This is a genomic window from Pararhodonellum marinum, from assembly GCF_015354735.1.
GTDB lineage: Bacteria > Bacteroidota > Bacteroidia > Cytophagales > Cyclobacteriaceae > Pararhodonellum > Pararhodonellum marinum.
Genome location: NZ_JACEFJ010000007.1, coordinates 57,672 through 173,014 on the forward strand (window position 1 = coordinate 57,672; position 115,343 = coordinate 173,014).

102 protein-coding genes, 2 tRNA genes and 1 pseudogene (2 of these 105 cut by a window edge) are annotated in these 115,343 nt (G+C 41.3%); 55 read left to right on the forward strand and 50 right to left on the reverse strand.

Translation table 11 applies throughout. The features are described from left to right. From H1A14_RS13715 to H1A14_RS13750, 8 genes are all read right to left on the reverse strand, one after another. Window positions 1-573: the 5' portion of a head GIN domain-containing protein gene (locus tag H1A14_RS13715; protein WP_194776847.1), read on the reverse strand. Its footprint begins 75 nt before the window's first position; the window shows 573 of its 648 coding nt (coding positions 1-573); the start codon lies at window positions 571-573; its stop codon lies off the left edge, out of view. A gap of 937 nt (window positions 574-1,510) precedes the next feature. Then, on the reverse strand, window positions 1,511-1,900 hold the full coding sequence (locus H1A14_RS13720) for a helix-turn-helix domain-containing protein (RefSeq protein ID WP_194776848.1): 390 nt from the start codon (window positions 1,898-1,900) through the stop codon (window positions 1,511-1,513). A gap of 11 nt (window positions 1,901-1,911) precedes the next feature. Then, complete coding sequence (locus H1A14_RS13725) at window positions 1,912-2,205, reverse strand: type II toxin-antitoxin system HigB family toxin (RefSeq protein ID WP_194776849.1); 294 nt, start codon at window positions 2,203-2,205, stop codon at window positions 1,912-1,914. Between the two features lie 392 nt (window positions 2,206-2,597). After that, window positions 2,598-5,006, reverse strand: a complete 2,409-nt coding sequence (locus H1A14_RS13730) for an ABC transporter permease (protein WP_194776850.1) — start codon at window positions 5,004-5,006, stop codon at window positions 2,598-2,600. Between the two features lie 87 nt (window positions 5,007-5,093). Continuing rightward, window positions 5,094-7,460: an ABC transporter permease gene (locus H1A14_RS13735; RefSeq protein ID WP_194776851.1), complete on the reverse strand. Its 2,367-nt coding sequence runs from the start codon at window positions 7,458-7,460 to the stop codon at window positions 5,094-5,096. Window positions 7,461-7,737: 277 nt separating this feature from the next. Continuing rightward, window positions 7,738-7,971, reverse strand: a complete 234-nt coding sequence (locus tag H1A14_RS23435; RefSeq protein ID WP_194777014.1) for a S41 family peptidase — start codon at window positions 7,969-7,971, stop codon at window positions 7,738-7,740. Then, window positions 7,950-8,768: a S41 family peptidase gene (locus H1A14_RS13745; protein ID WP_194776852.1), complete on the reverse strand. Its 819-nt coding sequence runs from the start codon at window positions 8,766-8,768 to the stop codon at window positions 7,950-7,952. Before H1A14_RS13745 ends, H1A14_RS23435 begins: the two co-directional genes overlap by 22 nt. Window positions 8,769-8,902: 134 nt before the next feature. Then, window positions 8,903-9,703 (reverse strand): nuclear transport factor 2 family protein, encoded by an 801-nt coding sequence (locus tag H1A14_RS13750; RefSeq protein ID WP_194776853.1) that lies wholly within the window; start codon window positions 9,701-9,703, stop codon window positions 8,903-8,905. A gap of 357 nt (window positions 9,704-10,060) precedes the next feature. Between H1A14_RS13750 and H1A14_RS13755 the strand changes: the two genes are divergently transcribed. Continuing rightward, window positions 10,061-12,490, forward strand: coding sequence for an ABC transporter permease (locus tag H1A14_RS13755; RefSeq protein WP_194776854.1), 2,430 nt, complete (start codon window positions 10,061-10,063; stop codon window positions 12,488-12,490). Window positions 12,491-13,563: 1,073 nt separating this feature from the next. Here the strand turns inward: H1A14_RS13755 and H1A14_RS13760 are convergent. The 12 genes from H1A14_RS13760 to H1A14_RS13815 form a co-directional block, all read right to left on the reverse strand. Then, window positions 13,564-14,130 carry a GNAT family N-acetyltransferase gene (locus H1A14_RS13760; RefSeq protein WP_194776855.1) on the reverse strand — a complete coding sequence of 189 codons (567 nt, stop codon included), beginning with the start codon at window positions 14,128-14,130 and terminating at the stop codon, window positions 13,564-13,566. Then, window positions 14,127-14,837 carry a DUF3784 domain-containing protein gene (locus H1A14_RS13765; protein WP_194776856.1) on the reverse strand — a complete coding sequence of 237 codons (711 nt, stop codon included), beginning with the start codon at window positions 14,835-14,837 and terminating at the stop codon, window positions 14,127-14,129. The genes H1A14_RS13760 and H1A14_RS13765 overlap by 4 nt, the downstream gene beginning before the upstream one ends. Window positions 14,838-14,844: 7 nt before the next feature. Next, complete coding sequence (locus tag H1A14_RS13770) at window positions 14,845-15,825, reverse strand: alpha/beta hydrolase (protein ID WP_194776857.1); 981 nt, start codon at window positions 15,823-15,825, stop codon at window positions 14,845-14,847. A 1-nt stretch (window position 15,826) separates the two neighbouring features. After that, window positions 15,827-16,426 carry a hypothetical protein gene (locus tag H1A14_RS13775; RefSeq protein ID WP_194776858.1) on the reverse strand — a complete coding sequence of 200 codons (600 nt, stop codon included), beginning with the start codon at window positions 16,424-16,426 and terminating at the stop codon, window positions 15,827-15,829. After that, window positions 16,419-16,697: a DUF2089 family protein gene (locus tag H1A14_RS13780; protein WP_194776859.1), complete on the reverse strand. Its 279-nt coding sequence runs from the start codon at window positions 16,695-16,697 to the stop codon at window positions 16,419-16,421. Before H1A14_RS13780 ends, H1A14_RS13775 begins: the two co-directional genes overlap by 8 nt. Window positions 16,698-17,022: 325 nt before the next feature. Further along, window positions 17,023-17,493: an ExbD/TolR family protein gene (locus H1A14_RS13785; protein ID WP_194776860.1), complete on the reverse strand. Its 471-nt coding sequence runs from the start codon at window positions 17,491-17,493 to the stop codon at window positions 17,023-17,025. 196 nt (window positions 17,494-17,689) lie between these two features. Further along, a complete protein-coding gene (locus tag H1A14_RS13790) occupies window positions 17,690-18,049 on the reverse strand; it encodes a hypothetical protein (RefSeq protein ID WP_228527786.1) in 360 nt (119 codons plus the stop codon). A 362-nt stretch (window positions 18,050-18,411) separates the two neighbouring features. Beyond that, a complete protein-coding gene (locus tag H1A14_RS13795; RefSeq protein ID WP_194776861.1) occupies window positions 18,412-18,888 on the reverse strand; it encodes a protein-disulfide reductase DsbD domain-containing protein in 477 nt (158 codons plus the stop codon). A 163-nt stretch (window positions 18,889-19,051) separates the two neighbouring features. Then, complete coding sequence (locus H1A14_RS13800; protein ID WP_194776862.1) at window positions 19,052-20,113, reverse strand: DNA polymerase beta superfamily protein; 1,062 nt, start codon at window positions 20,111-20,113, stop codon at window positions 19,052-19,054. A 3-nt stretch (window positions 20,114-20,116) separates the two neighbouring features. Continuing rightward, window positions 20,117-20,875, reverse strand: a complete 759-nt coding sequence (locus H1A14_RS13805) for a nucleotidyltransferase domain-containing protein (protein WP_194776863.1) — start codon at window positions 20,873-20,875, stop codon at window positions 20,117-20,119. Between the two features lie 454 nt (window positions 20,876-21,329). After that, complete coding sequence (locus H1A14_RS13810) at window positions 21,330-21,578, reverse strand: PIN domain-containing protein (protein ID WP_194776864.1); 249 nt, start codon at window positions 21,576-21,578, stop codon at window positions 21,330-21,332. Further along, window positions 21,575-21,778 carry a hypothetical protein gene (locus H1A14_RS13815; RefSeq protein ID WP_194776865.1) on the reverse strand — a complete coding sequence of 68 codons (204 nt, stop codon included), beginning with the start codon at window positions 21,776-21,778 and terminating at the stop codon, window positions 21,575-21,577. The genes H1A14_RS13810 and H1A14_RS13815 overlap by 4 nt, the downstream gene beginning before the upstream one ends. Window positions 21,779-22,356: 578 nt before the next feature. Between H1A14_RS13815 and gdhA the strand changes: the two genes are divergently transcribed. After that, window positions 22,357-23,712, forward strand: coding sequence for an NADP-specific glutamate dehydrogenase (gene gdhA, locus H1A14_RS13820; protein ID WP_194776866.1), 1,356 nt, complete (start codon window positions 22,357-22,359; stop codon window positions 23,710-23,712). A 197-nt stretch (window positions 23,713-23,909) separates the two neighbouring features. On the opposite strand, the gene H1A14_RS13825 is transcribed toward gdhA, so the two are convergent. The 5 genes from H1A14_RS13825 to H1A14_RS13845 form a co-directional block, all read right to left on the reverse strand. Then, complete coding sequence (locus tag H1A14_RS13825; protein ID WP_194777015.1) at window positions 23,910-24,074, reverse strand: type II toxin-antitoxin system PemK/MazF family toxin; 165 nt, start codon at window positions 24,072-24,074, stop codon at window positions 23,910-23,912. An 80-nt stretch (window positions 24,075-24,154) separates the two neighbouring features. After that, window positions 24,155-25,045, reverse strand: a complete 891-nt coding sequence (locus H1A14_RS13830; protein WP_194776867.1) for a glycoside hydrolase family 16 protein — start codon at window positions 25,043-25,045, stop codon at window positions 24,155-24,157. Between the two features lie 308 nt (window positions 25,046-25,353). Then, complete coding sequence (locus tag H1A14_RS13835) at window positions 25,354-27,804, reverse strand: ABC transporter permease (RefSeq protein ID WP_194776868.1); 2,451 nt, start codon at window positions 27,802-27,804, stop codon at window positions 25,354-25,356. A 278-nt stretch (window positions 27,805-28,082) separates the two neighbouring features. Beyond that, a complete protein-coding gene (locus tag H1A14_RS13840) occupies window positions 28,083-28,355 on the reverse strand; it encodes a hypothetical protein (protein ID WP_194776869.1) in 273 nt (90 codons plus the stop codon). A 41-nt stretch (window positions 28,356-28,396) separates the two neighbouring features. Then, window positions 28,397-28,564: a hypothetical protein gene (locus tag H1A14_RS13845; protein WP_194776870.1), complete on the reverse strand. Its 168-nt coding sequence runs from the start codon at window positions 28,562-28,564 to the stop codon at window positions 28,397-28,399. A gap of 427 nt (window positions 28,565-28,991) precedes the next feature. Here H1A14_RS13845 and H1A14_RS13850 point away from each other — a divergent pair, with 427 nt between their 5' ends. Further along, window positions 28,992-29,987 (forward strand): bestrophin family protein, encoded by a 996-nt coding sequence (locus H1A14_RS13850; protein ID WP_194776871.1) that lies wholly within the window; start codon window positions 28,992-28,994, stop codon window positions 29,985-29,987. Window positions 29,988-30,126: 139 nt separating this feature from the next. Continuing rightward, window positions 30,127-31,101: a Kelch repeat-containing protein gene (locus tag H1A14_RS13855; protein ID WP_194776872.1), complete on the forward strand. Its 975-nt coding sequence runs from the start codon at window positions 30,127-30,129 to the stop codon at window positions 31,099-31,101. Window positions 31,102-31,201: 100 nt separating this feature from the next. On the opposite strand, the gene H1A14_RS13860 is transcribed toward H1A14_RS13855, so the two are convergent. The 4 genes from H1A14_RS13860 to H1A14_RS13875 form a co-directional block, all read right to left on the reverse strand. Further along, the gene (locus tag H1A14_RS13860; RefSeq protein ID WP_194776873.1) at window positions 31,202-33,571 is read right to left on the reverse strand and encodes an ABC transporter permease; all 2,370 of its coding nucleotides are present in this window, start codon (window positions 33,569-33,571) and stop codon (window positions 31,202-31,204) included. Between the two features lie 218 nt (window positions 33,572-33,789). After that, window positions 33,790-34,488 carry an ABC transporter ATP-binding protein gene (locus H1A14_RS13865; protein WP_194776874.1) on the reverse strand — a complete coding sequence of 233 codons (699 nt, stop codon included), beginning with the start codon at window positions 34,486-34,488 and terminating at the stop codon, window positions 33,790-33,792. Window positions 34,489-34,816: 328 nt separating this feature from the next. Continuing rightward, window positions 34,817-35,185, reverse strand: a complete 369-nt coding sequence (locus H1A14_RS13870; RefSeq protein WP_194776875.1) for a four helix bundle protein — start codon at window positions 35,183-35,185, stop codon at window positions 34,817-34,819. A gap of 203 nt (window positions 35,186-35,388) precedes the next feature. After that, window positions 35,389-36,639, reverse strand: a complete 1,251-nt coding sequence (locus H1A14_RS13875; protein ID WP_194776876.1) for an efflux RND transporter periplasmic adaptor subunit — start codon at window positions 36,637-36,639, stop codon at window positions 35,389-35,391. Window positions 36,640-37,082: 443 nt separating this feature from the next. Between H1A14_RS13875 and H1A14_RS13880 the strand changes: the two genes are divergently transcribed. The 9 genes from H1A14_RS13880 to H1A14_RS13920 all read left to right on the forward strand — a co-directional run bounded on the left by H1A14_RS13880 (window position 37,083) and on the right by H1A14_RS13920 (window position 47,136). Further along, window positions 37,083-38,471 carry a sigma-54-dependent transcriptional regulator gene (locus H1A14_RS13880; protein WP_194776877.1) on the forward strand — a complete coding sequence of 463 codons (1,389 nt, stop codon included), beginning with the start codon at window positions 37,083-37,085 and terminating at the stop codon, window positions 38,469-38,471. Continuing rightward, window positions 38,461-39,813 carry a sensor histidine kinase gene (locus H1A14_RS13885; RefSeq protein ID WP_194776878.1) on the forward strand — a complete coding sequence of 451 codons (1,353 nt, stop codon included), beginning with the start codon at window positions 38,461-38,463 and terminating at the stop codon, window positions 39,811-39,813. The genes H1A14_RS13880 and H1A14_RS13885 overlap by 11 nt, the downstream gene beginning before the upstream one ends. 517 nt (window positions 39,814-40,330) lie before the next feature. After that, entirely contained in the window at window positions 40,331-40,918 is a 588-nt protein-coding gene (locus tag H1A14_RS13890) for a DUF4136 domain-containing protein (protein WP_194776879.1), read from the forward strand. Between the two features lie 322 nt (window positions 40,919-41,240). Further along, entirely contained in the window at window positions 41,241-41,897 is a 657-nt protein-coding gene (locus H1A14_RS13895; RefSeq protein WP_194776880.1) for a DUF6266 family protein, read from the forward strand. 137 nt (window positions 41,898-42,034) lie between these two features. Next, window positions 42,035-42,997, forward strand: coding sequence for a phytanoyl-CoA dioxygenase family protein (locus H1A14_RS13900; protein WP_194776881.1), 963 nt, complete (start codon window positions 42,035-42,037; stop codon window positions 42,995-42,997). 480 nt (window positions 42,998-43,477) lie between these two features. Further along, the gene (locus tag H1A14_RS13905; RefSeq protein WP_194776882.1) at window positions 43,478-45,223 is read left to right on the forward strand and encodes an ABC transporter ATP-binding protein; all 1,746 of its coding nucleotides are present in this window, start codon (window positions 43,478-43,480) and stop codon (window positions 45,221-45,223) included. 322 nt (window positions 45,224-45,545) lie between these two features. After that, the gene (locus tag H1A14_RS13910) at window positions 45,546-45,848 is read left to right on the forward strand and encodes a hypothetical protein (protein ID WP_194776883.1); all 303 of its coding nucleotides are present in this window, start codon (window positions 45,546-45,548) and stop codon (window positions 45,846-45,848) included. Window positions 45,849-45,865: 17 nt separating this feature from the next. Further along, window positions 45,866-46,627 carry an alpha/beta hydrolase gene (locus H1A14_RS13915; protein ID WP_194776884.1) on the forward strand — a complete coding sequence of 254 codons (762 nt, stop codon included), beginning with the start codon at window positions 45,866-45,868 and terminating at the stop codon, window positions 46,625-46,627. Continuing rightward, complete coding sequence (locus H1A14_RS13920; RefSeq protein ID WP_194776885.1) at window positions 46,624-47,136, forward strand: hypothetical protein; 513 nt, start codon at window positions 46,624-46,626, stop codon at window positions 47,134-47,136. The genes H1A14_RS13915 and H1A14_RS13920 overlap by 4 nt, the downstream gene beginning before the upstream one ends. A 16-nt stretch (window positions 47,137-47,152) precedes the next feature. On the opposite strand, the gene H1A14_RS13925 is transcribed toward H1A14_RS13920, so the two are convergent. The 6 genes from H1A14_RS13925 to H1A14_RS13950 form a co-directional block, all read right to left on the reverse strand. Continuing rightward, window positions 47,153-48,763: a sulfatase family protein gene (locus tag H1A14_RS13925; protein WP_194776886.1), complete on the reverse strand. Its 1,611-nt coding sequence runs from the start codon at window positions 48,761-48,763 to the stop codon at window positions 47,153-47,155. 139 nt (window positions 48,764-48,902) lie between these two features. After that, window positions 48,903-49,673, reverse strand: coding sequence for a carbonic anhydrase family protein (locus H1A14_RS13930; protein WP_228527787.1), 771 nt, complete (start codon window positions 49,671-49,673; stop codon window positions 48,903-48,905). Window positions 49,674-50,146: 473 nt separating this feature from the next. Next, window positions 50,147-51,700 carry a M20/M25/M40 family metallo-hydrolase gene (locus H1A14_RS13935; RefSeq protein ID WP_194776887.1) on the reverse strand — a complete coding sequence of 518 codons (1,554 nt, stop codon included), beginning with the start codon at window positions 51,698-51,700 and terminating at the stop codon, window positions 50,147-50,149. 173 nt (window positions 51,701-51,873) lie between these two features. Then, window positions 51,874-53,229: an AGE family epimerase/isomerase gene (locus H1A14_RS13940; protein ID WP_194776888.1), complete on the reverse strand. Its 1,356-nt coding sequence runs from the start codon at window positions 53,227-53,229 to the stop codon at window positions 51,874-51,876. Between the two features lie 123 nt (window positions 53,230-53,352). Beyond that, window positions 53,353-54,189, reverse strand: a complete 837-nt coding sequence (locus tag H1A14_RS13945; RefSeq protein ID WP_194776889.1) for an alpha/beta hydrolase — start codon at window positions 54,187-54,189, stop codon at window positions 53,353-53,355. 19 nt (window positions 54,190-54,208) lie between these two features. Further along, window positions 54,209-55,531 carry a serine hydrolase domain-containing protein gene (locus H1A14_RS13950; protein ID WP_194776890.1) on the reverse strand — a complete coding sequence of 441 codons (1,323 nt, stop codon included), beginning with the start codon at window positions 55,529-55,531 and terminating at the stop codon, window positions 54,209-54,211. A gap of 153 nt (window positions 55,532-55,684) precedes the next feature. On the opposite strand from H1A14_RS13950, the gene H1A14_RS13955 reads away from it, so the two are divergent. Next, window positions 55,685-56,074 carry a VOC family protein gene (locus tag H1A14_RS13955; RefSeq protein ID WP_194776891.1) on the forward strand — a complete coding sequence of 130 codons (390 nt, stop codon included), beginning with the start codon at window positions 55,685-55,687 and terminating at the stop codon, window positions 56,072-56,074. A gap of 49 nt (window positions 56,075-56,123) precedes the next feature. Here H1A14_RS13955 and H1A14_RS13960 read toward each other — a convergent pair whose 3' ends face one another. Then, window positions 56,124-56,555, reverse strand: a complete 432-nt coding sequence (locus tag H1A14_RS13960; RefSeq protein ID WP_194776892.1) for a DUF2147 domain-containing protein — start codon at window positions 56,553-56,555, stop codon at window positions 56,124-56,126. 181 nt (window positions 56,556-56,736) lie between these two features. Here H1A14_RS13960 and pdeM point away from each other — a divergent pair, with 181 nt between their 5' ends. The 11 genes from pdeM (at window position 56,737) to H1A14_RS14015 (ending at window position 67,401) form a co-directional block, all read left to right on the forward strand. Then, on the forward strand, window positions 56,737-57,411 hold the full coding sequence (gene pdeM, locus H1A14_RS13965) for a ligase-associated DNA damage response endonuclease PdeM (protein WP_194776893.1): 675 nt from the start codon (window positions 56,737-56,739) through the stop codon (window positions 57,409-57,411). Window positions 57,412-57,462: 51 nt separating this feature from the next. Further along, entirely contained in the window at window positions 57,463-58,353 is an 891-nt protein-coding gene (locus H1A14_RS13970) for a cell division protein FtsX (protein ID WP_194776894.1), read from the forward strand. A 2-nt stretch (window positions 58,354-58,355) separates the two neighbouring features. Beyond that, on the forward strand, window positions 58,356-58,565 hold the full coding sequence (locus H1A14_RS13975) for a DUF3098 domain-containing protein (protein WP_194776895.1): 210 nt from the start codon (window positions 58,356-58,358) through the stop codon (window positions 58,563-58,565). Next, complete coding sequence (locus H1A14_RS13980) at window positions 58,565-59,362, forward strand: undecaprenyl-diphosphate phosphatase (RefSeq protein WP_194776896.1); 798 nt, start codon at window positions 58,565-58,567, stop codon at window positions 59,360-59,362. The genes H1A14_RS13975 and H1A14_RS13980 overlap by 1 nt, the downstream gene beginning before the upstream one ends. 3 nt (window positions 59,363-59,365) lie before the next feature. After that, window positions 59,366-60,043: a tRNA pseudouridine(55) synthase TruB gene (truB, locus tag H1A14_RS13985; RefSeq protein WP_194776897.1), complete on the forward strand. Its 678-nt coding sequence runs from the start codon at window positions 59,366-59,368 to the stop codon at window positions 60,041-60,043. Then, window positions 60,040-60,984 carry a bifunctional riboflavin kinase/FAD synthetase gene (locus H1A14_RS13990; RefSeq protein ID WP_194776898.1) on the forward strand — a complete coding sequence of 315 codons (945 nt, stop codon included), beginning with the start codon at window positions 60,040-60,042 and terminating at the stop codon, window positions 60,982-60,984. Before truB ends, H1A14_RS13990 begins: the two co-directional genes overlap by 4 nt. Next, window positions 60,981-61,676, forward strand: a complete 696-nt coding sequence (locus tag H1A14_RS13995) for a CoA transferase subunit A (RefSeq protein ID WP_194776899.1) — start codon at window positions 60,981-60,983, stop codon at window positions 61,674-61,676. Before H1A14_RS13990 ends, H1A14_RS13995 begins: the two co-directional genes overlap by 4 nt. Before the next feature lie 54 nt (window positions 61,677-61,730). Beyond that, entirely contained in the window at window positions 61,731-62,390 is a 660-nt protein-coding gene (locus H1A14_RS14000; protein ID WP_194776900.1) for a 3-oxoacid CoA-transferase subunit B, read from the forward strand. A gap of 71 nt (window positions 62,391-62,461) precedes the next feature. Then, window positions 62,462-62,806: a gliding motility protein GldC gene (gene gldC, locus H1A14_RS14005; RefSeq protein ID WP_194776901.1), complete on the forward strand. Its 345-nt coding sequence runs from the start codon at window positions 62,462-62,464 to the stop codon at window positions 62,804-62,806. Window positions 62,807-63,078: 272 nt separating this feature from the next. Further along, window positions 63,079-65,913 carry a TonB-dependent receptor gene (locus H1A14_RS14010; RefSeq protein ID WP_194777017.1) on the forward strand — a complete coding sequence of 945 codons (2,835 nt, stop codon included), beginning with the start codon at window positions 63,079-63,081 and terminating at the stop codon, window positions 65,911-65,913. Between the two features lie 12 nt (window positions 65,914-65,925). Continuing rightward, on the forward strand, window positions 65,926-67,401 hold the full coding sequence (locus tag H1A14_RS14015) for a hypothetical protein (RefSeq protein WP_194776902.1): 1,476 nt from the start codon (window positions 65,926-65,928) through the stop codon (window positions 67,399-67,401). A 166-nt stretch (window positions 67,402-67,567) separates the two neighbouring features. On the opposite strand, the gene H1A14_RS14020 is transcribed toward H1A14_RS14015, so the two are convergent. Both H1A14_RS14020 and H1A14_RS14025 read right to left on the reverse strand, forming a co-directional pair. Continuing rightward, window positions 67,568-67,642: transfer RNA gene (locus H1A14_RS14020), tRNA-Glu, on the reverse strand. 27 nt (window positions 67,643-67,669) lie between these two features. After that, window positions 67,670-67,741, reverse strand: a tRNA-Glu gene (locus H1A14_RS14025). A 459-nt stretch (window positions 67,742-68,200) separates the two neighbouring features. Here H1A14_RS14025 and H1A14_RS14030 point away from each other — a divergent pair. Both H1A14_RS14030 and H1A14_RS14035 read left to right on the forward strand, forming a co-directional pair. Beyond that, a complete protein-coding gene (locus tag H1A14_RS14030) occupies window positions 68,201-68,836 on the forward strand; it encodes a peroxiredoxin (protein ID WP_194776903.1) in 636 nt (211 codons plus the stop codon). A gap of 362 nt (window positions 68,837-69,198) precedes the next feature. Beyond that, the gene (locus tag H1A14_RS14035) at window positions 69,199-70,446 is read left to right on the forward strand and encodes an IS4 family transposase (RefSeq protein ID WP_317174896.1); all 1,248 of its coding nucleotides are present in this window, start codon (window positions 69,199-69,201) and stop codon (window positions 70,444-70,446) included. A 42-nt stretch (window positions 70,447-70,488) separates the two neighbouring features. Here H1A14_RS14035 and tamL read toward each other — a convergent pair whose 3' ends face one another. Beyond that, on the reverse strand, window positions 70,489-72,798 hold the full coding sequence (gene tamL, locus H1A14_RS14040; protein ID WP_194776904.1) for a translocation and assembly module lipoprotein TamL: 2,310 nt from the start codon (window positions 72,796-72,798) through the stop codon (window positions 70,489-70,491). Then, window positions 72,785-77,743, reverse strand: a complete 4,959-nt coding sequence (locus H1A14_RS14045) for a translocation/assembly module TamB domain-containing protein (RefSeq protein ID WP_194776905.1) — start codon at window positions 77,741-77,743, stop codon at window positions 72,785-72,787. The genes tamL and H1A14_RS14045 overlap by 14 nt, the downstream gene beginning before the upstream one ends. 808 nt (window positions 77,744-78,551) lie before the next feature. On the opposite strand from H1A14_RS14045, the gene miaB reads away from it, so the two are divergent. The 6 genes from miaB to H1A14_RS14075 all read left to right on the forward strand — a co-directional run bounded on the left by miaB (window position 78,552) and on the right by H1A14_RS14075 (window position 84,349). Next, window positions 78,552-80,012 (forward strand): tRNA (N6-isopentenyl adenosine(37)-C2)-methylthiotransferase MiaB, encoded by a 1,461-nt coding sequence (gene miaB / locus H1A14_RS14050; protein ID WP_194776906.1) that lies wholly within the window; start codon window positions 78,552-78,554, stop codon window positions 80,010-80,012. Between the two features lie 22 nt (window positions 80,013-80,034). Further along, window positions 80,035-81,315, forward strand: a complete 1,281-nt coding sequence (locus tag H1A14_RS14055; RefSeq protein ID WP_194776907.1) for a sigma-54 interaction domain-containing protein — start codon at window positions 80,035-80,037, stop codon at window positions 81,313-81,315. Beyond that, window positions 81,299-81,844 (forward strand): LPS assembly lipoprotein LptE, encoded by a 546-nt coding sequence (lptE, locus tag H1A14_RS14060; RefSeq protein ID WP_194776908.1) that lies wholly within the window; start codon window positions 81,299-81,301, stop codon window positions 81,842-81,844. Before H1A14_RS14055 ends, lptE begins: the two co-directional genes overlap by 17 nt. A 38-nt stretch (window positions 81,845-81,882) precedes the next feature. Beyond that, window positions 81,883-82,821, forward strand: coding sequence for a hypothetical protein (locus H1A14_RS14065; protein ID WP_194776909.1), 939 nt, complete (start codon window positions 81,883-81,885; stop codon window positions 82,819-82,821). A 5-nt stretch (window positions 82,822-82,826) separates the two neighbouring features. Beyond that, window positions 82,827-83,186 carry a preprotein translocase subunit SecG gene (secG, locus tag H1A14_RS14070; protein WP_194776910.1) on the forward strand — a complete coding sequence of 120 codons (360 nt, stop codon included), beginning with the start codon at window positions 82,827-82,829 and terminating at the stop codon, window positions 83,184-83,186. Between the two features lie 173 nt (window positions 83,187-83,359). Further along, complete coding sequence (locus H1A14_RS14075; protein ID WP_194776911.1) at window positions 83,360-84,349, forward strand: sterol desaturase family protein; 990 nt, start codon at window positions 83,360-83,362, stop codon at window positions 84,347-84,349. 77 nt (window positions 84,350-84,426) lie between these two features. On the opposite strand, the gene H1A14_RS14080 is transcribed toward H1A14_RS14075, so the two are convergent. Beyond that, window positions 84,427-85,134, reverse strand: a complete 708-nt coding sequence (locus H1A14_RS14080) for a hypothetical protein (RefSeq protein WP_194776912.1) — start codon at window positions 85,132-85,134, stop codon at window positions 84,427-84,429. A 217-nt stretch (window positions 85,135-85,351) separates the two neighbouring features. On the opposite strand from H1A14_RS14080, the gene H1A14_RS14085 reads away from it, so the two are divergent. The 9 genes from H1A14_RS14085 to H1A14_RS14125 all read left to right on the forward strand — a co-directional run bounded on the left by H1A14_RS14085 (window position 85,352) and on the right by H1A14_RS14125 (window position 95,233). Further along, window positions 85,352-85,630: a co-chaperone GroES gene (locus tag H1A14_RS14085; protein WP_194776913.1), complete on the forward strand. Its 279-nt coding sequence runs from the start codon at window positions 85,352-85,354 to the stop codon at window positions 85,628-85,630. A gap of 50 nt (window positions 85,631-85,680) precedes the next feature. Further along, window positions 85,681-87,309: a chaperonin GroEL gene (groL, locus tag H1A14_RS14090; protein ID WP_194776914.1), complete on the forward strand. Its 1,629-nt coding sequence runs from the start codon at window positions 85,681-85,683 to the stop codon at window positions 87,307-87,309. A 180-nt stretch (window positions 87,310-87,489) separates the two neighbouring features. Continuing rightward, on the forward strand, window positions 87,490-87,867 hold the full coding sequence (locus H1A14_RS14095) for a response regulator (protein WP_194776915.1): 378 nt from the start codon (window positions 87,490-87,492) through the stop codon (window positions 87,865-87,867). A gap of 5 nt (window positions 87,868-87,872) precedes the next feature. Beyond that, window positions 87,873-88,892, forward strand: coding sequence for a magnesium/cobalt transporter CorA (corA, locus tag H1A14_RS14100; protein WP_228527788.1), 1,020 nt, complete (start codon window positions 87,873-87,875; stop codon window positions 88,890-88,892). Window positions 88,893-89,004: 112 nt separating this feature from the next. Beyond that, complete coding sequence (proB, locus tag H1A14_RS14105) at window positions 89,005-90,078, forward strand: glutamate 5-kinase (RefSeq protein WP_194776916.1); 1,074 nt, start codon at window positions 89,005-89,007, stop codon at window positions 90,076-90,078. 15 nt (window positions 90,079-90,093) lie between these two features. Continuing rightward, window positions 90,094-91,344 carry a glutamate-5-semialdehyde dehydrogenase gene (locus H1A14_RS14110; protein ID WP_194776917.1) on the forward strand — a complete coding sequence of 417 codons (1,251 nt, stop codon included), beginning with the start codon at window positions 90,094-90,096 and terminating at the stop codon, window positions 91,342-91,344. Window positions 91,345-91,509: 165 nt separating this feature from the next. Beyond that, window positions 91,510-91,887, forward strand: a complete 378-nt coding sequence (locus tag H1A14_RS14115; protein WP_194776918.1) for a hypothetical protein — start codon at window positions 91,510-91,512, stop codon at window positions 91,885-91,887. Between the two features lie 390 nt (window positions 91,888-92,277). Further along, window positions 92,278-93,372: a 4-hydroxyphenylpyruvate dioxygenase gene (gene hppD, locus H1A14_RS14120; protein WP_194776919.1), complete on the forward strand. Its 1,095-nt coding sequence runs from the start codon at window positions 92,278-92,280 to the stop codon at window positions 93,370-93,372. 133 nt (window positions 93,373-93,505) lie between these two features. After that, window positions 93,506-95,233, forward strand: coding sequence for a phospho-sugar mutase (locus tag H1A14_RS14125; RefSeq protein ID WP_194776920.1), 1,728 nt, complete (start codon window positions 93,506-93,508; stop codon window positions 95,231-95,233). A 65-nt stretch (window positions 95,234-95,298) separates the two neighbouring features. On the opposite strand, the gene H1A14_RS14130 is transcribed toward H1A14_RS14125, so the two are convergent. Then, window positions 95,299-96,246 carry a succinylglutamate desuccinylase/aspartoacylase family protein gene (locus tag H1A14_RS14130; RefSeq protein WP_194776921.1) on the reverse strand — a complete coding sequence of 316 codons (948 nt, stop codon included), beginning with the start codon at window positions 96,244-96,246 and terminating at the stop codon, window positions 95,299-95,301. 86 nt (window positions 96,247-96,332) lie between these two features. Between H1A14_RS14130 and murB the strand changes: the two are divergent. Further along, a pseudogene (murB, locus tag H1A14_RS14135) lies at window positions 96,333-97,352 on the forward strand (UDP-N-acetylmuramate dehydrogenase); the annotation flags it as partial. On the opposite strand, the gene H1A14_RS14140 reads toward murB, so the two are convergent. Continuing rightward, entirely contained in the window at window positions 97,349-97,831 is a 483-nt protein-coding gene (locus H1A14_RS14140; RefSeq protein WP_194776923.1) for a deoxycytidylate deaminase, read from the reverse strand. The pseudogene murB and the gene H1A14_RS14140 overlap by 4 nt on opposite strands. 149 nt (window positions 97,832-97,980) lie before the next feature. On the opposite strand from H1A14_RS14140, the gene H1A14_RS14145 reads away from it, so the two are divergent. From H1A14_RS14145 to H1A14_RS14170, 6 genes are all read left to right on the forward strand, one after another. Then, complete coding sequence (locus H1A14_RS14145; RefSeq protein ID WP_194776924.1) at window positions 97,981-98,568, forward strand: DUF4136 domain-containing protein; 588 nt, start codon at window positions 97,981-97,983, stop codon at window positions 98,566-98,568. Between the two features lie 243 nt (window positions 98,569-98,811). Next, window positions 98,812-99,129 carry a DUF962 domain-containing protein gene (locus H1A14_RS14150; protein WP_194776925.1) on the forward strand — a complete coding sequence of 106 codons (318 nt, stop codon included), beginning with the start codon at window positions 98,812-98,814 and terminating at the stop codon, window positions 99,127-99,129. A 103-nt stretch (window positions 99,130-99,232) separates the two neighbouring features. Continuing rightward, the gene (locus tag H1A14_RS14155; RefSeq protein WP_194776926.1) at window positions 99,233-99,589 is read left to right on the forward strand and encodes a response regulator; all 357 of its coding nucleotides are present in this window, start codon (window positions 99,233-99,235) and stop codon (window positions 99,587-99,589) included. A 94-nt stretch (window positions 99,590-99,683) separates the two neighbouring features. Then, complete coding sequence (locus tag H1A14_RS14160) at window positions 99,684-100,160, forward strand: hypothetical protein (RefSeq protein WP_194776927.1); 477 nt, start codon at window positions 99,684-99,686, stop codon at window positions 100,158-100,160. Window positions 100,161-100,419: 259 nt separating this feature from the next. Then, window positions 100,420-100,620 (forward strand): hypothetical protein, encoded by a 201-nt coding sequence (locus H1A14_RS14165; RefSeq protein ID WP_194776928.1) that lies wholly within the window; start codon window positions 100,420-100,422, stop codon window positions 100,618-100,620. A gap of 127 nt (window positions 100,621-100,747) precedes the next feature. Then, on the forward strand, window positions 100,748-100,897 hold the full coding sequence (locus tag H1A14_RS14170) for a hypothetical protein (RefSeq protein ID WP_194776929.1): 150 nt from the start codon (window positions 100,748-100,750) through the stop codon (window positions 100,895-100,897). Between the two features lie 303 nt (window positions 100,898-101,200). Here the strand turns inward: H1A14_RS14170 and H1A14_RS14175 are convergent, their stop codons facing one another. Continuing rightward, on the reverse strand, window positions 101,201-102,787 hold the full coding sequence (locus tag H1A14_RS14175) for a peptide MFS transporter (protein WP_194776930.1): 1,587 nt from the start codon (window positions 102,785-102,787) through the stop codon (window positions 101,201-101,203). A gap of 348 nt (window positions 102,788-103,135) precedes the next feature. Here H1A14_RS14175 and pckA point away from each other — a divergent pair, with 348 nt between their 5' ends. From pckA to H1A14_RS14195, 4 genes are all read left to right on the forward strand, one after another. After that, window positions 103,136-104,698, forward strand: coding sequence for a phosphoenolpyruvate carboxykinase (ATP) (pckA, locus tag H1A14_RS14180; protein WP_394355333.1), 1,563 nt, complete (start codon window positions 103,136-103,138; stop codon window positions 104,696-104,698). A gap of 161 nt (window positions 104,699-104,859) precedes the next feature. Continuing rightward, window positions 104,860-105,726, forward strand: coding sequence for a PIG-L deacetylase family protein (locus H1A14_RS14185; RefSeq protein ID WP_194776932.1), 867 nt, complete (start codon window positions 104,860-104,862; stop codon window positions 105,724-105,726). A 306-nt stretch (window positions 105,727-106,032) separates the two neighbouring features. Further along, window positions 106,033-106,476, forward strand: coding sequence for a peptidylprolyl isomerase (locus H1A14_RS14190; RefSeq protein ID WP_194776933.1), 444 nt, complete (start codon window positions 106,033-106,035; stop codon window positions 106,474-106,476). A gap of 126 nt (window positions 106,477-106,602) precedes the next feature. Beyond that, the gene (locus H1A14_RS14195) at window positions 106,603-107,007 is read left to right on the forward strand and encodes a hypothetical protein (RefSeq protein ID WP_194776934.1); all 405 of its coding nucleotides are present in this window, start codon (window positions 106,603-106,605) and stop codon (window positions 107,005-107,007) included. A 60-nt stretch (window positions 107,008-107,067) separates the two neighbouring features. Here H1A14_RS14195 and H1A14_RS14200 read toward each other — a convergent pair whose 3' ends face one another. The 5 genes from H1A14_RS14200 to H1A14_RS14220 all read right to left on the reverse strand — a co-directional run bounded on the left by H1A14_RS14200 (window position 107,068) and on the right by H1A14_RS14220 (window position 113,350). Then, complete coding sequence (locus H1A14_RS14200; protein ID WP_194776935.1) at window positions 107,068-109,365, reverse strand: patatin-like phospholipase family protein; 2,298 nt, start codon at window positions 109,363-109,365, stop codon at window positions 107,068-107,070. Between the two features lie 238 nt (window positions 109,366-109,603). Further along, window positions 109,604-110,890, reverse strand: coding sequence for a NupC/NupG family nucleoside CNT transporter (locus tag H1A14_RS14205; RefSeq protein ID WP_194776936.1), 1,287 nt, complete (start codon window positions 110,888-110,890; stop codon window positions 109,604-109,606). 121 nt (window positions 110,891-111,011) lie between these two features. Continuing rightward, entirely contained in the window at window positions 111,012-111,611 is a 600-nt protein-coding gene (locus H1A14_RS14210; RefSeq protein WP_194776937.1) for a bifunctional nuclease family protein, read from the reverse strand. A gap of 6 nt (window positions 111,612-111,617) precedes the next feature. Further along, complete coding sequence (locus tag H1A14_RS14215) at window positions 111,618-112,583, reverse strand: electron transfer flavoprotein subunit alpha/FixB family protein (RefSeq protein WP_194776938.1); 966 nt, start codon at window positions 112,581-112,583, stop codon at window positions 111,618-111,620. A 29-nt stretch (window positions 112,584-112,612) separates the two neighbouring features. Then, window positions 112,613-113,350, reverse strand: a complete 738-nt coding sequence (locus tag H1A14_RS14220; RefSeq protein ID WP_194776939.1) for an electron transfer flavoprotein subunit beta/FixA family protein — start codon at window positions 113,348-113,350, stop codon at window positions 112,613-112,615. 68 nt (window positions 113,351-113,418) lie between these two features. Between H1A14_RS14220 and H1A14_RS14225 the strand changes: the two genes are divergently transcribed. Then, the gene (locus H1A14_RS14225; RefSeq protein WP_194776940.1) at window positions 113,419-113,748 is read left to right on the forward strand and encodes a tetratricopeptide repeat protein; all 330 of its coding nucleotides are present in this window, start codon (window positions 113,419-113,421) and stop codon (window positions 113,746-113,748) included. A 30-nt stretch (window positions 113,749-113,778) separates the two neighbouring features. Continuing rightward, complete coding sequence (locus H1A14_RS14230; RefSeq protein WP_194776941.1) at window positions 113,779-115,161, forward strand: erythromycin esterase family protein; 1,383 nt, start codon at window positions 113,779-113,781, stop codon at window positions 115,159-115,161. 55 nt (window positions 115,162-115,216) lie between these two features. Here the strand turns inward: H1A14_RS14230 and H1A14_RS14235 are convergent, their stop codons facing one another. Then, on the reverse strand, window positions 115,217-115,343 hold the end of the coding sequence (locus tag H1A14_RS14235) for a D-arabinono-1,4-lactone oxidase (protein WP_194776942.1). 1,217 nt of this gene lie beyond the right edge of the window; 127 of the gene's 1,344 nt are visible here — the last part of the coding sequence; the start codon falls outside the window, past its right edge; it ends in the stop codon at window positions 115,217-115,219.

Genomic DNA, 115,343 nt, shown 5'->3' on the forward strand with positions numbered 1-115,343 from the left:
TCCGGATCCGGTAGCCCTTACATTTAGGCTTTCGACTTCACCTATTTGGGTTTTTCCAGAACCGGACTTTGTAATGGTTGCTTTTTCTACTGAAATCTCCTCGCCTTTGAAGTCTCCAGAACCTGTTTGGGATAAAGAAATTTCGCCAACTGTTCCTCCTGCTACTGCAATGTAACCCGATCCAGAAATTCCTACTGATAAGTTATCCGCAAAAACTTTCTTCAAAAGGATTTTTCCTGAACCGGAGTTCCCAAGGGAAAGAGAACTAGTCAAGATATCAGATTGCACTTTTATGTTGCCTGAACCTGCGCTTTTGATTCCTTGGACTTCTCTTATCGTCACATAGATGGTTAGTCCAAGATTGCGGTAATTTCCTTTTTCCAAATAAATTTTCAAGGTATTGTCGTTCACTTCGGTAATAACCTTATCAAGCGAAATGTTGGTAGATTCCAAGCGTACTTCGTCTTTATCACCCATCTGAACAACCACATCCCAACTGCCGCCGGAATGGATTTTTGTAAAACTACCAGGGTTACGCGTTTCGGTTCTCTGAGCCAAAACGGTTATTGCCATAAAGAAAAGGGATAAAGAGAGGATGAGGGGTTTTAAATTGTTCATGGTCGGAAAGTAAAATTGGAGTTTTAAATAATGTTGCTTCCTACTGCCTATGCCACAGATTGTGCCAATGGAAAAAAGGGTCATAGAGTCATAATTTTGACCATCTATTAAGATTTCGATGTCCGTCAGGTGCTGATTTTGTCCGCTTACGGGCGAACTGAGGGAGAAGGTTGGAAAGATGAAGGGGGTTCCACATTGGACGCAAAGGTTCCACTACAAAAAAATCAAACCGCCACAACACTTCCATAAGCCTCTGCGTCCTGTAGAAGAATCTAAACTACGAATTACGAATTTTAAACCCGTTTTCAACCTATTGCTGATATTCACGCTTGTCCTTTTTGCAAGTTGTCATGAAAATGCTGAGCCCACTATTTTGTCCCAAGAATTAAAAGGTGATTATTCAAGAACTTTCCAAAGGTTTTCAGGGGAAACAACTGGTAAATTTGCTTTGGTGGAATTGAATTTTAAAAAACGGGAATTGGGAAGGAACATCCAGCATCCACAAATATCCGGCTTTGTGCAATGGCACTTACAAAATAGAAAATCAGGAAATCACCTTTACCAATGGCTGCTTTTGGACGGCAGAATTTGATTGGACATTGATGTTATCCGGGACTTACGTACTTGAACAAAGCCAAAACACCTTGAAGTTTGAAAGATTCCTTGGCACAGGTGAAAATCAGATCCGGAATGTATATGTTTTTCCGATTACCCAATAATAAATAGAAGAACTCAAACCAAGAACCAATCCGGAAAGGTCCATAAAGGTGAAAAGCCTCCTTTAAGGAAGACTTCTCTATGTTTTTTCAAATCTGAACAAAAGAAATTCTAAAAATAACAGGCTTCAAATTTCTTTGACTTACCCATATCTGAAAATAAACTTGATGTCAAATTACACGTGAGTCAGCAAGAACTCAGCATCAATATTCAGTTTTTCATGAGCTGCCTTTAAAAAAGAGACATCAGGTTCTCGTTTTCCACTCAATATCTGGGAAAGTTTAGGTGCACTAATGCCCATTACTTCAGCTAGGTTTGCTTGGGAGAGCCCAAGCTCAGCCATTTTATATTCTATAGCCTGCCTCAAAGTATTAGGTTTAATAGGCATCAGTTTCAATGTATTGTCTTCGTAGGCTTCGGCAAGTTCCGAAAGGGTGGACAACATCATTGCTTCCTCTTTTGCCAATTCATGGAAGCCACCTATAGCAGTTGCTTTTTCCAGAAGCGACTCTATTGTTTTCATTACTGCCTTGTATTCTTTTTCTGTGCGTATTTTAGTTATCATCCCGAATCAACTTAGATGGTTGAACAATCAATTTTGTCATACTCTGCATGGGTTCCAATAAAGCGGATATAAACCGTTCTAATATCAAAGAATACCATTGCTACCATTCTGTACTTATTGCCTTTGATATTGAATACATAACGGTCATTCCCAACATAGTCCACAGAATTAAAGGTCTTTTTAACTTCCGTAAATGTGGCCCAATCAGCCATTTTGGCTTTCCTCCACCAATCATTCAAAGCCTCTATGGCATCCGCATGATTTCTGCCAAATTCTATGAGCTTCGTCTTGGATATAACTACCATCAGTTTAAATTAATTTCAAAATTAGAAATTAAATTTCATTATTTGAAATTAGTTTTTATACAAAAATCTCCCGGTCCGAAGACCAAAGATTTTCATGAGAAACTTCTGTTGAAATAGCTTTGAAGAATTTTAAGAATGGAAATTCGGAAGGAGTATCCAGCATCTAAAAATTTCCGGCTTTGTGCAATGGCAATTACAAAATAGAAAATCAGGAAATCACCTTTTCCAATGACTGCTTTTGGACGGCAGAATTTAATTGGACATTGATATTATCCGGGACTTACGTACTTGAACAAAGCCAAAACACCTTGAAGTTTGAAAGATTCCTTATCACAGGTGAAAATCAGATCCGGGATGTATATTTTTTTTGGATTGTCGAGTAAAAATATTTCCTACTCATCCTTAATCGAATCCACCGGATTGGCCCAAGCTGCCCTAAGCGCCTGTGACCCTACTGTCAGAATAGCAATGATGAGTGTGAGCCCACCAGCCAAAGCAAATGTCCAAAATGATATGCCTGCCTTATAAGGAAACCCGGATTGCCAGGTGTCGAGTGCCCACCAAGAAAGCGGAAAGGCCAATAACAAGGCAATCGCTACCAAAAAGACAAACTCCTTACTGATCAATTGGATAAGGCTTTCACTGCTCGCTCCGAGAACTTTCCGGATTCCGATTTCCTTGGTTTTTTGCTGGACGGTATAGGCCGCCAAGGCAAACAAACCCAGACAGGATATTAAGATGGCGATGATCCCTCCTACCAAAAACGCCTGTCCCAATTGCTGTTCCTGTTGGTATTGAACGCCATAGCGCTCATCCATAAAGAAATAGGAAAATGGATTACCGGGAAAAATACTTTCATACGTTTCCTTTATGGATTCCAGATTTTCTTTCATTTGATCACTTTTCACTAACAGACTAAAATAACCGGAAGCCTGTGCCGGTAAAAAAACCATAGGCATGATCTCTTCTTTAAGAGACATATGGTGATAATCATTGATCACTGCCACTACCTCATAGGGAACTTCTCCCCAAAGGATATTTTGACCAACAGCAGCTTCGGCTGATCCGAATCCCAACGAAGATGCCGCTTTCTCATTGAGCATCAATTTCTTTGATTTGCCCCAACCTTGTGCAGCCTCTTCAATAGTAAAATCCCTACCTGCCAGTAAAGTGATGCCATAGGTATCCGTAAATTCCTCGTCCATGATCATCATCCCATAGGATTTGTCTTTGTCCTCCGGTCTGGGAACCATCGGCGTGATTCCGTTTGCAAAGAAATTGTAGCTGATTCCCGGCAATGCATTGGAAGTTCCCAATTTTTTCACAAAAGTCTGGGACCTGAGGGAGGATTTAAAAGCCGAAATCTTGGAGGCACCATTTTCACCTACATCACTGGGACCTTCCAAGACCAATCTCTGGGAAATATCCATTCCAAGGTTTTGGTTTTGCATAAAGCTCAGCTGATCCCTGACTGCAATGGTTCCTACTATGATGGTCACAGATATGGCAAACTGAAGCGTGACCAATGATTTCTTCAGGGTTTGGCTGTTTTTTGGTTGAAATTTGATTTGAAATTGATGACCAAATTTTCCGGACAGCACTACCACATAAATACCTGACAAGATCGTACAGATCCCAAGAATGGCAACGATCACAAACCAAAATGAAGGCAGAAAAAATGCCCCGTACCAAAGCGGCTGACCAAAGAGCTGTTCAAACGGAACTTCCAACAGATTGACAATCACACCTGTAATACCCAATGCCAGAACCATCAACAACAATGTCTCCATCATAAACTGTTGCGCCAGTTGCCAGCTACCTGCGCCGAAAACTTTTCTCATTCTGATCTCCTTAATTCTGGTCAGGATATTGGCGGCAGAGAGGTTGAGGTAATTCACATAGGCAATTCCCAAAATCATCAAGGCAATGGCTGCAAAGACCAAAACTGTACCCATACTTCCCTCAGACGGCAAAGGATCAGAGAGGGAATTTCCAAGGTGGATTTCGGACAGGGGTTGCAGTATGACCGTTTCATCTTTTGCTTCAGGATTTTGGCGGATAAATTGGGTTATCAAGTCTTCAATTTCATGCTTAGAAACTCCCTCTTTTAGGGTAACAAAATGGTTTACAAATCCAGACTCAACTCCATTCGGATCCGCCCAATCATTTCCGTTACGATTTGCCGGATTTTCCAAAGTATGGAAGGACAAAAACATTTCGCTTTTGATATCAGATCGGTCCGAAATATCCTCCAAAATCCCTACAACGGTGTAGTCCGTTTTACCGAATTGGTTGCTGATTTGGATGGTTTTCCCGACCCCGTTGGCCTTGCCAAATAATTTCCGGGCCAACTTGGAGGAAATCACTGTGGTGTTAGGTCGGGTCAGGTCCGCAATGCCGCTTTGGATAGGAAATGAAAAAGAGCTGAAAAAATCACCATCTACAAACATGACCTGACTCTCTTTAAAGGATTCTTTGGTTTCAGGGATGATCAATAATCCACCCGCTATCTGATTTGCCAGCGTATTGACGGCTTTGATATCAGAAAACTGTTCCTCCAAAATAGACGCATATCCCGGAGGAAGATAGATTTCCGGTTCATGGACCTCATCGGTCAAAACAACACGGTAAATGTTATCCTTGTTGACATGGAAATCATTGTAACTCCACTCCGATGCCACGTACGAAAAAAGCAAAAGAAAAGAACTCAGACCAAGGACCAATCCGAAAAGATTGATAGAGGTGAAAAGTCTCCTTTTCGTAAGGCTTCTCCAAGCGATGGTGAAATAGTTTCTAAGCATTGTAGAATTTGTTATTCTTACCTGTTAATTCATAAATCTTAACTGTAAAGTATCTTGAAGTATATCGATACCTGAAACCCTCATCCGCTATTCAGATTTTAAGATTTCAGAAGGATTGGCCTTATACACTTTCCATATTTGGGAACTGACTGTCATGCCTATCACAATCAATAACACAATCAATCCAGACGCTAGTGGGATCAATCCCACTCCGGAGTGAAAGGCAAAGAAAGAATCCAGGAAACTTTTTACAGTCAAATATGCCAGAACCCCACCTAAAACAGATGCTATTCCCCAACTGATGAGGTACCGGTAAATCAGCTTTTTGGACAAATCACTTATTGCAGCACCAAATATTTTCCTTATGCAAAAATCTTTGATTCTAGCATTCATGTTCAGAGAAACCAAGCCAAACAAACCCATCGCAGAAAGAAGGACAGAAAGTAGTGCTGCGAAAAGAATGATATTCTGAACGCCCCTTACATCCTCGAAAGAATTATAAAAAACATCTGCTTGAAGTTTTCCTTCAAAAAGATCTTTTGGAAAAGTATCCCGCCAGATCTTTTTGACCAAATCCATGGAGGATGCTGCTGTCCCCAAACTCATTTTTAAAGTCAGGAAATTGAAGGTACTTTCAGAACCGGAACGGATAACCATGGGTTGTATCGGATTCTGAAAGAAAGAAGCATGAAAATCTTCGACAACACCCACTATTTGGTACCTTACCGAATCTAATATAAATGAATCCTCCGTCGGAAAAGTCAACCCCAATTCATTCAAAAACTTTTCGTTGACGATAATTGATTCCTCTTGGTCAGAGATTCTATTTGGATCCAGAAACCGTCCATCCTTTAACTTCAAATCTAAAATATCAGCATAATTTCCTTCAGCATTCAGGTATTCAATTGGGTATTTCTGTTCATTGTAGGTCACTTCCTTTCTTTCTTGCCAATTGCCAACATAGTTTTCACTGCCGCTGATTTCTTCGACTGCTGCCAATGCCAAAAGCTTGTCTTTCAAATTGGAATATTCTTTTTCATCCGGTACATTGACAATGATTTTATCAGCATTATCATAACCCCAATCCCGGTTTTCATTGATGTAATTGGTTTGTAAAAATGCAACTCCCGCTACAATACTGATAATGGCCAAAGTAAACTGAAAAGTGAGCAGGACGTTGGTAAAGAAGCTTTTGCTTCCAATTTGTTGGTTGCCTTTCAATATAGTTGTTGGCTTGAAGGAGGAAACAAAAACTGCCGGATACAAACCGGAAGCTAATGTGATGAACCCTGTCAATCCAATCAGGAACATCCAGAGGTAAGGATCATGGAGGAGATCAAGTTTGAGACTTTTGTAAGCAATCTGATTAAAGCCCGGCAACAAAATAGATACAGCTAAAAGACACCCAAGAACAATTGAAAAAAAGCATACCATCAAATTCTCGCTTAGAAATTGGGCAACCAATTGTCCTTTCCGGCTTCCAATGACTTTTCGAACGCCAATTTCCTTTAGCCTACGAGTTGCCATAAGGATGGAAATATTGATGTAATTGAATACGGCCAGTATCAGAATAAACAATCCAATCACACCCAACAGAATCTGCGGACCGATTGCCAAAAAGCCAATTACGCCATTTTCAATCCCTTCAGACTTTTTCACCAAATCGGTGAAAGCTACTACATCCAACCTGAGATAGGGTCTCTCCGGATTGATTTCATTTTGTCTTCTTTTTATCTCTTCCAGCCCGGATTGGAGTTGATCAGGATTGACTCCTTTTTGCAACTGTACAAAAGTCCAAGACTCAGAATCCCAAGCTTCTTTCAAAGAAAGCGCGTCATTCAAAGGTTTGATTGTTTCGATATTTACCAAAAGATCAAAGTTGAACATTTCCATATCGTTCAACTGATTCATCACTCCCCCAACTTTATATTGAGTTTCTTGACCATTTAGGACAAGTGATAAATCCTGCCCAATGGGATTGCTGTCTCCAAATAGCTTTTCTGAAAGTTCATAAGTCAGAATTACCTGGTCAGGTTTGGCGAGAGCCTGAGCATAGCCATATTCCATTTGGTAGCTGAACATTTCCATAAATCCAGGATCCACATACATGGTGCGTTGGTTAAAACTTTCCAAATTATGGATCAATAGGGTGAATCCTGATTTGACCTGGGTTTGTGTTTTTATCTGGGAAAATTCTTCAGGAAGAAACTCTGCTATAGGATCTGCTACTGTTCCATAAGTCACTTTTCCTTCCTCTTTTTCAGCAGTGTATGTCAACTGATAAATTTCGTTTTTATTCGGTTGGAGCATTCCTTTAAACCATATCTGCTCAATAAAAAGGTAAGCAACCAAACAACAACCAACTGCACATGCCAGACCAAAGACAGAAATAAATGTTGTCCCTTTTTGCTTAATCAGGTTTCGCCAAGCGATTGTGATATAGTTTTTTAGCATGTTTAGGAAGTTAAATTAGTTGGGGCTTAATGTTCCACCTATCTTGTCTTTGCTAGTTTTGTGCCATAGATAATCCTCGAAATTGGAGTGATTTAGGGATTTAATTTTTTGAACAAATTAAAATCCGATCAAAAATGTCCGTGAACGGGCAATAAAAAAGGTAATGTTAGCAATAGATGAAATGTGAAATATCAAAAAAGTTGATTCCTTGAAGAGCAAGTGATCCTTACGGCCTGATAAAATGCGTATTTATGCATAGGATCTATTATTGTACACACTATTCTTTATCCTTAAGTTTTTCAAGTGCTTTTGCATGTGCAGTTTTCAATGCTTCTTCGGCACTAATTTCAATATCTGGGATGACACCGGTTCCTTCCCAGTTCGCATTTGTGACCGAACTTGTCGATCTGCCTTGTGGTATCCTGATATAAAACTTGTCGGTCGCTATTACTGATCCTGTGAGATGGGCACCTCCCGCTGTTGTTTCTCCTACGATGGTCGCACGTCCCAGGTGTTTGAGTTGGTAGCTGAAAGCTTATGGGGGGCCGAGAAAGTCTTCTTACTGGTCAGTATGTATAAATCTATATCAGGTCTTCGATCTCCTGACACATAGGGCAATGTCCAGGTTTGTGACAGTTCATTTCTTGGGCGGTTGAAGTGGTCGGCTATGTGAACCGGCTCAGATGAAAAGAAGTAGCTTGCCAGTAGTTGAACCATCCAAGGTGAACCCCCATCATTTTGGCGAAGATCTATGATGATGGCATCTGAATTACCAAGAAACTCCATAACGGCAGTTAACGTCGCACCACCATATTTGGGGTCTACGAACTCCCTTAAGTCCAGATAGCCAATATTACCTTCCAGAATTTTGACTTCTTTAAATCCATAATTGTCACGCTTTAAATGTTTTACCAACTCTTTGGCCCATTCGGCTTCTTCAATTGCCCTGTCTTCATCTGTTAAAGTCATTTCCCGCGCGATCACGGGAGGATCGTAGACGACCATCAGGTGTTTATCTTTACTGACGGACTGAAGATCATTGGTAAGTTTCCAGGCAAAGTCAGCAGGATTGACCAAAGAATCGTACTTGCCTTCTTTCAAATTTCTTTTAAGCATTTTCGACAATTCATCAGCAATCTCTGGAAATATATAGTTGCTGTGAAGTTTAAGGTTGATAGAGTCTATGGTAAGAGCGATTTCATTTCTACTCAATGGTGGGGCATCCGTTTGAGCAGCTAGTTCCATGTTTTGAAGGAGCAGAAAATAAGAAGAAACAATCAGGATCATTGATTTAATGTTGATCATCATAATTAGTTTTTTTGGGTAACGATCAGCTAAGCACTATCGGTTTAGCTTTTCATTTATCTAAAATGCATCGGATTCAATTGCTTCTTGCAAAAACTAAATACAATGAGCTTAGCATCTGTTTCCACACGTACATTTCACTTTCTTTCTGCCTTTTCGATGAGTACACCGTTTTCATATATGTTTAGAGTGGTGACAGTTGAACCCTTCTTAATAAATTCATAAACAATATTTTCGTAGTTGAAGTAGAATGTATTTTCTGATTCCGGGAAAAGTTCTGTATTCCATCCTGGTTTGCCATTTGTAATATCAGTGGCTCTCAAAAGTTTGCCCTCTCTAACTACATTGACAACCCTGTCAGGGAGAACATAATCACCCACATATTGATTTAAAGTTTCAGAGGATAATTCAATCTCAGCTAGCGGTTGGTGATCGTAACTTATGACTCTTGTAAGTTTCCACTCATTGTTTATCAGCTTCCATAAGGCGGTCATTTTGCCGGAACCCACCACTTTTTCTGTTCCATCATTAATTTGCAAATAGAAAACATGTTCACAAAACTCCATTGCTCCGTAATTATCCATAGGATACACTTTAAGAGTCCCATCGATCAATTCTCTTCTTATAGGTTGCCTGGTACGTTGTTCTTCTCCGCAAAAAATACCCATACCCTTCATTTCATCATCCTTTGAGGCGGTAAATCCTCCTTTATCATGGAAGAATTCAAAGTCTTCTGATAAAAAGGAGGCATACTTCTCCAGGTCACATTCATTCTGAGCAGAAAAAAACAGACTATCCATCTTTACGATTGCATTATACAATTCACCGGATTGTTGTGAAAAAGCTGTTAATGCCAAACCAGTCAGTAAGATGATAAGTAAAATTGACCGAAATGTTGTCTTCATAATGTAGCCATCGGGATGATAAGCATCTCCCATAACTAAAAGTAATTCTTGGAAAATGGAATTACAAATTCCAAAAATAAGAAGGTAGGGACCTGTCAGTCTGCCGAACAGGCAGGCGTTTAGAATAGCTTCAGTGAAGCTATTTAGCGAGTAGCCTGAATGTAGGGTGGGCAATCTACACCTAGCGCCTTCGCCAATCTTTACCCAGATGGGGACTAACCTGTCCAAGCGACGAATTGACCACGGGTTTGGATGAAAATGGTTACCTTTTGTACTCGATGTGTACGCAGAAATGGAAATGTTGACAATTCAAAATGTGTTCCCTATTTTTTTATAATTGCAATCGTTGGCTTAGTTTTTTAAATTTATAACTACATTTTATGTAATATCATGATCAAAAATTATCTTAAAATCGCCTGGAGAAACTTGCTAAGAAACAAAGTTTTTTCGCTGATCAACATTCTGGGACTAGCTATTGGTATAGCGGCTTGTTTACTCATTTTGCAGTACGTCCGCTTTGAAATGAGTTATGATCAGTTTCATGAAAAAGCAGATCAGATATACCGGGTGCGCCACGATAAATATATTAATGGGGAACTACAGTATCAAAAAGCCCAGGCTTTCATTCCTACCGGAGAGACGATGAAGAACGATTTTCCCGAAGTGCTGGAATACGCCACTTTGTTCAGAGTCAGTGAGCAAATTGATGTTATCATGACTTATCAACCCGAAGAAGGAGACGCTGTTCGTTTTGCGGAAAAAGAAGTATACTTTGCGAAAGGAAATTTCCTGGATGTTTTTACCTTATCCATCTTAGAAGGGCAAAAAGATCTCAAAGCACTGGAACCCCACACCATGCTCCTTTCAGCATCCGCGGCGAGAAAATATTTTGGCAACCAGTCCGCAATCGGTAAGAAATTGAATGATCATACGATTATAGGCATATTTAAAGACTTGCCAAAAAATTCCCATCTGAAAATTGATTTTCTCCTTGGCTGGGATTCTATTTCAGGGGACAAAAATTATGATGACAGCAATTGGAGATGGGATGGTTTTTATACCTATCTACTGCTAAATCCTGAAGCTGATCCCAATGAATTGGAAACCAAGTTCCCTGAATTGGTCAGCAGATATATGGGGGAACAAAACAGTCAGCGGAATTCAAAATTTATCCTTCAGCCACTAACAGATATCCATTTAAATTCTCATCTTCAGGGGGAGGTTGGGTCGAATGGAGATGTACAAATAGTCTATGCGCTTCTGGGTCTGGCTGTTTTTGTCTTGCTCATTGCCTGGATCAACTATATTAATCTATCGGTCTCCCGTTCTTTGGATAGAGTACAAGAAATCGGTATCAGAAAAGCCATAGGCTCAGTAAAGTCACAAATCGTAAAACAATTTCTAATAGAATCCTTACTGACCAACCTGTTGGCTGTTGCCGTTGCTTTAGCTTTCATATTACTGCTGGCTTCCTCTTTTGCCGCTTTTACAGGAATAGAACTATCACTGGATCTGTTCAGCAAAGCCGGATTCTGGGCCATCGTGTTATTTTTACTTTTGGTTGGAAGCTTTGCTGCAGGTTCATATCCTGCTTTTATCATCTCATCCTTTAAAACTGTGAAAGCCTTGAAAGGGAAAACCCATGACACAATCAGTGGATCATTTTTCAACTTAAGACATGCACTGGTCATTTTTCAATTTAGCATTTCCATTGCTTTGATGGCTGCTACTTTAGTTGCTTATAAACAGCTTTCCTTTATGAAGACCCAAAATTTGGGCATCAGTATTGACGATACGCTGGTGATCAATACCCATGCTACCCAGGCAGACTCTCTCTTCATGAGGAATTTGTCTGTTCTCAAAAATAAATTAGATGCCTACAGTATGATTGAAGGAGTGACCGCTTCTTATGATATCCCAGGGAAAGAGCATCTCTCAAACTTTCCAGATTTCAGACATTCTAAAAACCCCGAAGAACTTGTCTTTCTATACTTTACCCGGATTGACTATGATTTCATACCTGAATTCAAGGTGGACCTTGTAGCCGGCAGAAATTTCAAAGAAGGAGTAGACAACCGGTATTCCATGATCATGAATGTAGAAGCTATCGAGGCACTTGGGTTTGAAGAACCACAGGATGCCATAGGTTATGAAGTAAGGTGGGGCAGTGAACAGAATCCGGGCAAAGCGGAGATTGTAGGTGTGGTGGATTTTCGTTCAACATCTTTAAAACAAAAAAATCACCCTGTAGCTTATACTTCCGTTTTGTTTCCATTCAAGTATCTGTCTGTCAGGTTTGATCAGCTCAATGGGAGGAATGCGCAGCGAAGTATTTCGATCGTGAAAAACAGTTGGGAAGAAGTATTTCAGGAAATACCATTTGACTATTTTTTTCTGGATGATTTCTTTAACCGTCAATATCTGGAAGACCAGAAATTTAGCCAATTGCTTACCATATTTACCATGATGGCGATTGTTGTGGCATGTTTGGGTCTTTATGCAGTTGCATCCCTTACTGTTGTACGTAGAACCAAAGAAGTAGGTGTTAGAAAGATTCTGGGTGCATCCACGAAAAGCTTGTTGTTTTTGCTTTCAAAAGAATTCTTCTTGCTGGTTTTAATAGCGGGCGGAATTTCTATACCAATCATGCTATCGGTAGTGACTGAATGGTTGAAAAAGTATCCTTACCGTATAGACCTCTCCTGGTGGGTTTTTTTATTACCTATCGTTTTGATACTGTTAATTGCTATGTTCACAATAGGATATAAAATTATACTATCGTCACTGTCTAACCCAGTAAAGTCGCTGAAATATGAATGATATTTTGTATTAGATAAGAGTCAAGCTACATGAAGGGAGTAATTCAAATGCTTTTTTTGTGCTAATAATGGTGCCTTTTATGAATTTTTGCGTAAAGTAACGTCGGTTCGGGGCATGAACGGTTGATACATAATTAATTATACAAGTATTTTATTAGAAAAAAGAAGGTTCAGGATTAAAATTGTATAAAAACCTTACGTCCTGAACCCGTGAAAGATATCGATAAATTAGTGGAAATCTTTGTGAAATGCTATGAAATATGAAAAATTCCTGTCAGCAAGGTCCCTAACTGACCCGTTAAAAAAACTCTCCTCCATCCAATGCGCCCTATGCCATTCCGAGGTGATTGCAATCTGTATTTATTACCCTTTAACGGGTATAAATGCCCCCACTAGGTGTAGTTTAGACCTCGGCGGCAACTGGGTGTAGTTTGCAACTACACCCTTGTATTCAAACCAATTTACAATTGGAAAATATCCTAAATTCACCACTAATCCACTTCAATCAGACCTTTTAACCCAGAGTAATTCCTAGCACTGGAATATAAATAGTCCTCTGGTTTCTCTACAATTCCTGATCTAACCGGATTTTCATGTATATAATTCATCCTACTTTCAATCATTTCCGGTCGATAAAGTTCAACGGCATGGTTTTCATGTGTCCAAAACTGCATGTCTCCTGATCTTTGATTTGATAAGCATCTCCCATAACTAAAAGTAATTCTTGAAAACTGGAATTACAAATTCAAAAAATAAGAAGGTATAGATGCAATCTAACCTAGCACATTCGCCAATCTTCACCCAGATGGGGCAGATGGCTGGTCGAAATAAGAACTTTCCCGATCTGTCACAAACCAATTTTCAGGTGCAAAAGCAAGTATATGTTCCTTGCCTTTTTTGTAAATGGAAAACTGTCTCAAAAGCCCTTTTTCCACAAAAAACGTATGCTTGCAATGTTCTCCACTCTGAAGTAAGTACTAACTGTCCTCGTAGTACATTTTTCAACTAATGCCGAAATTTCCTCTTCCTCTATATCGATATTGGAAGACAGATAAGATTTTAAGTTGAAACTGTTCATGATGGTTCAGAATTTTGCTGCCAAGTGCTTTTATTGATTTCATAACAGATGCATTTCCCATGTTCGGGATAGTCAGTCAATTTGGGATGGTTAAATTCTCCTATTTTTTTCATCCCGATTTTCTTCATGACACTTTCTGATTTGGAATTTTTCTCCGTACATGTTGAGATGATCTTGTCCAGACCCAATTCTGTGAATGCAAAATCAAGACATCTGCTTGCACCTTCAGTTGCATAGCCTTTGCCCCAGCTGCTTTTTTTGAGCCTCCACCCAATATCAACAGCTGGCGTGAAGTCTGATTGATAATTCTGCCATACCAAACCAATAAACCCAATCAACTCTTTTGTTTCCAACACCTCAGTTGCGAAATAGGTAAATCCATATCTCTTATAATGCTTTTGAAGTCGCCCAATCAATTCCACAGATTCATTTTCTGTCAATAGCTTGGGGAAATGCTCCATCACCTCCAAATCAGCATTCATATCTACGATTTCAGCATGATCTTCCTTCGTCCAATCGCGAAACCCCAGTCTTTCTGATTTAAAAATATATTCTTTTTTCACTTATTTTCCTTTAGTGCATTTAGCTCATTATAAACCATTTCTGTCTTTTCTCTCTTTTTGTAATTTACATATATCACTTCTTGATCTTTGGTAATGATCATTACAAAAGGCCCTTGGTAACTATGTAGGAGCAAGCGACACTTTCCTTGACCTTCTATCCTGAAAAAACCCTTTCGAATCGATCCCAACCCAAGACCATTTGTTCGGGCTTTGACGGAAGGCATTTTGTTGATCAAAGAAACTGTTTCTATTTTTGAAATCACTATCTCTGTACCATACATTCCAGAAAATGTCACACGATCGTCGTTGAGTTCATAGCTGGAAGGTATAAGACCATAGCCAACACTCCCGAACGCAAGAATTAAAATTACTATTGTGAACACGCTCTTCAACCTGGATTTAACCAACCCACCATCGTTTTGGTCGAATTTCTTTGCTCTAAAAACCAAAAAAAATACTCCTATCAAAATCACTCCCGGAATAAAATACCCCAACAAAACATCCTGCCCTGCCCACTTCAAACCATGATAACCAATAATCACAACCATGCCCATTACAACAAACCCATTGCGCATAAAATTAGATAATCCTTCTACATCGACATTGTCTTTTTGCCTCTGCGACATGGTGTTGTACCCCGCTATCAAATTCGGAAAAGCTTTCACCAAAAAGCCAATCCCTATCAAAAACAATCCTGTAATGATCATAATATCATCATTTTTTATGTGTGTATGTCAAATCATCTGATCTATCCAAAACAAAGCCCACTATCAATTCAATCAGTTGATTTGCAATGGGTAAATCGGGATTATTGTATGTGGCCAAATTTGCTTGTTTATCTCCTTCCACTATTTTGAAAATATGGTTCATATTCTCAATGAGAACCAATTGTGCATCAGGATTCGCCTTTGAAAGATCTTGTCCATCTTCCACAGTCACTTGGATATCATTTGTTCCTTGGATTATCATTGTCGGAATATGAAGTGCACTTATCTCCTCCTGAGGATCATATTTAAACCATGAAATCATATAAGGTTGAATACTTGGTCTAAACAATGAATAAAGCATGGGATTTACATTTCCCACTGTTTTTCCCATTTTCAAACTATCAATAACCAGAAAGGATATATCTTGAATTTCTTTTGGCTGTGCACTCAATTGTCCTTTTATCAATTTATCTGCAGACTGTCCTGCTCCAGCGATGGAAATAAACCTATCTGCATTTGTTGCCGCTATCATTCCAATCAATGATCCCTCACTATGCCCAATAACCACTATTCCTGAAAATCTCCCATCTTGTTTTAGCAGTGATATCCAATCTTTTACATCATTGATATAGTCATCAAACCGAAGATCTACCTCACTTTTTCCTGCTAGTTTACTTTCTGCAATCCCTCTCTTGTCATATCTCAAAGTTGCTATGCCATTTTTGGATAAAGCATGAGCAAGCATTTTCAATGAATTATTTTTCATCATGGGATTATTCCCATCCCTATCTGTCGGTCCAGATCCAGCTATAATCAAAGCAACAGGAATATTTTCAATTTTTTCAGGGCTTGTCAAAGTCCCGAAAATCTCTCCCGTTTTAGTTTGCAATGTGATTTTTGCTTCTACAAAAACCGTATCTTCTTTATTGGCAGCCCACAGAGAAGTTGAAAATAGGAACAGGACTAAAAGTGAGATTGATTTTTTCATACTAATTGATGTTTAGAATGAGTATTTTAGACAGATAGGTTAAAACCACCATGGAGAAAATCATGACGATAATAAATGACAATATTAGTTTAGACCCTTTCAAATTTGCCGAAACTTTAAAAGCATTATACATAAGTATCACCAACCAAATCGTCAACATTAAAGAAATGAACAACAAGAATATTGCTATTGATTTCTGGATCAAAGTAATCTCAATTGGCTCACCATGATTCATAAATGCCCAAAGCAAATACTTCCCAAACAGATCCAAAGACTCTGAAAAATTAATAAATGAAACAAAAAAATAGGGAAACCTTGCCAATGCTTGTGTGCCAAAAACATCCAGCATTCGGACTTTTGATTTTGACAAAATCATAGCCATAAGGTAGAACAAAATAGAAACTACAAACCAATTCATGAAATTTTGAGCGACAGAGCTCAAAATAGATAAATCAACACCCAATTTCACAGAAATAATATCAGGGAAATAAGTCTTACTAAAATACGCCACAATAGAGGCACCAAATATGGTAAGCAAGCCAATAACTAGTGATTTTGAACCTGCAACATATATAAAAGGATTGGTTAACTTTTTAAACATCTTTCTCTAGTTTGTCGATTTTATTGATTAAATCATCCAACATATTCCTAACAGTTGGATAGCTCAGGTTAAGTTTGGATGCCATGATTTTTAGACTTCCACTACATCTTATGAAATCCAACACAAAATCCAACTCAGTCTTTTCCAACCTTAAAAGCACAGGCAAATTGAATTGACCAGTTATTGTTGTCTCGCAGCTATCGCAATGGAGACTTTTGACCTTCAAACCAGAACTGCAACTAGGACAAATTATCGGTAACTTTTTGTTCATTTATTTAAAACTAAGAAACCAAACATAATACATTATTAAACATTATTCAAACAAATTGAAATAATATTTAACTAAAAATAAATAAAACATAAAACTTTGTTCAATAAATTAAGTTTAATAATGATAAACAAGAACAGTTTTTCTGCTAAAAAAATATTGAAAAAAGAAAGTGAAAATAGAAATTTCAATCTTGAGATGCCCAAAGAACATCACCAATTTCCCCAAAAATGAAAAAAGATATCTTTACATATAATGTTGACATCCATAATTTCTTGATGATAAAAATGTCTGCCCTACAATGTTTTGCGAAATGTATGAATAAACCTTAGAGTCCTTCGAATTTGTAAATTATATTTTTTGAAACATCCCCATCTTCCACATTCAACTCTGAATAGACAAGGCTGAGTATTTCTTTTACTTGTAAATACACTTCATAACTTACCTCCTTTGATGCAATGAGCACTATCCCCTTTTCATTTGGGTCTATTTGTAGAAATTGATGAGCCTTTTGTTTCAATTGATCAAAGCTAACGTAACTACCATCAATCGTTATTCGGTTGGTATCATCTAAAAAAACTTCCATGATCTCAGAAAAATCAGCCAAACTCTTATTTGCCTCAACAAAATCCATTATAGAGCCTGTCTGGGATATTGTATAAAAAGCAATAAGCAATGATATTTTATAAAACTCAAGATCAAAATCTTCATCAAGCAGGTTATTTAGAATTCTTTGCGCTACTATTCCAGGTGTTATCTCATCGTTATTATTCTGAACTATTACTTCAGCGGCATGCAAGTGTCTATCTGTAAGTTTGCCAAAGCCTTCAGGATCGAGAGCCTTATAGTAGCACTTCGAATAAATCTCAAAATCTAAAGCATCAAGAATCTGAAAATCCCCACTAGGTGTAGTTTAGACCTCGGCGGCAACTGGGTGTAGTTTGCAACTACACCCTTATATTCAAACCAATTTACAATTGGAAAATATCCTAAATTCACCAATAATCCACTTCAATCAGACCTTTTAACCCAGAATTATTCCTAGCACTGGAATATAAATAATCTTCTGGTTTCTCTACAATTCCTGATCTAACCGGATTTTCATATATATAATTCATCCTACTTTCAATCATTTCCGGTCGATAAAGCTCAACGGCATGGTTTTCATGTGTCCAAAACTGCATGTCTCCTGATCTTTTATGGAATTTCGTATGGTAAGCAAAAATCATTTTCAACCATTCCTTTCTGCTTTCAAGTGGATTTTCCATTATCATTTTGAGCAATTTCTTGCTTGTAAACTTCTTAAAATCATGTACACATCCTGACAATTTTCCATCCTTTTGTTGAACAACCAAATGAAAGTGGCTAGTTATGATTACTTATCCGAATAAATAAAGTCCTTTTTCCCTTCTGCAATAAGTCAGATTCTCCAAGATTAAATCACGATACATTTTTCTGGAAAACACATCAGCCCATCCAACTACTTGGAATGTCAAAAAATATGGCATTTCCTGATCTTTGATTAGATAAGCATCTCCCATAACTAAAAGTAATTCTTGGAAAATGGAATTACAAATTCCAAAAATAACGAGGTGTAGATGCAATCCACACCTAGCTCCTTCATCAATCTTCACCCAGATGGGAATAGGTATTGTAAAACTGTCTACAACTCACAGTTTATTTTGTGTTAGTCTTTGGAATTCCTCTATAATTTATTTTATAATAGCTCAATTTCAATATCGAAGGATCCTGGAACACATGATATATCATTACATGACATGAATTCAATTTCGCCGATGATGGTAACCTTATCCTTATTTAATTTTTTTAATTTTTGAACAAACACTGGGTTGCCTTTGAAATATTTGACATCAATTTTGAATAATTCATCATACACATCATATCCTCTTTCTTCTGTTACTTTTCCAATCTGGATGAATTTTGTCGATTTTTCCAAATCGAAGCTAGTCGGCTTGGGTCCTTTGGGTTTAACAAACTGAGAATACAAATGCCAACCATAATCAATTTTTGCAGTATACACTATTTCAAATTCTTGTTCATTTAGCTTTTTACTCTCAATTGTCCATTTGACTGGCTCTAAAATTTGAGCATTTGAAGAACTTGCCACGAACATAAATACAAGAAAACAGAAGATGCTTTTACATTGAAATTGTTTTGTTAATATCAGTCTCATAAAATCAGATTTAAGTTGGTAAGATGGATTTTTTTTATTGGTATTTAACGGCCATGGCTATGGCAAGTGCGGGATTTCGAAGCGATTTCCTACCAGTTTTCACCGACTTATCCTACGAGCCACAAACCCGCATGCACTATACCAGGTGTTGGCATTTCGTTGTTTATTCTTTGTCTTTATAAAATTTGTCTCTCAATCTATAAGCTAAATTGTTTATCATTGCTAAATCAGGCTCGCTCGGCAAGTCTGAATTCTCAAAAGCTAATTCCATTTCCTCCTGTTTTAAGTCAGCCATTTTTAATAATTCCTCATATTCGAATTTACCTAATTTAATTTCAAGTAAAAAATCCCGATTTGGCCTTTTTACATTGACTTTTTTCTCATTCCCAATTTCGATAGCCATTTCTAAAAGTCTGAATACGTGCATCATATTTTTAGCATCGTAATTCTTTCCGTGACTTTTAGTATTTTCATATCTTTCATCGTTTCGTTTATCAACCCAGTCCCAATATTCACGATATTCCTTGCAATAGGTCGAGTAACCGTCCCGATTAAAATACAGTAGGGATTCTTGCTTAATTCCTTTTGGGATTGAACTCAAACAAACATCATTTGAGTCTTTTCCTTTTATTATTCCACTGAATCCAAGACCTTCAGAATAGTATAATCCGTAAACATCTTTCATGTAAGGGATATTCACTAATCCGCAATTTTCTTGATTCCAGCTCTTAATTTCCAAATATTTTTCAAGTGGAATCGCTCCTTGTTCGTAATTAACGAAACAAAATGCCAATACACTTTTCCGCACTTTTGCTACAGGATTTACAATCTTCTTTTTTAACCCTTTCGCTTTTTTTATCTGTGAAAATGCAAATTTTCCGAAAGTATTACTGCAAAGTTTGGATATAATCAATTCAGACTTAATTTCTGACAGATAGGGATGATTATAGATTATTGCATTCTCTGGTGTGTTGAGTAATTCCAAAATGTTTGGATTGTTTAGCGAAAGCAACTCCATAAACCGTCCAAGCTCATAAAACACAACATCGTTTGTTTCATTATTCCCATGAGGAATATAGTTCAATCCATAATATTCCTCTTTCGGCAAAATAAAAACCCCTTTAATGTCAGTATCAGAATTAGGAGTATCTAAGCCATATGCTTTACTGCCACTGATACATTCAAGTATTATTAGTCCTTTTTTTCGTAAATCGTCAATTGTCATAAGTCAAGCCAATGTTTTGAGAAAAAAATCATTCAAATCAGTCATTTTCCCTTTTGAAGGTGGCAGACTTTGTGATTCGTTTTCCGCTCTTTGGATACAGGTTTTCATGAATTCTATCAACAAAGTCTCTCCTTTATGTAGGTATGTTTCGCTAATAGTTGACTTTATTTCAATTAGTTCTCCAATCCTTGTTTTTAAATTTACAGCCAAATCCAGTCCATTTAACATTTTACCAAATTCAATAGGTGGAATTTCCTCCTTTTCTAAAATCCACGAACAGGCTACTGACGCACGAAGTGCATAAAAGAGTTTTTTTAGTTTATATTCATCTGAATTTGTTACTTCTTCAAATGACTTTTTTGCCATGCTCAAATAATGGTGTATTGTGGCAATTCTTGAATAAGTCTTTTTCGCAATTAAATTGATTCCAGTCAGAAACTCTTTGTCAACTTTATAAATAATCGGTGATTGAATTCTTTCGAGCAAAGGGGGATTAGATTTAGCAAGTAACCGAAGGCTTTTTCTTAAATCCCAACCGCCTATATCAATCTCATTGTTCTCAAGGAAATATTCTATTGTGTCTTTTTCTTCGATCAAGCTTAAATACCAATCTTTGTCATGTTTGTAAATAACACGAACATCAAAATCGCTGTCAGGTGATGGAAATCCCCATGCTCTCGAACCTGTCTCACAGGCTAGGAGTATTTCAATCCCTTTTTCTTTTTCTAAATCAGATAAATATTTCTTAATCTTTTCTTCCATCAATCGTGTCAAATTTTGTATAGAATGTCTTTTTACAATTCTGACTAATGTTTTTGTTTATAACTGAAAATAAGATAATTATAATATTTTCATTTTCTCAATTACTTCTTGTTCTTCTGCCAATCCGTTAGCTTACGAAATCAACTTTTTTTAAAGTAGGGGGAATGGTTGGCAACTTGTTAATAGTATGATATTTCCTTCAACTACTTATCAAATATAGTCAGCTAGTCATAGGTTTCTATGCTTTTATTTTTTGAACCTACTGAATTCTTTAGCCACAAAGAATCCCCTGTTCAGGGTGTTTTTACAACAAATCAGAGGAATATTCATCGGGAATGAAACTTTTAACTTAGGCAATTGACTATGAAAATTTTCAGGTACAGCCGAAAATTTACACAAGTATGATAATATTCTCAGGAGTGGACGACTATCCAGCTAACTATCCTCTTACCGATCAATTTGACCCAATGTAAAAAGGCTTATAGGACATCCAATCCACCTCCAATTCATAGGGATGCAATGGTTTTTCCGTAGAAAGGGGATTGGTTTCCACTGGCCTATCTTTCCGGTAATTGAGTTCATCAAATATGGCTGATGGGAAAAATTCAAAATTATCACTGGAATTAAGCAAAAGGTCACAGATTATTTCTTTCGGGCTAAGGATACCACTGAAAACAATGTTTGTATCGACTACCAAATTCACTTAATAAACCGGCTTTTGTTTTTCTCCCACCAAGCCGTTTTCGATTCTCTGGCAAGTTCATCAATTTGTTTCTGCGTCACTTTACTCTTAGAAGCAATTTCACGGAATTTGATATAGTCTAAAATCCGTTGCAGTCCTGTAAGGTCGGTATTTGCAGAAACGCGGATTAAAATTTCGTTATCTTTTCTCTCGATTTCCATATTCAAATATAATCAATCTCCTTGAATGGTACTTGTGACTTTTAAATGTTTGCCAACGTTTCCTTTCCCCTTTAAAAGAGAAATGCACAACATTCTGCCATGCTTTCCCCAATATTTTGGAATTAAATTCAATCTCAAATCTACCTTTTCCCATCAAAACAAAAAAATCCCGTGTTCAGGGTATTTACTAAAAATCAGAAATAAATTCAATGTTTATAAAGCATGGAGTTCTTTGTGCAACCTTCGCGTCCATTGCGGTAAAAAAATAAGATTATGTTTGTGCCTTTTTCGATTTTCTTTAGTTTATCTTCCATTTTAACTCTTGTATTTTTAAATATGGAAAAGCAGATCCATTAGTTGCATGGCTGTTTTTTTAGCAGAAAAAATCGTCCCACAGGTTCATGGTGGAGTTGACGGTTTCTTTACCAATTCCTGCTATATATTCCTGAGCAAAGGAATACCTGTTTAAAGGACGCTAAACCAATATTAATTTTTGTTGGTTAAATGTATGGTTTATGCAATGTTTTTGATGTTTAAACCGAATTGATATACCTATTTATCTGAATTAAATCAAAACCATGACTCCACTAAAGAATAAAATAATTGCTTATGTAAAGCAAAGAAATCCCGACCAAAATGAATTTTTACAGGCTGTAGAGGAAGTGGTCACCTCCGTGAGCAGAGTGCTGGACAGGCATCCGGAATACGATGATCTTAAAATCCTGGAGCGGATGATCGAACCCGAACGCGTGATTTCCTTCCGGGTTTGCTGGCAGGATGATAAGGGAGAAGTACAGATCAACCGCGGATACCGGGTTCAGATGAACTCAGCCATCGGTCCTTATAAAGGAGGGTTACGTTTTCATCCCTCTGTGAATGTGAGTATTCTCAAGTTTTTGGCTTTCGAACAAATTTTTAAAAATGCGCTGACAAGTTTGCCCATGGGCGGAGGAAAAGGAGGGGCGGATTTTGACCCCAAAGGGAAATCCGATGCAGAGATCATGCGGTTTTGCTATGCGTTTATGCAGGAGCTTTATAGGCATATAGGAGATTTTACTGATGTCCCGGCAGGGGATATTGGAGTCGGGTCGCGTGAAATCGGCTATTTATTTGGCATGTACAAAAAACTCAAAAACGAATTTACCGGAATCATAACCGGCAAAGGCGAACATTGGGGCGGAAGTGTGATCAGACCTGAAGCTACAGGATATGGTCTGATCTATTTTGCCTGTCACATGTTGGAAGCAAATGGAGAATCTCTGGCAGGAAAAAAATGCCTTGTGTCAGGTGCAGGAAATGTCGCTCAGTTCGCTTTGGAAAAAATTATTGAAATGGGAGGAATTCCCATCAGTGTATCGGATTCTTCCGGATATCTGGTGGATAAGGATGGGATAGACACCGAAAAACTGGATTTCATCAAAAAAATCAAAAACAAAAAAAGAGGTCGGATCGAGGAGTATGTCGACCAATATCCGGATGCCGAATATCACGAAACGGACTATAATTCCAATCCACTTTGGAATATAAAAGCAGATTGTGCCTTCCCATGTGCCACCCAAAACGAGATCAAAGAAAAGGATGCCCAAAACCTTGTGGCTAATGGCATACAGCTATTGGCCGAAGGCGCCAATATGCCTTGCACCTCAGAGGCCATTGGCGTACTTCAGGAATCAAAAGTTTTATATGCCCCGGGAAAATGTGCCAATGCCGGAGGTGTAGCTGTTTCGGGATTGGAAATGACGCAAAATCGGATGGGAGTTTATTGGAACAGGGACGACGTGGATGAAAAACTGAAACATATCATGAAAAACATTCATGAGGTATGCCTTAAGGCCGCGGAGGATTATGGTGTCCCCGGAAATTATCTGGAAGGCGCCAATATTTTTGCATTCCTAAAGGTGGCGGAAGCTATGAAGGCGCAAGGGATGGTATAAGCAAAAACCCGCTTATTTGATGATCCTGTTTTTTCTACTACTACAGATTACTCAGTGGGATCTCCTTCCAGTTCATAGATAATAAAAGTATATATCGAATATAGGGTAGCCATCCGGGTTGTGGACGACGACGGCAAACCGGATATCTTTTTGGCTGACAAAAACATGGACAACAAAATCCATCTTCAACCCAAATCCTACAATATACTTAAGTTTTCTTTCAACTTATCAGTGGTAGCCCGGTCCACCGCTCCTATCTTTACCAAAAGACTGTTGTTATCAATTGCCCTTACTTGGTCAATCATGATATCAAAATCCTCATTGAGACCAAATTTGTCCTTTTTTAGGTGAACCCGTAAAATCTCTTCCTTTACATTTGGTAGTTATCGAACAAATATTTTCAGGTATGGAGGACAAATCCAGCTGTCAATCCACTTACCGATTAATTTACCCCAATGTCAAAAGGCTTATAGGACATCCAATCCACCTCCAACTCATAGGGATGCAGTGGTTTTTCAAGTGAAAGAGGATTTGTTTCCACTGACCAATCTTTGGTATGCCAAAAGTTCATCCGGTAACGGGTCCGGTGTTGGGGTATTCCCCTGGTAGTTCCCTGATAATCCCACAAGACTATTCTTTCACCACTCGTGGGGTGAAGCATCCACCACTGTATGCGGTCCGGATACCAATCAAAACCATAGGTGTAAAATCCGGCTGAAGCATCAAAGTCCGGAATAGCTTCAATGGTTTCGGGCTGATTCTGCACGCCGGTTAAAGGTGTTCTATCACCGCCGTGTCCTTCTCTGTGGGTGGTTTCATAGATAATGCCTTCGGCCAAATTGATGGTCCTGCCCACTCTTACCAATTCTCCGCGATGCCCGGTCCAGGTGCCTACATAAATGACCGTTGGATCGGCAAGGAGCCATTCAAAATCAATCTCACTCAGTCCAGGTATGCTATCGACATGGTAGGTAAAATAGCCTACCACTGCACCCACATTGGGCTGAACAGCCCTTGCATCAGGAACTTTCAATCGGGCAGAATAAGTGCCGAAATGGGTAAAGCTCTTGGAGATAATTTCCGGTCCCCGACCTGCCCCCGCACTATCCAAGGGATCTATCTTAAAGGAAAGAATTTTGGTTCCTGGCTCTATCGAAGAATTCACCCCAAGTTTGTATTTAAAATCGGATTTATTTCCGGTAGAGCCATACCTGAAATATTGTGAGGTAGAATCAGAAAAATCCTCCACAAAGGGGCCATGAAAATCCTGGGTCTGGCAAATTGAAATGAAAGGGATAAGAAAAAGTACTGCGGATAAAATAGGATGTTTCATAACGACAAATAGGAAGAATGAGAAGTAAATCTACAAAAAAATGAAGCAACAGTCCCGGGTTGAGGAGTCCAAGTTTTATGATGAAATGTTCAAGTATGGGCGAAAAAACTGAAATGAGCCCCCCCTCTTTTACGCCTTCATCCTTAATCCTTGAATTTCACCCCCTCATCTATCATCTAAAGAGATTGCCACGTCGCACGAAGGACTGTTCAAAAAATCAAAGTTTCCCAAGTGCTCCTCCTGCCAAAGGCAGGCAGGCGCAATGACGCACCACCTTCATCCTTCATCCCTTCTCCTTAATCCTTCCCTCAGTTTGACTTCAAGCTCTCCACCGGATTCGCCAAAGCTGCCTTCACCGATTGGAAACTGACTGTCAGCCAAGCTATCCCAAGCACCGAGATACCTGAGATCAGGATGATCCATAGGTTGACATTGATCCTGAATGCAAAATTCTGTAGCCACCATTTTTCCATTATGTACCAGGCCACCGGAACAGCCAAGGCAAAGGCGATCAAAATCATTTTGGTAAAGTCTTTGGAAAGCATCAACACCACACTGTTGACAGTTGCACCCAATACTTTTCTCACACCGATCTCCTTGGTACGGAGACTGGTGACGTAGGCCGATAATGCAAACAATCCTATGCAGGAAACGAATATTGCCAGGATGGAAAATATGGAGAAAATCCTACCGGTCTGCTGTTCCTCCAGATACTGGTTGTTGAGGCTTTCGTCCAAGAATGAAAACTTAAAAGATTGCTCAGGAGCTATTTCCTTCCATTTGGCTTCGATGGAGGCTATGGCAGATTGGGTTTGGTTGCCTTTGATCCTGGCAAAAACATACTGACCACCTATGTCGCCAAATCTTTCTGTGTTCTGCAGCACCAAGGGAGTAATTTCATCCCGAAGCGAAATAAAATTGAAATCCTTTACAATCCCGATAATGGTATGCTCGACGGTGATATTGCCATTAGGTGTATTCTGGGATTCCAATAGCTTGGAACCTATTGGGTCTGTGATGCCCATGACTTTGACAGCAGTTTCATTGAGCAAAACATACAGGGAATCATTGGTTGATTCCGAAAAACCCTTGCCTTCCACGATTTCAAACCCCAAAGTTTCCGAAACACCATCTGCGACCACCATGGATTTGGTGGTCAGGATTTCCGAAGAACCTTCAGGTTGGAACTGTATACCATAGAAGGTGGCTTCTTGCCCTGGAGATGCAAATGCAATAGCCGCATTCTCCACCTCGGGCATTTTTCGGAGTTCTTCCACAAAGGTTTTGAGGTTTTGTGCGCCGAAGCTAAAACCCCTTTCCACCACCAAAACATGTTCCTTATCAAATCCCAAAGAGACATTCTGCATGTATTTCATCTGGTCCCGGATCACCAATGTCCCTATGATCAGGATGATGGAAATCCAAAACTGAAAGACCACAAGGCCATTTCTGATCCATTTCCCTTTTTGGCTTGCGGTAAACTGTCCCTTCATGACATCGACCGGTTTGAAGGAAGAAAGCACCATCGCAGGATAAAGCCCCGCCAACAAACCCACAAAAAGGATCAGTCCTATAATGGCCAACCCTGAAATTAGGTCAAAAGGAAACAACAGGTTCCTTTCAGTCAATGCATTGAAAAAGGGAATTACGACCTGTACGATCAACAAAGCCAAAAACACCCCAACTGCGCTCAGTATAATGGCTTCCGTCAAAAATTGCCGCATCAGCTGTGGCCTGAGGGAACCCATCACTTTTCTGATTCCCACTTCCTTGGCCCTTTCGGCAGATCGTGCTGTGGCTAGATTCATAAAATTCACACAGGCAATGCCCAAAATCAAAAATGCGACTGCTATCAGAATGTAGACAGAATTGATGTTTCCGGAAGGCTTCATCTGCGCCTCCAAGTAAGTCGGGAAAAGGTGGATGTCATTGAGTGGTTGTAAAAAATAGCGGTAACCGTTCCCCGCATTTCTATATGCTGCCCAGGATTTGCCAAGCTCCCGCTCGATCTGACCTGCAGCATATTTGTCCACCAATGTTGGAATTCCCGCTTCAAGGGATTTAGGATCTGATCCTTCCTTCAGCTTGAAATAGGTATAGGCAGAAAATCCCGTAAAATTCTCCTGTTTGAAACGGGGAATTCCTTCATTGGAAATGATAGCGCTGAATTTAAAATGGGAATTCTGGGGTAAATCGGCCATCAAAGAAGCAACGGTAAATTCCAGGTCTTCCCCTATCCTGATCAACTTTCCAATTGGATCATCATCCCCAAAATACCTTTTGGCAAACTCCTCTGTCACCACCATTTCGCTTCCAATTGACAAAATGTTTTCTGTTTTTCCCTTGAGTATTTTGAAATCAAAAACCTTGAAAAAAGAACTGTCCGCCGCCAGGATCATTTCTTCATCAAACCGGATTTCTTCTTCTCTTTGGTTGATATAAGTCAGTTCCACATTGGTATTCCTGGAAGCAATAGTCGCTTCTTCTATCTCATCAAAAGAATCCTTGGCAACTCCTGCGAATGAATGGGGAATAATCGCATAATAGGTCGAGTGGTTGGGGTATATCCTCTCCAAAGACATCCTGTAAATCCTGTCCTGATCCTTGAAAAACTTATCGTAGGAAAATTCATTCTGGATAAAAAGGACGATTAACACACAACTCGCCACCCCAACTGCCAGCCCCAAAACATTGATAAACGCATAGACTTTCTGTTTCAAAAGGCTGCGGAATGCGATTTTGAGGTTGTTCCGGATCATGGTATTTTAGTTTAGTGGTTGAGGGCAATTGGTTTTTTATAGAAATACAGTAGAAATAGATGGAAATATTATTGAAATAGATATTGATTGATACTTGCCTACTGCAAGCAGGTTGGATATTAACTGGATATTTAATTCCAAAATTGCCGTGATGGTGGAAAATTATATCGCCGAAGGCATATTATCTATTTATATCGCGAAGCATATATCTTTAAATATCGCCGAAGGCATTATATCCATTTATATCACGAAGCATGTATCAATGGTACTACTATACTCTATTTTAACCTCGAGTTCATTTTCTCCACAAACGTAATCGGCACAAACTTTTCTGTTGGAGCTCCGATATAGTAAAGCGCCCAATTGGGGTCATGATGGGAGAGCATTTCTGAAAGGCAATCCGCACGATGGCCTTGGGGATTCTGACAATCCTCCCAATAAAACAATTCAACCTTGTAATGAAGGGCCTGTTTTTGGTTGTTGATCGTCACTTCAATTTGAATGTCCTGTTTTCCGGCTGAGGTTGGGATGGGTATAGCGATGTGAGTCATAGGGATTTGCGTTTAAAAGGTTGTATCTATTCTAACTATTACTATTTCATAATGTACCAATCTTTTAGGGTAGTGAATTGGGTAACCTTGTTTTCATCATGATATCGATCAAGTGCTACTCCTATTTCTTTCTTTGATGTTTTTTGATCTCTTTCACCATCCTTGTCATATTCTTGTGGATAATTGTCCATCTTATCTTGGGCAAGCACGGATTGTAAAATCAGGATAAGAAAAACAAGAATGATTGTGCAGCGGACTGCATAATTTATATTTTTGAATTTTACATATGGCTTACTTCGCTTGCAAATTTCACCCTTCGATTCTCTTTTATTTTTTCTTGGTCAGAAACTACCTGAGAATAACAACATCCATTCTCGTGCCAGTTAAAAAGTCTGCAAAACCTTTGGAAATCGATATTTTGGATAAGTTAATCATCAATGTTCGGACAAAATGGACCGTCCACGGACAAAAAGTAAAGCAAGCAAAACAGTATCCATTTCACAGCTTAAAAATAGAAAACAGCCATTAGCATCCGATCCCTTAACAAAAGATTCTTTTGCAGCACCCGATGGATTCTTGTATAATTTGTATAAATTGGATTTCCACTTTTCATTCCCATTATCAGCCATCTGACTTATGTATGTAAAACGACATTATAGTTTTTGGATGACCATACGTTGGTCCAGAAAATCGCTTTATTACGGATTGATTTACTCTTCATTGGTCACCCTGATTTTCGAGTGGACCGATTTGGAATTTACCTTGCCTTGGGAACCCATCAGTGTGATTGGTATTGCCGTTGCCTTTTATTTGGGTTTTAAAAACAACAGTTCCTATGACCGTACTTGGGAGGCCCGAAAAATCTGGGGAGCCATTGTAAATGACAGCCGGACTTTTGCCACTGCAGTGCTGACCTTACTGAAAGAAAGTGAAGGAAAGGATAACTCCATGCTCAAAAAAGAACTTATCCGCAGACACCTTGCCTGGCTCGTGGCACTTAAATATGTTTTGAGAAAAAAGCGGTCCTGGGAACACAATGAAGATCCGGAAAAACTGATTTTCGCGCCTTCTTTTTGTGAAGAATATAAAAATGGACTGGACGATGAAATCCTTCAGTATATCCCGGATTCAGAATATGCCTTTTACAAAACCAAAACCAATATTCCATCCCAATTGCTTAAAAAACAGGCGGAAGCTATTCACCAATTGGAAAAGGATGGTTTAATCACGGATTACAAGCATGTTTGGCTGCATCAGATCATAGGGAAATTATATGACAATCAAGGCATGTGTGAGCGGATCAAAAACTTCCCCCTACCCAGACAGTATGCCTCCACGGCATTGTGGATGAATTACGTATTTTGTGCCTTGATTCCATTTGGCCTGCTCAATATTTTTCAGACTTCCTCTGTGCTCCACACTTGGTTGACCATTCCATTTTCAGGACTGATCATCTGGATCTTCTTTTTGATGGACAGGATCGGGGATTATTCGGAAAATCCCTTTGAAGCAGCCTACAATGACGTCCCCATTTCTTCGATTACAAGAGCCATTGAAATTGATTTAAGGGAAATGATAGAGGACGAAGTGATCCCTGAACCTTACCCGGTAGAAAACGGATTTTTGATGTAGGAGGGTTTTGAGATGGTGGAAAAGGATGAAAAAATGTGGGCAGGAATCCAATCTTAGGGCATTAAATCCAACAGGTAATGTTTTTTACCCAAGAGATAAAATGATTACCTTTAGACCCAAACCTCAACCACCTCTTCTTATGAAAACTGCTCTTTTCGTCCTCTTTTTATTGCTTTCATACACAGTTTCTGCTCAGGATGTTGGAGCCAATTGGATAAAACTGGAAGCGGCCAATGAGGCTGTACCCAGACATGAGAATTCTCTTGTCGAATGTGACGGGAAATTTTACGCATTGGGGGGCCGGGGGAATAGACCGATAGAAGCCTATGATCCAGCAACCAATACATGGACTGTGCTAGCCGATAGCCCCATGGAGTTTCATCATTTTCAGGCCATATCCTTTGATCATGAGATTTATGTGATTGGCGCATTTACAGGAGGCTATCCACATGAAACCCCAATCCCTCATTTTTTGATATTTAATCCTGAAAACAACACCTGGAGGGAAGGACCGGAAATTCCTGAAAACAGGCGCAGAGGATCCGCTGGTGTTTTTTCAAGAGGAGATAAAATTTACATGGTTTGTGGCATTATTGATGGCCATTGGAATGGTTTTGTTTCCTGGTTTGATGAATATGATACCAAAACAGGAGCATGGAAAATTTTACCGGATGCACCAAGACCCAGGGACCACTTTTCCGCTTCCATGGTCGGTGATCGTGCCTACCTAGCCGGAGGTAGAACTTCCCATGCTGAAATCGGAAAGGTCTTGGAACTGACCATTCCGGAAGTGGATTATTTTGATTTTGACTCCCATACATGGTCCACTGTAAAAACAGAATTACCTACTCCCAGAGCTGGCACTTCTACCATCGGAACTGATCGTCATTTGCTGGTAATCAATGGGGAAAGTGGTACTCAGGAGCCTTCCCACTCAGAGGTAGAAGTTCTTGATACGATGGACGAAACATGGTCACGGCTACCAGATCTTAACCAAGGCCGACACGGAACCGGTGTCGTGCATTATAAAGGAAAGGTATATGTGGCTGCTGGAAGTGCCAATCGAGGGGGTGGACCTGAATTGAATGACATGGAATGTTTGGAATGGGAATGAGGTTTATGTCAATTTTGTTTTAGTTTTCACCAATTCTATCGGTTTTTTTGAGAGAATTTTTATAGGTTATGCCTTGTTTACCTTTCGATTGATTCCTGTTTTATTCACTTTTTAAGGTAGTGGCGGGATTGATCTGTGCTGCTTTTAGGGCCTGCAAGGTGACCGTCAAATACGCAATGGATAGGATAATGGTGGCTGCTACGGGAATAAACCACCACTCAAATTCTATTCTAAAGGCATAACCTGCCAACCAATCCTGCATAAACCAATAGGCCAGACCGGAACCAACCAAAATGGAAAGAGCTACTATGGCGATAAATTCTTTGTTGATTACATGAAGAATGGATAAAGTAGAAGCACCCAATACCTTTCGAATGCCAATCTCTTTCGTTTTTTGCTCTGCAATGTGTGCTGATAATCCCAACAAACCCAGACATGAAATCAATATGGTGAGGATACTGAAATATTTCGCAAGCTCACGGACCTTCACATCCTCTTTGTACATCTTGGCATAGTTTTCATCCATAAAAGCATATTGAAATGGAAAATCAGGATTGATCTCCTCCGCCACACCCCGGATAAATGCGATGGTTTCCTGGATATCACCTGTTCCTACCTTGATGTAAGAATTACCGGCAAAGGTTGGTTCCAGCAAGATGATAACCGGCTCCATCACCTGGTGAAAACTCTGGAAATGAAAATCATTCAATACCCCAGTAATCAGGCGCTCTTCCTCATGAAGGACAAATGATACCGCTTCAGGGTTATCCTGCGTAATCAAGTCATAGGCGCGCTTATTGATAATGGCACCCTGAACAGAATCCGCTCCCTTTTCTGGGGAGAAATCCTCTCCTTTATAAAAAGTCATGCCCAAAGTTTCCACAAAGTCATAATCCACCCGCATGATTTCGAATAAGGCTGAGAAATCAGGATCTTTACCTTCCCAATTTACCCCGCCGGTGTTGGAATTTCTACCCAATAAAGAATGGGTAGACCGACTCATAGAAAGCACCTTCGGGTTTTGAACCAGCCTGTTTTTGAATACCTCGTAATTGTCTTGCAACTTCCCTTCCAACTGAATAACCAGCAATTGATCTTTTTCATAACCAAGATTTTGGTTGAGCGCAAAATTGATCTGCTGATACACCACCACTGTGGATACAATCAGGATGGTGGCAAGGATAAACTGAAAGGTAACCAGACCTTTTCTGGCCAATACCACGCCTTTTCCCGATTTGTTGTAACTCCTGAATACGGACACTACCTTGGTTGCAGACAAGTAAAAAGCAGGATAACTGCCAGCTACCAATCCAGTGAATACCAAAACCCCAACCAATTGAAGCCAAAAGTTCCACTCGCCATAAGGGACCACCATACTTTTTCCCGTAAGGGTATTGAAAACGGGTAAAGTCAATTGAACCAATACTAGGGCAAAGAAACAGGCGAAAAAGGTCAATAACAGTGATTCAATAAGAAATTGATTGATCAATGCTCCTTTTTCCGCCCCTACCGCTTTCCTTACGCCCACTTCCTTGGCCCGCTTTTGGGATTTGGCAGTAGAAAGGTTCATGAAATTGATACAGGCAATGATGAGCACAAAAAGCCCTATGATGGAAAAAAGTTTGACATACTCAATCCTTCCACCCTGCTGAAGACCATCTGTGAATTTTCCTCGGAGATACAGCGCTGTTTTGGGATAAGCGAACATTTTGATATGACTGCCCTCATTCCTTTCCTGGATAAAATCTTCGATTTGAGCTGAGAATTGCTCCCAGTCAGCTTCTTTGTTCAACTTCACAATGGTGCTGGGACCATTGTTGCCCCAATGTTTAAGCCAGGAATTGTAAGGTTTATCGAACATGAACTGATAAGGAAGAATGTATTCGAACTCCGTGCTTACATCCTTTGGAAAAGGAGCAAGTACCGCTTGCACGATAAAAGAACTTTCCACATCCGTTTCCTTCATGACCACCGTTTCGCCGATCACATCCGTTTTTCCAAAAAGCTTAACTGCTGCACTTGCGGTAAGCACCATATTGGAAATGTCTTTCAATGTTTTATCCCGATCCCCATGGAGGATTTCATATTGCATAATATGCAGATAGTCTTCCCCTGCGTAAAAACCGTTTAGTCTTACATGGTTTTCCTCAAAGGCGAAAAGGTTACTTTCTATCCAGGCATAGGTAGCCGCTCTTTCTACTTCTGGATATACCTCCTTGAGTTCATTGGCAAGAATCCCAGGTGTGGACGTGGTAGTAAATACTTCAGCACCATACCGTTGGTGTTCCATGATTTGATAAACGGATTCTATTTCAGCAAAATCCTTGTCGGTATTCATTTCAGACCTGACCCAAAGGCCAATGGAAATGGCGGCCCAAAGTCCTAAAGCCAAACCAAACAGGTTGATAAAAAAGGTCAGCTTGTGCTTGGCAAAGCCACGGATTGCGATTTTGAGGTAGTTGAGGTACATGGTGGGAAGTTGGGAAGTTGGAAGTTGGGAAGTTGGAAGTTGAGAAGTTTGCAGTTGGAAGTTAGGAAGTTGAGGAGGATTAATCTTTTTTTTGACGCTTGATTTTAGGTGGTTTCGGAAAGCTACATTACTTCATAAGAGTGCCTTCTGATACAAGGTATTAAAGGACTCCAGAGTTTACTGCTTCCCTTCCTCCATACTTCCATACTTCCCTACTTCTAAATGTGAAACTGTTCTTTGATGTTTTCGGTGACCACTTTACCGTCAAACAGATTGATGATTCGATGGGCATAATTGGCATCATGAGGGGAGTGTGTAACCATTACAATGGTGGTTCCTTCATTGTTAAGTTCCTCTAAAAGTCGCATGACTTCTTCTCCATTGGCAGAGTCCAAGTTACCGGTAGGTTCATCGGCAAGGATTACAGAGGGCTTGGCTACAATCGCTCTTGCAATGGCTACCCTTTGCTGTTGTCCACCTGACAATTGCTGCGGAAAATGGTCTTTTCTGTGCATGATGTTCATTCTGGTCAAGACCTCTTCTACCCTTCTTCTCCTTTCATCTGAGGGTACCTTTAAGTAGAGCAATGGAAGCTCCACATTCTCAAAGCAGGTTAGTTCATCAATCAGGTTGAAGCTCTGAAAAACAAAGCCTATGTTCCCTTTTCGTAACTGTGAACGCTGTCTTTCCGAGAATTTGGCCACTTCTTTTTCCAAAAAGTGATACTCCCCCTCATCGGGATTGTCCAACAAACCCAGAATATTGAGCAGGGTGGATTTGCCACAGCCTGACGGCCCCATAATGGCCACAAATTCTCCTTTTTTGATCTCGATATTGATTTCGTCAAGTGCTGTGGTTTCCACTTCCTCCGTGGTGTACAGTTTCTTCAAATTGACAGTTTTGATGGTGTTTTGCATGGGATGGATGTTTGTATTGAGGTAGTTAAGTTGTTTTGTTTAATAAGATGCTGATTTTTGTATTGAGGTTGCTTTATGTCGGAAGTCCGAAGTGGGAAGTCCGAAGTCTGCCATAAGGAATTGATAAATATTTATTATGGTTATCTACTTTTTTGCCAGTGACCCAATATTTTCTTCATACGGGCTTGAAGTCCGAAGGTGGAAGTTCCCCATCTGTAATCGGGCAGGGATGTGCCGGACATTTCGGTTTCCTGGTGAATATTATATTGAATTACCATTTTAAAGGCATCATTGCGTACATACATAGTAATTATTCAAATACATTCGTTTAAAGCGTATTTTTTATTTTTAATTTTGATCGAAATGAGGCCATCATATTCATCATATTATAGGCTTCATTATAATTGGATTCAAATTCTTCATAAGTAATATATCCTCGTCGTTGTGCTTTATAGAGACAAGTAACTACTTCAGCTAGAGATCTCATTGCATACCCCATGAATCTATGGAACTCAGGGTTGGATTGACCAGTTGCGCCTTCTGCTATATTCAGAGCGATTGAATCAGATGCTCTTCTTAGTTGTGAAACCAGATTAAACAGCTCGTCTTTAGGAAAATTTTTGGTTTCATGAAACAACACTTCTCCAAAATCCATGGCCTTCTGCCAAATGGTCAGTTTTTCAAATTTAAATTTCATGTTTTCTATGGTTTACATTGTAAATAGATTTAAACCTAATTTACTAAAACCACTTTTATGAAAATATAACTAAGTTTAACTTAATATTTTTATTTCAAGGATAACTTATCATCAAATAAAATCCATAAACAAATTGCTGGTTGAACTGAAACACTTCCAACTTCCAACTCCCCACTTCCAACTTCCAACTTCCAACTTCCCACTCATTTCAAATTCAACACCTCATTCTTCCCGAAATTCTCGTAGCCACTGACGATTACTTTTTCGCCCTCGCTCAAGCCATCGATTACCTCATAGAATTCTGGGTTTTTTCTTCCTAAACGGATATCCCGCCGTTCTGCTTTGCCGGATTGTTGGTTGACTACAAAAACCCAGTTGCCTCCGGTGTCCTTGTAAAATCCGCCCGTGGGGAGCAATACTGCCTGCTCACTTTCACCCAGTTCCAGCCTGATTCTGACAGTTTGTCCTCTTCGGATGCCGCTCGGCACTTCATCAGTGAAAATCATGTCTACTTCAAACCTACCCCCTGTGACATTGGGGTAAATCTTGGCTATTTCCAATTCATAACTTCCTCCAGCTATGGAGAAGGTACCTTTCAATCCTGTATATACCCTGGGTAGATAAAGTTCATCGATGGGGACTCTCACTTTGAATTTGTCCAAGATATCGATCTGCCCGTACCGTTGTCCAGCACTGATAGACTGGCCCACTTCAATTTGTTCTGTGGACAATTGCCCTGTAATTGGGGCCCTAACTACCAGATTGTCCAGAATATGGCCTACCCCAAATAAAGACTGGTTCATCCGGTTTTCTGATTCCTGCAGCTGCCTTTTTTGGCTGACCCTAGATATGGAATCACTTCTGTAGGCCTCATAGGTCAAAGCCCTTCTTTTCACATTATAATCGTACTGCTCCCTGACCTCTTCCAGTTCGCGGTCAGAGATGAGCTTTTTGCTGTGCAAATCCCTGAATCGCTCATATTGAGGCTTTAGCAAACTGATTTGATAATCAATCTCCGCCAATTGACCTTGCTGATTGAGGTCATTTTGGTCAAGTTGGAGCCTAACCTGTCTTAGGTTATTGATTTGAAAATACAAACTGGCTTCTCTCTCCATTACTTCCAGCTGAAGGTTGGAGTTGTTAAGGATCAAAATGGTGTCACCGGCTTTTACCATCGCGCCAGACTCCCGTACGATCTGTTGGATATTGCCTCTTTCCAATGCATCCAGGAAAAAAACTTCGCCGGGTTCTATGCTACCGCTCACAGGTATATAATCTGTAAACTCACCTGTCTTGACAGTGGCAATGGTCACACGCTCCATGTTTACATTCATGGTAGACCTGGAATCTGCAAACACCAATTGGTAAACTACAAAACTCACCAATAGTACCCCTCCGGTAATCATGGCAATAAATTTAGGCGTCCAAGTCTTTTTCTCTAATTTTCGATCCATTGTATTCAGCTGATTTTTTCAGTCATTTCCTTAATGCCAATTAATATGCCATCAAAAAATAGCGCTAAATCAAGCCGATTGGCCTTATGTCTTGCTTTCCTCATTTAATTTTCGAACATTTTTGTCCGTCAGCGACCAAAATTGTAATTTCATGGACAATATGCTCTTCCATGTTTTGATACACAAAAAGTCTAAAATGGGTCAAATCAAAAGATATGACCGTTTTTGGGAAAATTTTGCCCATATGTATCAAATCGGTACAGCTTTTGGCATTTGTCCAATAACAGCATAGGAAATTATGAGTACACTTAGCCAAAAGTATTCCAATTGAACAGACACGCGTTTGGAAGCAAGGCTCCAATTTCCTTCAAGTAAAAAAAGACACCAAGTTGGCAATTGAAAATAGTAAATGCTGGAAAAACTTAACTACATAATACCCTTTTATGAAAGAACTCAAACCAGGAAAAATCCTAATTGTTGACGACAATGAAGATCTGCTCAAAGCAGCAAAAATTTTTTTAAAAAGGCATTTTGGTCAGGTAGATACTGAAATAAATCCAGACTTGCTACCTATTTTGATAGTCAATGAACAGTATGATGTCATCATGTTGGACATGAATTTCACCAAAGATGTAAGCAGTGGGCAGGAAGGTTTTTATTGGTTGGACCGGATTTTGGAATTGGATTCATCAGCTGTAGTGGTGCTGATTACAGCCTATGGAGATGTGAATACTGCGGTAAGAGCGATAAAAGAAGGTGCCACCGATTTTGTGCTTAAACCCTGGGAAAATGAGAAACTCCTGGCCACCATCAATGCTTCGCTTCAATTGAGGCAGACCAAACTTGAGGTCCATCAACTTAAAAACCAGCAACAACAAATTTATCAAGACATAGACAGTAAGTTTAAGGATATCATAGGTCAAAGTGCCGGGATGATCAAGGTTTTTGAAACCATAGAAAGAGTGGCCGGCACGGATGCCAATGTGTTGATTCTCGGAGAAAACGGAACAGGGAAAGAGTTGATTGCCCGGGCCATCCACAGAAATTCCCGAAGGCACAGGGAGGCATTTGTAGGGGTTGACTTGGGATCCATCACATCCACGCTATTTGAAAGTGAGCTTTTCGGGCACAAAAAAGGCTCATTTACTGATGCCAAGGAAGACCGGACAGGCAGGTTTGAACAGGCGAATAAAGGCACCCTTTTTCTGGATGAAATCGGAAACCTGCCATTGGCGCTTCAGGCCAAATTACTGGCCGCTTTACAAAACAGGGAAGTGACCCGAGTTGGGGCCAATAAAGCCACACCGGTAAATATCCGGCTGATCTCTGCCACCAACATGCCCATCCATAACATGGTCTATGACAATTCTTTCCGACAGGATTTACTTTACAGGATCAATACCATAGAAATCACCTTGCCGGCATTGCGCGAAAGGTTGGATGATATTCCGCATTTAGCAAATCATTTTATTGAGGTATATGCCAAAAAATACAACAAGGATATTCGTAAGGCTGGAGAAGGGTTGATCAAACGCATGCAGAAATACCACTGGCCGGGCAACATCAGGGAATTGCAGCATAGCATAGAAAGGGCAGTGATCATGACCAACCACAGTGTTTTACAGCCAGAAGATCTTTTTATTCAAAAGCAATTGGCTCCCGAAAAACAGGAAGAAATGGTTAGTTTGGATCACTTAAATATTGAGGATGTTGAAAAAATCCTGATCCGGAAAGCTCTGCAAAAACACAATGGCCACATTACTCGTGCGGCTGAGGAATTGGGTTTGACCCGTTCGTCATTGTATAGAAGACTGGAGCGGTATGGGCTTTAAATCTTTTGCATTAGGCATCAGTGTCAGGGTGGGGCTGATTGTCCTGACCGTTTTTCTAGGTGTGTATTTTTACATGCAGGAAACGGCTATGGCCCAGACTATCCTTTTCTTTTTTATCCTGATCCTACTTACGATCAATCTGATCAGCTATGGGAATACCACCAATAAGAAAATCACCCGCTTTCTGGAATCCATAAGGTATTCCGATTTTTCCTCCTCCTTCACCAAAGACAGCAGATTGGGGAAGTCCTTTCGTGAAATGAACATGTCCTTCAATGAAGTCATTGATGCTTTCAAGAAAACCAGGGCCCAAAAAGAAGAACAAATGCTGTTTTTACAGATCATGATCCAGCACATCAATACAGGAATCATATCTTTTGACAGTGCTGGAAGAATAGGTGTGATCAACGGAACTGCCAAACAGCTCCTGCAGATTCCACAGTTTAAAGACATCAATGATCTTGGTAAATTGTCTATTGAGCTATTGAAAAATGTACTTCAACTGAGTCCAGGTGGCTCGTTTTCCATCAAAATCAATCCTGAGCTTCATCTTAATGTCCAATCGGCTGCTTTTAAGATGGAGGGCAACAGCTGGACCCTGCTTTCTTTTCAAAATATCAAGTCGGAATTGCAGAAAAACGAACTGGAGGCCTGGCAAAACCTGACCAAGGTGCTGCGTCACGAAATCATGAACTCCATGACCCCTATTGCCAGCTTAGCCAATTCACTTGGAACCATACTGGAGGAGGATGTGGAAGAAAGACAGGATGCTTTGATCGTCGAAAGGGAAAGCTACCAGGATCTCAAAGAAGGGCTGGCCACCATTTCTAAGCGAAGCATAGGACTGGTTGATTTTGTAAATGCCTATCGGGACTATACCAATATACCCAATCCTAACCTAAAGCCATTCTTGGTTCATCAACTTTTTGAAAACATTTGTATTTTACTTAAAGAAGAATTGGCCAAAGCGAAAATCAAGTTGGATGCTGAAATCTCACCCAAGGAATTGGAGTTGGTTGCCGATCAGGACCTCATTCAGATGATATTGATCAACTTGGTGAAAAATGGAAAGGAGGCCATGGACAAATCTCAGAACAGAATTATCCATTTAAAAGCTGGGTTAGATAAACATAGTTATCCCTATTTACAGGTAATAGACCACGGTGAGGGTATTGTGCCGGAGGCCATTGAGAGGATATTCGTACCCTTTTACACCACCAAAAAAACAGGTAGTGGGATCGGTCTTGCCATCTCCCGACAGATCATGAACCTGCATCGGGGAAATCTTGTGGTTAATTCCATTCCCAATGAAAAAACAGTTTTTACTCTGACTTTTGGGTAGTTATTGTCCGGTTGTCCAGGTATACGAATATCTGATATCCTGATCCCAGTTTTCCGTCCGTAATTCCTAAATCCCCCAAATCGTAAATCCCAAGTCCCAAATCGTAAATCCCAAATCGTAAATCGTAAATCGTAAATCACCTTCACGCTACCTAAGGATATCATGTTGTCCACTTGTCCAAGTGGAGGATATCCTGTTTTCCGGTTTACTTGTTTTCAAAACCAAAAGCTTAGCGCTTATATCCGGTTATTCTGATTTTAAAATTAACCATAATTTAACATAGGCTTTTGGGATAGAAATATTCCACTTTACTTGTCTAATTCCGTCATTATCATAACAGTTAGCAGCTATTTTTCAAGTTTTCTTTTTGAAATAAGGCCAGAAGTTGCTAATATTCTATTAAATATGACAAACAGCAAAAACAATATGGTAAAGTACAAGTTTTACCTTTGTTTTAATAAGTTTTAATATTTGTTGTATCTACTTAATCATTACCAATACCTTTATTTTCAATGATATGAAAAATACATCCTACCTATTTATCCTATTGTTGATAATTGCATCAGCATGTTTTTCTCAAAGAGACTTTATCGCAGAATATGATTACAATTATCGAGGCAATTTTAAGAAGTATAAAACCTTCGGATTTTTGGAAATCATGAACGTCGACTCCACCAGTCATGAACCCACAATCGAAAAGTCTATCACCTCAAGGCTTGGGGCGCAAGGATATCGGATGAATCTGGATAAGCCTGATTTGTTGATTTCATACAAGCTTTTTTACTCTGAAGTAAGGTACCGCGGTTATGTACAGCCTGAATTTGAAATGTGGGTTCGAAATCAAAGTGAGGAGGTCGATTATGATGAAGAAGATAAGTTAGAGAATCGGAACAAAGGCGAAGATTACAACAAGGTTAAATATGTTGAAAATGAAGGAATGTTGGTGATTTTTGTGATTGACAACAAAAAAGGAAATACCATATGGCAAGGATACACCTCTGCCCAATTCGATTATAATTCCCCCAATATCAATTTGGACTTAGCCAGAGCAACCTACCGCATCATGGACCAATTTAAAGTGGTCACTCGAAATTCTCAGTTTTAAGATCTAAATCTGCCTTTACAAAGGCATAGTTTCGGGTATATCGGGTGGCTGTATAAAAGTAACATGGGTAGCTTTTTTCTGCCCAAAATTCGGCTTGTTCAGGTTTACCAAAAAATTACTGATACCAGGTAAAAGTAAGTATGTAATCCTTTTCCTTGACCATTCCTTCACCAATCAAAAACCATTTTAAATGCATTATTGACACAATAAGGCAATGCTTTTTCAACGCTATACTTTTTAGTAATACTTTGATTTTTTGCTATTGATCTTGGATGATTACTTAAAGTTTAGTATATTCATTTTCACTTTTTATTTTTCTACTATGGCAAAAGTTATCCATTCACCCGGAGGAACATTCAATGGAAAGGTTGGCAATTTGGTGTTTTATCAGGTAGGTGGCCAAACCTACTTCAGAAAAGCCCCATCCAAACAAACCAAAGCACAAAAGCAGAAAGTCTCGCCCCTTAAAAAAATATCCCAAGACAAAATGGGCATGACCCAAAGGTATCTCAAGCCACTGATCAAAGTGATCGCATTTGGTTTTCAGGAATTTGAAGCGGGGGCTAGAAGGGCTTACCATGCCTGTGTTTCCCATACCAAGGCCCATTGTTTTGTTCAGGAAACCGATGCTTTTTATATAGATCCGGCACTCTTCAAAGTCAGTAAAGGTTCCTTGATGCCACCTCAGAACGCATCGGCTGAAAAAGCCGCGGAGGGTATTACGTTCACTTGGAAAGACAATTCATGGATCTCCAGTGCCAAGCCCTTTGACAAGGCTTTTGTGGTCTTATACAACCCGGAAAAAAAGCAGGTACATTGGGAATTTCTTGGAAGAACCCGGGAAACCGGTCAGCACATTCTCGCCTTACATCCCATGCATACGGAAGGACCTTGGGATGTTTATCTTGCTTTCAGTCAGGAACAAGCCCGGACCAAAAAACGCATGCTTTCTGATTCGGTTTATCTTGGTAAAATGTAAAACATGTACCGGTCTGTTTCTGTCCTTTAGGCCGACCTATACAAATTTTGTCCTAATGACCTCACTCATCAAACCTATTTGGCTTGGTTAATCCTTGGTTTTTGGTGAAATTTGTTTTAAACCAAAATTCGGAAGTGATGCATGATCCAATCCAATCCAAACCCACCATGGCCCACAAGGACATCCCCGGAAATCCCAGTACAGCCAAAAGCAGCAAAACCAAACTGAATGACCGCAGCAATGGCAAACCGCTAAAGGTCCTGAGTGAAGAAGATTGGCGGTTTTGGATTCACAACGGATACATCGTCATCAAGGGGGCCATATCCTCTCAAGAGGCTCAGGCCACTGCTGATTTTATTTGGGAATTTGAAGAGAAGGACCCCAATAACCCTGAAACCTGGTACACCCCTCCCCGGGCTGAAATCCAGATGAAGGAATTGACGAATACAGGCATGGTGGAAGTGTATAACCATCAGATGCTTTGGAACAACCGGCAAAATCCCAGGATCCATCAGGCCTTTGCTGACATCTGGGGAACGGAGAAGCTTTGGGTCACCATCGACCGGGCCAACCTCAATTTTCCGATCAGACCGGGCTTCGAAACCAAAGGTTTTATCCATTGGGATTATGACCCAGAGACCAAACCCCAAAATGTGCAGGGCGTATTGGCTTTGGCGGATCAGATGGATGAACAAATGGGAGGCTTTCAGTGCATTCCTGAACTCTACCGATCCTATGATACCTGGAAACTAACCCAACCCAAGGACCGAAACCATTTTCAACCTGACATCTCGGGTTTTGAATTGAAAAAAGTCTTGCTGAAGGCAGGTGATTTATTGATTTTCAATTCACTTCTTCCACATGGCATCCGGCCCAATCACAGCAAGGACAAAGTAAGAATCGCCCAATACATCAGCATGATGCCCGCAGAGGAAGAAAATAAACCCCTGAGAGCATGGAGAATACAATCCTGGAAAGAAAGGATAGCTCCCGAAGGATATGCCTTCCCCGGGGATCCCCGGAATTGGGAAAAGACAAAGTACGGAACCGCCACGCTCAGCGGTTTGGGCCGGAAATTATTGGGGTTGGATAGATGGTAAGGGAATTACGATTTACGATTTACGATTTACGGATTTTGAATGATGAATGATGAATGATGACTTCAGAATTTAGAATTTAGAAGAATTCCGACCTCTTTTGCGTCACTCTGAGCGGAGCGAAACCTCTTTTCTTATTTACCGTCACCTTGCCTGCCCGCCTGAGGTGGGAGCCGGCCGAAAGGTCTTCGTCACTTCGGAGCGAATATTCTCCGTATTTACGGAGAGATGCCTGCCCAGCCGTCAGGCGGGCCTGCCCGAAAGTCAGGCGGGCCTGCCCGGCCGTCAGGCGGGCTTCGGCAGGCTCAGCATGACGCAATGGGACGGTCTGTCGTAAACTACTGCATGATGCCCCAATTACCATCACCTTGATCCATCTAAACATCCTTCTGTTATTTCGCTTTTTAGGTGAATTCATTGCTTTTCATCCCAGATGGATGCAACTTGGGTATTTCCTGAAAATCTTGGCCAAAACCTCCTGCTATGAAAATTCTATGGAAGTACCTGAAGCCCCACCGATTATTGGTGTTCTGGTCCATGTTGTTGGCGGCAGTTGCCCAGGCACTAAGCTTTCTGGATCCCATCATCTTCGGGTGGATCATTGATGATTTTGCCCTCAATCCGGATCAAAAACCGGAAAGTGAACTGATCCAAGGCATTATCAAATGGCTCCTCATTGCCATTGGCATAGCTACAGCTGCTAAATTGGCAAGGGCATTTCACAGTTATGTACTCAGTCTGGTGGTGCAGAAGTTCGGCAAAAGTATTTTTGATGACGGCCTCAGGCAGACACTCAGGTTGAGTTTTCAGGAGTTTGAAACCCAAAGGAGCGGCGAGACACTTTCCATTCTCAACAAAACCAGAAGGGATACGGAGCGGTTTTTAAGCGCATTTATTCAAATCCTTTTTTCTACAGTCGTAGGCATGGGTTTTCTGATGTATTATGCATTAACCAAGCACTGGGCCTTGATTCCGGTGTTTTTCATTGGGGTATTGCTGTTGGGAGGTCTGACGGGACTTTTGAGTCAAAAAATCAAAGCGGTTCAAAAAAAAATCTTCCGGGAAAACGCCATCATGTCCGGCAACATCACCGAGTCCCTTAGAAACATAGAGCTGGTCAAAAGCCTCGGTCTGACTTTTCCGGAGATCCGGAGATTAAAGGTATTTACCGAAGACATCTTCAGGATGGAGATGGACAAAGTAAAACAAGTAAGGTCTCTTTCATTTATGCAGGGTTTTATCCTGAACATGCTCAAGCAGTCCATCTTATTTATCTTGCTTTGGCTCATTTTCAGAGATGTCCTGACCACCGGGGAACTGATTTCCATGCAGTTTATCCTCAATTTTATATTTGTTCCCTTACAGGATTTGGGATCCATCATCCTGGCTTATCGGGAAGCTGAGGCTTCTTTGTTGAGCTTTGACAAGTTGATGAATAAGCCCATAGAAACCCGTCCTGAAGAACCCATTGAATTGGGAGAGTTGGAATCCTTGGAATTTAAAAATGTGGTCTTCAGGCACCAATCCGCACTGGACAATTCCATCGACGGGATTTCCTTTAAATTGAGTGTGGGCGAGTCCATTGCATTTGTAGGTCCAAGTGGTTCCGGTAAATCCACTTTGATCAAATTGCTGGTAGGCTTGTACCGGGCGGATCAGGGGGATATTTTCTTTGATGACATTTCCGTCGAGGACATTCGATACAATCCTCTCAGAAGGCAGATCGGCATCGTGACCCAAGATACCCAGCTCTTTGCGGGAACGGTTAGGCAAAATCTGCAATTCATCAAGCCGGATGCCACCGAAGAAGAAATGATGGATGCCTTGGAAAGATCCGCCTCCTACAACCTGATCAACAGCCCCAAAGGACTCGATACACTCTTGGGAGAAGGAGGTAACAAATTATCCGGTGGAGAAAAGCAACGTTTGTCCATTGCAAGGGCCCTTTTGAGGAATCCCCGAATCCTGATTTTCGATGAGGCAACCGCAGCATTGGATTCCATTACAGAAGAGGCGATTACGGATACGATCAATCAAATTTCCCAAAGCAAAAACCGCATGATCATTTCCATTGCCCATAGGCTGTCCACCATCAAAAATGTAGACAAAATTTATGTTTTGGAAAAAGGAAAGGTGGTGGAAGACGGAGCCCATGAGGAATTGCTTGAATTAAAAGGTTTGTACTACGCCATGTGGCGGCAGCAGATTGGTGAGCGGATTTTACGTTAATCTTCTTTTGGTCTAACTGCTAAAAATATGCTCAACCTGGCTTTTCTTTACTCAGATATTACTGGTTTGTATTAATAAGTAGGCCACATTTAAATAGGCAATTGATCAGAAACAGCACAAAAAAACCTACATTTTAATTAATGCGTTAGGATTGTTGTGTTGCTTGGCGAAGTTCAATTTCTGTTTTCTACATCTATTGATGCAAATTACCTGATCTAAAAACACATGTAAATGGCATTTTACCAAGGACTCGACTACAATGAATGAAATTATATAGAAGCGTTTAAAATTTTCTGATGATAAATGTATTTAAATTCATGTCTTGCATGGGTTTCTTGTGCTTGCTCGCAGGATGTGGTGTCACCAAATCCATTTTGTAGAGGAGGGAACTTTTGACGGAATGGAGGTATACACCACCAAAGTACCTGAAAGGGCCTTTGAGGAAATCAGATACATAGAAATCCAGAGGACCTTGCCCTCAAATCCAAAATTAATGCTGGATCAATTGGTGGAAATGGCGAGAAATGAAGGGACTGATGGCTTGGTTAATGTCAGATTTACCAGAATAGAAAAACGCAATATTGTATCAGGCACATCCATAAAGTTTAAGGAAACAAGTCAATGAAAATAATTTCTAAAGTCATGATTAAACAGATCCCTTGGTTTTTTGGAATGATGGCCATCTCTATTTTTACGGCTTGCAGCTATCTGGGTGAACCTTTGGAGGACTTAGCCATTCAAAATCGCATGGTAGACCAAGGGGATTATATCATCCTGCAACATGCATCAGTGAACCCGACTATTGGATTTGTGTTTTACCCCGGGGGTCTTGTAGATCCACATGTGTACCTCTGCTGGATGGATGAATTGATCAGCAGAAATCATGAAATCATGGTCTTTTCATTGAAAATTCCAGGTAACCTGTCCATTTTTAAAAATCAGCACGGCGCTTCAATTCCAAAAGATTACCCCAAGATCCGGCATTGGCTTACCGGAGGGCATAGCTTAGGAGGAGTATCTGCTGCAGCCATGGCCAACCGGAATCCGGCACCTTTTTCCAACGTGGTGTTTTTGGGGTCTTGGGTCACTGAAAACTACACCCTCAACCAACCACAGTACAGGGTATTGAGCATTTCCGGTAGCCGGGACGGATTGTCAACACGCGAAAAAATAGATGAAAATGAAGCTTTCAGCCCACCAAGGTTCATCGTTACCGATCCCACGATACAAAGTGGGCAGATCAACAATGTGACTGAATTTTACGAAATACCTGGAGGGAACCACTCGGGCTTTGGCTGTTATGGACTTCAAAATGGAGACAATGAAGCTGACATTTCGGTTTCAGAACAACAGGAACTTATGCTGACAGCCATTTTGACTTTTATAGAAACCCTACAGCCATGAAATCAATTGCAATAGCTTTCCTTGTTCTCCTGCTACCCTACGTTACCATGGCCCAGGATTTCAAATGGGATGCAAATGTCCATAATTTTCAGCGACTGGCCTATCAGGGGAATGCGGGATGGGGTTGGAATGGAGCGGCTCTTTCTGGCAGTTACTTTTTTGAACACAGGTCCAAAACCAAAATTGAGACAGGACTGGAATATGGATTTAATGGTATCAGCCACTATGTCTTTGCTAAAGGGGCCTATCATTACGTCAATACCATTTCTGATTCCCGATGGTGGTACAGCGCCGGTGGCCAAATCTTTCAAGGCATGGCCTTGTTTAGGCCCAGCCCACTTTACATGGGAGGTCTCGGCGTGGAAGCATCCATCAATTACCAATTGAGGCCCAAACTGGCCTTAGGATTATCCATGGGGTTGAGACATTATGGTTCCCCTGCCTATGGCAAATACAGCCAGGTAAACCGGTTTTGGGACCTTCCCATCGGACTTCATTTCAGATTTTGATCAGAAATAAAATAGTTTAGGGCATTTTTCCTGATTTTGAGATATAAAATTGATCCAGCTCTTCCGAGTCTTTGTATTTTATTCTCAAATCTGAAAGTTGTTCATGCAAAATTTTTACCGTTTCTGCATATGCAGGGTCATGGTAGACGTTGCGCAATTCCATGGGATCATTTTTCCTGTCATAAAGCTCCCATTCCTCCACATCATAGTAAAACTTCACCAGTTTGAAATCCTCGGTCACAATACCATAGTGCCTTTTCACAGCATGTACCCCCGGATATTCGTAATAGTGATAATAAACGGATTCCCTGGTCCATTCCTGGTCATTTCCTTGCAATAGGGGAATCAAACTTTCCCCTTGCATGTCCGCAGGTGCATTGACTCCGGCAGCTTCCAAGAATGTTTGGGCAAAATCCAGGTTTTGAACCATTTTGGTATTTTGGGAGCCTGCTGCTATTTTTCCTGGCCACTGCACCAAAAGAGGGGTTTTGAAGGATTCATCATAAATAAACCTTTTGTCAAACCAGCCATGTTCTCCCAGATAAAACCCTTGGTCAGAGGTGTAGACGATGATGGTATTGTCCATAAGCCCATTTTGTTCCAGATAATCCAACAATCGGCCAACATTTTCATCTACCCCGGCTATGGTGCCCAGATAGTCCTGCATGTACCTTTGGTAGCGCCATTGCATAAGTTGGGAACTGTCCATTTCCGGAAAATCCCTTTTAAACGCTTCATTGATAGGTACATAGGTCTCATCCCAGTTGATTTTCTGTTTTTCATTGAGCCTTCCGTAGTTGTGATTAAAGTTACCGGTTCCCCATTTTTCAAAATCCCTAAGTCCCAATTCTTCTACTGTTGCCGGATATAGTTTGGAATCACCCGTCCAATTCATGTGTTTCAGCAGGTTCATTTGAGCCGTTTTCGCCGCAGTCCCTCTCCCTTCATAATCATCAAAAAGGGTTGGCGGCTCAGGAAAGGTCCTGTGGGTGAATTCCTGAAGATGCCGCTCAGCAGGTTCCCACTCGCGGTGGGGGGCCTTGTGCAGGTACATTAGCAGAAAGGGCTTGTCCTCTTCCCTCCTGTTTTCCAACCAATCCAAAGTCATGTCTGTGATCAGATCGGTGACATAGCCTTCCACCTTGACCGTACCCTCCGGAGTAATAAAATCAGGATTGTAGTAATGACCCTGTCCGGGTAAGATTTTGAATTCATCAAACCCCTTTGGATTGTTTCCAAAATGCAGCTTCCCGAACATGGCCGTTTGGTATCCGGCGGTTTGGAGCAATTGGGGAAAGGTGATATTGGTGGTGTCGAATGGGGAAATGTTGTCGATTTTTCCATTGATGTGGCTGTGTTTACCGGTCAGGATCACCGCTCTGGAAGGTGCACAAATGGAATTGGTCACACAGGCATTGGTGAAAAGCATGCCTGCTTTGGCGATGCGGTCTATGTTGGGCGTTTGGATCAAACTGCTATCATAAGCACTGATGGCCTGATACGCATGGTCATCTGCCATCATGAATATGATATTTGGCCTTTTGACTTCTTGCGCAAAGGCCAACTTAATCCATGCCAAACCACAAAAAATTAAAAAAGCTGTCCTTTTGAGTGTATTCATGAGCATGTTTTTTTATGTAGCGCTAATCGATTCTAAAAATTAACCATAAAAAAACTCTTTTTGGGATCAATCCAAAAAAAATCCATCCCTTTTCTGGGATGGACTCTATCAATCCTTGGGCATAAGCCCAGAAGGAGGTTTAAATCTATTCAATAAACTGAATCAAACCATCTGTGATGTCATAATAACCACCGACGATTTTGATCTCCCTATTGTCCTCCATCTCTTTGAGGATAGGGCTTCTCTCTCTGATCAAATCCATGTTGTACCGGACATTATTTTTTGCTACTTCATAAACAAAATCAGCATTGCTCGCCGCTCTGTCTGCTCCTTCTGAAGAAGTGGTCATCTCTACAGCAGGTTTGATGTTCGCAAGCATGGCAGTGATATTTCCCAGCTGAACGTCATCTATGGCCGACTGAACTGCTCCACAATGTTTATGACCCAAGATCAAAATCACCTTAGCCCCTGCAACCTTGCAGGCAAATTCCATACTTCCCAACAAATCAGTGTTGACAAAGTTACCGGCTACCCTTCCCACAAAAATATCTCCTAATCCCCTATCCAAAACGTCCTCGACCGGAACTCGGCTATCCAAGCAGGATATGACCACCGCTTTTGGGAATTGACCTGTAGCGGTTTCTCTGACACGATTTGAATGACTTCTCACCGTTAACTCATTATTGACAAATCGTTGATTCCCATCTTTGAACGATTGGTAGATGGATTCGGGACTGAGCGCATCCCTTTCAGCTTGAGTGAGCACAGGTTCTACCAGGGGTTCAGGTAATTGGGATGTTGGTTCAGCTTCTAGGTTGCTTTCATTTGTGGTGGGGCTTTCACAAGCCACCATGGCCAATAGTGTTGCCACTGCCATTACCTTACTGATTCTGCTGTAATTTGATGATTTTTTCATGTGATTGAAACGGTTTGAATAAAATGGAAAATGTTCTCTTTAAAAATCAAAATTCTTGGATAGAATTAACCTTTCCTTAGCACATCCTGATTTTAGCAAAAAAAACGATAGATAATTTCGCTAAAACACCTTCACTTTTCTATAGGGGATATGTTCTTTCAAACCAATAATTAATCCTAAATTAATAAAAAAACCTTAAATTAAAGTAAGATTATGTCTGTGTGATGAAATAATATTGTTGTTGCTTTGACAGCATGATTTTATCTAAAACCATTAGTCATTGTAATGGCTGTAAAGTTGTAAATAGTATTTATTTACGATTTACTATTTGAGAATGACGTATTCGGAAATGGGATTACTGCCTTTTTTACCGTCACCTTGCCTGCCTACATAGAGATGAATTACGAGTTACGAATTACGAATGATGAATGTTGAATTTAGAATGAAGAGTCTGTGGACTATTTGATTAAAAATTAGTCCAATCCGCCTTTTCTGGTGGCCGGTCTTGGCTGGGGCCAGGTCAATTGTTGGCCGGTTCGGGGACTGGCAGGAAGTACAGCCCTATCTCTGGGCAACAATTCCGGTTCTTCACAAGCCATATAGGTCAGGATCGCGGTTAGAATCGCATTGCTTCTGACATCATCAAAGACGATCTTATCATAAGTGTCTTTCTGGGTGTGCCAGGTGTACCTGCCGTAATCCCAGCTCAGGGAACTCAAGGAAAAACCAGGAGCACCTGCAGCCACAAAAGAGGCATAATCAGAACCACCACCTCCGGGAAATCCGGGGAAGTTGGTATTGATGTGCTTTTTGATGTCTTCAGGAACCGGAGCCAACCAACGGTAAAAGTGTTCGTAGGCATGCAAAAAGCCCTGACCTGATATATTGACTACCCTTCCGGTACCATTGTCCTGATTGAAAAGGGCCTGCATTTTAGCTACGATCTCAGGATGGTCTTCCACGAATGACCTTGAGCCATTCAGCCCCTGTTCCTCGCTGCCCCACAAGCCCACCAGAATGGTTCTTTTGGGGTTGGGATAATGCAGCTTCAGTAACCTGGCAACCTCCATCATGACGATGGTTCCGGTACCATTGTCTGTGGCCCCAGTTCCCCCATCCCAAGAATCAAAATGGGCGGAAAGAATCACGTATTCATCTGGCTTTTCCACTCCCTTGATCTCAGCTATGGTATTAAAGGTAGGCACTGCCCCCAGTTCTTTGGAATCAGCAGTAACCCGAATTTGGGGTTTTGCTCCATTTTCCACCAATCTATACAGCATGCCATAATCTTCCAAAGACAAATCTATGGTGGGAACCGTTTTCGTATTGGCACCGAATATTTTATTGGCACCCCAGCCGTTGGACCAATAAGACATCACAATGCCTACTGCCCCGGCTTTTTCAAGAGCCCTTGGCAAAGTAATCCGGTCCAGGCCTGTTTTCGAAACCCTGTTTGCCCAGGCTTCTGAAGCGGCCGCTTTTTCAAGGCGCATCTTCTCAATGGATTCTTCCGTACCGAATTCCTTCCAATTGTCATCCGGCCTTCCGGTGGGCTGGGGCATGGAAATCATCACATATTTTCCTTTGACATTGCTCAGCCAGTTCTGAAAGGCAATAGAATCCGCCACGTCCGGCAGGGCAATGACTTCTGCCGTTACTGCTTTCCCTTTGGTGGAGGGACTCCAGGCCAATTGGGTACCCTCCAGGGTTACTGTTCTTGGGTGAACCATGTCGATGTGGGTAATGCCCCTCTCCCAGCCTCTCCATTCACCCCATTGTTCATTTCTGGCGCTGATACCCCATTCACCGTATTTGGCCACAGCCCAGTCATGGGCTTGCTTCATTTGGGGGGTGCCTACAAGCCTTGGCCCGATCACATCGAGTAATTCATAGGCCAGGTTTTCCAGCTGTGAATTTTCTTCTGCCTCTTTGATAAGGGCATCGATGATTCCTTGGTCAGTCTGACCTTGAACATTTGAAAAGACAAATAGGCCAACCAGGTAAAGCAGTATGGTGAATTTTTTCATTCCTTAAATTTTATATTTGAGTTGATGTTTAGTTTGTTTTTGGTTCGAAAGTCCTTACAATTCGAATTCAAACCAAAGCTTAAATGGATTTTCCAAATCTAAAAATAGCCAATTGCTCTTCCCTCCACCAAATTTTGTTTGGAAATTACACCAGTGGAAACTGACATGCTTTTTTACTGCATTTTTTTCAATAGGCTGATCGCATGCGTCACACCCCGGAATTGATGGTAAGAGGCTTTCCAGAGGTGGCCTTTGTTCCCCGTTTTCATCTCAGGTTGTAAATCCAATCCGCCAGAATACACATCGCCAAACTCCTCATCTATAAGATATTCCTGATAATATTCCCAAAGCTTTTTGAATTTGCCCCAATAATCCCTTTCATCCTCAGGATAAAGCACATGCATCAGGGCGAGGGTGTTTAGCGCTTCTGATTGCGCCCACCAGTTTTTTCCCATTTTGATGACACTGGGTGCATCCTGGGAAAAATAATAGCCTTCGTCGTAAAAGCCTCCCTTTTCCGCATCCCAACCATGGTCAAGGGCATGGTCTACCATTTTTTTGGCGATTTTGAGTGTATAGGTATCTACTTCTCTTCCCAGCACGTGGGCTGCTTCCCAGAGCAAAAAGGCCGTTTCCACATCATGCCCATAAGAAACATGGTCCAGTTGTTTGTGGGCCAAGATCACGGTGCGATCTTCTTCGTGAAAAGATACCGGTGTCCAATCTGCTTCGTAAAAAAGCCTTAAAAAACCCTTTTCATCCACCATCTTGTCCCTGATCAACAACAACATCTCACTCAATCGGATCCTGAGTTGCGGGTCAGGCCATACCTGATACAATTCCGTAAAGGCTTCCAAAAGATGGATAGAACTGTTTTGATCCTTGTAGCCCAAATCAGAAGTACTCGGCACATCGGCAGTTCTAACAATCGGACTCCCATCTCGTGCCAAATGCTGAAAATAACCACCGTATTCCGGGTCGTGGCTGTGCTTTTCCAACCAATTGAAAGCCTCAATGGCCAGGTTCAAAGCTTCCTGGTCTTTGGTGGCCTTGTAGTAAGCGGCCAAGGCAAATATGCCAAAACTGTTGCCATAGGCTGTCTTGATCTGATCTTCATCGATGGGCTTTCCTTGGCGGTCCACCAAAGTGAAAAAACCTCCGTAGGTTTTGTCCCACATTTTATCCCTCAAAAATTCATACCCCCATTTGGCTCCCTCCCAATAATGGGGTTCCTGGTCATAGCGCATGGCGGCCTGAGCATTGGTCCAGGTATGTCGGGCCTGCGTCACGATCATCTTTCTCTGATCAGGACCGGGCTCGAAATCATATAAAAAGTGACTTAGAAATCCACCATATTCCCGATCGATCGCCTGCGGATACCAGGCAGATAGCATGGTAGCCCTGACGAACTCTTCCATCTCAGCGGCGATGCGTTTGGCCTCAGGGTTGGGAGTGGAACGAGTGGCAAAACTGCTTGCGATAAGGAAAAATAGACACCAGATTGCCGAGGAGTAATGTAGTTTTTTCATAGATAAGTTGATAAAAAAGGGTACTTGTAAAAATATTCATTAATATCCAGTATCAAATGTAAATAATGATGATTAATAGAATAAAATAGCATTTCTTGGAAATAAGTATGCCCTCAGATCTCCCTAAATTCTTTTCAAGATCCAGTCCAGCATGTCCTGCATCACTTTCTCCTTTTCTATTTCATTGACAATTTCATGGTAAAATCCTTTGTAGGAAAGGAAGGTTTTGTCTTTAGAACCGGCTTGTTCGTGAAGCAATTGGCTTCCTTTGGGGTTGGTCAGTAGGTCCTCTGAACCGTGCATGATCAATACAGGTAAGTTAAAAGCAGACATGGTATGCTTGATGGCAGCCATGACTTTGAGTAACTCACTGCCTGTCCTGGCTGGGATGGCTTTATGGTATATCAATGGGTCTTCATCATATTTTTTCACCTCTTCCTGATCTTGTGATACCAGGGCACTGTCCAGTTTGAGAACCTTCAGTTTTGGAAAATACTTTCCGAAGAAAGCACTGCCGGCGATGAGCAGTTTGGATACATTTACCGCAGGCATCAATGCAGCACCACTTAAGATCACACCTCTTATTTCAGGCTGATGATCAATGACAAATTTAGTCACCAAGCCACCTCCCATGCTGTGACCAAAAAGAAACACTGGGATACCTTTTGAATTTGTGATTACCTTCTCGAGCAGCGCCGCTATGTCTTTAAGGTAATCTTCGAAGTTGTCAAAATAAGCGGTGGGTTCTGGCAGGGAGGATTTTCCATGACCCCTTCCGTCGAAGGAGTAAACTGCAATGCCATTCTCTACCCATTTCTTGGCCAGATGCGTGTACCTTGTACTGTGCTCTCCCAAACCATGGACCAAGAGCATGGCGGCTCTGGGTTTTTCAGGAAGCCATGCCTGAAGGTAAAGGGATAGGCCATCGTGCGTCTTATAGGTGGTTTCGTAGTGGTTCATATACAGGGTTTAGTAAATGTCAATCATCTATGGATGCGCCTATGATTTGTCTGAATTTCCATGAGGTGGCTTCTCCGGGTATGGATCTGGTCTGTTTAAACAAAATACCGATGACCTGCTCTTCTGGGTCGGCAAAATAGGAGGTATTGAAATAGCCTCCCCAATCAAATGTTCCTTTTGAACCTTTTCCTCCCAGCGCTTGTCCTTTGTCAGTTACTACCCCAAAAGCAAGCCCATAATGGGCATTCCCGGGATTGCCCCACAAGCCATTGACTTGGTCAGCCATCATCATGTCGATGGTCGTCCTGCTCAAAATCCTGGTTCCATTCAATTCACCTTTATTGAGGTACATCTGCAAAAAGGCTGCATAATCACTTACTGTGCTTACCAAACCTGCTCCACCTGAAAAAAAACGCTTAGCGCCTGAAATAGGGTAATCCGGATCATAAAAGGTGACCGGATACCTGATCCATTCACCGTCTTTTTTGGTCTGCACCGGAACCAATCTGTTTGCTTTTTCTTCTGGAAGATAAAAACCGGTGTCTTTCATGCCTAAAGGTGTAAAGAGTCTTTCCTTCAAAAACACATCGAATGGCTGACCGGAAACAATTTCCACCAAATAGCCCAACACATCCAACCCTTCCGAATAGGTATACTTTTCTCCCGGCTCATGGTGCAAAGGTAAGGCTGCCAACTTTTTCACACTTTCGGCAATGCTGATGTTTTCTGAAGTGAACAAGTCTGTGATCCCTGCTTTCTGATAGATCATTTTCATCCTATCGTCCCCGTCGATTTCCCCATAACCCAATCCTGAGGTATGGGTGAGCAGATGTCTGATGGTAATCGGCTTGGAGACTTCGACAGTTGTATAGGTAGTGTCGGCATATCTGAAATCTTTCAATATCCTGGGGTTTTTAAATTCCGGGATAAATTTATCAATGGGATCATCCAACTGAAACTTACCTTCTTCCCACAACATCATGACGGCTGTTGCCGTAATGGCTTTGCTTTGGGAAGCAATCCGGAAAATATCGTCTTTGCGGTAAGCTTGACCTGTTTCAGGATCAGCCGTTCCAAAGGCTTGATGGTACACTATTTTACCATTTCTTGCAACCAAGGCTACAGCTCCCGGGATTGCATCAGAGGCTACGGCTTCCTGTAACACTTCAGAGATTATTTCCAATCTTTGAGCTGACATCCCGGCGTTTTGTGGAGTGCCTTGGGTTAAAAAGGGGGATTTTTTTTGCGAAGCCGTCTGCGAACAAACAGGATGGGCACTACATAACACCAAAAAAATCAATAGTGATTTTAATGGAATGAATGGGTAATGGTAAAAGGTCATAGATAATCCAAATTGAATGAATCATCCAAGATAAAAAAATTAAGGTGATGAATCGGATAAAAATTGACAAAAGAATCCCTGTCCAAATTTCTATCATTTCAATAGGCCATTTGAGGGAATTGTAGAACCCGGGAAATAAAATTAAATTTAACTATGAACTATACGCAAATCAAAGAAACCTGTCTTTACATTTCCGACCTTGACCAGGCTGAAACATTTTATGGAGAGATCCTGGAAATGCCTGTTATTTCCAAAGTCACCGACCGGCATATTTTTTTCAGGTGTGGCTCATCGGTTTTGTTGTGTTTTATTCCAGATGCCACTAAGAATGAGCGCAACCTCCCTCCCCACTATGCCCATGGCCCCCAACATGTGGCTTTCGAAGTTGACATAATAGCCTATCAAAGCACAAAAGCCAAGCTACTGAAAAAAGGAATATCCATTACCCATGAGCAGGACTGGAAAGAGGGGATGGAAAGCTTTTATTTTGAAGACCCCTTTGGTCATGTTCTGGAAATCGTACCAAATGGAATTTGGGAATAGAGGTAATCCATTCCCAAATCAATCATTCAATGCTATTTCGATCAGAAGCTTATTTTGCCTTGGTCCACTCCACTGTTCTTCCGATCAGGGAAATGCCCACATAACCACGGACCTCTAGTACCTCTGGGTTTTTCTTTTTGATGATACAGGAATAGGTCTTTCCGTTTTTGGGATCATAAATGGTGCCGTCCTCCCAGGTTCCATCATTGTATTTAAAGTCTCTAAGGAGGTTCATGCCCATGATTGGGCGATCCCTTTTGGATTTGTCTGAATTGTTTACATCACGTCTGGGCTTTCCGTCTTCCTCAGGATTTTCAAGCCATACTATTTTGCCATGAAATGTATCTCCGTTTTGGTAAATTTCAATTTTGGCATCTTTCTCTGTATTGTACCACTCCCCTACGATATCATCGGCCTTTTGAGCCATAAGATGGAAGGAAAGCAAAAAAAACAAGGCGGAAAGAAAAGATAAAGTTTTCATTTTAGTCATTGGTTTTAAATTGCAACATTTTTAATTAACACTTACTGCATGTGCAAAATGCAAAAGCCAAGCCAAACTAATGATTGGTCAATTGGACAAGGAACTGTTTTTTTGAGCTGAGATTTTCAATTTCTTTTAAACCCCACATTTGCCAAAGGCTTTTGTTAGATTTGCATACCATATGTCAAAACTTATTAATGGAGCTTTTCCCTTTGTTTTCAACGATGTGGAATTCCATATGTTAAAAGAAAAAGCACTTTATTACCCCGATAAAAAATCACTATTACTTGCTGATTTGCATTTTGGGAAGGCTGCCCATTTCAGGAAGTTCGGTATTCCTATTCCTGAGCAACCTCATCGGGACGATTTGAAAGTGTTACAGCGGCTGATTCTTGAGACTTCAGTCAAAGAGGTGTTGATTCTGGGGGACCTTTTTCACAGCAGTCTAAATGCACAATGGGGCGATATTCAGAATTTTTTTGAAAGCTTCCCAGACATTCAGTTCCATTTGATCAAAGGAAATCACGATATTTTGCCGGCCCTCAGCTACCAATCGCCTAATCTCAAAGTTCATGTGGAACCACTGATATATGGTCCTTTGCTGTTGAGTCACCAACCCTTGGATAAGGTACCAGAAGGGTTTCTTAATGTCTGTGGACACATCCACCCTGGGTATGCTTTGAGGTCTGCGGGGAGACAAAGGCTCAGGTTACCTTGTTTTTACCGAAAAGAAAATCTGTTGATTTTGCCTGCTTTCGGGAAATTTACGGGTTTATATGTGGTCACCTGCACCAGTGAGGACGAAATTTACGTTGTCACAGAGAACAAAGTCATGGCCATCAATTTAATGCAATAAGGTTGGTTTAATGCGGATACCTGATTAATTTTGACCAATTCAATACCCTCCATGGATAAACCAGCTAGAAAAAAGAAGAAACTGGGCAGTTTTAAATTTGCAAGTGTACTCTTTAGTACCACGCTTTCCCTGTTCATTCTTGGCCTCTTTGGCGTGATTTTAATTCAGGCCAAAACCCTCACCTCCATTATTCGGGAAAACATTGAAATTCAGATTTTTCTCAACAAAAACATCTCCGAGGCCGACAGGAACAAGATTGGAAAAACTTTGGAATCAAAACCTTATGTACTGAATAAGGAGGGGCAACCTGTGATCACCTTTATTTCCAATGAAGAAGCTGCTAAAAACTTCTTGGAGGATACGGGAGAGGATTTTACCCGGTTTTTGGACGATAACCCTTTGCGTGACAGCTATACTTTTGCCGTCAGTGAGGAATTTCAGACTTCAGAGCAGATTGAGGAAATTGTGACTGAAATAAAAGCCATGAACGGGGTCTTTGAAGTTACCTATATGAGCGACCTCATCGATTCCATCAATAAAAACCTGCTAAAAGTGAGTCTGGTGATGGGTGCCTTTATCCTGATTTTGATCATCACAGTAATCATTCTGATCAACAATACCATTCGTTTGGCTTTGTTTTCCCAAAGGTTCCTTATCCGCAGCATGCAACTGGTCGGTGCCACCAAAGGCTTTATCAGAAGACCTTTTCTGGGGAGATCCTTCGTCTTCGGTGCCTTAGCTGGTCTGCTTTCATCTGGGTTACTTTATCTATTGATCGAATATGCCAAGGCCAACATTGACGGATTTGGCGTCCTACAAAACAATGAACTGCTCCTTATTCTGTTCGGGTCCCTGATTTTGATCGGGGCCATCTTGTCTTTGTTCAGTACACTGAGGGCAGTCAACAAATACTTAAATATGTCACTAGACGAACTTTATTAAACATGAGTGAGAACAACATGCCTTTTTCAAGGAAAAACTATCAGCTGATGCTAATAGGCATAGGTATCATCGCCCTTGGATTTATCATCATAGGCCTTGATAAAACCCAACATGGATTTGGGGTAATGGGCCTCACTTTGGGACCTGTAATCACCTTGATAGGATTTATTTTTCAATTTTATGCCATTTTTCATAAACCAAAGGAAAATTAATGACCTTAATTGAAGCGATCATACTTGGCATCGTCCAGGGATTGACCGAATTTTTACCTGTCAGCAGCAGTGGACACATAGAACTTGGTAGCTACATACTTGGCGTACAAGCAGGTGATAACATGCTATTTACCATCGTGGTCCATGCCGCAACCGCTTTGAGCACCATTGTGGTGTTCAGAAAAGACATTTGGGCCATCTTCATGGATTTGTTCAAGTTCCAATGGAATGCCGGAACACAATTTATAGCCAAAATTGCAGTGACTCTGATCCCCATAGGTATAGTAGGGGTCTTTTTTGAGGAACAAATCGAATCATTCTTTGGCGGAAAAATCATTTTTGTGGGGAGCATGTTGCTGATTACTTCCCTCCTTTTGTTATTTTCCCATTATGTGATCAAAAAGAATGGGGAAGTTACCTTTCCAAAAGCTTTGCTCATAGGCATCGCACAGACTTTGGCAGTTTTGCCAGGTATATCCCGTTCCGGAGCCACCATTTCGACTGCCTTGTTATTGGGTGTCGAAAAGGAGGAGGCCACGCGATTTTCTTTTTTGATGGTGTTGGTTCCTATTTTGGGCGCTTCATTCCTTAAGGTCATCAAGTACATCAAAGCCCCTGAACTGGCAGAAAGCATCCCCGGTTCAGTACTGACGGCCGGATTTATCGCTGCCTTTCTTGCCGGGCTTTTGGCCTGTGTCTGGATGATCCAAATAGTGAAAAGGGGAAAACTGATATATTTCTCCATCTATTGCGCCATAGTAGGTATCGTTGCCATAGTGGCTGGATTGATTATTTAAAACATGTCGGAACAGGATCCTTACGGAGAAGTATTTTTGGTCAACAAGCCTTATGAATGGACCTCATTTGATGTTGTCAAAAAAATAAGGAATGCACTGCAGGTGAAAAAAGTCGGTCATGCCGGTACTTTGGACCCATTGGCTACCGGTTTATTGATCATATGCGCAGGCAGAAAAACCAAAAGCATCAATGATTACATGGGCATGGAGAAAGAGTATACCGGGACATTTGTGCTGGGTGCTACCACTGAATCCTTTGATTTGGAAAAAGAGATTACCCCTGTAGCCGATCCAACTGGGTTAACCCAAGACGAGGTCCAAAGGGCCATTGCGCAACTGACTGGAGATATTTTACAAATCCCTCCCACCCACTCCGCTATCAAGGTCGATGGCAAAAGGGTGTATGAATCTGCGAGAAAGGGCATTTCGGTCAAAATGGATCCAAGACCTGTTCAAGTCACTGAATTTGAACTGACCCGGTTTGAGTTGCCTGAAATTGATTTTAGAATCGTTTGTTCCAAGGGGACCTACATCAGAAGTCTAGCGAGAGATCTTGGTGAGATGCTCGGTGTAGGTGCTTATCTTGCGGCCCTGACTAGGACTAGAATCGGAACCTTCCGATTGGAAGATGCAGCAGATGTGGTACCTTTGACAGAAAGCATTAAAGCTCGGCAGCAATGAAAATTCATGAAGGCCTAGACCATTTTCCCAAAGTCAAAAACCCAGTTGTAAGCAGCGGGACTTTTGATGGGGTGCATTTGGGACATCAGAAAATATTAAGAAGACTCAAAATTCTGGCAGAGAAGGTAGGTGGAGAAACGGTTCTTATCACGTATTGGCCACATCCCAGGCTGGTACTCTATCCAAAAGAACATCAGCTTCGACTTTTAAGCACCTTTGAAGAAAAGGCCAAGCTGCTCAGAAAATTTGGCATTGATCACCTTTTGACCATCCCATTCACCAAGGAGTTTTCACAGCTGACTTCTGAGGCTTTTGTAAAGAAAGTGCTGGTTGAGAAAATTAAAACCCATACCTTAGTCATAGGCTACGACCACCGGTTCGGAAAAAACCGTGAGGGAAGTTTTGAATACCTCAAATCAAACATCAGTGCATTTCCTTTCGATTTGGAAGAAATTTCCCGAGAGGACATTGACAATGTGGGGATATCCAGCACCAAAATAAGGAAAGCCCTGGAAACAGGTGATGTGGCGACCGCCAATGAATATTTGGGCCGGGAATATGAGTTGAACGGTCTTGTCATCAAAGGACAGCAGATAGGTCGATCCATTGGCTTTCCCACAGCCAATATCTACATTCCCAATGACTACAAACTAGTACCCAGTGATGGGGTGTATGCTGTCCACGTCGGGTTAGGTGAAGAAAGGTACGGAGGTATGCTGAATATTGGAAACCGGCCCACTGTAGATGGTACCAAAAAAACCGTTGAAGTCCATCTATTTAACTTTGACGATGACCTTTATGATAAACAAATCACCGTTTACTTAAAGGAATTTTTGAGACCGGAAAAAAAATTCGGAAATTTGGAAGCCTTAAAGAATCAATTGGTCAAAGACCGCCAAGAAGCCATGGATATTGTCAAAACAACTGATTTCAGATCATGATCAACAAAACAATAAAGGATGCCGATGAAGCTGTAAAGGATATATCCAATAACGCTGTGTTAATGATAGGTGGTTTTGGTTTGAGCGGAATCCCTGAGAACAGCATTACTGCATTATTGAAAAAAGATATTTCCGGACTAACCTGTATTTCCAACAATGCCGGGGTGGATGATTTTGGCATCGGCCTTATGCTTAAAAAAAGGATGGTCAAAAAAATGATTTCAAGCTATGTAGGAGAAAACAAGGAGTTTGAAAGGCAATTGCTCAGTGGGGAACTGGAAGTAGAGCTTATTCCTCAAGGGTCTTTGGCTGAAAGGGTAAGGGCTGGAGGAGCCGGTATTCCGGCATTTTTTACCCCCGCGGGTGTAGGTACGGAAGTGGCAGAAGGGAAAGAAGTCAGAGAGTTTCATGGAAAACTGTATCTGATGGAGCGCTGGCTGAGGGCTGATTTTTCTCTGGTCAAGGCTTGGAAGGGAGACACCGCAGGGAATTTGATTTTCAAAGGCACAGCACGCAATTTCAATCCCATGATGGCAGCAGCCGGAACGATCACCATCGCAGAAGTAGAAGAACTGGTGGAAGCTGGAAGTCTCGATCCCAATCAGATCCATACTCCAGGAATCTATGTGCAGCGGATCTACCAAGGGAAGGACTATGAAAAAAGGATAGAACAAAAAACGATAAGCCAGTAAATATAACCTTCTTTAAGGAATCTCAGATCAAAAATACTCCCTAAACGAACCAACATGCTGGATAAGAATCAAATTGCAAAAAGAATTGCCAAAGAGGTCAAGAATGGACAGTACATTAATTTAGGTATCGGAATTCCTACTTTGGTAGCCAATTACATTCCCAATGACCTGGAAGTAGTGCTTCAATCTGAGAATGGCTTACTTGGGATAGGCCCTTTCCCCAAAGAAGACGACATAGATCCAGATCTAATCAATGCCGGCAAGCAGACCATTACCATGACAAAAGGCTCAGCTTTATTCAGTTCAGCCGAATCCTTTGCCATGATCCGTGGGGGGCATGTTCATTTGACTATCTTGGGCGCCATGGAGGTTTCAGAAAACGGCGACATTGCCAACTGGAAAATCCCGGGAAAAATGGTGAAAGGAATGGGAGGAGCCATGGACTTGGTGGCATCAGCAGAAAACATCATCGTAGCCATGCAGCATTGCAGCAAGGACGGAAAATCCAAGTTGCTTAAAACATGTAGCCTACCGATCACAGGCATCAAATGTGTCAAAAAAGTAGTGACAGATCTTGCTGTTTTGAAAATTTTGCCAGAAGGTGGGTTTAAATTATTGGAAAGAGCACCAGGTATTTCGGTGGAAGAAATCAGATCCAAAACAGAAGGTAGACTTGTAGTAGAAGGAGAGGTTCCTGAAATGGACATCCAATAGCTTATTCATTCAGGTTCATCCCCAATAAAGACTAAAAATTAACCAGCTGTTATTCGCATTAATTTAAAAAAATGAAAAACTCAGAAATAAAATTCAAAGTAGAGCTAGACGACAAAAACCTACCCAAAAAAATTCTTTGGGATGCTTCTGACAAAGAAGCAGAAGGCATGGAATCTACCAAAAGCATCAGTCTCAATGTCTGGGATAACCTCAACCATTCTACTTTAAGGATAGATCTATGGACGGATGACATGTCTGTAGCCGAGATGAAAAGATTTTATATTGATGTGATAGGAGGTATGGCACAGACCATATTAAATAGTACAGGAGATGAATTTATGTCAGAAGAAATGAAAGAACTGTGTGACCGTTTGGTAAAACATGTCAACGAGGAAAACAAAAAGTCTGATAATTAATCACTTAGAGTAAGTTGAATTTTGCAATAATCCATTTTTTCAATTGGATGTTAGGATTAAATGACACTTTTCACAAATGATATTTTTCATTTTAGGACAAAAATCTTTTTAAGCATAGAAAATTAAACTTTTTTTATAATATATTTCGCTAGTATTGTTAGGTTAAAAATGCATCCATTTAAGCCAAAAAATATTAAAACAAACATAAACCCAAGAAACCAATGAATCATTTTAAATCAAAAATTTGGTGGAAAGCTGCTGTACTTTTTGCCATGATTTCCCTGAATACCCTTTTGGTTTATGCCCAAGGCACTACCAATATTTCAGGTAATGTCACTGATGCGGATACCAAAGAAACCTTGATCGGGGTTAATATACTGGTCAAAGGGAAAGTAATCGGTACCATCACTGATGTCAATGGAAATTTTAACCTAAGGGTAAATCAGGATCCGCCATTGACTTTGGTTTTTTCCATGGTGGGTTTTGCCAGTAAGGAAGTGGAGATCAGCCAAAGCCAGGTCAGCAACCTACAGGTAACACTTGCTGAACAAACCATATTGGGTCAAGAAGTAGTGGTATCAGCTTCGAGGGTAGAAGAAAGCATTTTGCAATCTCCCGTTTCTATTGAGAAAATGGACATTTTGGCTATCCGGGATACGCCATCTGACACCTATTACAAAGCCATCGCCAACCTTAAAGGAGTGGATGTCACCTCCTCCTCCATTAACTTTCAGATCATCAACGCGCGAGGATTCAATTCTACTGGCAATACCAGATTTGTTCAGCTGACCGATGGAATGGATACGCAGGCGCCGGCTTTGAACTTCCCCATCGGAAACCTAAATGGCCCTTCAGAGCTTGACGTAGAAAGCGTAGAATTCATTCCAGGAGCCTCATCAGCACTTTATGGACCAAATGCTTTTAATGGGATACTTTTAGTAAACAGCAAGAGTCCTTTTGAATACCAAGGCCTCAGCGGATTCTACAAACAAGGGGTCAACCACCTCAACGGACGGGCTGGAGAACCTCAGAGTCCACAGCCCATGTTTGAAGGTTCGATTCGCTATGCCCATGCTTTCAACAATAAATTTGCTTTTAAAGTCAATGCCTCTTACATGCAGGCAGAAGATTGGTACGGTACAGATCAAACGGATCTGAATGAAAGAAATCAAGGCAACCTTCCCTTCAATCCAGGTGCAAATAGAGTCCACGTTTTTGGTGATGAGGTGGCCAACAACATTGGCTTACTAAGAAATGTGGGTGCGATCCAACAACAAGCCAACGCCCTTGGACTGGGTGGTTACCTTTCATCCATTCCTGACCAAGTGGTATCAAGAACTGGCTATGATGAAAGATTTTTAGTGGATTACCAAGCTAAAAACCTGAAATTGAATACCGCCTTACACTACAGAATAACTGATAAAGCCGAACTTTCCTATACTTTCAATTACGGGGGAGGTACGTCAGTCTACACTGGAGCCCAGCGATACTCTTTAAGGAATTTCGAAATCAGCCAGCATAAATTGGAACTCAGAGGAGACAATTTCTTCTTGAGGGGATATACCACCCGGGAGAATTCTGGAGAATCCTACATTGCTGATCTGACAGGGGTCAACATCAACAGCCGATGGAATGATAATTCCAGTTGGTTTGGTGAATATACCTTGACGTATATGGGTGCTTTGGCAGCTGCTGGCGTTCAACCTGGCACCATGGGATCTGTAGAACAGCAAGCAGGAGCGCACCAGGCAGCCAGAAACTTTGCCGATAGAAACCGCTTTATGCCTGGTACCCCGGAATTTGAAAATGCCAAAAGAGAGATCAACGGTGAAATCATTCCAGCTGGTTCGCTATTCAATGATCAGTCCAGAATGTACCATGGAGAGGGCCAGTACAATTTCAAGGAAGAAATCGACTTTATGGATTTGCAGGTCGGCGCCTCTTACCGCTTGTTTGAACTGAGATCCAACGGAACCATCTTTGCCGATGTGGAAGGAAATGACATCACCATTGCGGAATACGGTGCGTTTGTCCAAGCTGGTAAAAGAGTGGCGAATGATAAATTGAAATTTATGGGATCCTTGAGGTACGACAAAAACGAAAACTTTGCCGGACAGATCAACCCTAGGATCTCAGCAGTTTATACAGAAGGCAACAACAACATCAGACTTTCTTATCAAACAGGTTTCAGGATGCCTACCACTCAGGCCCAACACATAGACCTCAATGTGGTCTCAGCGAGGTTGATTGGTGGCCTGCCTTTCTACCGAGAACGCTATGACATCTTCAACAATGCCTTTTCTTTGGCCTCTGTCAATGCCTACACTGCAGCGGTAGGTGCAGGTGCCAGTCCTGTTGATCCATCGGCAACTTCCTTGTTGCAGCCGGTGACGGAGCTACCTGATCTCAGGCCCGAACAGGTGCAATCCATAGAGGTGGGTTATAAAGGCCTCTTGGCCAACAACAGGCTTCTGGTTGACGTAGCCTATTACTACAATGTTTACAATGATTTCATCACCCAGACAGCGGTGAGGAGAGCGCCGGGACCGGTATTTCCAACCCCACAAAATGGAGATCAGTTGGCCATCAACGCCATCAACGCTCCTACGCTTTTGACTCCAATTACTACACCTGGCCAGGAAAACACCTTCCAGACTTATACTAACCTGGTGGATGACCAAGTAAGGGCCCACGGAGCAGCCATCGGCCTTACCTATAACCTTCCAAAAAACTATACCATCAGCGGAAATTACAATTTTAACCGGCTGTTGACTGAATTCGAAGAAGGTTTCCTATCTGAATTCAACACGCCTGAACACAAGACCAACATCATATTCGGCAACAGGAGATTGACAAAGTATCTGGGCTTTAATGTGGCTTACAGGTATCAAACCGAATTTGAATGGCAGTCTTCCTTTGCGATAGGTACTGTGCCTGCTGTACACAATTTCGATGCCCAGGTCAGTTACAAAGTTCCTAGCATTAAGTCCATCGTAAAGCTGGGTGGTTCCAATATTTTCAACAACAGGTACATCCTCAATTTTGGAGGCCCCAGCATCGGAGCCATTTATTACATCTCGATTACCTTTGACGAATTGTTAAATTAAACAGGAGCAATCATGAAGAATTTTCAGAAATACCTATATATCTTATCCATCGGAGTCATTTCAGCCTGTCAATACGAATTTCCCGAAGTTCCGGTAATTGAACCGGGCCCCGGTGCTGCCGACTTTTCCAAGGTGGTCTCTGTGGGTGATGCGATGACAGCTGGTTTTATGGATGGAGCCCTTTACAATAGAGGGCAGCAAAATTCCTTTGCCAATATCCTTGCCGGACAAATGGCTCTTGCTGGAGGAGGTGATTTTAACCTTCCGGATATCGAATCCCAAAACGGCTTTTTCGGCATGGGACCAGGCGGTGTCCCATTGGGAAGACTTATCCTAACTGTCAATCCAACTACCGGAGCCACTGCTCCTGCCCCGATTGGTGTGGGTGAACTTCCTGCTCCTTTCACAGGTGACAAGACTGCCTTGAACAACTTTGGCGTACCCAACATCACCTTGGGGTTGGCCTTGATCCCCCAAACCGGTGGCCCGAATGTTCCTCAAAATCCAGCTTACAATCCATTTTATGCTAGGTTTGCCAGCAATCCGGGTACTTCTACCATCATCGGTGACGCAGCAGCTGCTTTGGCCAACGGCGGTACATTCTTTACCTTTTGGTTGGGAGGAAGTGACGTCTTGGGATATGCCGCAGGTGGAGCAGCTGATCCTTCCTTGCTCACCTCAGATGCTGACTTTCAAGCCAGACTGACTGTGGCACTTGGATCCATGCTTCAGGCCAACCCAGAAGCGAAAGGAGTAGTAGCCAATATACCCGCTTTGGATGTATTGCCTTATTTCAACCTTGTCCCTTGGAATGCCCTTCCCTTGTCAGAAGCACAGGCCAATCAGGCCAACGGAGCTTATGCCCCATATAACCAAGGACTGGCTGCATTGCAGGCCGCACAAATAATAACTCAGGAAGAACGCGAACTGCGCACTATTGTGTTTCAAGCGGGCCAAAATGGCTTTGTATTAGAGGATGAAACCTTGACCAACCTTACAGGGCAAGGATTGCCTTCGATCAGACAGAGCAAAAATTTCGATAAAGCCACCCTTACCCTTTCCCAAGCCTTGGGACAACCGGTGGGCGGAAATCCTGCGCTGATTCGTGGAATCAGCTTCCCTGTTGAGGATCAATTTGTCTTGATTCCCTCTGAGCAAGATGAAATAAGGACCAAGATCTCCACCTTTAATGGAATCATCGCTTCAGCAGTGCAGGCCAACGGAGAGCGCCTGGTTTTGGCAGATGTCGAACAATTGCTGGATGATGTGGCTGCTGGAAGGGTTAATTCCGGAGGTGTCACCCTGACCGCTTCCATCATTCCGCCAAACGGAGGTTTCTCTGTCGACGGGGTCCATCCAAATGGCCGGGCACATGCCTTCGTAGCCAATGAAATGATCCGAGTGATCAATGACAAATGGCAGGCCAATATCCCAAGAGTAAATCCCAATGCTTATGTGGGCAACGATTTGCCTGTAGGTGGGAACTGATGTTAAGAATTAATCCCTTTAAAAAAGAGCCCAATGGGCTCTTTTTTTTGTCCAAAAAACAAAAACCCGGTCTAGAAGACCGGGTTTTTGATAACTTTAACCACTAACAACCATAAAACAAAAAGCCTCAATATGGGGTGAGCCTAAGCCACCACACATCACTTTTTGGTAGTCCGTACGGGAATCGAACCCGTGTTTTATCCGTGAAAGGGATACGTCCTAACCCCTAGACGAACGGACCATTAAAACAAAAACAAGAAATCAAAAGTAGTCCGTACGGGAATCGAACCCGTGTTTTATCCGTGAAAGGGATACGTCCTAACCCCTAGACGAACGGACCATTAAAGCTTGATTTCTTGTCTTTTCAGAAAGGTTTTGCAAATATAGAGGGTTAAATTAAGAATGCAAAATGCTGCCAAAAAATATTTGGTTTTGAGTCCCAATCCCTTGATTACAAGAAGTAAAAACTTATCATTCTATGGAGATTTCACCGGCTAATGTAAGGATACTTTCACAATTTAAAATGTCGGGCATTTATTGGATCAAAGTCTGTTTCATTTTCAATATTTCCAAGATAATCAACAGATTAATCCTTGATTTTTTTAATTTTGAACAATGAACCAACTCAGCTTTGTAATTTTTTTTGTTGAGATAACATAGTCTACTTGCTCTGCATCAGGCTGTCTTTTGTTTACAAATTATGACTTTGTTTATACGTTATCGGCTTCAGGTAAACTACTCCTGAATTATATATGTTTACTGATTTATTATACAAAACTTAACTTAAACCTAAAAAAACATGGCACTAAGACTAGGAGATGAAGCTCCAAATTTCACTGCGGAAACCTCAGAGGGAACCATCGATTTTCATGAGTATCTGGGAGACGGATGGGGGGTCCTTTTTTCCCACCCTGCGGATTACACACCGGTCTGTACTACAGAACTGGGAACAGTTGCGAAACTAAAATCCGAATTTGAAAAGCGGAATGTAAAAGTGATGGCCTTGAGTGTGGATGGATTGGAAAGCCACAAAGGCTGGATCAGTGATATCAATGAAACGCAAAACACCACTGTAAATTTTCCGATCATTGCAGATGCAGACAAAAAAGTCTCCATGTTGTATGATATGATTCATCCCAATGCAAGCGAAAATTTCACCGTAAGGTCTGTTTTTGTCATTGGAAATGATAAAAAAATCAAGTTGATCATCACCTACCCTGCCTCTACCGGAAGAAACTTTGATGAATTGCTCCGAGTGATTGACTCCCTTCAACTGACTGCCAATTATTCTGTGGCTACTCCGGCCAACTGGAAGCATGGTGAAGATGTAGTCATCGCCCCTGCGATCAGTGATGCCGATATCCCAGGTAAATTTCCAAAAGGCCACAAAGTCATTAAGCCTTATTTGAGGACAACCCCACAGCCCAATCTTTGAAATCGGACCTACAACCCATAAAAACCTGATGTAAGAAATCAGGTTTTTTTATGGTTGGTCAGATTCCAGCATTACCCTGAAAAAGAATTATGAATTGAGAGTTACGAGTTATCAAGCTTTCTGCTTAAATCTTTGAGCTTCAGGATTTATCCTGATATCGAGTTATTCAAAAATCGTAAATCGTAAATCAATGTCGTTTAGATAAGGAATTTCCAAAACTAAATACCCCATATAGTTATGAAGGTAATGATAAAAATGTTATTTTAAAGTAATGAAACACTGCTTTCAGCACATAAAATCCGTAAAAGTTTAGGGAAGCCGCAATAGAAAAAATCATAAAACTAATAGATGATGGAGAATATATCAGCCGTTCAAAGACCGGCTCTAAAAAAGTTTTTGTCAGAAACAGAAAACTTCCCTTCAAAGACTTAATCGTTATGCTTAGCCGAGGTGTCAAAAGTTCTCTCCAAAGAGAACTGGATGATTTTTATAAGCAGGTAACAGGCAGTGATTTCAACATCCGTCAGGTTACCAAAGGTGCTTTTACCCAAGCCAGGGCCAATCTTAAGCATGAAGCCTTCATAGAATTGAATGAGAGCGTGAATAATTCCTTCTATGAAACAGCCCCATATCTTGTCTGGCATCAGATGAGGCTTCTTGCAGTAGATGGCACACGTCTGGTCCTGCCTAACCACCCAAGCATTAAAGAAGAATTCGGTGAACATGGTTTTGGTCCCAATGCGGACAGCAAACGGTCCCTGGCACTGGCCTCTTTTCTGTATGATCCTCTAAATCTCACTACCCTGGATGCACAGATAGCCCCCTATGCGTCCAGTGAGCGGGAACTGCTTAAGGCCCATATTGAAAAACTTTTACCAGGGGACTTATTATTGCTGGACAGGGGCTATCCCAGTATAGCCATATTCTATCTGCTGAAAGCCAGGGGTGTTGAATTTTGCATCAGGATGAAAGAGGATTGGTGGCTTTCTGTAAAGGAGTTTATGGAAAGTGGTGAAAAGGAGAGAGAGGTGGAATTTAAGCTTCCCAAAAAAAACCATGCTCTGCTTGGGGAATATCCCGAAACAATAAAGGAAAGCATTAGATGCCGTTTAATCTGTGTGGAACTGGAAAACGGGGAGAAAGAGGTGCTGTGCACTTCTTTACTTGATTCAGATAAATATACCCATAAGGATTTAACCGAACTCTATCATTACAGGTGGAATGTGGAAGAAGGGTATAAATTGTTCAAAGCAAGGCTGGAGGTAGAGAAATTCTCGGGCAAGACGGCTTTAGCTGTAAAACAGGATTTCTATGCCAAAGTATACATGATGAGCCTGAGTGCGGTGTTGGCATTTCCGATAGAAGAAAAGGTCAGGCAGGAATATAACCAGGAAAAGAATAAGCATCCTCAGAAAATCAACCGGACAAGTACAATTGGTATGACCAGAGATTTAAGCATTGGCCTGTTCATTAAAAAAATGATCCGAAAAGCTTTGTTGGCCTTCGATGCTCTTGTGTACAGAACAAGGGAAATAATAAGGCCCGGAAGAAAATTTGAACGAAAACACAGAACCAAAAAGCTTTATAGCATGAACTATAAGCCTCTTTAGTCTTAACTAAACGACATTGAATCGTAAATCGTAAATCGTAATTTAGAACGGATATCCGATACCAAAATTAAGAATGAGATTCTCCCGTCTCCAGCCACTGTCCAGGATGTCAAAATTACGTGACCACCTTTCTCCTTCAATATTATAAGGTTTGTGAAAGGGCGTGGCCAAATCCAATCGGATCACAAAAAAATCAATATCTACCCTTAAACCTATTCCACCACCTATACCTAGTTGTTTGTACCAATCTGAGCTAAATTGACCACCAGGCAAGGCTTCGTTATCATTGTAGAGCCATACGTTACCTGCATCTACAAAAAGTGCCCCTTTGAAGAATCCAACCAATGGAAACCTATATTCTATATTACCTTCCAAACGGATATCACCTGCTTGGTCAAAGAAGGATTCACGGTCAGCATCAGGTGGAGAATAACTACCGGGACCCAAAGATCGGATTCTGAAAGCCCTCACGCTATTTGGTCCTCCGGCGAAATATTGCTTCACAAATGGCAGGGAAACTGTATTCCCATATGGGATACCCATTCCGCCAAAAAGGCGAGTCGCTACTTCATGTCCTTCCTTAGGTCTGAAATAGTACCTAAAATCTACGTCAGCCTTGGAATATTGAGCATAACCTATCCCTAAAAAGGTCTCTGGGTTACTGGAAAAATTCCTGTTGAACAAATCAATTAGATTTCCAGCAAAGTCCAGCGTAGTACCAAAAAAGATACTATGGGTCCGGAATTTGTCTATCAATTGATTGTAATTGAAGGTATAATTAATACCTGCAATAAATTGCTGCTCAAGACTCCTTCGCAAAAAAGGGTTAGATTCCAAAATCTCTTCGAATTCAGGGAACACATTGGATAAATTGACCAAATTGATGCTGATGGGATTGATTTCATGGTAAGTGTACCGATTGCCGCTCCAATAATATCCGAAAGAAGTAAGGAAGGAATTTAAGGTATACAGCTGTGTTCTGTTCAAGTATTCAAAACCAGCTGAAACTTTGGTTTTGGGAACAGCATGGATAAAGCGGCTACTTAAATCCACCGGAAAAATCATTCTTGGGAAAATCAAATCTGAACGGAGACCCAACTCAATGGAGTTTAATCCACTTCTACCCCTTCTGGATATTTGAGTTTCATATGCAATTTTTGCTGTGATGTTGATGATTTCTCCACCTTTGAAAAGGTTCCGGTTTTGGTATCTGAGGTTCAGACCTGGACCAGCGAAGTTATTGGATTTACTGAGTGCCTCAAGTTCTCCTCTCAAAGACCTTCTTTGCAAAGGAGAAAGGAGAATGTAGGCATCAAGGAATTTTTCACCATCCTCTGAAAGCGCACTTTCATCCTCTTCAAAACGAATGTTGACATAGCGGTAATTGCCTATTGAAGACAGCCTGTTGCTGGTGAGCCGGGAAGTAGTGGAATTGAACCTCTGTCCCTCTTTGAAAAGGAGGTAGGGGTAAAGGAGTTCAGGTTTGAATTCTAGAGGGTTTTGGATAAAATTCACATCCCGGATAGTCACAGTATCTGCACCTTCCCCATTTTCCATATCTACCTGGTAATTGGGAAATACCGTAATGTCTCTGATGATGTAAGGATACAAGGTCTTCTCGGGTAGGTTTTGTTTCACCCTGAGGTATAGGTCAAATCTTCTGTCTTCATACACGTTGGTATCTGCCTCAAAAATCAGAAAATCAGCATTGAAATTGTAATATCCCTTTAACTTTAGGGCTTCGTCCAACCGCTCCCTTTCGGCTTTGAGTTTTTGCAGATCAAACCTGGTCCCCGGCTTCAGTTCTGTGTCTTCCAAAAGCAACCTGATTTCCTTCTCTATCTCCAAACTATCCCTGTCCAGATCATATTTTTCCAATACATAAGGTTCAGGCACGTATACTTCATAGGTAACAGAAGCTTTGTTTTTGCCTTCATTCACCTCAGAACTGGCTTCAGGGCCAAAGTAACCCCAGTTTTCCAACCTGTTGATCATCAGGTCCTCAGTTCGCTCCGGATTCACTCTAGAAAGGTATACGGGTTCCTGACCGAATTTATTCTTTAAAAACCTGTTGATGAAGCCAGGCTTTTCCTTGGATCCTTTGTAATGTGCCCACAGACCAAATCTCATTCCTAAAAATTTACTGTTTGGCGTTGGCTGTATCAAAGCTTCCAGGTCACCCCTTACCCTGGATTTCTGTCTACCGCTTATATCTGAATTCACTTTCACTTCCGCACCCGTGTAAAGCTTTTCATCTTCGGGAATAAACCTGGATACACGACAAGAAGTAAAGGCAATGGCCATTACTGCCAAAATCATAAAGACTAAAGTAGAGAGCCTATTTGTTTTCATCTTCCTCCTCCTCTTTACCGTTTTCACTTTCTTGATTTTCATCAGATTGAATGATACTTTCTTCAACCTCTTTGCGGAACAACTCTTTAAACCGGTTGAATTCACGTTGATAAATCAATCCAATACCTGTGATGATAAGTTGGCCATCAACCAAGCTCACAAACTCATTTTTTCTGTATATTCTTAGTCGAGTTCTTCCGGTCTCGGTAAGGAGGTATTCCACACTCACATTACCAAAAACTCCTGCTGCGTCTGCATCTACCTGTGAGCTCCCCTCCAGATCCATCTGACTACCTACTTGCACCACCAGCCTGTCATCCATAAAACGCCTTCTCGCACTCACATTCAGCTGGGTCCTATCCTCGGGAGCTCCACCTTGAAAATCTGTATAACTGTCCAAATCAAAATCAAGCTCCACACCTGTTCCTCCCAACAATCTGCCCGAAAGTGCATTGAGTTGTCCAGACAAAACTTGGCTGACACTCGACCTAGCCAGAGAAACAGTTCCTCCCCCTGAACCATCATTTCCAGTATCGGGCATAAACTGATTCAGTACCAAAAGGGAAACCACCTGCTTGTTCAAATCACTTTCCTCTTGATTGAGCTGCTGAAGTCGGTCATAGACAGAGCCACCGAATGCCCCCCTGTCATTCTCCTCCATATCCAGCCTGAAAGAAATCTCTGGCTTCATCAGTTCTCCCCCGACTTGAAGATACACCCTGAAATTGAGCTCTTGTCTAAATTGGGTGGAAACCGTATTGTCAGCTCCAGTAAGCTGCGTTGCCATCAGGCTTTGGGCATTGGTCCTTACTTTGTAAATGGCTGCCAGATCAAGGTCCGCATCCAAGGGTTCCCCTCTCCACCGGATGGTACTTCCTGGATCTATTTCAAAACGTCGATTGACCAGATTATAAAAACTCATCTCATAATGGCCCCTAGTCAATTCATAGCCCCCGGACATGGAAATTCGACCATTTGGATCCAAATCAACACTCAAGTTGCCTTTACCGGCTATTTCCAGATTGTCCCCTGTCCTTTCATCAACGATCACCCTGAAGGTGGCATCAGGTGAGACTTCAAGGAGGCTTTTGACCCGATATCCGGTGTAGCCTGACATGGAAGACTCTTGGCTTCTTTGTGTTAAAATGTCATCCGGGTTGTTCCTATTGATAAAAAGTACCACTCCTTCTCTTTCTACCAAATCAAGCTGGGATTCCGGTATCACCAAAGTCAATGCTGTTCCCTCATTGACTTTTAATCTAGCATCCACTTCCGGCAAATTGAGATTTCCAGTGATGGTGATGTCAGCATCAATATTGGCAGTGCCATAAAAAAGGTCATTGTCCTCCCTGGTTGAATTTAGTAAACTAAAATCACCTGCCTTCAATTTCAGGTCAAAGGATGGATTGGTCAGGTCTTCTGTAAAAATACTGCCATCAATATCGAAAAGATTGTCTTCCTTATCTCTAATGGTGAAATTTTCAAGATAAATACCATCATTGTCCAAGCGGATGCTTTCATCGGAAAGGTTGTACAACATATTGATCATGGCGATGTTGAATCCTGCCTCTTTGAAGTTGAAGGCTCCTTCGTATATCGGATCTGTAGTAGTACCTTGAACTTTGAATTTTCCAGAAAGCTCTCCTGAACCCTCTCTAATTTCACCATCTGTCAACTTCTCCAGCATGCTGAGCTGAAGTGAATTTAGATTTAAATCGATGTCTATGGTAGCCGCCTCTTGATCAGCTTCAAACTCTCCATCCAAATTCAAATCTACATCTCCACCTTTCAAAGACAAACTAAAATCATAATTGTTTAGCGAAGAAGATTCAGCATCCAAGCTCAAATTACCAAGTGGGATCCCTAGTGCTTCGAATTCCTTAACTGCTAAATCAGCCAAAAAACCCATTGCCCCAAACGGATTGGTTAAAGTGAAATCACCTTCCAAAGTTCCCTTGGCGATCAACTCATCAGGATTGAACAAGCTGGTAAATGTGCCCAACCGGAAATCCTGAAAATTAATCAAAATGTCTTCTCCGCCCTCATTATTTTCCCTTTGAGAAATGTCCATCCGCTGGTTATTCCTCTCCAAAACAAAATCTTGAAAGGCAATCCAATTTTCCGCCAATAAAATCCTATTGGAAACAGGAATAGACCAATCCCTCTTATTGAATATTAAATCTTCAGGAACTATATGGAAAAGCAAGCTGTCTCTTTGAAATTGAATGTCAGAACCGACATGGACCAGTTTTTCGTCCTCATCCCATGAAATAAAATCTAAATTCAGTTGCCGATTTGCTAATACGCCTTCAAAATAAGTTCTTCCCAAATCCACTGGACCGTAAACAAGACTATGCAGACCAAAATTAAAATCGAAATTTTCTTCATCCATGTCTACCAAAAACATCAGACTATCCACTTCAATACCTGCATAATCGACAAATGGCAAGTCGATCCTAGCCTCTAAGAAACTTGTTGCAGCCTTAAAATCCACCTTCACATTCACAGAGTCAAGCCGGTTCAAACCTTCTAGAAATACCTCGTCGATAATGGGGGATGAATTAAATGTCAAATTAAGAAACATCTCCACACCCATCAGGGTACTGTCCATGATCCGTTCATCTCTAAAATAATTTCTTACTTGTTGATTCAATGCGGCAGAAATCTGCTCAGGACTGGAATTAGAGGCCAGTTGTGCATTGATGATCCTGCTGTTGATTTCCATTTGGGTACTATCTTCTTGAACAGATATAGCCAAATCAAAATCACCCGTTCCATAATTCCTATCGTCAAATACCACGGTCCCATCCCTAATGGTGCCTTTCAAATCAAAGGAATCTGCATTTCCCTCAAAATCCAGGTTCAAATCCAAACTGATGCGAATATCCTTCTGAGTGATTCCTAAAGCCAAAAGATTGGCACCTCTTAGGTCCAAATCAAATTGAAGAGTAGGTGCGATGCTATCCAACACAAAGTCTCCAGTCAAATCCATATCCAGGTTATCGTCTTTATAATTCAAGACCAAATCTCCCTGACCCGACTGAATATTTCCTTCTAAAAGCAAATTTGAAAAATCATATTGATTAAATTCCAAAGCATCAAAAGAGACGGCAAACTCGCCATCAAACGCTTCAATGGAATCTCCTTGTCCAGTCACTTCAATAGTAGAACTCAGGGGACCGAGTTGTTCATTATTCAACAGGTGCTGAAGCTGAATGTCTTTCAGTTTTACCGTTCCATCCAAGGCTATCTGGTTTTGGAGGTCGAAATTGCCAATGACAGACACATCACCGTCCGAGGTTACCAGTTCCATCTGCGTGACGAATTTATCCAAGGCACCTTTAAATGCTCCATCGAGCCGTATGCTATCAGGAAAAGTCACGCCATATTCTGTTTCATTCACAAATTTACGCAAGTCCTCCCCTCTACTGGAAAATTGAATCATAGGTAAATCCAATTCCAATCTATCGAAATCCATGGCATGCCTGATTTTCCCCTCAAGTCCAAAGGTTGTTTGATTCCCCCAATTTAGATCAAAAGTTCGGACTTCCATCAAGTCCATACTTCCTCTGATTTGTAAGCTGCCTTTGAGGTTATTCGCTGAAATTTCTGCTAAGAGCGGGTCTTTACGTAGCTCGGGCGAAAAATAAAATGCATCTCGGACGTCGATCAGAATACTGGAAATATTTAAATCCAGGTTGGAGGATTCAGGTTGTTCAAGAAAGGTCTGTATATCATTGTATCTCATTGCTAAGCTTCCAACAAGCCGACTTCGATTAGTTTGAATCTCAAGCTCTTTTAAACCAAGTTGCCGATCATCCATCTTAATCTGAAGCGTGGATTTTTGCAGTTCGAAACCACTCTGTTCTCTGAATTCAAGCCTTTCCAAGTCTAACCCTGCAGTTTGGTTTTTTAAAAAAAGGTTATTGACCTCAAGCTGAATCTGATCTAGCCTAAGGTTTTCCGGATCGAAAAAACCAGAAATGGACTTTTTGTCATTGGTCTGAAAAGCAAAGTCATTGTCCAAAAGTGAAATTGATCCAATCTCCACATGCCATTCGGGCCATGCGAATTCAAACTCATTTGAATCATCAAGACCTTCTTCCGCAATTTGGCCATTCGTATCGGTCATTTGGATCTCAATGGCTGATTCAAACAGTGAAAATTGAGAAACAAGGATTTTTTGATTAACCAAATCCGCCTCAGGAATCTTTATCTTCAGCTGACCAAGGTTAACATCCGCTTTAAGGCCGTCAGGTTCAGCGTCGTATAAAAGATTAACTTGCTCTACATTAAAATTATCCACAATCACCAAGGGCATCACTGTTTCAGCATCTTCATTATCACTTGGTGGCAATGGCTTGGTTTGGATGTACCTGAGGTCGGAGTTTTCAATCACCAGATCCTTGAGATAGAACTCCATTTTATTCAAATCCATCCTCGGCATGTCCAACCGAAAACTTCCCAGTTCAATTGCCGCCAACATTCCCATTTCTTCATCTTGGTAATGAATGATGAAATCTTCCAATTTGATGGGTGATAGGCTAATTTGAGGAAAGGGAGAAGGGGCTGAATCTTCTTCTGTAACAGCGTCTTCGGTTTCGGTATCTCCTGTAAAAGCATCCAAAATAAACCCATAATTGAACTCTGAGTTCCCCTCCTGTCTACTGATATTGGCCCTCAAACCTTTCCATTCCAATTTGGTCAAATTGATTTCTCCCCTCCTGACCAAGGGTATCAATTCAACCCCTGCTTCCAACTCTCCAGAATAGAGCAGCGTATCTCCTTGTTGATCCTCCAGATAAAGACCCTCCAAAAACAAATTGCCAGAGAAAGTTATGAAAAGGCGGTCAATCTCCGCTTTGGTACCGGTTTTTTCGGTATAGTAAGATATCGCCTTGCCTACTATGATGTCTTGTCCCCACGGACTTCTGACAAATAACAAAATGCAGATGATTAGAAGAATCAATGCTAGGATCAATCCCCCTAAAACCTTAAAAATTTTTCTTACAATCTTTTTTGCTGAGGCCAAAGTCAATTTTTTGAATATCAAATATAGCTTTCATCTGTGCAAAGGAAAAGCGAACCCATACAATTCAACAGCTCCGAAAGACCATAAGGAACAAACTCACATAAAGTCTAACGCCAAAAACATACTTTTTGATTGAGGACAAAAAGAACTGCCTCCAAATATTTGAAATTTGAAAGGTGGTTCATGGGCGAAATAAAAGGTGATAATTGTCTTACCTTTTTGCTTCCCATCAAGTACCAACCTTAATCCAGAACAATTGGATTTCTGTGATTCATTTTACTTTAATTTCTGAAACTAGGTGCCCAAACGTTTTTTCATTCTTGCTCATTTTTAAAAACGAGAGAATAGCCAATACACCAAAGATTTAGGAGGTTAAATAAATCGGGTTCTTTTTTCCTTTAACAATCCCACTTTTCGATTCTTAATAGAATAACTTCACGCTATTGACATCTATTTTCTTTATCAAACTTAAACACTTATTTCTTCAACCATAAAAGCTTTAAGCTAAGTTCAATGGATAAAACCCGATAATCAATTTAATTCGTAAAATTACAAATTTTCTAGAAAAAATTTTATTTAATAAAAGGTTTTAAATTCATTATTTCATCCTTTCTATTCAAAAGCATAAGATACTTTAAATCGCATTTAATAAAAATTAACTCAATAACCTGTCATTATGTCCGAATTTTAGTAATTTCGCATCTCGAAAATAGAATCAAGTATGGATAACGTCATCAGGGACATCAGCATCCTACCGACAGAAGCGGATCAGACCTGCGATTTCAAAACCACGGTGAATGAAAATACAGGGAAATCCAAAAAGCTATATATAGAAAGCTACGGTTGTCAGATGAATTTTTCTGACAGCGAGATCGTAGCTTCCATCATGAAGGAGAACGGATTTGACACCACGGCTGATTTTGAAAAGGCTGACGTTATTTTCCTCAACACCTGTTCTATCAGGGAAAAAGCAGAACAAACTGTTCGTAAGCGGCTATCCCAGTTCAATGCCATCAAAAAAGAAAAACCGGAGATGACCATCGGTGTATTGGGCTGTATGGCGGAGAGGTTAAAGGAAAAATTACTGGAAGAAGAAAAAATTGTCGATGTGGTAGTGGGGCCCGATGCTTATCGAGACCTTCCTAAACTGGTCCTTGAGGCCGAGTTTGGAGCCAAAGGGGTCAATACCTTTTTATCGAGGGAAGAAACCTATGCTGACATCGCCCCAGTGAGGCTCAATTCCAACGGGGTGAGTGCCTTTATCTCCATCATGCGTGGCTGTGACAACATGTGTTCGTTTTGTGTGGTGCCTTTTACCCGAGGCCGGGAAAGAAGCAGGGACCCTTATTCCATTGTCCTTGAAGCCAGAGACCTTTTTGAAAAGGGTTACAAAGAAGTCACTCTGCTAGGGCAAAATGTGGATAGTTACAAATGGGCTCCTGAAGAAAACAACAAGGCAAGATTAAACAAAAAAACCGACGAAGTAACCCAAGTGGTCAATTTTGCCAACCTGCTTGAAATGGTTGCAATGGTTGATCCAAAATTACGTGTCAGATTTTCAACTTCTCATCCCAAAGACATCACAGATGAGGTTTTGTTTACCATGAAGAAGTATGACAACATCTGCAAATACATCCATCTGCCTGTACAAAGCGGCAATTCCCGTATCTTAGGATTGATGAATCGCACCTACGACCGGGAGTGGTATCTGGAAAGGATTACCAAAATAAGAGAAATTCTCGGAGACAGCTGTGGAATTTCTTCAGATATGATTACGGGATTCTGTTCAGAAACAGAGGTAGAGCACCAAGATACCCTCTCCTTAATGGACCTAGTCCAATTTGATTTTTCCTACATGTTTTACTACAGCGAAAGACCGGGGACTTTGGCTGCTAAAAAATTTCAGGATGATATTCCTTTGGAGACCAAAAAAAGACGGCTACAGGAAATCATCGACAAGCAAAATGAATTGTCACTGAACCGAAACAAATTAGACGTGGGTCAGATTCAGGAAATCCTTATCGAAGGGAATTCCAAGCGATCAGAAGAGCAGTGGAAAGGCCGAAATACGGCTAACAAAGTGGTCATCATCCCCAAAGGTAACTTTCAAAAAGGGGACTATGCAAAAGTATTGATCAAAGACTGTACTGCAGCTACCTTGTTTGGCGAGGCAGTGGCCTAAGGTTTTTACACTTACTAGAAATATGATTTCACCATCAGAAATTCAATCTGTCAAATTGAGGTTTGGCATCATAGGAAACAGTCCTCTTTTGAATCATGCCATTCAAGTGGCCATGCAGGCTTCTCCCACAGACATGACTGTGCTGATCACCGGGGAAAGTGGAAGTGGAAAAGAATCCTTTTCCAAAATCATTCACTCACTCAGTAGCCGGAAACATGGTAAATTTATTGCCATCAACTGTGGCGCCATACCTGAAGGGACCATCGATTCGGAACTGTTTGGCCACGAAAAAGGCTCCTTTACGGGTGCGCATGAATCCAGAAAAGGTTATTTCGAAGTGACCGATGGTGGATCTATTTTTCTGGATGAGATCGGAGAAATGCCTTTGGGAACCCAGGCAAGGTTGCTGAGGGTTTTGGAAAACGGTGATTTTATCAAAGTAGGCTCTTCCAAGGTACTGAAAACGGACGTGAGGGTAATTGCTGCCACCAATGTCAATCTGATTAAAGCGGTAGAGAAGGGTAAATTCAGAGAAGACCTTTATTATAGGTTAAACACAGTTCCAATATACGTCCCGCCCCTCCGGGAACGAGGGGAAGACATCGTATTGCTTTTCAGAAAGTTCACTACAGATTTTTCTGAAAAGTACCGGGTTAAACCCATTACGTTGGATGAAGAAGCAAGGCAAATGCTGATGAAATTCCCCTTTCCTGGGAATATCCGGCAATTGAAAAATTTAGCTGAACAAATTTCGTTATTGGAAGAAGAAAGAGAAGTCAATGCCCTTACACTGACCCGCTATTTGCCCACCGATAACAGTCGGTTACCGGTAGCATACGCAGGTGGAGGGAAAACAGACCACAATGACTTTTCCGAGAGAGAAATCCTTTATAAGGTCCTTTTTGACATGAAAAAGGACATGAATGACTTGAAGCAACTGGTTTTAGAGTCCTATCAAACCGGGGAACTGAATCAGAATATCATGAAAAAACATCAGGACTTGTTTGAAGGGATGGATAGTCAAGTTACCTTTGAGAAAGAAGCTCAGCCCAAGAGTTCTGTTCCTTTGGTTCTGGACAGTAGTCACAATAAGAAGGAAGAGGAAAATTACGAGGATCCCGATATAGAGGATATTTTACATGAAGAGGATGACAATTCTCTCTCCATCGAGAAAAAAGAAAAAGAATTGATTGCCAGGGCTTTGAAAAAGCACCACAACAAACGCAAGTATGCAGCCATGGACTTGGGAATTTCAGAACGCACACTGTACAGGAAAATCAAACAGTATGACATCAGTGAATAGCACCTACAAATCTCTCCTTTTGTCTGTTGCCTTGGCTTTTTGTATAACGAGCTGCCAGGTCAATTACAGCTTTACCGGAACAAATATCAATTATGAAATCACCAAGACTTTTTCGGTTGACAATTTTTTCAACGATTCAGGAGGGGGACCGGCAAACATGTCCCAGCGGTTTACAGAAGCCTTAAAAGATTATTACCAAAGAAACACTCAGCTAGAACTGGTAAGGAACAATGGGGACCTCCAATTTATGGGAGCAATCACCAGATATGACATCTCTCCACAGGCAACCGTAACCAGTCAAGATGCCAATATTCCAGATCGGGCAGGTCAGATGCGCTTGACCATAGCCGTAGAGGTAGAATACCTGAATACAAACGATGAAGAAGAGAATCTGAAACGAACCTTTTCATTCTTCAGGGATTATGACCCAAGAAGTACCTCGCTTTTGCAGGTAGAATCGGATTTGATAGAATTCATTTTTGAAAACATCATCCAGGATATTTTTACTGCCACTGTGGCCAATTGGTAAAAAACATTATATTAGAGGCATATCTAAATGAATAAGCTGTGAATGCATCCCAATTTTTAACATTGATCCAAAAAGGAAACGCGTTGGAGCATGAAGATTACATGACCCTTTCCAGAGTAGATGAAACGTTTCCCTACTTTCAGATTTCATCAGTGTTACTAGCCAAATATGATTACTTGAAATATGATGGTGAAAAAAAACCATCCCTTCATACAGCGGCCATAAAAACTACTGATAGAAAGTGGTTGAAGATGCTGATGGAAGATGACTTTCCATTTGTTTCAGGTAAAGCGGAATCCACCATTGTTCAAACACCTGAATCAGCGATCGTGGATACCCAATCAAGTGTAGAAACCATTTCCGATATCGAACAGCCAGTGGCCATGGGTGTTGAACCTGCCTCTGAACCTGATGAAAAATTCCATGTTGAAGAAGCTAAATTAAGTCTTAGCAATATCCACTTGCAGATTGCCGATGAAAATGAATTGTCTTCACTTCCCCCAGAAAATTCACAAAGTCAAGATAAACGTGCAGATATCCTTAAAAGGTTAGATGAAAACCTTTCCAAATTAAAGAAGGTCTCTGAAGAAGAAAATGAACCAATCAAGGAGGAAAGAGATTATAAAAAAGAAGTTCGAAGGCCAAAACAGCCCGATGAATTGATCGAGAGCATACGTAAAAAGGATAAGAAAAAAGTCCAGGATGCCCGCAAAAAAGAACAAATGGACATCATCAAGGCATTTAGTAAAAAAGAAATAAAACTTGCGGCCATCAAAGAAAATGAGGATCAACAAAAATTGGAAGACCTTTCCAAATCCAGTACACAACTCAATGAAAGCATCCTTTCCGAATCTTACGCACGTTTACTAGTTGAACAGGGAAAAAAAGAAAAAGCCAAAGAAATATATCAAAAGTTAAGCTTGAAGTTTCCAAAGAAAAAAGCTTACTTTGCGGACTTAATCAAAGAATTAGCATAAATATCATGTTTGTAACACTTATCAGTATCATCATCATCCTTGCCATTATTCTGGTTTTGGTAATTTTGGGTCAAAATTCAAAAGGTGGCGTGGGTGCGGCATTTGGCGGAAGCGCATCCCAGATCATGGGCGTAACCAAAACTGGAAATATCCTAGAACGCGCTACATGGGTATTGGCTATCGCCATCATGGTATTGTGCTTGAGTTCTTCGGCCTTCTATCAAACCAGCAGTGGTGGAGAAGACTTCTCTTCCCCAAACATTGAAAGTGCCAAAAAGCAAATAATCAATCCCTCCTTCGGTGGAGAAGAAGAAAGCTTGCTTCCAATCCCTTCTGAAGAAGATCCCCAGGATTCAATTGAATAATATATATTCGGATAAAATGAATAAATTAGGCCTGTCGAGAACAGGCTTTTTTGTTTCCAATCTGCGCTTATAAAAAATATTAAAATATAGATATAAAAACTTTTGGTAGATCAATGATTTATTATTAGCTTAAAAGTTCAAGTAAATATAAATTTTATTATATTATCGATTTTATGTTTGAAAACCACAAGACAATTGAGGAAATTGGTGCCTTGGATTGGCCCAATGTAATTTTATGGGCAGCCCCTGTAATGTTTTTATTGGTCTTTTTAGAGTGGGGACTCAGTATATACCACAACAAAGACACCTATGATGGCAAGGACTTCCTAGCTGCAGCCACCATTGGCTTTGTCAATGTGGGTATCAGTGCATTGATAAAAGTATTTACCTTCGGAATTATTTTGTTTGTATGGAATATGGTACCCTGGAGGATTCCCCCTACTTGGTGGTCTTTTATCCTTTGTTTCTTTGCCATTGATTTTGCAAGGTACTGGGCGCATAGAGTAGCTCATGAACAGCGGTTTTGGTGGGCAACACACATTACCCATCACAATTCAAAAAAATACAATTTCTCTGTTTCTTTCAGATTGGGATGGACCCAACATATCAAGCTTATCTTTTTCTTGCCGGTAATGGCCATGGGATTTGATCCTTTTGTTTTCTTCATTTGCCATCAGATTGCGGTATTGTATCAGTTTTGGATTCATACTGAGTACATTACAAAATTGCCAGCTCCGATAGAATACTTCTTCACTACCCCTTCCCACCATAGGGTGCACCATGCCAGTGATGCCCATTATCTGGACAAGAATTATGGGTCTACATTTATCATCTGGGACCGGATGTTCGGCACCTTTATGCCGGAAAAAGAAAGACCGACTTATGGAATCACAAAGCCAGTTACCTCTTACAATCCTGTATACCTGGTTTTCCACGAGTGGGTGGATATAGTTAAAGACCTTGGCAAAGCAGAAAGTTTCAAAGAAGCTTACAGAATACTCTTTGATAAGCCAGGCGCAGAGGTCATCAAAACAAGGGAAATGGAAAGGGAGGCTGCTAAAGCAAAAGCCCCTGTAATTGAGGAAATTTATCATGAAGGAACCTCCTTTTCACCACAGGAGACCCAATATCAACCAAACTCCCTGTCAAAAGTCAACAATTAATCGGCTTTTTGCCTAAAAAGCACAACAAGATTTATATAGAAAATAGCCATTGATGTCCAATGGCTATTTTTTTTAGTCTAGTTTACATGTTGTAAGAGTACCCTTTTGCTTATGGGCAAAAAGCTCTCTTCCAAAGGTATTACCGATGGAGAATGAATTCTAAAGGTGGCTGGATTTGGTAGATCTTTGTAAAGTTTTGCCAAATCCAGCTTGATGTTTTCAAAAGTATCCACCAAGGATTTGGTGACTTTGCTCACAAATTGCATGGCAATTCCCCGGAATTTATCCATACTGTTTTGGAAAAAATTAATCTTGTACCGATAAATATAAATATCAGTAGATCGCTCCAAAGTTAGAAAAGCATACCCTTCTTTTTGATATAAAGGAGATAAACCGATGGTTTCAATTTCAAGGTTTTCTTCCAAAAAGTCATAGATGGATTTTCCTTCCTCAATTTGAGATTTAATTTTTGGCATGGCAAAGTTGATGATCTCATCAAGCGTCTTCATGGATTCACCATCCACATGTAGATTTTGATATTCCAATTTTAATTTTTGAAAATCGGCTTTGTTGACTTCTTTGGGAAAAGCGGTTTTCAGTGAATTTTTTTGTTCCTGAATATTGGCCAGGTTTTGATAATGGGTGATCAGTTCAGCCAATGGTGGATACAGCTTTACTTCTTTGAATTGTTTTTCTACTTCTTGCAGATAGGCCAGCAATAGGTACTTCTTGTACTCAAAATCCATCCAGCCATCTGTGATCCAATTTTCGGATAATTGCTTCATAGGTGATTTATTTTAACATAAAAATTTAAATAAAACTGACAACTAAAGCAAGTCTCCAAGGAAAAAATGACAGTTTAGGGACGACGCAATGAAGCAACTGACAATTTTTTTTTCCAAATAAGACTTTATGTCACTATTGACAGCAGAATGGGGCTTGGCATGGGATGTGCTATCATGGCTATGTATTATAGAACTAACTTTAAATTAAATAACCATTATGTCAAAAGTGAACATCCAACCTCTTGCGGATAGAGTTCTGGTAGAACCAGCCGCAGCTGAAGAGAAAACTGCTTCCGGTCTTTACATTCCGGATACTGCCAAAGAAAAACCTCAAAAGGGAACAGTAGTGGCAATAGGAAACGGTAAAAAAGATGAGCCCTTGACTGTAAAAGTTGGCGACACCGTACTTTACGGAAAGTATGCCGGAACAGAGCTGTCTGTAGAAGGTCATGATTATCTGATCATGAGAGAAGCAGATATTTTCGCAATCCTCTAATACAATCGCTAAACAATTCATTCAATTAAAAACCAAAAAAAATTAGAAAAATGGCTAAGGAATTATTTTTCAATACCAACGCGAGAGACAGGCTAAAAAAAGGTGTTGATGCTCTTGCTGATGCAGTTAAAGTGACCTTGGGACCTAAAGGTCGAAATGTTATCATTGACAAGAAATTCGGCGCACCTACGATCACCAAAGATGGTGTAACTGTGGCCAAAGAAATTGAACTGGACGAGCCTATCGAAAACATGGGCGCTCAGTTGGTCAAAGAAGTAGCTTCAAAAACCGCAGACAATGCAGGTGATGGTACCACTACCGCTACAGTTTTGGCACAATCCATTTTTAACGTCGGTATCAAAAACGTAGCCGCCGGCGCAAACCCTATGGATCTCAAAAGGGGAATTGATAAAGCAGTAGCTGCTGTAGTAAAAGAGCTGAAAGCTCAGTCCAAGCAAATCTCCACTTCCAAAGAAATCGCACAAGTGGGAACCATTTCTTCCAACAATGACGAAGAAATCGGTAAAATGATTGCTGATGCGATGGACAAAGTAGGAAAAGACGGCGTCATCACTGTAGAAGAAGCCAAAGGCACTGAAACAGAGGTGAGAACTGTGGAAGGTATGCAATTCGACAGAGGATACCTTTCTCCTTACTTCACCACCAACACAGAAAAAATGGAGGCTGAACTTGAAAGCCCTTACATTTTGATCTATGACAAAAAGATTTCTTCCATGAAGGAATTGCTTCCGGTATTGGAGCCAGTGGCTCAATCAGGAAAGCCTTTGTTGATCATTGCTGAGGATGTGGACGGAGAGGCCTTGGCTACTTTGGTGGTCAATAAAATCAGAGGTGCCTTGAAAGTCGCTGCTGTAAAAGCACCTGGTTTCGGTGACAGAAGGAAAGCCATGTTGGAAGACATTGCCATCTTAACCGGAGGTACCGTTATTTCTGAAGAAAGAGGTTACAAACTTGAAAATGCTACCATTGATTATTTGGGTCATGCCGAAAAAGTCAACATTGACAAAGACAATACCACTATAGTCAACGGTGCTGGAGAAAAATCAGCTATCCAGGCTAGAATTTCCGAAATCAAAGCACAAGTTGAAAAAACCACTTCTGATTACGACAAAGAAAAACTTCAAGAAAGACTGGCTAAATTGTCAGGTGGAGTTGCCATCCTTTACATTGGAGCGGCTACAGAAGTAGAAATGAAAGAGAAGAAAGACCGAGTTGATGATGCGCTTCATGCTACCAGAGCTGCTGTACAAGAAGGTGTGGTAGTTGGTGGAGGTGTTGCATTGGTGAGAGCTGGTGTAGTCCTTGAAAAACTTAAAGGCGAGAATGAAGACCAGGATACTGGTATCAACATCATCCGTCAAGCCATCGAATCTCCATTGAGAACCATTGTATCCAATGCAGGCGCAGAAGGTTCTGTAGTAATCAACAGAATCAAAGAAAACAGCGGGAATTTCGGTTACAATGCCAGGACAGATAAGTTTGAAGACTTGTTTGAAGCGGGTGTGATTGACCCTACCAAAGTGACCCGTTTAGCACTTGAAAATGCAGCTTCTATCGCAGCACTGCTTTTGACTACCGAATGTGTAGTGGCAGACGTGAAAGAAGAAGGCGGTCATGCAGGTCCTCCAATGGGAGGCGGCATGGGTGGCATGATGTAAGCCAATTTGCCAAACATATTGAAAAAGGAAGCTCAAAAGGCTTCCTTTTTCTTTACTTTTATAAAAATTTTTACCGATACTTTCTGCCTTTCAGAAAATTTTTAAAACATAAAATTTCAATAAATTAATTATAATCGTAACTTACTCCGAATACAACAATTTATATTCGGGCTGAAATTAATGTATTCTTTTGATATCATTTTTCTAATAGATGATGACCCCATAAATAACCTCATTAACAAGAGGTTGATAGGTAAGTTGGCCCTCAGTGACAGCATCGTAGAGTTTTTGGAGGTAGAGCACGCCATTGATGCATTGCGCTGTACCGGACAGGAAAAGAAAATACTTATTTTTTTAGATATCAATATGCCAGTCAAAAACGGCTGGGATTTTTTGACTTACTACAAAACACATTTTGCTCATAGGAAGGATACCATTGTCATGTTATCCAGTTCCATCGATTTTCAGGACAGACAAAAAGCCAAACAATTCAGTATTGTGGACGGCTATCTAGAAAAACCGCTTACTCATGAAAAAATTCATGAAATTTTAAACTGATTCATATGTCCACCCGAACCACCCATCCTGATCTTTCCGAACAGCCCATCATCATGGAACTGTATCAATTTGGGGAAAATCATTTTCAAAAGGCCAACATCACCCATCCTGATCAAATCAAGCCCTTTTTGGAGCAACCCCATAAATTCTGGCTAAATGTCTCCGGCATTCATGACCTTGATTTAATGAACCAATTGAGTGAGATTTTTCAATTTCATGTCCTTGTTTTGGAAGATATCATCAATCTCTATCAGCGTCCCAAAATTGAAGTCTTTGAGGAACATGTTTTGGTGGTAACTAAAATGATCTATTGTAAGGGAAGCCTCTCAGACCTGAAGTGTGAGCAAATCAGCCTCCTGTTTGGAGATAATTTTATCTTGACGGTTCAGGAAAACCCCTACGACATCTTTGACAGCATCCGGACAAGACTGGAAAATCCTTCCGGAAAAATGCGCAAATTAGGAACGGATTATTTTGCATACACCTTGCTTGATAAGATTGTAGACGGATATTTTGATATCATTGAGCAGATCAGTGATGCCACCGAGGATCTTGAAAGTGAGATCATTGACAACAAAAAAAGGGTAAAACTTCACACCATTTATCAACATAAAAAAAGTATTCAAGAAATGAAGCGAAATGCTTGGCCCATGAGGGAAATCCTCTCCCTTTGGCAGAAGTCTGAAAGCCGATTTTTGAAAAAAAGAACCCACCATTTTATCAATGACCTCTACGAACACATCATTGAGATCATAGAAAATCTTGAGACCCAACGGGAATCCATCACCAGTTTGGTCGAAATCTACATGACACAACTCAGCATCAAGCAAAACGAAGTCATGAAGACACTGACCGTAATCGCTACGATTTTTATTCCATTGACTTTTATTGCAGGGGTTTATGGTATGAACTTTACCCATATGCCAGAATTGGAATGGCCTTATGGATATTCCCTGGTCTGGGGTGTATTTTTACTTGTTACACTGGCCATGGTCTATTATTTTAAGAAAAACCGTTGGTTTTAAGCGGTAAAACATTTGTTTATTAGGAAACAAATGCCAGCTTTTTTTTAATTTATTTCAACATAAACCCTAATTTTGTTCAAATCTAATAACCCTAAAACCACCCCCTGTTTTTATGCGCTCCCCAAAGCTTTTGGTCATCAAGATCGGGTCTAATGTTTTGACCCTGGAAAATGGCTTGCCCGATTTAGAGCAAATGGCTGAACTTGTTGCGCAAATGGCTTGGCTGAAAAACAAAGGGATTCAGCTTGTTTTGGTAAGTTCAGGAGCTGTGGCCTTTGGCAGGAAATCTTTCCAGCCTACCGACAAAATAGATCCGGTGGTAAAGAAACAAATATGGGCATCCATGGGTCAAATCGAATTGATCCAAACCTATCTTCAGCTTTTCAAAGGTCAGGGCTTGCAGGTAGCCCAGGTTTTGGTGACCAAAGAGGATTTTCGAGACCGAAAACACTACCTCAACATGAGAAATTGTTTGATGGGATTGCTCAAAAACGGCATTCTGCCCATCATCAATGAAAACGATGCTGTGGCGGTGACTGAATTGATGTTTACCGACAACGACGAATTGGCAGGTCTTACCGCCGCCATGATCAATGCCGACAGTCTGTTGCTACTGACCAATGTGGATGGGATATACACAGGACATCCGCTTGAAGAAGGTTCCGAACTCATTCAAAAAGTGGACAGAAATACCTCAGACCTCAAGGGTTATATCCGTGCTACCTCCTCATCATTTGGTCGTGGTGGTATGCTGACCAAAATGACCATGGCACAAAAATCAGCTGACCTTGGCATTCAGGTGATGATTGCCAATGGGAAAAAGCCGGGAATTATTCAGGATTTCTTCCAGCAAACTATCAAAGGAACTTACTTTGAACCCCAAAAGCCAAGGGACAATGCCAAAAAATGGCTTGCGCATGGAGAGCAATATTCAAAAGGAGAGGTAGTAATCAATGATGGTGCTGCCAAAGCGCTTGCCTCACAAAAAATCATCAGTCTACTGCCCATTGGAGTGATGGGAGTTAATGGAGATTTTGCCAAAGGCGAAATCGTCAGGATAGTCCATGAGAACGGTGAAAAGCTCGGTTTAGGTAAAGCTGAATACAGTGCCAAAACAGCTCAGGAAAAATTGGGAAAACACCACCAAAAAGCCATCATCCATTATGACTACCTTTATTTGTTCTGACAAAAAACCAAAACCATGGATTTGACCGAGACCTTTCAGGAAAGCAAAAATGCCGCCCGTAAATTGATTCAACTTGATAAAAAAATAACCAGCCAAATACTGTATGACCTTGCGGCATTAACACTGGAAAACAAAGAATTTATTTTGGCTGAAAATAAGAAGGATCTAGATCGGATGGCTCAGGATGATCCCAAATATGATCGCTTGAAATTGAGTCCTGAGAGGTTGGAATCCATTGCTGAAGACTTAAAAACCGTTGCCGATCTCCCCTCCCCTTTAGCTAAAATTCTGGAGGAAAAAACGCTGGAAAACGGAATGTCACTCAGAAAGATCACGGTACCTATCGGGGTTTTGGGAATCATCTATGAGGCCCGACCCAATGTGACTTTTGATGTTTTTGCCATATCCCTCAAGTCAGGCAATGGATTGATCCTCAAAGGAGGAAGTGATGCGCATGCTTCCAATACAGCCATCTTGACTTTGATCCATCAGGTTTTAAGGAAACATCATGTCGATCCTTCTACAGTAACACTTTTGCCTGCTGACCGCCAATCCACGGAGGCTTTGCTTCAGGCCGTTGGCTTTGTGGATTTGATCATTCCGCGAGGCAGCCAAAACCTCATTGATTTTGTCCGCCAAAATGCAAAAGTTCCGGTCATTGAAACCGGAGCAGGAATAGTGCATACCTACTTTGATCAATCCGCTGACCTTCAAAAAGGCATCAAAATCATCGACAATGCCAAAACCCGAAGGGTGAGTGTGTGCAATGCTTTGGACTGTCTGCTCATACATCAAGACCGACTTGGGGATTTGGGCGCTATTTCCGGCCCTCTCCTAGAAAAAGGGGTGCAAATTTATGCTGATGAACAGTCTTTTGAGATATTAGTAAAACAACATCCCAAGTCTACGGGTATTTTTAAGGCCAAGTCCGAGCATTTTGGAACCGAATTCCTTTCCATGAAAATGTCCATCAAAACGGTATCAGGACTCACGGAAGCCATAGACCACATTTCACAATATAGCTCCAAACACAGTGAGGCAATCCTCGCAGAAGACCCAAATGTCATAGAGGAGTTTTTAAACCGAATAGACGCTGCGGTAGTTTATGCCAATGCTTCGACAGCCTTTACAGATGGAGGACAATTTGGGATGGGAGCGGAAATTGGCATCAGCACACAAAAACTCCACGCAAGAGGGCCCATGGCTTTGAAGGAATTGACCTCTTATAAATGGTTGGTCAAAGGCAATGGGCATACCCGTTCCTGATCAAAAAAAATTGCTCACAGATTATACAGATTTACACAGATATTTTTTTATCTGTGCTTATCTGTGGCTTCTGTGAGTAACCAAAAAGACGCTCCTAAAATTGGTCTCACAGATTACACAGATTTACACAGAATCTTTTTTTATCTGTGCTTATCTGTGGCATCTGTGAGTAACCAAAAAGACGTTCCTAAAAAATTAGGCGCACAGATTACCCAGATTTATACAGAATCTTTTTTATCTGTGCTTATCTGTGGCATCTGTGAGAAACAAAAAGACGATCCAAAGAAATTGCTCAAAGATTACACAGATTTACACAGAATCTTTTTTTATCTGTGCTTATCTGTGGCATCTGTGAGTAACCAAAAAGACGTTCCTAAAAAATTAGGCTCACAGATTACACAGATTTTCACAGAATATTTTTTTTATCTGTGCTTATCTGTGGCATCTGTGAGAAACAAGAAAGACGCTCCCAAGAAATTGCTCAAAGATTACACAGATTTATACAGAATCTTTTTTATCTGTGCCTATCTGTGGCATCTGTGAGAAACAAAAAAAAACGCTCTCAAGAAATTGCTCACAGATTACACAGATTTACACAGAATCTTTTTTTATCTGTGCTTATCTGTGGCATCAATGAGAAACCAAAAAGACGCTCCCAAGAAATTGCTCAAAGATTACGCAGATTTACAAAGAATATTTTTTTATCTGTGCTTATCTGTGGCATCTGTGAGAAACAAAAAAAGACGCTCCCAAGAAATTGCTCACAGATTACGCAGATTTACGCAGAATCTTTTTTTATCTGTGTTTATGCGGCAGCTGTGAGAAAAAAAGTACCCTAGCAAAAGCTTCTGAAGGGACCGGTTTATTTCCTTTTAAAATTTTATCTTTGTATCAGATTAGTTAGTCTGAATGTAAACCCAAAATCACAGCATCATGGAACAAGATTTCCTTCCGATAAACGGAACAGATCACGTAGAATTTTATGTAGGCAATGCAAAACAGTCGGCTTTATTTTACCAATATGCCTTCGGATTTGAACTCATCGCCTATGCCGGGCCTGAAACGGGCATCAAGGACCGCGCCTCCTATGTACTCAAACAAGGTAAAATCCGACTGGTGCTCACCACACCCCTAAAAGAAAACCACCCCATAGCAGACCATATCAAAAAACACGGCGACGGCGTGAAGGTTTTGGCACTGTGGGTAGATGATGCCGAAAAGTCTTACATGGAAACCACACTGAGAGGTGCTGAACCTCATGAAGCTACCAGGGAAATTTCTGATGAATTTGGGACTGTCCGAGTGTCATCCATCAAAACCTATGGTGAAACCATCCATACCTTTGTAGAGCGCAAAAATTACCATGGCATATTTCTGCCAGGATATGTACCCAGAAAAAGCAAGTACCAAAACATCCCTATTGGCTTGCAATACATTGACCACTGTGTAGGTAATGTGGGGTGGGGAGAAATGAACAAATGGGTGGATTTTTATGAAAAGGTGATGGGATTCAAACTTCTGGTAACCTTTGACGACAAAGACATTTCCACAGAATATTCTGCCCTGATGTCAAAAGTAGTCTCCAATGGTAACGGCTATATCAAATTCCCCATCAATGAGCCTGCCGAAGGCAAGAAAAAATCCCAGATTGAAGAATACCTCGATTTTTACAATGGCCCAGGTGTACAACACTTGGCCATAGCCACGGATGATATCATTCATACAGTAACTGAATTGCGAACGAGAGGTGTGGAATTTCTAGAGGTACCTAAAGTTTATTATGAAGACCTCTTGGATAGGGTTGGCGAAATCGAAGAAGATCTGAAGCCATTGAAAGAACTCAACATCTTGGTAGATAGAGACGATGAAGGCTATCTCTTACAGATCTTCACCAAGCCTGTGCAGGACCGGCCTACTCTCTTTTTTGAAATCATCCAACGAAAGGGGGCTAAGTCTTTTGGAAAAGGAAACTTCAAAGCCTTATTTGAGGCCATAGAGAGAGAACAGGAACTTCGGGGTAATCTATAATTTTATTTATCAAGTGAAATCTCTTAAGCCCAAAGCCTGACAACTTTGGGTTTTTGTTTGGAATCCTTTTGATATCTATGGCTTTGTAGCCATTTCTTTATAAATTAGATCATCCAACATATTTTTAAAAAACATGACAGACACGATCATCAGAGCCAAAGCTGAAGCCTGGCTCAATAGCAACATCGACGCCCAAAGTAAATCCGAAATTCAAGCCCTGCTTCATGCAGATGATCCTACAGAATTGATTGATTCTTTTTACAGAGATCTGGAATTTGGGACCGGTGGGCTGAGAGGCATTATGGGAGTAGGGTCCAACAGGGTCAATGTGTATACCATTGCCATGGCCACCCAAGGACTCGCCAATTATCTGTTGGCTTGTTTTCCAGGGGAGAAAATCAAGGTGGCCATTACCCATGATTGCCGGATCAACAATACCCTTTTTGCAGATACCACAGCCAATGTGCTTACTGCCAATGGTATCCATGTGCTGTATTACAGGGAATTAAGACCCACCCCTATGCTTTCGTTTGCCATCCGTCATTTTAATTGCCACAGTGGCGTGATGGTGACCGCCTCACACAATCCCAAAGAATACAATGGTTATAAAGCTTATTGGAATGATGGTGGACAAATCGTGGCCCCTCATGACAGCAACATCATCAAAGAGGTTCAAAAAATCACTTCGATAGATGAAGTGAATTGGGACAAAAATGATGAATTGATTACTTATATCGAAGAGGATTTTGATCTGATTTACCTCAATGAAATAAAAAAACTCAGCATGTCCCCTCAAGCCATCTTGGTAGAAAAAGACATGCCCATCGTATTTTCACCCATACACGGTGCCTCCGGAAAGATGGTTCCGGCTGCCTTGAAGGTTTTCGGATTTGAAAACATCCACATCGTCAAGGAACAAGAACAACCGGACGGAAATTTCCCTACCGTGATCTATCCCAACCCAGAAGAGGCTGAAGCCATGAGCATGTCTGTGGCTTTGGGCGAAAAGGTGGGGGCTGCTTTGGTCTTGGCCTGTGACCCTGACGGTGATCGTTATGCCGCAGCCATACCCAATGAAAATGGAAAGTTTGAATTGCTGAATGGAAATCAGACCGGAAGCATCATCACCTATTACCTGCTCAACCAATACCGGGAACATGGTCGACTAACCGGGAAGGAATTTATGGTTAATACCATAGTCACTACGGAATTGATCGATGAGATATGCAAGGGATTCGGAGTTACCTGTTACTCCGTGCTGACCGGATTTAAAAATATAGCAACGGTCATCAGAGATCTTGAAGGCAAGGAAAAATTCATTGCCGGAGGAGAAGAAAGTTACGGATTTCTGGTTGGGGATGCGGTAAGGGACAAGGATGGCGTGTCTGCCTGTGCGATTGTCTCAGAGATCGTAGCCTATTACCGGATGAAAGGCAAAAGCCTCTTTGATGTCCTTGCAGAAATCTATATGCAATACGGATTTTACAAAGAATCCCTTATCTCAGTCACCAAAAAAGGAAAAGACGGGGCAGAACAAATCCAGCGTCTGATGCAGGGCTTTCGAAACAACCGACCTGACACCATCAACGGATCAAAAGTTGTTAAAATCATCGATGTCAAGGAAAGCAAAATCTACGACATGGTAGAGGGCAGCACTTCGGAGTTAAAAATGGACAAATCCAATGTGATTCAATTCTACTTGGAAGACGGGAGTAAGATCTCTGCAAGACCCTCGGGTACAGAACCCAAAATCAAATATTACATCTCCGTCAATGAAAAGCTCCCAAACAGAGAAGCTTATAGGGCTGTAGAAGCTCACCTCGATGAACGAATTGAGGGTTTAAAGAAGTTTTTTGAATAAAACTTTATTGGCATCCAAATACAAAAGAGTCCCACCAAACACCAGTGGGACTTTTTTATTAAATATCAGGTTGCTTTCCCGATATGAAACAAAGCATCTCCGGCATTTACAACCGGAGAATTATTCAAGCCAACAATGAATCCATCTGAAGTGCTTTTGACTGGTACCTTTACCTGTCCATAAGGGTCCGAAATTTTTGCGAGAATCTGCCCCTTTTTCACTTCTTCCCCTAATTTGGTCGTGGGGATCAAAATCCCGGAGACCTTTGCCCTCAACCAACTGCTTTCTTTGATCACCAAAGTGCTGCGATCCGTACTTGCCTCTTCCTGATCAATCATACCCAGATATTTCAACAACCTACCCGTGCCCAGTATCGCCTCATCCACCACAAATTCATCCAGCCTCATGGATTCTCCTCCTTCGTAAACAAGGATATGTTTGTTGTTTTTATACGCCTCTTTCCGAAAAGATTTATCTATATGGGGAGAATTGATGGTAAAATGGGCCCCAAATGCCTTGGCAAGCTCCATGCCTTCTTCGTCTTTAAAATCCACCCTGATTTGAGGATAATTGGATAACATACGTCCTCCGGTATGGATATCCACCCCATAATCAATGTGGGGAATGATTTCCTGGGTCAAAATAAAGGCAATTTGAGAAGCGAGTGATCCTATTTTGCTGCCTGGAAAACTCCTATTCAGGTCTCTACCATCAGGAAAAGTCCTGGAATTGCTCAAAAACCCATACACATTGACCAGAGGAATATAGATCAAAGCGCCCTTTTTTAATTTAAACAGATCTTCCTCCAACATTTTTTTTACCGCAGCTATCCCATTGATTTCATCCCCATGTACACCCCCACTGAGCAAAACCACAGGACCTTCTTTTTTTGCTCTGTGGATGAAAACAGGAAGGTCAATCAAAGTATGGGTGGGCAATCGGGCAATAGCAATTTCGATATTGATGGATTGCCCTGGACGAATCCTGATGCCATTGATGACCATTTCTTTCATTCCATTTCAATTTTTGATTTTACCATTGATTAACCTGCAAAAATTTCATAATTGAGTAAAAACTTGTTAATTCGCACAACTTACTCCAAGACATGAATATACAAGAAAACATCTCTCTAAAAACCAACAATACTTTTGGAATTGACAAAAAAGCCAGATTTTTTGTGGAAGTGAAAGATGAGAAAACCGTTGTCGATGCAATAGCTGCCGCTAAGTCCCTCAAAAAGCCTATTTTTATCTTAGGTGGCGGTAGCAACATCCTCCTAACAAAAGATTTGGATGCATTTGTAATCAAAATCAACATCAAAGGCATTGAGGTAGTAAAAGAAGATGCAGATCACGTTTATGTACAAGTGGGTGCAGGTGAGGTATGGCATGAGTTTGTTCTTGAAGCCATCAAAAATGAGTACGCAGGTGTGGAAAACCTCTCCTTGATCCCTGGAACAGTTGGTGCATCACCGATGCAAAACATCGGTGCATACGGGGTAGAAATCCAGGAAGTGTTCGATACGCTGCGTGCAATAGAAATTGATACTGGGCAAACAGTGGTTTTTGATCACAAAAAATGCGCATTTGGTTATCGGGAAAGTATTTTCAAGCATGAAGCCAATGGAAAATACATCATCACAAGTGTGACTTTCAAACTCAGGAAACAGGCGGTATTCAATACCAGTTATGGTGCCATAGCCACTACCCTTGAATCCATGGGAATTAAGGCATTGAACCTAAAGGCAATTTCTGATGCAGTGATCCATATCAGACAAAGTAAATTACCAGACCCTGCTAAAATAGGGAATGCAGGCAGTTTTTTCAAAAACCCTAGCGTGGATCCCGCTGTGTTCGAGCAACTACAGCAACAATATCCAGATATACCGGGATACCCCGCAGAGGCAGGAATCAAAGTGCCGGCGGCCTGGTTGATTGAAAAGGCAGGCTGGAAAGGCAAAACTTTAGGTGCTATCGGGGTTCATAAAAACCAGCCACTTGTTCTGGTCAATTATGGTGGGGGTGATGGCAGAGCCATTGAAAAACTAAGTCTTGATATTCGAAAGGACATCCATGAAAAATTCGGAATCTTGCTTCAGACAGAGGTGAACATCATTTAGATAAGTGGATCTTCGAATGCAATGGATTTACCGTATTTTTCCACTTCAACCCCAAACTTTCTGAGAAAATCCACTCCTTCATCATTGGGTATGCCTTTGTATTCTGCATAAGAAAAAAGATAGACCACTCTGACTATTCCGATCGAAAATATAATCCTTGCACAGGCTAAGCAGGGCGCGAGCGTAACAAACAACGTGGATCCTTCTACTGATGCATTGTTTTTTACTGCGTAAAGAATGGCGTTTTGTTCCGCATGGATGGCAAGAGAACAGCTTCCTTTGCTATCCCGGCTACATCCATTTTCAGGAAACTCCTCATCACAATTATGGGTTCCTGATGGGGGTCCGTTGTATCCGATGGAAATAATACGGGTCTCTTTGGTCAGCACTGCACCCACATGCTTTTTGATACAATGAGAGCGTTTGGCCAGATTAACGGCCAATTCCATAAAAATATCCTCAAAATCAGGTCTTGACATTTACTTTTTTTTTCAAAAGTAAGTAAACTGAAAAAAATTCAATCAGAATAATTGATTTAATCTTTTTTCAGGTATAATATTTGAAAAAACCGGCTAAGAAAACTTCTTATTTGTACTCCTCGTTCTTAATTTACACAACCCAAATAACTATGCTACCCTTTAAAAATACACTACCTCTGATGTTTCTATTACTTTTTGGGGCCTCTTGTTCCAGCGTGGAGGTATTTACTGAAAAAATGGAAATGCCTCCAGTAAAGGAATACCAAAGTTTTGTACTGATACCAGAATTCAGAAACTTCCAAGCCTATGGATCTGAATTTCATGATGCTTTGCTAAGGGATGAATTGACCCGTAAGCTTGAGGCCAACGGGATGGAGCTAAATAGAGAAAATCCTGAAATGGTTATCAGGTACCATACCCAATTGGAGCCCAAAGAGAAAGAAAGCTATAATTACAACCCCTTTTGGGGAGGTGGGGCGATGTACAACCCGATGTTTTATGATCCGTTTTTTATGAACAGAGCTTGGGATGGGCCTACTCAGACCCGTCAATACGGCTGGGGACAAATTATCCTGGATTTTATCGACCCTCAGGCCAATAAAATGATCATGAGGGCAACTGCGGTTGGAGAAGTCAATTCCGAGAAAGGGAAAACCAAAAAGATCAAAAAATCAGTGGATAAAATTTTGGATAAATTTTATAACCACGTCAGAGACTACCGAACAATGAGTCGTTAATTTTTATTATGGTTAACTTTAATTCAAAAAAATTTAGACTGAGAATAAAAAATGAAACCATTTATTTTTAATTTAAAGCAGTGCTGAAAACCATCTGATGAGATTTGATTGAAACAAAGCAATTTTGCTATTTCAGCTAACCAATGGAATCGAAATCAACACATGCATTGGCCCTTTTTACATTTAAATGAGCATTTGAATGAATGGATACCTCCGAAGAAAATGTAATTGACCAAAAAAACCATGGAAAAAACTTACCGATCATTGACCGAATTTTATCCTTACTATTTGCTGGAACACCAAAACCCTACCTGTAGGAGACTGCATTTTATTGGAACAGGCCTCCTGTTTGTTGTTTTAATTCTTGCCATAGTGTTGCGGCTATATTGGTTATTGATAGGGATTCCTATTATCGGGTATGGATTTGCTTGGGTAGGTCATTTTTTCTTTGAGAAAAACAAGCCCGCCACTTTCAAATATCCTCTTTTTAGCCTTGTTTCTGATTTCAAGCTGTTTTTTGATTTGCTTACTGGCAAAGAAAAATTTAACCCCAATGGCTGATTTTATTTTCAAAAAAATCTCACTAATGAGATTGTTAATCAAAACATATGGGTTATTTTTGTAGCAATATTTATGTGTTTCAATACCATTATTTTGTAGTTTAATGATCAAAATAGTTCTGATTGATGATGATCCTATAAGCACCTTCGTCACCGAGAAGCTTATTTCCAAAAACATCAAAGTCCCCTGTAGAATATTCAAGTTCCAAAGGGCTTCTGATGCTTTGCGTGAAATTTATGCCATCGATCCTAACTATTTATTTTTGGATTTGAACATGCCTGAAATGACTGGTTGGGACTTCTTGGAAGAATTTGAACCGAAAAAAGCCAACCCAGAGGTATATATCCTTAGCAGTTCGGTGGACGAAAGAGACATCAACAAAGCCGGTACCTACAGCGTTGTTAAAAAATACTTATCCAAGCCCCTGATCAAAAAATATATCAAGTCCATCTTTAATTGATTGGATTTTTATGGTTTAACCATTGGTTTTTACATGAATCGACAAACGAAATTCAATTGAATGCGTTATTGATATAGGAATTAAATCTAACCTCATGACTAGAACCAGTTTACCGTTAATCCAAGCATTTCGTAGAACAATCCACAAATTGAAGCATGGGGCAAGCTATCAATGGGGACATATGGGAGCTTGCAACTGTGGTAACTTAGCCCAAGAAATCACCCAACTTACCAAAGGAGAAATCCATCAGTATGCCATGCAAAGGCATGGAGACTGGTATGACCAAATCCTTGAATATTGTCCAGGCAGCGGATACCCCATAGACCTGATGATCAGCAAAATGTTGGAGGCCGGCCTTAGCTTAGAAGACCTGCAGCACTTAGAAAGACTGACTGATCCAAAAATACTCCGGGAAATCCCTAAATCAAGAAGGGATAAAATGGTCAAAAACAATGTAGAAGACGTGATCCTTTATCTTGAAACCTGGCTTCATCTACTGGAAGAGGAGTGGACCAAAATGCAAGATGTATCCATAGATTTTGAGACAAAAGAATTGCAATTGCAATCTTGATTTCATCAATATTGTCTAACAGGATTCACAAACAATAAGAAGCAGCTCTTACCTACGGTTTTGCGATTACTTTGCGCTTTTGCAACCAAACAAAAACCAAATTCAGTACCGAATCATTTAGAAAAGGAGGTTTTTTTCCGGTGCAAAATGGAAACATTTTTTTTTTAGTTTGGTATTTGAAATATTTGGGATATTGTTTTTTTTCTCTTAATTAGGGGTATCAAACACCAGTAAATATTAGCCACTAAACAACACTTTCATGGAAGAGGATTTTGACGACTTTGATGACATTGAAGAGGATGATTTGGATGAATTCGAAGATGAGTTCAAGGATGAAGTTTATGATTTGGATGAAGACAATGAATTCTTGAATGATGATGTTTTGGATTTTGATGAAGACGAAGACCTTCTCGACGATTTGGACGATGATTTTGAGGATTTCGATGATGAGATTGATTGAAATTTGAAACCCTCTCTCAGCAGTATTTCGATGTGTTGTACTGCTGTTTTTCTCAGATTCATTTTGTCCTTAATACCCCTTGTGCTATCTTGCGGCATCATTAATAAAAAGCTAAAACACCAAACCTATGTTGTTACAAATTTTCAGTTCACCTATCGCCTCTGGTGCGCAATTGTTTTTATTGATTGTCTGTATACTCATTGGCTTAGGGGCAGGTCTATCCGCAATGGATTTTAGAAAAGAGGTCTTCAAAGACAATCCCAAAGACGAAAAATAATCATTGAAAATTTGATAGATTAAAGAAAGAAGGAGCTTGACGCTCCTTTTTTTTTCACCCAAACCAATGAAGTTGTATTTTGCTTAATTTCGGTATAGCAATTACAGGAGATTTTGCATCCAAAACCAGTTTTATTTTTCGCTCAAATTTTTTGATCAAATCACGATATTGACCAGACAAAATCGTTGAATAAGTCCCATTTTATTTAAATAAGGAATTCTTTGGTCTTCAGGCAAGCGTCAATACAAATTAATTGGCTACCATCACTGAGTGACAACTAAGGTTGCAAGGTATAATTGGAATTTAATGCACATTCCCCATCAATTTCCGGATCGGTTTATTCAATAACAACAATAAAACTGCCGCACCTGAAACCGTCATCACAATCATTAGGTATTGATCAGGCATAGCAGCCAGCTTTTCTTCAGTACCTCCACTCGCTTCCCCTGCAATAAGGCCTGCCAGAAGATTGCCGAGAGATATTGAGAGAAACCAAATCCCCATCATTTGACCTGCAAATTTTTTCGGAGCCAACTTAGTAACTAAACTCAATCCTACGGGACTCAAACAAAGTTCTCCAAAAGTATGTAAGAGGTAAGTGAAGAGTAGCCATGTCGGTGCGGCCAAATCACCTGATGCAGCTATTTTTGCAGCAAAATACATGACCAAAAATCCCATACCCAATAAAACCAAGCCGAAGGTGAATTTAAGGGGACTGCTGGGTTCCAGATGTCTCCGGCCTAGCCAAACCCACATGGCACCAAAGATCGGCGCAAAAATAATGATAAACATGCTGTTGATCGACTGGAAATAGCCCGCCGGAATCTCCCAACCTAAAAGCGTCCTATCGGTAAATCTTTCTGCGAAAAGGTTTAGAGAAGAGCCTGCCTGTTCAAAACCTGACCAGAACATGGCTGAAAACAAAAACAGGATCGCAATAACCCCTACTTTTTTTCTTTCATCTGGTGTTAGCCCCCCGAAAATAATTACATAACCCATGTACAGAAAAGCGACAACGGCAATTATTTTGCCGGATGCACTTGCAATAGCTGAAACATCGACAGTTACCTGACCTGAAAAGAACAATCCCAAAATCAAAATAAACACGAACCCTATTCCAAATAGCACTTTAATCAACTGCTTTCGCTTTATTTTTTCTTCTGGAGTCACGGCCAAAACCGGTTCCCCGTATCCATCCAAACTTGCACTGCTTAACTTGTATTGTATCAGCCCAATGACCATCCCTAAGCCCGCCAAGCCAAAACCAAGGTGCCAATCATAAATTGCCAAGGTGCTGCAGGCCAAAGGGGCGATAAAAGCACCTAAATTAATCCCCATGTAAAAAATGGAAAATCCAGCATCTCTTTTAGAACTTCCTACAGGATAAAGCTGCCCGACGATAGAACTGATGTTGGGTTTCAAAAGTCCTGTACCCAACACAATAAGAATCAGTCCCAAAAAAAAGGAATTGGTATCCAATGCAGATAGGGAATCAGTATTTTGATGCCCCCCAAACAACCAAGATTGAATGCCAGGTAAGGCCATGGTAAAGTGTCCCAAAGCAATGATGATTCCACCGTACCAAACGGATTTCTTTAAGCCAAAAATGCGGTCTGCAAACCATCCACCCGGTAAAGCCAGCAAATAAACCCCCATGGTGTAAAGCCCATAAATCGCTCCTGATGTTCTATCATCAAAACCAAGACCACCTCGGACGATTTCGGTTGTCATAAAAAGAATGAGCAGTGCCCTCATGCCGTAAAAACTGAACCGCTCCCACATTTCGGTGAAAAAGAGGGTCATTAGGCCTCTAGGGTGGCCGAACAAGGTAGGTCCTTCAAATTCATCTGGGGCAGCATGCTTGCCTTTAAACTTATCTTCTTTTTCCATTTTGGCTTGGTGAAATAAATTAGGAACGTAACATAAATACAATGATAAGAGAAATTTTCAAATGATGCTAAGCGGTTTCACCAATAATAGGTAACCCTTTCAAGTTTGGGTTTAAACGCAATAGGCATGGTTTTCAAACTCGGTTTACTATTAAGATCAACTTGATCAAGTTACTGAATAGTACCCACGAAAACGTTTGAAAAGTGAATATTTTACTGATTTATGCATTACAGTAATTTATTTTTCCTTTATCTTTGGGGAGAATTTAAACCCAAAATATTTTCAACTTTTAACCCTTACACTATGCAGGATATTGCATTCAACTCAGCAACAGATGTATTGGCTTCTATGGGACTGGAAAAGGTCAAGACTGCCTTTTGGAACTTGACACCAGCCGAATTGGTCGAGTATGCACTTCAAAATGGAGAAGGTAGCCTAACAGACACTGGCGCATTGATGGCAGATACCGGTAAATTTACCGGACGTTCGCCCAAAGACCGGTTTATTGTCAAAGATGAAAAAACCGCGGATACCGTATGGTGGGGAGACATCAATATCCCCTTTGATGAAGAAAATTTCGACAGGCTGCATGAGAAAATGTTGTATTTTCTTGCAGACCGAGAAATCTATATCAGGGATGCCTATGCGGGTGCAGACCCCAACTATCGGCTCAACCTGAGGATTGTCAATACTTTCGCATGGCATAACTTATTCTGCCACAATCTTTTTTTAAGACCCAAAAAAGAGGAATTGGAGGAATTTGAACCAAATTTCACGATCATTTGTGCACCAGGTTTTGAAGCTGATCCTGCTTTGGATGGAACCCGGCAAAAAAACTTTGCCATTCTCAACATGACCAAAAGGATTATTTTGATTGGAGGAACTGCCTATGCTGGGGAAATGAAAAAGGGAATATTTTCTGTTTTAAATTACCTGCTTCCACATGAACATGGCGTACTTTCTATGCACTGTTCAGCCAATGTAGGTGAAAAAGGAGACACCGCCATCTTTTTTGGGCTTTCAGGTACTGGAAAGACGACGCTGTCCGCTGATCCTAAAAGAGGCCTTATCGGAGATGATGAGCATGGATGGAATGAGAACAAAGTTTTCAATTTTGAAGGGGGCTGCTATGCCAAAGTCATTGACTTGACCAAAGAAAAGGAACCGGATATCTGGGATGCCATCCGTTTTGGGGCCATCGTGGAAAATACCCGTTTTCACAAACACAGCAGGACGGTGGATTATACCAATAAATCGGTAACTGAAAATACCCGTACTGCCTATCCGATCCATCACATTGCCAATGCCATAGAGCCATCATTGGCCGATATTCCCAAAAACATCTTCTTTTTGACCGCAGATGCTTTTGGCGTGATTCCACCTATTTCCAAATTGAATAAAAGCCAGGCCATGTATCACTTTATTTCCGGCTATACGGCTAAAGTAGCAGGGACCGAGGTAGGTATCATCGAACCACAAACCACCTTTTCCGCCTGCTTTGGCGCGGCCTTCCTTCCGCTGCATCCCACCAAATACGCCACGCTTTTCGGAGAAAAAATCGAAAAACATCAAGTCAACGTATGGCTGATCAATACAGGCTGGACAGGAGGACCTTATGGAATTGGATCAAGGATGAAATTAAAGTATACCCGTGCCATGATCACCGCTGCACTGGAAGGGCACCTGGATGAGGTGGAGTATTTCACCCATCAGGTATTTAGGGTTAAGATACCACTTACCTGCCCTGAAGTGCCTGCTGAGGTATTGCGTCCCCGAGAAACATGGGCAGACAAAACGGCTTATGATGCCAAAGCAAATGATTTGGCCAAGGCATTTATCAGGAATTTTGAGAAATACCGTGATTTTGCAACCAGCGATATTTTGGCCGGTGCACCTCAAGTTCATGAATAACCAAACTAAACTGAATATAGACCCGGAAAGGATGCCTAAGGCATCCTTTTTTTTGTTTGTGGTTGATTACTTTTACTTTCTACGGCACCTACTGAAAAAAAGAGTTTTGCCTAAATGGGTCAAATTTTTTACCTTCCTGATAACCATTACAATAGCTGACCATGAAAAACATTGCTGCTTCTCTACTCGTGCTGGTTTTGATTACCTCTGCAAAAGCACAAACATTAAAGATTTTGATGATAGGAGCACATCCTGATGATTGTGAGATCAAGGGAGGTGGAACGGCAGCCATTTTTGTATCTATGGGACACGAAGTGAAATTCATTTCGGTCACCAACGGGGATGCAGGCCACATGGAAGAAGGCGGAGGGATGTTGGCCAAGCGCAGGTATGAGGAAACCCAAGAAGTGGCCAAAAGACTCGGGATTACCTATGAGGTACTGGACAACCATGATGGTGAATTACTGCCTACCCTACCCATTAGGCTTGATATCATCAGGCTGATCCGAGATTGGGAAGCTGATGTGGTCATATCTCACAGAAGCAACGACTACCATCCAGACCATAGGTATACGGCTATTTTGGTCCAGGATGCGGCATTTATGGTGGGTGTACCCAATATTGCATCAGATACCCCTCCTCTCCGTAAAAATCCGGTATTTCTTTATTACCAGGACTATTTCCAAAAACCCTATCCCTTTCAACCAGATATCGCCGTGGACATCAGCTCTGTCATTGATCAGAAAATCCACGCTCTAGACGCACACCGATCCCAGTTTTACGAATGGCTACCATGGATCGGAGGATATGCCGAAGAGGTCCCCGAAGGCGAAGAAGAACGCAAAAAATGGTTGGCCTCAAAAAGATCAGGCACTATCGCACCAGAAGCCCAAAAGGCATTGGAAAAATGGTACGGTAAAGATAAAGCCTCCACAGCCCAACATACGGAACTTTTCGAAATCTGTGAATATGGTACCCAACCAGATCAAAATGAAATTAAAAGACTATTTCCGATGCTGGGAAATTAGCCAATTCATTTTTTATGGTAATGCCTGCTGATTTTAGATTACCTCTCTTGGAATATGAAGATATTTTCCAACGCTTATGCGCCACCTTTGAAAATGATTTTGATCGATTCAGTGGCTGTCAGAATTCCTAAAATCAATTTTTACCTAATTATAGAATAAATCCCAGCACACGTCATTTTTGTGCGACTCATCGATTTGACCTTTAAGTGGGGAAATCATTAAACGATCGGCAATACAAGAACAATTTCTTCTCCTTTTCCGTGGCGGCATTAATGGTTTATTTGTTAAATTTGGAAAAAAAAGCCAATGACTACAGGAGAAATCCATACCCAAAAAGGCGTGATGAAAGTTGAGTTTTATGACAACGACGCGCCCCTTGCAGTTGCAAATTTTGTAAAATTATCTAAATCAGGGTTTTATGATGGACTTACTTTCCATCGGGTCATACCCAATTTTGTCATACAAGGAGGCTGTCCCAAAGGTACTGGGGCAGGTGGTCCAGGTTACACCATCAAATGCGAATTGGATGGGGAAAATCAATACCATGAACGAGGAGTACTTTCCATGGCCCACGCCGGTAAAAATACTGGGGGCTCTCAGTTTTTTATTTGTCATAGCAGAGATAACACTAGTCATTTAGACAGGAAGCACACTTGTTTTGGTAAAGTAACAGAAGGTTTGGAAATCATTGATCAAATAAGACAAGGTGATAAGATTGATAAAATCACCATCAACAAAACGGAAGCATAAAAAATAAGCTGATCCCTACTATAGGATCAGCTTATTTTTTCTAAATTGATTGATGATTGGCCAAAGGAAACTTTTCAGTACTTAACTATTTCGGATTTCTAATAATCAACTTTAATACTTAAATCGATGAAAAAAATAATAACGGTAGGAAGTTTGATCCTATTCATCTTTCTGATTGGCTTTTTCTTCTGGAGATTTTATTTTGTATTCGGTGAAGGCGTAAAAGCCGGGGAATTAAATTATTTTGAAAAGAAAGGCTACATGTTTAAAACCTGGGAAGGAAGACTGGTACAGGAAGGATTTCAGAGTCCCAACCCGGGCAGCCTACAAAGCAACGAATTCCGGTTTAGTGTAGCGGATGATGAAGTAGCCAGCCAATTGGATCGGGCAAGCGGGAAGTTTGTGGAGCTTCGTTACAAGGAATACCTCAGTCCAATCCCATGGAGAGGAGCAAGTAACTTTGTGGTGACAGAGGTATTGCAAGTCGGGGATAGCCGTCGTGGTCCATCTGAAAGGCATCCTATCGAGTGATTCCCTACAAATATGCGGCGAACATCTTAGGTGTTTTTTTAAAATCACCTATCTATTATTCTATTCAAGTGATTTTTTTTGATAAAGCAAATAGCCGTAATGAAAAAACAGGCCCCATTGTCTGTCTTTTGGGCTGTACATGTTGATACTCAATCCAAGGGGACCCACGGTGGAATCTACCACATAGGTAAGTGCTGTTACCCAATTGATTGGATTAAAAGAGGTTTCTAATGTGGAAGTCTGAAGAGAAGTAGCACGATATTGCCTTACCGGAGCCATTGCGTACACTTCCGCCCTTACATGTTGTTTGCCAAAAGTCCTGAATACCTGCTTGACCCCCAAAGCAGCATAACCCACTGCCCTTAAATCCGGGATAAACAAGGCAGGGCTATCCTGTAGCGGCTCAAAAGCCATGGAATTGATGACACCTGCCTGGTAGGAAGAAAAATTTCCCTGTGTGGAATAATATCCCTGTCCAAAAGCTCCTAAACTGTACCAATCCGTCACTTTATAATATCGGTCAAAAGTCCCATTGAAAGTCCAAAAAGCGTGGTTTTTGGTTAAAAAATTGCCCTGTTCCAAAGTACTTCCTGGTTGCAGCTGTTCCTGTCCCAACACCAGCCTCATCTTAAAAAAAGAAGCAGAACCTTGGGTAGGGTATTGTTTTTTATCCAGATTGAATTTATCCAAATCCATCCCGAAGACACCCCCTTTAAATTGCATTCGATCCAAGGTATCGGCGGCACTGAAGGTGGAAGTGTGACTGAACCTATCCGAATTGTTGAAGTGATCCGCTGTGATTTGCATCATGGTTGTTTTGCCGGTGGACCAGCCCAATGCCGCCCCTACTTTCCTGTCGATCCTTTGAACAATAGAAGTGGTTTCACCGGACAGGATCAAATCCCTTCCTGTGAGATAATCCCATCGATTAAAGGTAAAGCTAGGCCTGAAATAAAGGTTGAAGGCTGGATTAAGGTCAAACCTTGAACTCATTTGAAAGGCATTGTAAAATCTCCCAATGGCACCATTGATACTGAAGGATTGGGCAGCTTTACCAAATCGAAAGTAATTCATCCCCAAATAAGCAAAAGTGGAATTTCTACTGCTGATGTTCCCTCCCAACTCTGCGGTAAAAAGATTATCAACAGTTCCGGTCATCTTGAACAAAAATTCATCCGTCTCCTCATCATAAACCACAGAAGGGATCAAACTTTGGAAATGTTTGGTTCCCACCAATTGAAAATATCCTATTTCAATGTCCCTTAAGGTATACCTCTCATTTTCAGTATTGAAAAACTTGGTGATATACGCGCTCTTTTTTGGAGAAAGGTTGTCAAAGGTAATTTCACTGATGATCAGCTCTTCAGATCGATGTTGAAAGGGTTTTCGTTTTATTTCCAGTTGATCCTTATTCGTTCTGTGAGCGATTTTTGATTCAATTTCATCCAAATTTCTTAATGTAGCCTCATAACCAAGCTCAATCAGCCGGTTGGCATCTTTAAAATCGAACGCCGTAAAACCCTCAAGATCTGGCTGAATAAAAATGTCTTTATCAGTGAGTTTGGTGCTATCGGTTTTGTCTAAAAACATAAAAACAAAGCTTTCCCCCAGCACATCCTGATCTTTATCAAAGGGGTATTCAAGGTATTTATTTACAGACACATTGACCCCAATGACCCGGTCCACCCCAAGTTCCTCCCGGGCAACTTCCACCGGGAAATTGTTGTAAAGACCTCCATCAAACAGATACATGTCATTGTTCCTAATGGGGCGGTAGAAAAAAGGAACGGTCATGGTGGACCGAACCGCCCTGCCCAAACTACCTGATTTTAGGCTGATGGCTTTTTGGGTGAATACATCGGCTGCCACTACTCTCAAAGGAACCATCAGGCTGTCAAAATTCCCTTTGCTTATACCAGAAGCCGTGGCAAGGAGTTCTTCCATGACAAAATTCAAAGCCCGGTCGCTGGCCAAGGGATTGTCGATTCTGATATCAAAAGGCCACTCCACATCAAAGTTGAGCTGCAGAATATCCGGCTTTTTCCTGCTTCTTTCCAGCCTTTCAAAAAAAGCGTCAGACAGTTTTCCGTCTACCCAATTCTGAAAATCACTGGACAGGATGATTTCTTCCATTTCACTGGGACTATAGCCGGCAGCATACATGGCCCCTATCAACCCACCCATACTTGTACCTGTCACGGCATCTATGGGAATCCCGTTTTCCTCCAAAGCCTTTAATACACCAACATGAGCAATACCTTTTGCACCTCCCCCGCTAAGGACCAAACCGATCCTTTCTTGAGCGTTGACTAGCATAGGGATGATAAGGAAAAACAAAAGGCAGAGGTATTTGAACATGTGGGTTTGCGCGAAAAAATAAGGTCGGAGTAATCTGGGCAAAATTAAGGGATTTCAGTAAGCTTTACATGAATTGAACGAACTTAAAAATTGAAAAATATTTCTCCTTGCAAAAAAACGTAAATGGAGTTTGACTGTTCAGTCTATCTATATTTTAGGTTAAAACAAAAAATCTTGATTTAAGACTGAAATCAAATTTAACCCGAAGTTTGCAGCCTCTTTAAAGTATTCTCAACATCTACCCAAACAATGCCCCTGCAATTGTGGCTGTCATCATACAAGCTAACGTAGCAGCCAATAAGGCCTGCATGCCCAGCTTTGATAGATTGCCTTGCTGATTGGGAGCAATGCTTCCAATGCCACCCACCTGTATGGCGATGGAACTGAAATTGGAAAATCCGCATAGGGCATAAGTGGCAATGACAATCGATTTGGGGCTTAGCTGATTGGCTTCCTTCATTTCGGCCAGTCCTAAATAAGCCACAAATTCATTGATGACGGTCTTTTGACCAAGAAGTGAACCCACCTTCAGGGTATCTCCCCATTCCACACCAATTACCCAGGCAAAAACCCGGAAAACCTGACCTAATATGTATTCCATAGAAAATCCAGTAAATTCTCCTCCGGTAGTTGAGGCCACCAAGGCATTTAAACCCGTGTATTCACCGATAAGACCTGATAAGATGTAGTTCAAAGCGGCAATGACCGCTATAAAGGCCAGGAGCATCCCCCCCACATTTAGCGCCAGTTTGAGCCCTTCAGATGCACCAATGGACATGGCGTCGATAAGGTTTACCCCTAGATTTTCTTCATTGACCTGCAGTTCGGCGTTTAGGTTTTCTTTGTTGACCTCCGGTACGATGATTTTGGACATGACGATGGCGGCTGGCGCGTTCATGATACTCGCTCCCAGAAGGTAAGCTGCAAAGCGGGTCTGTTCTTCCAAGCTGTCCCCGCCCAAAAAGGCCACATATCCAGCCAAAACCCCTCCCGCAATGGTGGCCATGCCCCCTGTCATCAGGCACATGAGCTCCGACTTTGTCATATTGGGGATAAAAGGCCTAACCAAAAGGGGGGCTTCTGTTTGTCCCAAAAAGATGTTTCCGGCTGCTGATAGACTCTCCGGCCCTGAAAGCCTCATGGTCTTGGACATCACCCATGCAATGCCGTAGACTACTTTTTGCAAGACACCCAGATAATAGAGGCCGGCTGAGACTGTGGAAAAGAAGATAATGGTAGGAAGTACTTTGAATGCAAAAATGAATCCGAAAGAGTCAGAGGCCAAATCTCCGAAAATAAACATGGCACCAGCTTCCGAAAAACTAAGGAACTTAACGAAGGCCTTGCTGACCGTAGCGAAAATGGAGGCCACAAAAGCAACTTTGGTGATCAAAAAACCAAAAACAGCCTGTAGGCAAACCCCTATCCCGACCAATCTCCAATCTACGTTCTTTTTATTGGCGGAAAAAAGCAAAGCCACCCCAAGCAAGACAAAGATACCCAGCAAACCTCTTATGTAATCCATTCAGTCATAGATTATATGGATCAAAATACGATTTCATTTAAATCTAAGGTATGCATTTGGGTAAATAAAGCTTTAAGAATAAATAGCAAAAGCCTGAGGTATTTCAGGCTTTCGTTGCATATCAATTTCTTTTGTTGATTTCGTCCCGGATTTTGGCAGCTCTTTCGTAATCTTCATTTTTGATGGCTTTGTCCAGCATCTGATTGAGTTTGTCCAGGCTGAAATCCTTTAAAGAACTTTCCGATTTTGCTTTGGCCGTAGAATAGGCTTTGGGTTTTGAGGTCATTTTTTCCTTGGATTCACCCTCTTCAGTAAACTCTATCCCTGCCTCTGACATCACCTTGGTAGCGCAATAAATGGGAGCGTCAAAACGCACCGCTATGGCAATGGCATCAGATGGCCTGCTGTCAATTTCGATCTTTTTCCCAGTACTTTGACACACGATTTTGGCGTAGAAAACCCCTTCCCTCATGTCAGAAATCAAAATATAGTCTATGGTGAATTCAAAACTGGTGGAGAAGGATTTGAATAAATCGTGCGTCATTGGTCGGTTGGGAATGATTTTCTCAATCTCAATGGCGATGGCTTGCGCCTCAAACATCCCGATCACAATGGGCAGTCTCCTTCGACCTTCCACCTCCCCCATCACCAGGGTAAAGGAACCTGATTGGGAATGGTTGGACGATAAACCCAAAATTTCTAATTCAACAGTATTGTCCACGAAAATTTATTTATTGGCTTTGATAGCTTCGGTTAGTTTTGGAACCACCTCAAAAGCATCACCTACAATCCCATAATCCGCAGCCTTGAAGAAAGGCGCTTCGGGATCCTTGTTGATGACTACAATGTATTTAGATCCATTTACACCTGCAAGATGTTGAATCGCCCCTGAAATTCCAACTGCAACATACAAAGAAGGTGCAACTTTTACGCCTGTTTGGCCGACATGCTCATGATGCGGTCTCCATCCTATGTCAGAAACCGGTTTGGAACAGCCTGTGGCCGCTCCGAGTTCTTTGGCAAGGTCCTCAATCATGTCCCAGTTTTCAGGACCCTTCATGCCTCTGCCGCCCGAGACCACGATGTCTGCTTCCGGCAACAAAACCTCACCGGTGGCTTGGTCTGTTGAGGTGATTTTGGCTGCAAAATCCTTATCCTCCAAATTGGCCTCAAATTTTTCCACCGTTGCTTCACCTCCATCCGTTTTGAGATTTATCGCATTCTTTTTGACTGCTAGGATTTTGTTATCCGAGGTAATGCTGGTTTCTGCAAATGCCTTTCCGGTGTATATGCTTCTTTTTACCGTGTAGCCTCCTTCGGTTTCAGGAAGCTCCACCACATTGGATACCAAACCTGCTTTCAACTGTACCGCCAATCTAGCGGCTACGGCATCTCCTAGTGAAGATTTGGCCAATACAAGGGTATTTGCTCCCACTTTTTGGAAAACCTGTCCCACCGCATTGGCATGGGCCTGAATAATTCCTACTGACAGCTTTTCGTCAGCTACATGATACACCTTTGCCGCTCCCGCTGAACCGGCTTTAACCAGCTCTTCAAAAGAAATATTGCCCAAAGCTACGGCCACTACCTCACCGCCCACTTTCGAAGACAAAGCATGGGCATAAGATACCGCCTCCAGTGAGGACTTTTTAACTGCTCCTTCGGTGTGTTCAAGATATACTAATATCGACATCGTAATTTGTTTTTTAGTTAAATTTGGGATTATAAAATTTTGGCTTCATTTTTCAGAAGCCTTACCAATTCTTCCACATTGTCCTTATCTATCAATTGGACTGCCCCTTTCGCTGGTGGAAGTTGGAAGGCATTGACTTGGGAGAAGGTTTCATCGGAGATGGTTTCCACCACATCCAGAGGCTTTGTTCTTGCAGACATGATGCCCCTCATATTGGGAATCTTCCACTCTGCTATCGGTTCCTGGCATCCGGCTATAAAAGGAAGATCTACTTCTATGTATTCTTTACCGCCTTCAATCTCTCTGGCCATTTTTGCAGATTGCCCCTCAATATCCAGTTTCATCACCGGAGAGATAGAAGGCATTCCAAGCAACTCCCCTACCATGCCATGTACCATACCGCCATTAAAATCAATGGATTCCCTACCCATCAAAATCAAATCATAAGCACCTTCTTTGGCATAATGGGCTATTTGTAGTGCCACAAAATAAGCGTCTTTTGGAAAGGCATTGACACGGATGGCTTTGTCAGCACCTATGGCCAAGGCTTTTCTTAATGTTGGTTCAGTTTCAGCTTCCCCTACGTTCAAAACCGTAAGTTCCCCTCCAGTCTGATCGCGCAACTCCACCGCCCTAGCCAAAGCATAGTCATCATAAGGGCCTATGATGAACTGCACCCCGGTCTTGTCAAATTTGGTATTGTTGTCCGTAAATTGAATTTTGGAGGTAGTATCCGGAACGTGGGTAATGCAAACAAGTATTTTCATATGGTTAGGTTATTTTTCTTAAATTTCCGTGAATTTAACACATACCTACTGAATTAAAAAACCATTCCATGAGCAATTTGTCCCGTATTGACCAACTGCTTGCCTTTGTCAAAGAGGAGCCTGAAAACCCCTTCAACCTCTATGCCCTTGCTTTGGAATACCTTAGTACCAAACCGGAGGAAGCAGACAGGTATTTTACGAAACTATTGAAGTTACATAAAGGTTATCTTCCTACCTATTTCCATGCTGCCGCTTTTTATACCGACCAAGGGGAATTGGCCAAAGCAAAGTCAATTTATGAGGAAGGTTTACAACTGGCCCAAATGCAAGGCAATGGACATGCGCTCAAGGAATTGAAAAATGCTTTTCAGAATTTTTGTTTTGAATTTGATGTATGATTTTAAATTCCAAGTGTATCTTGGGGTGAAATGATGGTACCAAAAAACGCTTTAAGTTTCTGTTTCAGCGCTAGAGTGCTGATGTTGGCGGGAATTTTTTTCTTTTGTTTCCAAATCGAATCCTTTGCCCAAGGAAAAGATATCGAAGGGGAGATCACTTTGGCGGAATCTGCATGGGGAAATTTTCTCCGGGCAAAGGCCATTCCACTTAAACAAACCGAGGACTTTCAGCAAATTCTGGATGCCGCTGGAGACAAAAAGCTGGTCTTACTGGGTGAAGCCACTCATGGGACGTCTGAATTTTATACATTCAGAAGCGAGCTGAGTAAAAAACTGATCACAGAAAAAGGGTTTTCCTTTGTGGCGGTGGAAGGAAACTGGGTGGAAATCTACAAACTAAATGCTTACGTACAGGGAAAAACCGGATCAGGAAGTTCTGCTGCTGCGCTTTTGGGAAATTTTGATTATTGGCCCACATGGATGTGGGCCAACGTGGAAATGACCCAATTTATAGAATGGCTCCGTAAACACAACCAAGACGTTGCGCCAGATAAAAGGGTCGGGATATATGGCATGGATTTATACAACATGTGGCCGGCAAAATCTGCCATCATTGATTTTGCCTCGGTTTACATGTCAGAAAGCTATACACAGATCAAAAACCAACTGGGATGTTTTGACGATTTCAAAAACAGTGAGACCCGCTATGCCAGCGAAGTCAACCGAGGAGCCGCATCCTGTGAAATACAGACCAAAACCGTGTGGCAACTGATTCGGGCCAGGCAAGCCCAACTTTCACTGAAAGCCCCTGAAAGTTATTTTTATGCTATGGGGAGCACCCGGGTTCTTTATAATGCCGAGCAATATTTTAGAGAAAACGTGACCAATAAGGTGGGGGCTTGGAATATCCGGGTAGGTCATATGGAGGAAACCATTTTGAGTTTATTGGATCACCATGGCGAAGAAGCCAAGGGAGTGGTGTGGGCACATAACACCCACGTGGGGGATGCTTCCGCTGTGGAAATGGAAGATCCGGGATTGCGCAGTCTCGGGGAACTGACTAGGGCAACATTGGGTCAGGACAATGTCTATTTGGTGGGTATGTCTATGCAGGAAGGTCAAGTCATGGCAGGTAAAAAATGGGGTAAAGAAGGCAGGGTCCTCGACGTACCCAAAGGCCTGCAGGACAGTCTTGAAGATGTTTTTTCGGCGGTGGATCACCCGGTTTATTACCTGCTTTTCGAGGAATCGGACCGCTCTTCCGATTTTGCCCAATCTGCCTTAGCCCACCGTGCCATAGGCGTGGTCTATCAGCCTCGACGAGACGATCGATATTATCAGAATACGCTACCGATCCACCGTTACGATGCCATGGTGTTTTTCAAAACCACCAAAGCACTTAATCCCATTTGATTTTTTTAATTAAAAATACTTTGGGATTTATAGAATGGATTCCTTACGAAAGGTATTAACTTCCAAACAGATATTTTTCCAAAAAGTCATTTCTAAACTTACCTGAGGGATCATAAGTGGCCACTAAATTTTTAAAATCTTCCCATTTAGGATAACTGGCCTTGAGCTTTTCGGGACTTATC

Excerpts from the sequence above, each read along its gene's own strand:
- H1A14_RS13720 (WP_194776848.1), bottom strand. The coding sequence starts at position 1,900 with ATGATAACTAAAATACGCACAGAAAAAGAATACAAGGCAGTAATGAAA.
- H1A14_RS13725 (WP_194776849.1), bottom strand. The coding sequence starts at position 2,205 with ATGGTAGTTATATCCAAGACGAAGCTCATAGAATTTGGCAGAAATCAT.
- H1A14_RS13730 (WP_194776850.1), bottom strand. The coding sequence starts at position 5,006 with ATGCTTAGAAACTATTTCACCATCGCTTGGAGAAGCCTTACGAAAAGG.
- H1A14_RS13735 (WP_194776851.1), bottom strand. The coding sequence starts at position 7,460 with ATGCTAAAAAACTATATCACAATCGCTTGGCGAAACCTGATTAAGCAA.
- H1A14_RS13745 (WP_194776852.1), bottom strand. The coding sequence starts at position 8,768 with ATGATGATCAACATTAAATCAATGATCCTGATTGTTTCTTCTTATTTT.
- H1A14_RS13750 (WP_194776853.1), bottom strand. The coding sequence starts at position 9,703 with ATGGGAGATGCTTATCATCCCGATGGCTACATTATGAAGACAACATTT.
- H1A14_RS13755 (WP_194776854.1), top strand. The coding sequence starts at position 10,061 with ATGATCAAAAATTATCTTAAAATCGCCTGGAGAAACTTGCTAAGAAAC.
- H1A14_RS13765 (WP_194776856.1), bottom strand. The coding sequence starts at position 14,837 with ATGATCATTACAGGATTGTTTTTGATAGGGATTGGCTTTTTGGTGAAA.
- H1A14_RS13770 (WP_194776857.1), bottom strand. The coding sequence starts at position 15,825 with ATGAAAAAATCAATCTCACTTTTAGTCCTGTTCCTATTTTCAACTTCT.
- H1A14_RS13775 (WP_194776858.1), bottom strand. The coding sequence starts at position 16,426 with ATGTTTAAAAAGTTAACCAATCCTTTTATATATGTTGCAGGTTCAAAA.
- H1A14_RS13780 (WP_194776859.1), bottom strand. The coding sequence starts at position 16,697 with ATGAACAAAAAGTTACCGATAATTTGTCCTAGTTGCAGTTCTGGTTTG.
- H1A14_RS13795 (WP_194776861.1), bottom strand. The coding sequence starts at position 18,888 with ATGAGACTGATATTAACAAAACAATTTCAATGTAAAAGCATCTTCTGT.
- H1A14_RS13800 (WP_194776862.1), bottom strand. The coding sequence starts at position 20,113 with ATGACAATTGACGATTTACGAAAAAAAGGACTAATAATACTTGAATGT.
- H1A14_RS13805 (WP_194776863.1), bottom strand. The coding sequence starts at position 20,875 with ATGGAAGAAAAGATTAAGAAATATTTATCTGATTTAGAAAAAGAAAAA.
- H1A14_RS13815 (WP_194776865.1), bottom strand. The coding sequence starts at position 21,778 with ATGGAAATCGAGAGAAAAGATAACGAAATTTTAATCCGCGTTTCTGCA.
- gdhA (WP_194776866.1), top strand. The coding sequence starts at position 22,357 with ATGACTCCACTAAAGAATAAAATAATTGCTTATGTAAAGCAAAGAAAT.
- H1A14_RS13830 (WP_194776867.1), bottom strand. The coding sequence starts at position 25,045 with ATGAAACATCCTATTTTATCCGCAGTACTTTTTCTTATCCCTTTCATT.
- H1A14_RS13835 (WP_194776868.1), bottom strand. The coding sequence starts at position 27,804 with ATGATCCGGAACAACCTCAAAATCGCATTCCGCAGCCTTTTGAAACAG.
- H1A14_RS13840 (WP_194776869.1), bottom strand. The coding sequence starts at position 28,355 with ATGACTCACATCGCTATACCCATCCCAACCTCAGCCGGAAAACAGGAC.
- H1A14_RS13850 (WP_194776871.1), top strand. The coding sequence starts at position 28,992 with ATGTATGTAAAACGACATTATAGTTTTTGGATGACCATACGTTGGTCC.
- H1A14_RS13855 (WP_194776872.1), top strand. The coding sequence starts at position 30,127 with ATGAAAACTGCTCTTTTCGTCCTCTTTTTATTGCTTTCATACACAGTT.
- H1A14_RS13860 (WP_194776873.1), bottom strand. The coding sequence starts at position 33,571 with ATGTACCTCAACTACCTCAAAATCGCAATCCGTGGCTTTGCCAAGCAC.
- H1A14_RS13865 (WP_194776874.1), bottom strand. The coding sequence starts at position 34,488 with ATGCAAAACACCATCAAAACTGTCAATTTGAAGAAACTGTACACCACG.
- H1A14_RS13870 (WP_194776875.1), bottom strand. The coding sequence starts at position 35,185 with ATGAAATTTAAATTTGAAAAACTGACCATTTGGCAGAAGGCCATGGAT.
- H1A14_RS13875 (WP_194776876.1), bottom strand. The coding sequence starts at position 36,639 with ATGGATCGAAAATTAGAGAAAAAGACTTGGACGCCTAAATTTATTGCC.
- H1A14_RS13880 (WP_194776877.1), top strand. The coding sequence starts at position 37,083 with ATGAAAGAACTCAAACCAGGAAAAATCCTAATTGTTGACGACAATGAA.
- H1A14_RS13885 (WP_194776878.1), top strand. The coding sequence starts at position 38,461 with ATGGGCTTTAAATCTTTTGCATTAGGCATCAGTGTCAGGGTGGGGCTG.
- H1A14_RS13890 (WP_194776879.1), top strand. The coding sequence starts at position 40,331 with ATGAAAAATACATCCTACCTATTTATCCTATTGTTGATAATTGCATCA.
- H1A14_RS13895 (WP_194776880.1), top strand. The coding sequence starts at position 41,241 with ATGGCAAAAGTTATCCATTCACCCGGAGGAACATTCAATGGAAAGGTT.
- H1A14_RS13900 (WP_194776881.1), top strand. The coding sequence starts at position 42,035 with ATGCATGATCCAATCCAATCCAAACCCACCATGGCCCACAAGGACATC.
- H1A14_RS13905 (WP_194776882.1), top strand. The coding sequence starts at position 43,478 with ATGAAAATTCTATGGAAGTACCTGAAGCCCCACCGATTATTGGTGTTC.
- H1A14_RS13915 (WP_194776884.1), top strand. The coding sequence starts at position 45,866 with ATGATTAAACAGATCCCTTGGTTTTTTGGAATGATGGCCATCTCTATT.
- H1A14_RS13920 (WP_194776885.1), top strand. The coding sequence starts at position 46,624 with ATGAAATCAATTGCAATAGCTTTCCTTGTTCTCCTGCTACCCTACGTT.
- H1A14_RS13925 (WP_194776886.1), bottom strand. The coding sequence starts at position 48,763 with ATGCTCATGAATACACTCAAAAGGACAGCTTTTTTAATTTTTTGTGGT.
- H1A14_RS13930 (WP_228527787.1), bottom strand. The coding sequence starts at position 49,673 with ATGAAAAAATCATCAAATTACAGCAGAATCAGTAAGGTAATGGCAGTG.
- H1A14_RS13935 (WP_194776887.1), bottom strand. The coding sequence starts at position 51,700 with ATGAAAAAATTCACCATACTGCTTTACCTGGTTGGCCTATTTGTCTTT.
- H1A14_RS13940 (WP_194776888.1), bottom strand. The coding sequence starts at position 53,229 with ATGAAAAAACTACATTACTCCTCGGCAATCTGGTGTCTATTTTTCCTT.
- H1A14_RS13945 (WP_194776889.1), bottom strand. The coding sequence starts at position 54,189 with ATGAACCACTACGAAACCACCTATAAGACGCACGATGGCCTATCCCTT.
- H1A14_RS13950 (WP_194776890.1), bottom strand. The coding sequence starts at position 55,531 with ATGACCTTTTACCATTACCCATTCATTCCATTAAAATCACTATTGATT.
- H1A14_RS13955 (WP_194776891.1), top strand. The coding sequence starts at position 55,685 with ATGAACTATACGCAAATCAAAGAAACCTGTCTTTACATTTCCGACCTT.
- H1A14_RS13960 (WP_194776892.1), bottom strand. The coding sequence starts at position 56,555 with ATGAAAACTTTATCTTTTCTTTCCGCCTTGTTTTTTTTGCTTTCCTTC.
- pdeM (WP_194776893.1), top strand. The coding sequence starts at position 56,737 with ATGTCAAAACTTATTAATGGAGCTTTTCCCTTTGTTTTCAACGATGTG.
- H1A14_RS13970 (WP_194776894.1), top strand. The coding sequence starts at position 57,463 with ATGGATAAACCAGCTAGAAAAAAGAAGAAACTGGGCAGTTTTAAATTT.
- H1A14_RS13975 (WP_194776895.1), top strand. The coding sequence starts at position 58,356 with ATGAGTGAGAACAACATGCCTTTTTCAAGGAAAAACTATCAGCTGATG.
- H1A14_RS13980 (WP_194776896.1), top strand. The coding sequence starts at position 58,565 with ATGACCTTAATTGAAGCGATCATACTTGGCATCGTCCAGGGATTGACC.
- truB (WP_194776897.1), top strand. The coding sequence starts at position 59,366 with ATGTCGGAACAGGATCCTTACGGAGAAGTATTTTTGGTCAACAAGCCT.
- H1A14_RS13990 (WP_194776898.1), top strand. The coding sequence starts at position 60,040 with ATGAAAATTCATGAAGGCCTAGACCATTTTCCCAAAGTCAAAAACCCA.
- H1A14_RS13995 (WP_194776899.1), top strand. The coding sequence starts at position 60,981 with ATGATCAACAAAACAATAAAGGATGCCGATGAAGCTGTAAAGGATATA.
- H1A14_RS14000 (WP_194776900.1), top strand. The coding sequence starts at position 61,731 with ATGCTGGATAAGAATCAAATTGCAAAAAGAATTGCCAAAGAGGTCAAG.
- gldC (WP_194776901.1), top strand. The coding sequence starts at position 62,462 with ATGAAAAACTCAGAAATAAAATTCAAAGTAGAGCTAGACGACAAAAAC.
- H1A14_RS14010 (WP_194777017.1), top strand. The coding sequence starts at position 63,079 with ATGATTTCCCTGAATACCCTTTTGGTTTATGCCCAAGGCACTACCAAT.
- H1A14_RS14015 (WP_194776902.1), top strand. The coding sequence starts at position 65,926 with ATGAAGAATTTTCAGAAATACCTATATATCTTATCCATCGGAGTCATT.
- H1A14_RS14030 (WP_194776903.1), top strand. The coding sequence starts at position 68,201 with ATGGCACTAAGACTAGGAGATGAAGCTCCAAATTTCACTGCGGAAACC.
- tamL (WP_194776904.1), bottom strand. The coding sequence starts at position 72,798 with ATGAAAACAAATAGGCTCTCTACTTTAGTCTTTATGATTTTGGCAGTA.
- miaB (WP_194776906.1), top strand. The coding sequence starts at position 78,552 with ATGGATAACGTCATCAGGGACATCAGCATCCTACCGACAGAAGCGGAT.
- H1A14_RS14055 (WP_194776907.1), top strand. The coding sequence starts at position 80,035 with ATGATTTCACCATCAGAAATTCAATCTGTCAAATTGAGGTTTGGCATC.
- lptE (WP_194776908.1), top strand. The coding sequence starts at position 81,299 with ATGACATCAGTGAATAGCACCTACAAATCTCTCCTTTTGTCTGTTGCC.
- secG (WP_194776910.1), top strand. The coding sequence starts at position 82,827 with ATGTTTGTAACACTTATCAGTATCATCATCATCCTTGCCATTATTCTG.
- H1A14_RS14075 (WP_194776911.1), top strand. The coding sequence starts at position 83,360 with ATGTTTGAAAACCACAAGACAATTGAGGAAATTGGTGCCTTGGATTGG.
- H1A14_RS14080 (WP_194776912.1), bottom strand. The coding sequence starts at position 85,134 with ATGAAGCAATTATCCGAAAATTGGATCACAGATGGCTGGATGGATTTT.
- H1A14_RS14085 (WP_194776913.1), top strand. The coding sequence starts at position 85,352 with ATGTCAAAAGTGAACATCCAACCTCTTGCGGATAGAGTTCTGGTAGAA.
- groL (WP_194776914.1), top strand. The coding sequence starts at position 85,681 with ATGGCTAAGGAATTATTTTTCAATACCAACGCGAGAGACAGGCTAAAA.
- H1A14_RS14095 (WP_194776915.1), top strand. The coding sequence starts at position 87,490 with ATGTATTCTTTTGATATCATTTTTCTAATAGATGATGACCCCATAAAT.
- corA (WP_228527788.1), top strand. The coding sequence starts at position 87,873 with ATGTCCACCCGAACCACCCATCCTGATCTTTCCGAACAGCCCATCATC.
- proB (WP_194776916.1), top strand. The coding sequence starts at position 89,005 with ATGCGCTCCCCAAAGCTTTTGGTCATCAAGATCGGGTCTAATGTTTTG.
- H1A14_RS14110 (WP_194776917.1), top strand. The coding sequence starts at position 90,094 with ATGGATTTGACCGAGACCTTTCAGGAAAGCAAAAATGCCGCCCGTAAA.
- hppD (WP_194776919.1), top strand. The coding sequence starts at position 92,278 with ATGGAACAAGATTTCCTTCCGATAAACGGAACAGATCACGTAGAATTT.
- H1A14_RS14125 (WP_194776920.1), top strand. The coding sequence starts at position 93,506 with ATGACAGACACGATCATCAGAGCCAAAGCTGAAGCCTGGCTCAATAGC.
- H1A14_RS14130 (WP_194776921.1), bottom strand. The coding sequence starts at position 96,246 with ATGAAAGAAATGGTCATCAATGGCATCAGGATTCGTCCAGGGCAATCC.
- H1A14_RS14140 (WP_194776923.1), bottom strand. The coding sequence starts at position 97,831 with ATGTCAAGACCTGATTTTGAGGATATTTTTATGGAATTGGCCGTTAAT.
- H1A14_RS14145 (WP_194776924.1), top strand. The coding sequence starts at position 97,981 with ATGCTACCCTTTAAAAATACACTACCTCTGATGTTTCTATTACTTTTT.
- H1A14_RS14150 (WP_194776925.1), top strand. The coding sequence starts at position 98,812 with ATGGAAAAAACTTACCGATCATTGACCGAATTTTATCCTTACTATTTG.
- H1A14_RS14155 (WP_194776926.1), top strand. The coding sequence starts at position 99,233 with ATGATCAAAATAGTTCTGATTGATGATGATCCTATAAGCACCTTCGTC.
- H1A14_RS14160 (WP_194776927.1), top strand. The coding sequence starts at position 99,684 with ATGACTAGAACCAGTTTACCGTTAATCCAAGCATTTCGTAGAACAATC.
- H1A14_RS14165 (WP_194776928.1), top strand. The coding sequence starts at position 100,420 with ATGGAAGAGGATTTTGACGACTTTGATGACATTGAAGAGGATGATTTG.
- H1A14_RS14170 (WP_194776929.1), top strand. The coding sequence starts at position 100,748 with ATGTTGTTACAAATTTTCAGTTCACCTATCGCCTCTGGTGCGCAATTG.
- H1A14_RS14175 (WP_194776930.1), bottom strand. The coding sequence starts at position 102,787 with ATGGAAAAAGAAGATAAGTTTAAAGGCAAGCATGCTGCCCCAGATGAA.
- pckA (WP_394355333.1), top strand. The coding sequence starts at position 103,136 with ATGGGACTGGAAAAGGTCAAGACTGCCTTTTGGAACTTGACACCAGCC.
- H1A14_RS14185 (WP_194776932.1), top strand. The coding sequence starts at position 104,860 with ATGAAAAACATTGCTGCTTCTCTACTCGTGCTGGTTTTGATTACCTCT.
- H1A14_RS14190 (WP_194776933.1), top strand. The coding sequence starts at position 106,033 with ATGACTACAGGAGAAATCCATACCCAAAAAGGCGTGATGAAAGTTGAG.
- H1A14_RS14195 (WP_194776934.1), top strand. The coding sequence starts at position 106,603 with ATGAAAAAAATAATAACGGTAGGAAGTTTGATCCTATTCATCTTTCTG.
- H1A14_RS14200 (WP_194776935.1), bottom strand. The coding sequence starts at position 109,365 with ATGTTCAAATACCTCTGCCTTTTGTTTTTCCTTATCATCCCTATGCTA.
- H1A14_RS14205 (WP_194776936.1), bottom strand. The coding sequence starts at position 110,890 with ATGGATTACATAAGAGGTTTGCTGGGTATCTTTGTCTTGCTTGGGGTG.
- H1A14_RS14215 (WP_194776938.1), bottom strand. The coding sequence starts at position 112,583 with ATGTCGATATTAGTATATCTTGAACACACCGAAGGAGCAGTTAAAAAG.
- H1A14_RS14220 (WP_194776939.1), bottom strand. The coding sequence starts at position 113,350 with ATGAAAATACTTGTTTGCATTACCCACGTTCCGGATACTACCTCCAAA.
- H1A14_RS14225 (WP_194776940.1), top strand. The coding sequence starts at position 113,419 with ATGAGCAATTTGTCCCGTATTGACCAACTGCTTGCCTTTGTCAAAGAG.
- H1A14_RS14230 (WP_194776941.1), top strand. The coding sequence starts at position 113,779 with ATGATGGTACCAAAAAACGCTTTAAGTTTCTGTTTCAGCGCTAGAGTG.